This is a genomic window from Burkholderia sp. AU31652 (assembly GCF_002223155.1).
GTDB lineage: Bacteria > Pseudomonadota > Gammaproteobacteria > Burkholderiales > Burkholderiaceae > Burkholderia.
Map to the genome: position 1 here is coordinate 787274 of NZ_NKFG01000004.1, position 115343 is coordinate 902616.

Below are 115343 nucleotides of genomic sequence, written 5' to 3' on the forward strand. Positions count from 1 at the left end.
TTGATCGCGTAGGTATATGAGCCGGGCCGCGGTATCAGGCCTCCCGCCATCACATCCCATGCGAAATCGCCATTGCCGAGGCGCGTGATGCGCGAGTAGCGCGTCACGCCGTCCTGCTGCCACGACACCATGAGGTAATCGGTATCGGCGGGTTGCGAATGGAATACGATCGTCGACTTCAGATCGGCAAGGTAGTTGGTGGAAAGCGACGGCGCGCCACCACCGTCCGGCAAGCCGACCGAGCCTAGCACGGCATCCAGCTTCTGGCCGGCCGCGTCGTACAGATCGATTTCCACGTCCCAGTTGCCAGGGCCGTATCCGGACAGATCGATCGCAAACGCGCCGGTAACAGGATCGCGCACAACCGTGCGCGCTTCGCTCCACGCACCGGCGCCCTGCTGTCGAACCTTCACGACGACATGATCGACCAGATGCAGCGCGGAATCGCGCGCCGAATACAGGTTCAAGGTCTGTGGCGCAGCCCAGATGTAGCTGCCCGATGCATCCGCCAGGAAGCCCGGACGGCTGCTTTCCCGATCGACGGGAATCGGTTCGGACGTCACGGAAGCGCTCCCACCGGGTTCGATGTGAACGCGATAACCATCGCGGCGCAGCAACGTGCCCGCCTCACGTCCGTCACTACCGTCCGAAACAGCCAGGAAGATCATCTCGTAATCGCCGGCGGGCAGGCTGCCCGAATCGACGCTGAACGAGTTGGGTTGACTGCCCGGGGCCTTCGGCAACTGCCGGAATGTCGAGTTCGAACCCACCGGCCGATAGTAGAGCGCGCCTCGAGCCCCCTGCGGCAGCGAGTGCTGCGCAACCGTCAATTGATTGGTCGGGGTGTTCAGTTCGAAAAATGCTTCGCCGTCTTTCCTCTCCGTCAGGACCATGTGATCGTTAGCAACGGCCCACATTTTCACCGTTTGCGTAGTCGACCCGATCAACTCGGGTGCTCCACTTCCGCTCTTCGGTTTTGCGTAGAGCTCCAATGTGTATTTGAAGAACGCGTCATTGTTGAAACGACCGAACGCTCGGTTAACCTCGATCGATGCAAAACCGCCCTCAGACGGCAACGCTGCCGCGAAAATTCCCGTTTCAGGCTTATAGTCCGAATTGCCTACCTGCCATGAGACGCGCGCCTCGAGGTCGTAAGCGCCATACGTCCCCGCGAGATCGGGCAATGCCAAGTCGATCGATTTGACAGTGAATGCGGTCGCCAGCCCGCCCAGCGAAATGGCAGCCCAGTTCAGCCCGACGATCGCCCGCGGTGGGAGCATCAACCGGCTCGTCGGAACACCGAGAAAGACGAGCGACTCTCCCGTCCTGGTCGACGCCAACTCCTGGCCCTCATTCGGCCATGTGAGCTTGACTTGCTGGTCCGTTGACCCGACCAACTCCGCGCTGCCGCCGCTTTTAGGCGTGGCATAGATTTCCAGCTTGTATCTGAACTGACTCGTGGCGCTGAGTCTACGATTGAAGTTGAGCCCCAGAGGAATCTGCGTCAACCCGCCTTTTGACGGAATCGTCGACGTCAGGGTGCCCGTCTGCGGAAATTCGCCGTTGCCGTCCGTGACTTCCCACGACACGCGCGCTTCCAGATTGAATTCGCCGGAAAGATCCTGAAGTCTCAGATCAATCGAGTCGACGGAGTAGCGCATATTCAGCGGCGACCTACCCTGCGGTGTCCAATTCAACGCGAGCGATACAGGGCCCAGGCCAGCCGTGCCGCCCCCGACAATCAACCCGGACTCACTGGGCTGCACCGGCCCCGCCACCGGCCGACTCTGCTTCTCGATCCATCCACTAATGCTCAGCTGCGTATTCGCAAACACCCCGCCGTCGATCGGAATGTCGACCGGACTGAAACTGATGCGCGGCACGCTCCCCGACGTCTTCGGCTGGCGAATCTGGACGACCTGGTTACGCGCGTCGTAGCGCGTAAAGGTCTGCATCATGTCGAGCTTCTGCAGCAGCTTCTCGAGATCTTCCCCCGTTTCGATCGTGAGCTCGCGCAAATCAGTCTGCATCGACTCGATCTTCAGCGTCGCATTGCCGTTACGATCGTGAAGGAACAGCCGCGACACGCCGTCGCCGAAATTCGAGCGCACGATCCATCCGGCGTTGTTGTAATCCGCATACTCCTGCCATTCGCCGTTCGCGCCACCGCCGCCGGTCCGACGCGCGACGACCTCGCCGAATGCGTTGTAGTACTGCTCCCGCAACGCGCCGCTCGTCAGCACCGCACCGCCTTGCGGATGGCGCGAACGCGTGATCCGCGATGTCTCGCGCTGCGCGGCGTCGTAAGCGATCTCGGTTTCATCGAGTTGCTGCCGCCCGTCCGCATCCGAGCGCAGATAGCTGACCAGCACCGTGTTGCCCACCGCGTCATAGCCGAACCGCGTCACCACCCCGAGCGCATTCGTCTTCGACGCGAGCCGGCCGCCGGCGCCGTATGCATAGGTCGTCACCTGATCCGCGTCGCCATGCTTCGTCTCCTTGACGACCTGATTCAAACCATCGTATTCGAACGAAATCCGCGCACGCACCTGACGATTCAAATAATCGACGAACTGCGGCAAGGTCTGGCTGGTCTGCCGACCGAGTGCGTCGTACGTGAAGTCGAACTGGCTCCCGTTCGCATCCGTCTTGCGCAGCAGGTGACCCTCGCCATCGTAGACGTAGCGCGAAGTCGCGTCGGCCAGCCGCTCGTCGAGTCGCCCGTTCCCGTCCACTGCCGCATGGCGGACGCCTCCCCGCGTTTCGCTGGTCAGCCGTCCGTTGCCGTCCCATGTGTAGTGCGTGACGCGGTCGTCGGCGCTCGTCGGCCAGTTCGCCGCGAGCGTTTCGGCCAGCGCCGGGTTCGGTGCAATCGGATCGGGATAACGCGACGCGAACCGCGTTTCCGTCAGTACCCGCCCTTCGGCGTCCCGCTCCCAGCGAATTCCGTAGCCCGCGCCATCGACTTCGAGCAGCTTGTTGCCCATGCGATCGTAGAAGCTGAGCGTACGGTTACCGGCCGGATCGGTTCGCTCGATCAAGCGTCCGGCGCCGTCGTAGCGATAGCGCGTGACGAGGTCACTGCCGGCCGTGATGAAATACTCGCCGCGCTGCGTTTCGCCGGCCGACGGATCGAAATACCCGGTCGCCACGCCGAGCACGCGCGATTCGATCAACCGATTGTTCTCGTCGTAGCGGTAGCGGGTCTCCCGAACGCGGCCCGCATCGACCGGATCCGGCGGTTCCGCGCCGTTCGTCGGCGCGACCGGATCACTGAACACCCGCACCGCAATCGGATTGCCCGCCGTGTCGTAAATCCATTGCGTCAGCGTGCCGGTCGCACTCACTTCGGCTGTCTTGCGATTTGCCGCGTCGTAGTACCAGGTGGTCGTCTTGCCGTTCGCATCGGTTTGCCGGATCAGATTGCCGCGCGCATCGTACGCGCGGGTTTCGAACGGCTCCGTCGCGTGCGTTTCGCCCGACGCCGTGCGAATGGTCAACTTGCCGCCCGTCTGGCGGATCAGGCGGCCGAGTGCGTCGTATTCGAAACGCGTGATGCGCTGCTCGGCCAACTCCGCCGCCTCGATCGTCGCGGTGCGACGACCGGCTGCGTCGTACAGGTGAAAGTTCTGTACCGTCCGGCCTTTCGACGTAACAGGCAGCGTCTCGGATATCAGCAGGCCGCGATTGTCGTACCCATACTGGAAGACGGCACCGATCTTGTTCTGATAGAAGATGCGGTCGCCGAACCCGTTGTATCCGTATGACTCGACGCCGCCTTCAGCGTCGGTCGATTTCACCAGACGGTCGAGCTTGTCGTATTCGAGCATCGTCACCGCGGCCGGCCGACCACCTTGCAACCCCGGCAACACCGCGGATACATCGCCGTTTGCGGCGAGCGCCGACCAGTCGAGCGTCCCGCGCTCGAAGCGCGCGACGCGAACCGGCTGCCCCGACGCGCTATATTCGGTCCGGACAACCGCGCCATCCGGGTTCACCTGCGCGACGACGCGGCCGAGACCGTCGTAAAACAGCTTCGCAGCGACACCTTTCGTCACGCGCTCGACTGCATCGCCGAACGCGTCATAGGTCGTTCGATCCGCATGACCGAGCGGATCCGTTGCCTCGATCAACCGGCCGACGGCGTCGTAGCGGTAACGAGTCGCATATCGGTCTATCAGCGCGTTGCGCTGAGCAGCCGTCAACGCAGCGGCCGCCAGCGCGCGGTTCTGTTCATCCACATAGCCGAGCGACTTGCGCTGCGCAAGCGCCCAGTCGCTGTCGGATTCCGCGAGCTCGACGCCGCGCGGATCGACACGAGCGATCACGTTGCCGAACGCGTCGTATCGGTAGTCGAATGCTGCGGCGACCGCCGAGCCGAAGGCGCGCACTTCCCGGGTCATGCGCCCCGCCGCGTCGAACGTCGTGCGTGTCGACACCTGGCGATCCGTGCCGACTGCGGCGATCGTTTCCACCGCGCGACCGAACGCATCCAACACGTAATGCGTCGCAACGCCCGCTGCATCGATGACGCCCGTTATCCGGCCCGCACCGTCGTGACGATATTCCGTCACCGCTGTCGCAGCGACCACCGGTTTGGCGGGCAGAAGTTTTTCGACTGCGCCGAACGGCATGCCGCGCTGCGCGTCCACCGCCTCACCGTAGCGAATGGTCTTCCGAAGCAAGGCGCCGTCGTATTCGTGGCGCGTCAGGTAGCCTTGCGCGTCGATGCTTTCGGTCACCCGGTCGGCATTGTCGTAGCGCCAACTTGCAACACGCGTCAGGATTAACCCCCTTTCCGTCCGCGCCCAATCGAGCATGTCTCTTTCGGTTGGCTCGGTGAAGCCTGCCATGACCTGCCATGCGCTGCGCAACGCATTGACACGCTCGAGCAGATTGCCGTTAACGTCATAGCAATTCTGCGTCACATAACCCAGCGGATCGATGACGAATGCGACCCGGTTTGCTGCGTCATAGACAGTGCGCGTCACGCGACTCTCGCTCCGCGAATCATTGACACCGAGAACCCGCAACTGGTCGCTGATCGCGGCTTCGGTCGCTGGCTGCGTCGCATCTAGCACCTTTCCATGCCGGGCGATCGACACGGCATTGCCGTTACCGTCATAGCGAAACTCGGTCAACGCGCCGAGCGCGTCGAACGTGTAGCGCACCCGCCCGTTGAGGTCGTAGACATGACGCGTCGTTCGGTCCCGGCCGGGTAAAGCCGCGATGCGCGATTCGAGATTGCTGACCGTCAGCACGCCGCCTGCGTCGTCGAGCAATCCGGCATTCGTCGTCGCGTATTGGGTACGCGCCACCACGCGTCCTTCCGCATCGACACGGCTCAGCACGACCGCCCCCGTCGGACCGACCTCGCAGATCCGCCGATTCTCCGCGTCGTAACCGTATCGCGTGACCCCGCCCGCCGCATCGACCACCCGGATCACGTTGCCATTGCCGTCGTAGCGATACGTGGTCGCCAGCGCGAGCCCGTCCGGATCGACGACCGTGCCGACCAGGCGGCCCGCCACGTCGTATTCGTGACGCGTCAAGCGCGCGCCTGCCGTACCCGCACCCTCCGTCACCGTCAGCACCTTGCCGGCACCATCGTATTCGAACGTGGTGCGCAGGTTGAGTCGGCCCTCGCCGGCATCGGTCACGACGGCGACCCGGCGCCCGTTCAGATCGTATTCGGTCGCCACCACGGTGCCCGACGGCTCCGTCGTCCGAACCAGACTCCCCTTCGCGTCGTACACGTAGCGCGTCACGAGATTCAGGCCGTCCGGATCCAGCGTTCGTGTCATCACACGTCCCGCCGCATCGTACCGATAGGTCGTGCGCACGCCGCGCCCATCCATTGTCCCGATCAACTGGCCGACTCGATCGTAACGCTGCCGGGTGACGCCGGTCGGCGAAGTCGTATCGATCAGACGGCCGTCCCTGTCGTACGCGAATTTCGTCGTGACGCCGCGCCCGTCGGTCACCGCGATGGTCTGGCCGAATTCGTCGTAGGTCGTCACGGTCTCGATCCCGTCCGGCATCGAGACCGTGAGTTGACGCTTGTCGGGTGCATAACCGTAACGGGTCGTCGCGCCGGCACGGTCGGTACGCGTCAGCACGTTGCCGAACGCATCGTAGGTCATCCGACTCTGCCGACCGAGGCCGTCGGTCAGCACGACCGTGTTGCCATTGCGATCGTATTCGCGTCGCCGAACGACGCCGTTCGCGTCGACCGCTTCGAGCTCGCGCCCGAAGGCGTCGTACACGGCGTGCGTGACGAGATTCAGGCCGCCCGGATCGACGGTTGTTCGTACGGCTCGCCCAAGCCGGTCGTAGTCGACCGCGCGTATCGAACGCTGGCCCGCTGACAGCGTCTGACGCGTGGCGATCTCGTTGCCGAACGCGTTATAGGTCCGCCAGGTAACGAACGCCTGTGCGTCGACGCTCCGCACCAAGCGCCCCGCCCGGTCATATGCAAAGGTCATGCGCGCCTCCCGGTCGTCGCCGAGCACGAAAACCGCCTGCCGCACGGCGTCGGTCAAGACACCACCGCTCAACCGATCGAGCGCGTCGCGCTCCATACGCCGCGCATAGGCGATCGCCTGCGTCAGATTGCCGAGCGCATCGTAGCGCTGCTCGGCAATCTCGCCGAGTGCATTGATCCGATGGGTCGTACGTCCAGCCGCATCGTAGAAATAGAGGGTACGGCGGCCTTCCGCGTCCGTCGACGAGGTCCGGCGTCCCGCCGCATCATATGCGAAGCGGTCTCCCCATGCTTGCCACACTGCGTCGACCTGCGCTTCGGTCGGCCTGGCGCCCAGCGCGGCGAGTGCCGCCGCGCCCTCTCCCGACAACTGCGCGACCAGCCGCCCCTGTATGTCGTAGCGGTAGTGCCGTGTCCGGCTGCCGGTCGTCTCGCTCGTCACGCGCCCTTCGCTGTCGTACGTGTAGCGTGTCGCGGATGTTCCCAGCATCGTGCCGGTGGTTCGTTCGAGGAGGCGGCCCATCGCATCGTAGCGGTACGTGGTCCGCTCCTGCTTCGTCGAGGCAGCCTGCCAGTATTTCACCGTCTCGGCGGCGTCGAGCACATAGTTTTGGGTCTTCTCGAGCGGTCCCGACGGCCGCCCGTTCGGCGTCGTGCCGGGCTGCGCGAACGGTCGGTGGCCGAACATCGCGTTCTGGACCACCGCATCGTCCATGAACGAGCCGAAGACGAATTCGACCCGGTGATCGTTGGCCGGGATGACGCCCGCGACGTCGATCGCGTAGCGCCGAGCGGTCGTGGACATCACGTCCACCTTGCCGACGTCCCTGCCGTCGACACGGATCGTGAGCACCGCGCCAGTCAGCTTGGGACGCTCCAGCCTCGCCTCGAACGTCAGTCGTACGGTCTGCGGCGTGCGCAATGCGTCCGGGTCCACTCGTTCGCTGCGAATACGCTGCGCCACGTTGCCGAACTCGTCGTACTCGTACACGGTCGAGTGCCCTTCGCCGTCGATTTCCGTGCGCAGCAGGCCGCGCGCATCGTAGCTCGCCTGCTCGCGAACGTCGTTGGCGCTTTCCGCGGGACGGAAATCGAGCACGGACGCCGACGCGCGCTTCGCATCCGCAACGGCGGTCGCATAGCGAATCGTCGCGATACGCCGGCCCGCCATGTCGTACTGGTATTCGGTCAGATAGCCATCCGCGTCGAGCTGCCCGCGCAACAGGCCGCCAGCGTCATAGAAATAGCGCGTGCTGCGGTCGGCGGCCGACTCGGCTGGCGCAGCGCCGGCCATCGGATCACCATCGCTCGCGTCGACGCGCGTCGCATACTGGAGGGTCTGCAGCAACCGGCCCGCATCGTCGTACCGGTACTCGGTCAGCGCTCCATCGCCGTTCATGCTGCGCACAAGCCGGCCCGCGCCGTCATACGTACGCCATTGGATCTGATCGGCTCCATGCGACGCGGGACGCACACGCTCGAGCACGGCAGAGCCGGCCGATCCGTCGGCATCCGCTAGCGCTGCCAGCTGTGCGGCCGCCAGCGGCGTCGCATAGCGGATCGTGCGCGCGATCTGCCCTGCCGGCGTGTACACGTATTCGGTCAAACCGCCAGCCGCGTCGATCTGCGCGATCTTGCGGCCGGCCGCATCGTGCAGATAATGCGAGCGCTGGCCGACCGCATCGGTTTCCATACGCAGCCTGCCAGCAGCGTCGTAGGTATAGCCGACCTGAGACAACAGCACGTCCGCCGCGGACTCGGCGAGCGCCACCAATTCACCTGCTGCGTTGAACGTCGACGTCCGCGTGAGGCCGTTGGCAAACGTGACGATGGTCTGGTGACGCGCATCGTCATAACGATAGAGCGTCAACGTGCCGTCGAAACGGCGCGCCGACAGCATTCGCCCGAGCCCGTCATAAGCGAACTGCTCGATCTGCTGTTTTCCCGGCGCACCGATATGTCGTTGCAGCAAACGTCCGAACGGATCGTAGACGTAGCGGGTCTGCGTCACTTCACCGGCCCCCGCGCGTGCATCGCCCGAACCATCCTTCAGCAGACGGCCGTAGCGCGTGACGCTCGCGACGTTGCCGCGAAAATCGTACGCCGTGTCGGTGCGGCTACCGGCGCTCTTGTCAGCCAGGCCGGCGACCCAGCGGTTCAGCTCGGTCTCGCCGAACGCGGTTCCCTCATAGCCCGCGCCCGCATACGTCAAAACCGAAATCTGCTGGCCGAGTGCGTTGTAACGGTATTCGGTCACGCGCTGCTGTGCATCGACGACGAACCGGAGATGGCGCCGCGCGTCGTACACGTAGGTCGTACTGGCGCGTTCTCCGCCCGCCTCACCGACGCGGGTGATCTCCTCGAGCAATTCGTTGTGCGCGCCATAGCGCCACTCGACGACGCCGCCTGCCGCATCGCGCTGCCAGACACGGTTGCCGTTCGCATCGTAGCGATATTCGACGCCGCCGCCCGCCTCCTCCACCTTCACGACATTGCCGGCCGCATCGTAATGAAACCGTTGCGCGCCGCCCGCAGGCGGCACGCTCTCGACGAGCCGGCCCCGGTCGTCATACGCCAGCACGGTCGCCGCCCCGAGCGGATCGGTGATCGTCGTCCGGCGCGCGTCGAGATCGTAGGCAAGACGCGTGACGCGCGCGACGCCGCCGTCGGCACGCCGTGCGATGCTCGTCACCCGGTATTCGCCGCCCAGCAGCGCGTAAGTGAATGCCAGCTCGGCGCCATCCGATTGCGCGATCGCCGCCACTCGGTCGCTGTTGCCATCGTAGCTATAGGTCGTCGTGAATACCCGGCCGTCGGCAATGCTATTGTCGTCGGGCGAGAGATCGACGGTCACCGTCGACAGGCGGCCCGCCGTATCGTATCCGTAACGCACCGCGGTCGATGTGCGCTGGCTGCCGTTGCTGTCCGTATAAACGGTGCGCAAGCGCGCGAGCCGGCCGCCCACATAATCGAGATAGGTCGACTCGCCGCTCGCGGTACTCACTCGACTCAGCAAGCCTGCGCTGTCATAGGCGTAATCGACACGGTTGCCATCGCTGTCGGTGCTCGAGAGCAGGCGCCCGCCGCGCACGGCATCGTAGCGCTCGGCCACGCGCTTGCCGCCATCCTGCCAATCCCACTGCCGCAGGCCAGCGTCGTACGCCAGCGTCGCCCGCGCACCCACGCCGCTCGTCGCGACATAGAGCCGCCGCTGCGCGTCGTAACCGTAGATGATCGTCGAGCCATCCCAATCGGTTCGCGTCACCGTACTGCCAACCTCGTTGAGCTTGCCGGTCAACTCACCCACCGTGCGTGCCCCGCCCGGACGCCAGCCATCCGCGGCCACGCGCCCCTGGCTGTTGTATGCGCGGTGTATCGCGCCATTCACACCTCGGCCGATCAGCATCAGGTCGAGATCCTGAACCATCAGGTTGCCGTTCGCCGCGTTCACGTAGACCTGCTCGCGAGCCTGACCGAACGACGCGGTACCCAGTTGGCCGCGCGCCCCCAGCCCCAATGCCGATGACGATTGCAAGCCCAACCCGTTGCCCGTGACGATCGCTACCATGGCGTCCCTCGATCTTGTTCGTGATGTAAATCGCGCACCACTGGAAATACGGCACGCGTTGCAAACAGGTTGTCGAAGGATTTCGTCGATGGTTTAGTCGCCGGTCCCTCGACGCCCTGCCGCCCGCCCCTCTTGCCATCAGACAAGATCGAACGACGACGCGCACGAATCAGACACGGTCCGAATCGCCATCTTTTCGGCCAACCAATCAATTTCGAGATGAAGGTCGAAAGCCGAGACGATTTGGTCAATGAGCGCATGCACTGTTATGCTGGGTTCCGGCGCCGCACGCGTGCGTCGTTCGTCGCGCCTCTCGTCGCATTTCGTGATCGCGCGCCCGCAACCCGTCGATCGATCAGGAATCCAATACGATGCCGACTCAACCTTCCTCTCCCGCTTCCGACATGATGGCGACGGTCCGCGTCGAGCGGCTGATGTCATTCCTGGATGCGGACCCCGACAATCTCAATTTGCTGGCCGATGCGGCCGATGCCGCGTTCGACGCGAACGACGTCGCCTTGTGCGACGCGCTGCTCGATCGCCACGCCGCCCACGCACCGCTGCCACCTGCACTCGCTCACCTGCGAGGCCTGGCCGCGCTGTCGCAGCGTCGATTCGACGCCGCGCTACGCGCATTCGCGCCGCTGCTCGCGACGCACGGCGACGGGGCGATCCGCTACAACGCCGCTTACGCAACCGCGATGCTCGGCCGCTTCGACGAAGCGCTCGACATGCTCGACGACGCCGCGGTCGCTGGCGTCCCCGGCGCGATTCCATTGACGCTGCGCGTGCTTCATCATCTGGGCCGACTCGACGACGCGATCGCACTCGGCCGGCTCCACGTCGACCGCCCCGACGCCAGCCCCGACCTGTACGGCGCACTCGCCACCGCACTCTTCGACGCAGCGAACCTCGACGAAGCACGCCGTTGCGCCGAATCGGCCGCCGACACAGTCGACGGCCTCACCGTGCGCGGCCTCCTTGCGCTCGACGGCCCATCGGTCGACACGGCACGCGAGCTGTTCCGGCGCGCGCTCGCGCTCAACCCCGACAGCGCTCGCGCAACGCTCGGCATGGGTCTCGTCGAACTGTCCGAACGGCATTTCGCCACCGCCTGCAAATTGCTCGACCAGGCTGCAAACAGCTTGAAAGTCCACCCAGGTGCCTGGGCCGCCGCCGCTTGGGGCCAGTTGTTCGATGGCGCTCCGGATGCCGCGCGCCCCCGCTTCGAACACGCGGCGGCGCTGGATCGCGGCTTCGCCGACGCACATGGCGGTCTGGCGGTGGTCTGTGTCCACGAAGGCCGCATAGATGAAGCGAAACACCATGCGGAAATCGCGCGGCGGCTCGACGCCTCGTGCCTGTCCGCCGCGCTGGCCGAAAGCCTGCTGGCGACACGGGCCGGGGATGAACGGAAAGCCGGCGAGATTCGACAGGCGGCGCTCGACCGACCGCTCGGTCCTGACGGCAGGACCCTCGCGCAAGCGCTGTCGATGCGCGCCGGACGCGGCGCATGACGTGGCGCGCAAGCGACGGTGCGTCCGACCATCGCTTGCGGCCCGCGCGCCGCGCTTGCTACACTGCGCGCCTGTTCCTCATACCGGACGCCAGCCAAAGTGAACAACTAAGCCTTCCCAAAATGTTTTCGCCGCCGTGCCACGCACGCCGCGCGCGAAGGTCTTCACGCATTTTTGGAGGTGCTTATGGCTGCAGCCACGCCCACCGGCGCGCTCGTCGCGCTTCATCACGTTTCCTTCCGCTTCGACGACGGCTTCACGCTGTTCGATTCGCTCGACCTTTCCATCGATCGCACGCCGACCGGCATCGTCGGCCGCAACGGCATCGGCAAGAGCCAGCTCGCGCAATTGATCGCGGGGTACTGCACTCCAAGCGCGGGGACGATCGAGCGGCACACGCACGTCGTCTACGTCGCGCAGCAGCACGACTACGGCGACATATCGGCCGGCTCGCGAACCGTCGCGCAGATCGCCGCGCTCGATGCACCGCTCGGCGCGCTCGCGCGTCTCGCCGACGGCCGCGCGGAACCGCACGACTTCGACCTGATCGGCGATCGCTGGGATCTCGCGGAGCGGCTGCGCACCGCGCTCGACGCAGCCGGCCTGGACGACGTGCAACCCGACACGCCCGCGCAGGCACTGAGCGGCGGGCAGCTCGCGCGCGTCGCGCTGATCGGCGCGCTGCTCTCCGGCGCGGGCTTGCTCGTGCTCGACGAACCGACCAACCATCTCGACGCGTCGGGCCGTGCGTGGCTGCGCGCGGCGCTCGACGGCTGGCACGGTGGCCTCGTCATCGTGAGCCACGACCGTGCGCTGCTCGCCGACGTGCAGCGCATCGTCGAGCTGACGACACAAGGCGTGCGCTCGTACGGCGGCAACTACGCGCTCTATCGTGCGCAGCGTGACGCGGAACAGGATGCCGCGCAGTCCGCGCTCGACAACGCGCGTGCCGAACGCGGACGCGTCAGGCGCAGGCTCGAACAGGAACACGACACGATCCAGCGTCACGCGGCCGCGTCGCTGCGCGACGCGAAGACGGCCAACCTGTCGTCGGGGGCAAAACAGAGTCGCAAGGGTGCGGCGCGCAGCATCATGGGCACGGTGCGGCGCCACCAGAACGAATTCAAGGCGACGCTCGACGAACGCGTACAGGAAGCGGCCGCGCGCGTCGAAGCCGATGCGCCCGTGCTCGTGTCGCTGCCGGGCACCGAGGTCAGCGCACGCCGTCAGCTGTTCACGCTCGACCGCGCGCAACTGCCGTGGCGCATCGCCGGCGATGCCGACGCGATCACGTGGTCGGCCAGCGGCCCGGTGCGCATTGCATTGACGGGCCCGAACGGCTGCGGCAAATCGACGTTGCTGCGCATGCTCGCGGGCGAGCTTTCGCCGCGCTCAGGCGCGTGCACGACACACGTGAGCGCCGCGTATCTCGACCAGCGACTCGCGCTGCTCGATCCCGATCGCTCGATCGTCGAGCAACTGGGGCTGCTCGATACGCCGCTCGCCGAAGGCGACCTGCGCAGCCGGCTCGCGCTGTTGCAGCTCGACGCGGTACGCGCAACGCAGCCGGCGCGGCAGCTGAGCGGCGGCGAACGGCTGAAGGCCGCGCTCGCGTGCGCGTTGTGGCGCGGCACGCCCGCGCAACTGCTGCTGCTCGACGAGCCGACCAATCACCTCGACCTAGAATCGGTGCGGGCGATCGAAGCCGCACTGGCGGGCTTCCCCGGCGCGATCGTGGTCGCGTCGCACGACCCCGCGTTTCTCGCGGCGCTCGACCCGACGCACACGATGCAATGGCATCGCGACGGGTGGCGCTACGAACCCGTCGCTTGAGGAGAACGAAACGGTGTCAGCCGGCGGTGCGGAACCGCAGCACACCGTCGTCGCCCTGCTCGCGCACGAGCTCACCCGCGAGCCACAGCAGGTTCAGGTGCGCGAGCGCCTCGCCGAGCGCGAACGTCATCTGGTGGATGTCGAGTTCGCGGCGGCGGAACATGATCGGCACGATGTCGGCCGCGCTCATCGGCTGTTCCGCGCAGGCGACGCGCACTTCGGCCAGGCGCGCGTCGTGGTGTTCGCGCAGTTGCGTGATGCGCGTGCGCACGCCGCGGAACGGCTTGCCGTGCGACGGCAGCACCAGCGTATCGGGCGCCATCGTCTCGTAGCGGCCGAGCGACTGCAGGTACAAGGCGAGCGGGTTCGCTTCCGGTTCGAGGTCGAACACGGACACGTTCGTCGAGATGCGCGGCAGCACCATGTCGCCGGAGATCAGCACGCCGTCCGCTTCGCTGTGCAGCGCGCAATGTTCAGGCGAATGGCCGAAGCCGGTCACGACGCGCCAAGTGCGCGCGCCGATCGTCACCGCGTCGCCTTCGCGCAAGCGCCGGTAGCGCGGCGGCACGGCCGGCACGAGATCCGAGTAGTAGTTGCGGCGGTTGCGCAGCTTGTCGAGCGCGGCCGGATCGGTCAGCCCGTGGCGCGCGAAGTGATCGGCGGCGGCCGCGCCGCCCGCGTTCGAGCCGTTGCCGGCCGCCATCAGGCAGCCGAACATGTACTCGCCGAGCGTCATCCACAGCCGCACGTTCCAGCGGCCCTTGTCGCCGCCTTCGCACAGCCAGTTCGCGAGGCCGAAGTGATCGGGGTGGCAATGCGTGACGAGCACGCGCAGCACGGGCAGGCCGTCGAGATGCGTGTCGAAGATCTGCTCCCAGTGCGTGCGGATCGCATCCGACGCGATCCCGCAATCGACGATCGTCCAGCCGGCCTGCCCGTCGATTTCGTCGCGCAGCAGCCAGAGGTTGATGTGATCGAGCGAGAACGGCAGCGGCATGCGCAGCCAGCGCACGCCGGGCGCGACCTCGAACGTGTCGCCCGCGGCGGGCAGCGTATCGGCGAAGGGATAGTCGAGTTGGTGTTCCAGTGCGTTCATCGGTGGGGCGTCTCGTCGTTATCGGTGCGATTGCGCGCCGGCGGCAGGCCGCGGCGGGCGTTCCGCCGATTCTATCGCCGTCCCGAGGAACGCGTGCCCGGCGGCTTGCTGCCCGTCAAAAAAAGTTCGTGCCAGAATCGGTTCCGTACCCGTATCTTTACGCGAAGATGCACCGAACGGCACCCAACGGCGGGCAACCCGCCGCTTGCCGGCCAGCCGCGCCTTGCCGCAAAGCCCTTGAACCGCCCGCTTGGGCGCTAAAATGGCGAGTGCTTACAGCCCCTCCCGAACGAGCCTGCACGCGATGAATCACTTCCCCAAACTGCTGTCCTCGCAGATCGGTTTCGACGTCGCGCAGACGATGCTCGAAAACTTCGACCGCCATTACCGGATCTTCCGCGAGGCGGCCGTCGAGGCGAAGACGCTGTTCGAGCGCGGCGACTGGCATGGGCTGCAGCGGCTCGCGCGCGAGCGGATCACGTCGTACGACGATCGCGTGAAGGAATGCGTCGAGGTGCTGGAAGACGAATACGACGCGGAGAACATCGACGACGAAGTGTGGCAGCAGATCAAGCTGCACTACATCGGCCTGCTCACGTCGCACCGCCAGCCCGAGTGCGCGGAGACCTTCTTCAATTCGGTGTGCTGCAAGATCCTGCACCGCTCGTACTTCAGCAACGATTTCATCTTCGTGCGCCCGGCGATCTCGACCGAGTATCTGGAGAACGACGAGCCGGCCGCGAAGCCGACCTACCGCGCGTACTATCCGGGCACCGACGGGCTCGCGGCCACGCTCGAGCGGATCGTCACGAACTTCCAGCTCGAGCCGGCGTTCGACGATCTCCCGCGCGACATCGCATGCGTGATGCAGGCGATCCACGACGAATTCGGCCACTTCGACGAAGCGCCGAATTTCCAGATCCACGTGCTGTCGTCGCTGTTCTTCCGCAACAAGAGCGCGTACATCGTCGGCCGCATCATCAACGCCGACCGCGTGCTGCCGTTCGCGGTGCCGATCCGCCACGTGCGCCCGGGCGTGCTCGCGCTCGACACCGTGCTGCTGCGCCGCGACCAGCTGATGATCATCTTCGGCTTCTCGCACTCGTATTTCCTCGTCGACATGGGCGTGCCGTCCGCGTACGTCGACTTCCTGTGCACGATCATGCCCGGCAAGCCGAAGGCGGAGATCTACACGTCGGTCGGCCTGCAGAAGCAGGGCAAGAACCTGTTCTATCGCGACCTGCTGCACCATCTGTCGCATTCGAGCGACCGCTTCATCATCGCGCCCGGGATCAAGGGCCTCGTGATGCTCGTGTTCACACTGCCGTCGTTCCCGTACGTGTTCAAGATCATCAAGGATCAGTTCCCGCCGCCGAAGGAAACGACGCGCGCGCAGATCATGGAGAAGTACCAGCTCGTGAAGCGCCACGACCGCCTCGGGCGAATGGCCGACACGCTCGAGTACTCGAGCGTCGCGCTGCCGCTCGCGCGGCTCGACCACGCGCTCGTGCGCGAGCTGGAGAAGGAAGTGCCGTCGCTGCTCGAATACGAGGACGGCAATCTCGTGATCGAGCACCTGTACATCGAGCGCCGGATGACGCCGCTCAACCTGTACCTGCAGAACGGCTCCGATGCCGACGTCGAGCACGGCGTGAAGGAGTACGGCAACGCGGTGAAGGAGCTGATGAAGGCGAACATCTTCCCCGGCGACATGCTGTACAAGAACTTCGGCGTCACGCGCCACGGCCGCGTGGTGTTCTACGACTACGACGAGATCGAGTACCTGACCGACTGCAACGTGCGCCGCGTGCCGGCGCCGCGCAACGAGGAAGACGAGCTGTCCGGCGAACCGTGGTATACCGTCGGCCCGCACGACATCTTTCCGGAGACCTACGGGCCGTTCCTGCTCGGCGACCCGCGCGTGCGCGACGTCTTCATGAAGCATCACGCGGACTTTTTCGATCCCGCGCTGTGGCAGGCCAGCAAGGACAAGCTGATCCAGGGCGAATTGCCCGACTTTTATCCGTACGACACCGCGCTGCGCTTTTGCGTGCGCTACCCCGCGCGCTTCGGCGCGAGTGACCAGAACGAGGGCGCCGGCGACGCGCAGCGCGCCGCCTGACGCCCGCTAGACCGCACCGATTGCGACCCGATTTCCGTCAACGGAATCCACATCGATGAACCCCCAAGACAATCCGCTTTCACACCTGTTCGACAACAACGACGCCTGGGTCAAGCACAAGCTCGAGGACGACCCGCAGTTCTTCGCGCGTCTCGCCCACCAGCAGGCGCCGGAATATCTGTGGATCGGCTGCTCGGATTCGCGCGTACCCGCGAACGAGATCATCGGCCTGCCGCCGGGCGAAGTGTTCGTCCACCGCAATATCGCGAACGTGGTCGTGCACAGCGACCTGAACTGCCTGTCGGTGATCCAGTTCGCGGTCGACATCCTGCGCGTGAAGCACATCATGGTGGTCGGCCACTACGGCTGCTCGGGCGTGAACGCCGCCCTGCTCAACCGCCGCGTCGGCCTCGCCGACAACTGGCTGCATCACGTGCAGGACGTGCGCGAACGCCACACGGCGCTGCTCGACGCATGGCCGGTGGGCGAAGCGCGCTATCGCCGCCTGATCGAGCTGAACGCGATCGAGCAGGTCGTCAACGTGTGCCGCACGACGATCGTCAACGACGCGTGGGCGCGCGGCCAGTCGCTCACCGTGCACGGGCTCGTGTACGGCGTGCATGACGGCCGGATGCGCAACCTCGGGATGGCCGTGTCGAGCTTCGACGCGCTCGACGAGACCTACAAGCGCTGCGTGGCCGCGCTCGTCGCTGGCGGCGAGCATGCCCCGGACAACGACATGATCGCGGCGGACGCCGCACGGCTCGAAGGCGTCGCGCAGGCGGTCGCCGCCACGCTGAAGCCGTGCGACGACGCAAAGTAACGCGCTAGCCAGCGCAGCGGATCGCTACGCTGGCGTGCCGCTGCGCCACCCATCGAACGGATCTGACCCCGGCACTGCTGCCACGGCGGCGCCAAGCAAAGGAGCGACGGGCATGAAAACCGCATTGATCGTCGGTGCATCGCGCGGCCTCGGCCGCGAATTCGTCCGCCAATACCGGCGCGACGGCTGGAACGTGATCGCCACCGCGCGCGACGACGCGTCGCTCGACGCGCTGCGCGCGCTCGGCGCGCAGGCCCATGCGCTCGACATCACGCAGCCCGAGCAGATCGCGGCGCTCGGCTGGAAGCTCGACGGCGAGCGGCTCGATGCGGCCGTGCTGGTGTCGGGGGTGTACGGGCCGCGCACCGAGGGGGTCGAGACGGTCACCGCCGAGGATTTCGACGCGGTGATGCATACGAACGTGCGCGGGCCGATGCAGTTGCTGCCGATCGTGCTGCCGCTCGTCGAGGACGCGCGCGGCGTGCTGGCCGTCGTGTCGAGCCGGATGGGCAGCATCGCCGAGGCGACCGGCACGACCGGCTGGCTGTACCGCGCGAGCAAGGCCGCGCTGAACGACGCGCTGCGCATCGCGTCGCTGCAGACGCGCCACGCCGCGTGCATTTCGCTCCATCCCGGCTGGGTGCGCACCGACATGGGCGGCGCGCAGGCCGCGATCGACCCGGAAACCAGCGTGGCCGGCATGCGCCGCGTGATCGCCGAATCCGGCGCGGACGTATCGCAGGCAAACGGCCGTTTCTTCCAGTACGACGGTATCGAGCTGAGCTGGTGAACTGGTAGGCAGCCGACAACCTAGCGTCGTTAATTCCTGTTTCGCATGATTTTGAACCGACCTGACGCGTGCCCGTGCGGCGGCGCGTCCCCCGCTCCCGCCGGCAAAGCGCCGGCGCCCCGCTATGCGGCCTGCTGCGGCCGCTTCATCGACGGCGGCGAAGCCGCGCCGACCGCGCTCGAGTTGATGCGCTCGCGGTACAGCGCGTACGTGCTCGGCGCGACCGACTACCTGCGCGCGACCTGGGCCGCACGCACCTGCCCGCCCGATCTCGATACCGACCCCGAAGCGCCCGACGCGCCGCGCTGGCTCGGCCTCGCGGTCAAACGCCACGCGCCGCTCGACGAGCGCCACGCGGAGGTCGAGTTCGTGGCCCGCTACAAGGTTGGCGGACGCGCTTACCGGCTCCACGAGACGAGCCGTTTCGAGCGCGACGAACAGGGTTTCTGGCGCTACGTCGACGGCGAAGTCAGTGAACGTTGACAAATAGTTGCTGTGTCAGACGCCGGGTAATTCCCGCATTGCACAACCCCATTTTGTCCGGCTACGATGACCTCGAATTGGTCATGTTGCATGGCAGGGCTTACGAATGGCGTTCAGCAAGGGATTGGTGGGATGGATGGCGGCGTGTGCGCTGTCGGCCGCTCAGGCCGGTACGCTGCCGAACGCCAATACGGGGACGGGTGCCGGCGCCAGCGGGTCGCTCGCCCACGCCGAACGCTTCGACTACGCCGATTCGAACCTGCCGCAGGTCGCCGCCGACCTGAACGAACAGATCCTCCGCATTCCGGCCGACGCATCGGGCGCCGTCACGCTCGAGGCCACGCTCTTCAAGCCGAACGGGCCCGGCCCGTTCCCGCTCGTCGTCTTCAACCACGGCAAGAACACCGGCGATCTCCATCAGCAGCCGCGCAGCCGGCCGCTCGCGTTCGCGCGCGAATTCGTGCGCCGCGGCTATGCGGTGATCGCGCCGAACCGCCAGGGCTTCGCGGGCTCGGACGGCACGTACCAGCAGGAAGGCTGCAACGTCGGCAAGAACGGCCTCGCGCAGGCGGCCGACGTCGACGCGACGGTGCGCTACATGTCGCACCAGTCGTACGTCGATGCGTCGCGCATCGTCGTCGCCGGCACGTCGCACGGCGGCCTCGTATCGGTCGCGTACGGCACCGAAGCCGCACCGGGCGTGCGCGGCATCATCAACTTCTCCGGCGGGCTGCGCCAGGACCTCTGCGACGGCTGGCAGAAAAACCTCGTCGATGCGTTCGACCAGTACGGCGCCCATACGGCCGTGCGGTCGCTGTGGCTGTATGGCGACAACGACTCGGTGTGGACGCCCGGGCTCGTCGCGCAAATGCACGACGCGTACGTTTCGCATGGCACGCAGGCCCAGTTCATCGATTTCGGCCGCTACAAGGACGACGCGCACCGGCTGATCGTCGATCGCGACGGCGTGCCCGTGTGGTGGCCGGCCGTCAACGCGTTCCTCGCGCAGCTGAACCTGCCGACGTCGGTGCGCTACGCGGTCGCGAACCCGCACGAGCCGAAGGCGAGCGGCTATGCGTCGATCGACGCGGTCAACGCCGTGCCGTATGTCGACGAAGCCGGCCGTGAAGGCTACCGCCGCTTCCTGAACCAGCATCCGAGCCGCGCGTTCGCGGTGTCGTCGGAAGGCGCGTGGTCGTGGGCCGAAGGCGGCGACGATCCGATGGCGCTCGCGCTCGACAACTGCTCGAAGCAGGGCGCAGGTTCGTGCCGGCTGTATGCGGTCAACGACCGGGTCGTGTGGAACGACGCGACGCAGACGGCCGACAACGACGACGGCAACGCACGCGACACCGGCACGCCGGCGCTGGCTTCGCGCTGACGCAAGTCCGTCATTTCCCTCCCCTCGCCCGTCACGCCGAGGCCATCTCAGCGCCTCACTTCACGCCTCGCTCGTGCTCGTAAAATCGAGCGCAATCCGGGGAACGCTCGTTTTTACGAGCATCCAGCTTGAATTCATGTAGCCGTGATCGTTATTTCGATCCCTGTCGACATAACGATCGATTTTACGAACATGAAGGTTAATCAAGCCGCCGCCGGCCCAACCGTTCTCGCGGAAGCCGCCCTCGTTGGCGAAGCGCTCGCCCGTCTGCGCGTTTCGCGCCGCGTTCAGCAAAACGAGGCGTCGAGAAAGGCGATCCTGGCGTCGCCCTGGGGCAGTGGCTTCGGTATCTCGACGCGATTGGTCACCCGCCGGCCTGATCGGGCAACGCGCGACGCTGGATCATTCGATCTCCCCGTGTCGCCACAAACCACCCATTTCATCATTCCCCATATTTCTGCGCCGTCACGCCCCATCCGCCCCACGATTTTTTTCAGTTGGGGGGCCTCACTCGAACGCCGTCATCTGCGGTCATTTCGGGATATCTGAACTGTACCGTCCCGAGCCGCCCCGATCTGCGTCGAACTCCCGCCCGGCAAGGCTTTGCGGTGTTTGTAACCGGTAGTGCAACGGGTCGCGGAACACGCTAATCTCAGCGCGTTTCGTGTCCCGCCGCGCGGCATCCCGTCGATGCCGCGCAGCCGTTTTATCCCCCGGAGTCGCCTTGAGTACGCCAGCCACCGACGACTGGGTCGCGCGCAGCCTGCGCGCGGTCTGGCATCCCTGCACCCAGATGAAGCATCACGAGCGCCTGCCGCTGATCCCCGTCGCGCGCGGCGCGGGCCTGTGGCTGTACGACCGTGACGGCCGCCGCTACTTCGACGCGATCAGCTCGTGGTGGGTCAACCTGTTCGGCCATGCGAACCCGGACATCAACGCGGCGCTGAAGAACCAGCTCGACACGCTCGAGCACGCGATGCTCGCCGGCTGCACGCACGAGCCCGCGATCGAACTCGCGGAGCGGCTGCACGCGCTGACCCAGCGCACGCTCGGCCATGCGTTCTTCGCGTCGGACGGTGCGTCGGCGGTCGAGATCGCGCTGAAGATGAGCTTCCACGCGTGGCGCAACCGCGGCTGCGCGAACAAGCAGGAATTCGTCTGCGTCGCCAACAGCTATCACGGCGAGACGATCGGCGCGCTCGGCGTGACCGACGTCGCGCTGTTCAAGGACGCGTACGACCCGCTGATCCGCCATGCGCACGTCGTCGCGTCACCCGACGCACGCGGCGCGCTGCCGGGCGAAACGGCCGCCGACGTCGCGGGCCGCGCGCTTGCGGACGTGCGGCGCCTGTTCGTCGAGCGCGGCGACCGGATCGCCGCGCTGATCGTCGAGCCGCTCGTGCAGTGCGCGGCCGGCATGGCAATGCACGATCCGTCGTACGTCCGCGGGCTGCGCACGCTGTGCGACGAATTCGGCGTGCACCTGATCGCCGACGAGATCGCGGTCGGCTGCGGCCGCACCGGCACTTTCTTCGCGTGCGAGCAGGCCGGCGTGTGGCCCGATTTCCTGTGCCTGTCGAAAGGCATCAGCGGCGGCTACCTGCCGCTGTCGCTCGTGCTCACGCGCGATGACGTGTTCGCCGCGTTCTACGACGACGACACGACGCGCGGCTTCCTGCACTCGCATTCGTACACGGGCAACCCGCTCGCGTGCCGCGCGGCGGTCGCGACGCTCGACCTGTTCGAGCGCGACGACGTGCTCGCAGCCAATGCCCGCAAGTCGGCGACGCTGCGCGCCGCGCTCGCGCCGCTCGATGCGCACCCGCAGGTACGGCACCTGCGCGAGCGCGGCACGCTGTTCGCGTTCGACGTCGCGCTCGACGGCGACGCGGCGCGCGGCTTCTCGCGTCGCTTCTTCGAGCGCGCGCTGGAACGCGAGCTGCTGCTGCGCCCGATCGGCACGACCGTGTACCTGATGCCGCCGTACGTGATGAGCGACGACGACATCGCTTGGCTCGCGCAAAGCACGCGCGACACGCTCGATGCAACGCTCGCGGAGATCACCGGATGACACAACAGCCCCCACGCTCACTTCGTTCACTGCCCCCCGAGGGGGCGGCTGCCTCCCTTGGGGCGGCCCGGCGGGAGGCAGCGACGAACCCTCTGCTCGATACCCTGCAACGCGGCCTCGCCGCGCTCGACGCGCAAGGGCTGCGCCGCGTGCGCCGCACCGCCGACACCGCGTGCGATGCGCGCATGACCGTCGACGGTCGCGAGATCATCGGCTTCGCGAGCAACGACTATCTCGGCCTCGCCGCGCATCCGGCGCTCGTCGCCGCGTTCGCCGAAGGCGCGCAGCGCTACGGCTCCGGCAGCGGCGGCTCACACCTGCTCGGCGGCCATTCGCGTGCGCACGCGACGCTCGAAGAAGAACTCGCGGCCTTCTCGGGCGGCTTCTCCGACGCGCCGCGCGCGCTGTACTTCAGCACCGGCTACATGGCGAACCTCGCCGCGATGACGGCGCTCACCGGCAAAGGCGCGACGATCTTCTCCGACGCGCTGAACCACGCGTCGCTGATCGACGGCATGCGGCTGTCGCGCGCGAACGTGCAGGTCTATCCGCATGCGGACACGGCCGCGCTCGCCGCGTTGCTCGACGCATCGGATGCCGAAACGAAGCTGATCGTCAGCGACACGGTGTTCAGCATGGATGGCGACATCGCGCCGCTCGACGAACTCGTCGCGCTGGCCGAACGCCACGGCGCGTGGCTCGTCGTCGACGATGCGCACGGCTTCGGCGTGCTCGGCCCGCAAGGCCGCGGCGCGCTCGCGGCCGCCGCGCTGCGCTCGCCGCATCTCGTATACGTCGGCACGCTCGGCAAGGCCGCCGGCGTCGCGGGCGCGTTCGTGATCGCGCACGAGACCGTGATCGAATGGATGATCCAGCGCGCGCGCAGCTACATCTTCACGACGGCCGCGCCGCCGGCCGTCGCGCACGCGGTATCGGCCAGCCTGAAGGTGATCGCGGGCGACGAAGGCGACGCGCGTCGCGCGCATCTCGCCGCGCTGATCGACCGCACGCGCGCGCTGCTGCGCAACACGCGCTGGCAGCCGGTCGATTCGCACACGGCCGTGCAGCCGCTCGTGATCGGCAGCAACGACGCGACGCTCGCGGCGATGCGCGCGCTCGATGCGCACGGCCTGTGGGTGCCCGCGATCCGGCCGCCGACGGTGCCCGTCGGCACGTCGCGGCTGCGCGTGTCGCTGTCGGCCGCGCATTCGTTCGACGATCTCGCGCGGCTCGAAGCCGCGCTGATCGAAGCCAGTGAGGCGCAGGCCGCGCAGGAGGCAGAACAGCCCCCACGCTCACTTCGTTCGCTGTCGACCGGAGTTGGCGCTTCAGCGCTTACTCCGGTCCCATGCACGGCTCCCCCCGAGGGGGCTGCAGCCTCCCTTGGGGCGGCCCGGCGGGAGACTGCGGCATGACCGCCCCGCTCTCGCTGTTCGTTACCGGCACCGACACCGAAATCGGCAAGACCTTCGTCTCAGCCGCGATGCTGCACGGCTTCGCGCGGCATGGCCTGTGCGCGGCCGCGCTGAAACCCGTCGCGGCCGGCGCGTATGAACGCGACGGCGTGTGGCGCAACGAGGACGCCGACCAGCTCGACGCGGCCGCGAACGTCGTGCTGCCCCCCGAGCTGCGCACGCCGTTCCTGCTGAAGGCGCCGGCCGCGCCGCATATCGTCGCCGCGCAGGAAGGCGTGACGCTCGACATCGACACGATCGTCGCGTGCCATCGCGAAGCGCTGACGCGCGCGGAGATCGTCGTCGTCGAAGGCGCCGGCGGCTTCCGCGTGCCGATGAACGACACGCAGGACATGGCCGATCTCGCGGTCGCGCTCGGCGTGCCGGTCGTGCTCGTGGTCGGCGTGCGGCTCGGCTGCATCAACCACGCGCTGCTCACCGCCGACGCGATCGCCGCACGCGGCCTCAAACTCGCCGGCTGGGTTGCGAACCACGTCGACCCGGCGATGTCGTTCCCCGATGAAAACATCGCGACGATGCGCGACTGGCTCGCGCGCGAGCATGGCGCGCCGCTGCTCGGTCGCATTCCGCACCTGAGCCCGGCCGCCCCCGAATCCGCCGCGGCGATGCTCGACATCGCCACGCTCGTCGAGACGCTGCGCACCGCGCAGCATTGACCAACCGAAACAGATCCCCCCGATCCCTCATCCCCGACCAGGACAGGAAAACGATATGACCCAAGCCCAGACCGCCGCCACCATGCAACCCGACGCGATTCCCGTGGCCGCTCCGGTTTCGCAGCGCTGGCGCGTCGCCGACGTCGTCGCGCTGTTCGAGCTGCCGTTCAACGACCTGCTCTTCCGCGCGCAACAGGTGCACCGCGAGCACTTCGACGCGAACGCGGTGCAGCTGTCGACGCTGCTGTCGATCAAGACGGGCGGCTGCGAGGAAGATTGCGGCTACTGCTCGCAGTCGTCGCACCACGACACGGGCCTGAAGGCCGAGAAGCTGATGGACGTCGACGCGGTGCTCGACGCCGCACGCGCGGCGAAGGCGAACGGCGCGAGCCGCTTCTGCATGGGCGCCGCGTGGCGCAACCCGAAGGAGCGCCACATGCCGGCGCTGACCGAGATGGTGCGCGGCGTGAAGGAACTCGGCCTCGAGACCTGCATGACGCTCGGCATGCTGGAAGACGAGCAGGCGCAGGAACTCGCGAGCGCGGGCCTCGACTACTACAACCACAACCTCGACACGTCGCCGGAGTTCTACGGCCAGGTGATCTCGACGCGCACCTACCAGGATCGCCTCGACACGCTCGACCGCGTGCGTGACGCGGGCATCAACGTGTGCTGCGGCGGCATCATCGGCATGGGCGAATCGCGCCGCGAACGCGCGGGCCTGATCTCGCAGCTCGCGAACCTGAATCCGTATCCGGATTCGGTGCCGATCAACAACCTCGTCGCGATCGAAGGCACGCCGCTCGAAGGCACCGCACCGCTCGACCCGTTCGAATTCGTGCGCACGATCGCGGTGGCGCGGATCACGATGCCGAAGGCCGTGGTGCGCCTGTCGGCCGGCCGCGAGCAGCTCGACGACGGGCTGCAGGCGCTGTGCTTCCTCGCCGGCGCGAACTCGATGTTCTACGGCGACCAGCTGCTGACGACGAGCAACCCGCAGTCGCAGAAGGACCGCGCGCTGTTCGAACGCCTCGGGATCCGTTCGAGCGACGCGGACGCGATGACGGCGAACGCGTAAGCGGCAGCATCGCGTACCCACGAAAAAGCCGGGGCATGCCCCGGCTTTTTTTCACCCGATCGTCTGCACCGCGTTGCCCTGCGCGTCGCGAATCACGGTCTTCCCGACCCGCCAGCGCACGCCGTCGAGCCCGTCGACCGCATGCTCGCCGGCAGCGCCGCTGCGCCTGCACCGGATCGACGCGTGCGCTGTCATCTGCGCCGTCCTGCGTGTCGGGTGACGCCCCCGTCATGTGGCCGGCCCTTCCGGATGGCGCACCGGTGTGTCGTATCCGCGCGTACGGCAGCGGCCGCTGCCGTGCGCCATGTGCATCACACGTGTGCCGCCGCGCCGTCGATCGCCGCGCGCACGCGCTCGACGAGCGATTGATCGACCGGCGCCAGCACCTCGCCGCGCGGCCGCACCCCCGAGCCGAAATGCACCGCGCGCACGCCGGTCGCGCGGACGAAATCGCCGACCGCATCGACCGTGAGCCCCGAGCCGGCCAGCACCGTGCAGGTCGAGCCTGCCGCCTGCCGCGCGAGCCGCGTGATCGTCGCAACCGCGTCGAGCACCGACGGATGGCCGCCCGACGTCAGCACCGACGTGACGGCCGGCACGCGCAGCAGCGCGTCGAAGGCGGCGTTGAGGTCGCGCGACACGTCGAACGCGCGGTGGAAGGTCAGTGCGCGGCCGTCCGCCGCGGCCGCGATGCGCGCCAGCGCGCCGAGATCGACGTCGCCGCGTGCGTCGAGCGCGCCGAACACGACGCCGTTCGCCCCGGCCGCGACGGCTGCGCGCACGTCGCGTTCGATCACGCGGAGATCGTCGGCGTCATAGACGAACGACCGGCTGTGCGGTCGCACGATCACGTTGACGGGAATCGGCACGGCGGCCACGACGGCTTCGATCAGGCCGACGCTCGGCGTCAGCCCGCCTTCGGTGATCGCGGTCACGAGTTCGAGGCGGTCGGCGCCCGCGCGGGCGGCGGCCTTCGCATCGCCGACGGTCGTGGCGATCACTTCGAGGAGAACGGAGGAGGCGGCGTTTCGGTTCATGGGCGGCCCGCGAATCGTCAGGACAATTCGCGCATCCTAGCCGAGCCGCGTGACGGACGCCAGCGTGCCGCCCGCGATGCGCGCGGCGCTAGCCGGCGTCCGCCTCGTCGTCGCGCCAGTCGATATCGCCGCACAGCACGCGCTGCGCGTCGCCGATGCGCACGGCCACCGACAGCGTCACGCACGGCTGCGCCTCGTTGATCGACAGGTACGGCCGCGTGACCTGCACGCGCCCCGGCTCGGCGATCGCCGAGCGGAAATACGGCCGGCGCAGCCAGTTCGCGCCCTGCGCGTCCGCCAGCGGCGAGAAGCGCGCCTCGGCGAGCGCGCGGTCGGCGCGCAGCACGACGTTGCGGCCCGACTGGCGGCCGTGCGCGTCGAGCAGGAAGCAGCGCGCGGCCGCGTCGAGCGCGAGGAAGTTCCAGCACACCTCGTCGAGCGGCTCGCCGGCCGCGAGACGCTCGGCTGCACGTTCGAACGCGCGCAGGTACGGCGCGAGCCGCTGCGCATCGCGCCGTTCGCGCGCGTCGGTCTGCTGCCGGAAGCGCTCGGTCAGCTCGCCGATGCAGCCCGTCGCGGCCGCGCTGTCCGGCAGCCCCGGCGCCGGCCGGCCGAAGTAATAGCCCTGCACGAAATCGGCCTCGCAGGACAGCGCGATCTGCGCCTCGTGCTCGGTCTCGATGCCCTCGACGAGCACCAGCTTGCCGGCCTCGTGCAGCAGCGTCACGAGCCCGTGCAGGATCGCGGTGAGCCCCGTGCGATGCGCCGCGTGCGACAGCATGATCCGGTCGAGCTTCACGATGTCCGGGTTCAGTTGCCAGATCCGCTCGAGGTTCGAGTGACCCGCGCCGAAATCGTCGAGCGCGATCAGGAAGCCGTGCGTGCGGAATTCGCGCACGGCCTCGGCAAGCCGCTCGACGTCTTCCGCGCGCTGCTCGAGCACTTCGAGCACGACGCGGCGCGGCGGCATGCCGAGCCGCTTCAGGTTCGCGAGCAGCGCGGCTGCCTGGAACGGGTCGGTGAGCACGCCCGGATGCACGTTGAGGAACAGCCACTCGCGCTCGGCGCCGAGCAGCGCGAAGTTCTCGAGATGCAGCGCCTGCGCGAGCCGGTCGAGCTGCAGCAGCTCGCCCCGGCGCGCGGCTTCGCCGAACACGTCGAGCGGCGACACCGCGCGATCGAGCGCATCGTGCGCGCGCAGCAGCGCCTCGTAGCCCACCGCACGCTGGTGCGACAGGCTGAAAATCGGCTGGAACACGGTCGTGAGCGTCATGTCGCGGTGCTGCGTCGCCAGACGTTCGAAGCCGGAACTCACCTCCCGCTCGAACCGGTACGGCGACGCGGCGGCCGGACGCTCCTGTTGCACGATCGTCATGCCTTCCTCCTGGGATTGCCTTCGAACGCGGCGCCCGACGAAGCGAGCGGCGCGTGCAATGTCATTGGTTGGACCCTCGGTTGCCCGGTCGACGCCGGACGGCTGCCGAACCTCAAGCAAGCTCCGTGCAAGGCGCCGACAGCCCGTGCGCCGCACGGCTCGCGCCGGGTTGCCGCACCATCCCGGCGCAGGTCGCGCGCACCGTTTTCGTGCACGCGCACCGGCCGCTCGAACGCACCCGTCACGCCAGCACGCTACACTCCGTACGATCGTTTCATTCCCCGTATTCGCCGTATCGATGGAAATCGTCTTCACCGTCCTGATCCTGCTGCTGACCGTCGCGCTGTCCGGCGCCGTCACTCGCAACCTGCCGTTCCAACTGCCGTTGCCGCTGATGCAGATCGCGTTCGGCGCGATGCTCGCGTGGCCGAAGCTGAACCTGCACGTCACGTTCGATCCCGAAATCTTCATGCTGCTGTTCATTCCGCCGCTGCTGTTCGCGGACGGCTGGCGGATTCCGAAGCGCGAGCTGTACCTGCAGCGCCGCGCGATCCTGATGCTCGCATTCGGGCTCGTGTTCATGACGGTACTCGCAGTGGGCTACTTCGCGCACTGGCTGATACCCGAGTTGCCGCTGCCGATCGCGTTCGCGCTCGCGGCCGTGCTGTCGCCGACCGACGCGGTCGCGCTGTCCGGCATCGCCGGAAAGGGCCGGATCCCGCCGCAACTGATGCACATCCTCGAAGGCGAGGCGCTGATGAACGACGCGTCCGGCCTCGTCGCGCTGAAATTCGCGATCGCGGCCGCGCTGACGGGCATGTTCTCGCTGCGCGACGCGTCGGTGACGTTCGTGATCGTCGCGGCCGGCGGGCTCGCGACGGGCGCGCTCGTGTCGTGGGCGTTCAGCGCGCTGTCGACGCGCTTCCTGAATGCCGAGCAGGAAGGCGATCCGGCCCCCGGCATCGTGATGACGCTGCTCGTGCCGTTCGCGGCCTACCTGTTCGCCGAGCACCTCGACCTGTCGGGCGTGCTGGCGGCCGTGTCGGCCGGGATGATGATGAACTACACGAGCTTCTCGCGTAAAAGCACCGTCGCGTCGCGCGTGCGCGCCGAAAGCACGTGGGCGATGATCGAGTTCGTGTTCAACGGCATGGTGTTCATCATGCTCGGGCTGCAGCTGCCGCACATCATCGGCCGCACGCTCGTCGACGCGCACCACACGAGCGACGCGCTCGTCGGCCGGATGATCTTCAACGTCTGCGCGATGATGCTCGCGCTGTATGCGATCCGCTTCCTGTGGGTCTGGCTGCTGCGCTGGTTCGCGAGCCGTCGCGCCGCGCGCCACGGCCTCGCGGGCACGATGGCCGGCGTGCGCACGATCGCGGTGATGACGGTCGGCGGCGTGCGCGGCGCGGTCACGCTCGCCGGCGTGCTGTCGATTCCGGTCGCGCTGTCCGACGGCGTGCCGCTGCCGGGCCGCGACACGGCGATCTTCGTCGCGTCGGCCGTGATCCTCGGCTCGCTCGTCGTCGCGGTGGTCGGCCTGCCGCTGCTGCTGCGCGGCGTGCGTTCGTCGCGCAGCCCGCTCGGCGACGAGGAACGCGCCGCGCGCGCGGCCGCCGCGCAGGCCGCGATCCGCGCGATCGACTCGTCGCACGACGCGATCTCGGTCGATCTCGACGAATCGGGCGCCGCCCGCTGCGCGGACATCTCCGCACGCGTGATGGACCAGTACCGCCGCCGCCTCGCGACGCTCGCCGAGGACGGCCCCACACCGCGCGCGGAAGCGAAGCAGGCCGAAACGATGGAACTGCAGATGCGGATCGCGGCCGTGCGCGCGGAACGCTCCGCGCTGTACCGGCTGCGCAGCGAGAGCAAGATTTCCGACGAGACGCTGACGAAGCTGCTCCGCGAGATCGACCTGTCGGAAACCGCGCTGTCGACGCGCAAGAAAGGCATTCTCTAAAGGGCCGGCCGCTGCCTGTACGCAGCAGCGTGGCCCCAATAAAAAACGGCGACGCACACGCGTCGCCGTTTTCATATCCGCCCGCGTTCGCGTTACTTCGCGACGACGACCGGAATCCCCTTCAGCATCCCCGCGCCCTTCATCTCGTCGAGCGCGTGCTGCACCGCCGCGCTCGTCGCCGCTTCGATGCCGAGCTGCAATGCGAGTTCGCGCTCCGCGCGCTTCACGCCCGCGAGATTGCGCACCTTCACGTGCCCGAAGCCGCGCACACGTGCATGCAGATCGGCCAGTTGCGTGACCTGCGCCGCATTGCCGGCCGTCATCGCGGCGAGCGCGCGCGCGAGCGTCGTCTCGTAGTCGTCGGCGAGCGCACGCTCCATCTTGCGCTCGACGGTGCGGCCGAACGGATCGAGCCACGTGCCGCGCAGGCTGCGCACGCGCGCCAGCATGCCGAACACCGGCCACATCCACTGGCCGAACACGCGCTTCTTCGGTGCGCTGCCGTCGCGGCCGGCCTTCGCGACCGTCGGCGGCGCCAGGTTGAACTTCACGCGATAGGCCTGCCCCGGCACGCCTTCGAACTGCGCTTCGAGCGCCGCGCGGAACGCGTCGTCCGTGTACAGCCGCGCGACCTCGTATTCGTCCTTCACCGCGAGCAGCCGGTAGAACGTCGTCGCGACCGCGCGCGTCAGCGCGTCGTCGCCCTTCGCTCGCGCCGCGCTCACGAGCGCACGGTAGCGCTCGACATAGCGTGCGCCGCCGTACGCGTCGAGACGCGCTTCGCGATCGGCGATCAGCTCGGCGAGCGTCTCCGGCGCGGCATGCGCGGCCACCGCGTGACGCGCGTTCCACAACGCATCGAGGCCCGCCGCGTCGCCGGCCGCCATCCGGCCGATCGAGAACGCGAGCTTGTTCATCGGCACCGCGACGTTGTTCAGCTCGATCGCGCGCATCATCGCCGCGAGCGACACCGGCACGAGGCCGAGCTGCCATGCATAGCCGAGCATCAGGATGTTCGCGCCGATCGAGTCGCCGAGGAACTTCGCGGCGAGCGCCTGCGCGTCGCAGCTCGACAGGTAGCCGTCGCCGGCCGCGTGGCGCATCTTCTCGAGCAGCGCGTCCGCATGCAGGTTCGCATCGGGGTTCTGCACGAACGACGCGTTCGGGATCCGGTGCGTGTTGACGACGATCCGCGAACGCTCGTGACGCACCGTCTGCAGCGCCTCGGCGCTCGCGCCGACGACCATGTCGCACGCGAGCAGCACGTCCGCCTGCTGCGTGTCGATGCGCACCTGGTTCAGCCACCGGTCGCTCGACGCGATCCGCACGAACGACAGCACCGAGCCGCCCTTCTGCGCAAAGCCCATGAAGTCGAGCACCGACGCGCTCTTGCCTTCGAGGTGCGCGGCCATGCTGATCAGCGCGCCGACCGTCACGACACCCGTGCCGCCGACGCCCGTCACGAGCATGTCGAACGGCGCCGCATCGAGATGCGTCGCCGGCATCGGCAGCGCATCGACCCTCGCGGCGAGCGCGGCTTCGTCGAACGCGGCACCGGCAGCCTTCTTCAGCGCCGCGCCTTCGACCGTCACGAAGCTCGGGCAGAAGCCGTTCACGCACGAGTAGTCCTTGTTGCACGACGACTGGTCGATGCGGCGCTTGCGGCCGAGCGGTGTTTCGAGCGGCTCGACCGACAGGCAGTTCGACTGCACGCCGCAATCGCCGCAGCCTTCGCACACGGCGTCGTTGATGAACAGGCGCTTGTCCGGGTCGGGGAATTCGCCCTTCTTGCGGCGGCGGCGCTTCTCGGCCGCGCAGGTCTGGTCGTAGATCAGCACGGTGACGCCCGGCGTCTCGCGCAGCTCGCGCTGCACGGTGTCGAGTTCGCTGCGGTGATGGAACGTCGTGCCCGGCGGGAACTGGCCGTGATGGCCGTCGTACTTCTCCGGTTCGTCGGACACGACCACGAAGCGCGACACGCCTTCCGCCTCGACCTGCCGCGCGATCTGCGGCACCGAGATGCTGCCGTCGACCGGCTGGCCGCCCGTCATCGCGACCGCGTCGTTGTAGAGGATCTTGTACGTGATGTTCGCTTTCGCGGCCACGGCCTGGCGGATCGCGAGGATGCCCGAGTGGAAGTAGGTGCCGTCGCCGAGGTTCTGGAACACGTGCTTCGTGTTGGTGAACATCGCATGCGCGGCCCAGTCGACGCCCTCGCCGCCCATCTGGATCAGGCCGGTCGTGTCGCGCTCCATCCATGACGCCATGAAATGGCAGCCGATGCCGGCCTGCGCGATCGAGCCTTCCGGCACCTTCGTCGACGTGTTGTGCGGGCAACCCGAGCAGAAATACGGCGTGCGCTTCACCGCGTCCGCCTCGTTCGACAGGATCTGCGGCGCGACGAGATCGACCACGCGTTCGCGGCGGTCGAGCGCCGGCTTGTGGCGCGCGAGCCAGTCGGCGAACACCGGCAGGATCCGCGACGGGCGCAGCTCGCCGAGTTCGGACAGCAGGCACGCGCCGGCGGCGTCGTGCTTGCCGAGCACACGCGGGCGCGCGCCTTCCGTGCGGTTGTACAGGTAGTCCTTGATCTGCTGTTCGATGACGGGACCCTTCTCCTCGATCACGAGCACTTCGGCGAGCCCGTCGACGAAGGTTTCGACGCGCGTCATCTCGAGCGGATACGACAGGCCGACCTTGTAGATCCGCACGCCGGCCGCGTCGAGATCGGCCACCGTCAGGTCGAGGCGGCGCAGCGCTTCCATCAGGTCGAGGTGCGCCTTGCCGCAGGTCACGATGCCGACGTTCGCCTGCGCGCTCGGCGCGATCCACTTGTCGATGCTGTTGGTGCGCGCGAAATGGCGCACCGCGTCGAGCTTCGCGGCAAGGCGCGCCTCGATCGTGAGGCTCGGCAGGTCGGGCCAGCGGTTGTGCAGGCCGCCCGCCGGCGGCGTGAAGCCTTCCGGCGCGGGCCACTGCGTCTGCAACGCGTCGAGGTCGACGGTCGAACCCGATTCGACCGTCTCCGAGATCGCCTTGAAGCCGACCCATGCGCCCGAATAGCGCGACAGCGCCCAGCCGTACAGGCCGAATTCGAGCATGTCGGCGATGTTCGCCGGGTTCACGACCGGCATGTGCCACGCGATCATCGCGAAGTCGCTCTGGTGCGGCATCGACGACGACACGCAGCCGTGGTCGTCGCCCGCCACCACCAGCACGCCGCCATGCGGCGACGAGCCGTACGCGTTGCCGTGCTTCAGCGCGTCGCCGGCGCGATCGACGCCCGGCCCCTTGCCGTACCACATCGCATACACGCCCTCGACCGTGCGCTCCGGATCGGCCTCGACCCGCTGCGTGCCGAGCACGGCCGTGCCGCCGAGTTCCTCGTTGATCGCGGGCAGGAAGCGCACGCCGCCGGCGTCGAGCAGTTTCTTCGCCTTCCACAGCTGCTGGTCGACCATGCCGAGCGGCGAGCCGCGATAGCCGCTGACGAAGCCGGCCGTGTTGAGCCCCTGTTCGGCGTCGACCGTGCGCTGCATCAGCAGCAGGCGAACCAGCGCCTGCGTGCCGGTCAGGAAGATCCGGCCGCGCGTCGCGGTCAGGTTGTCGGTCAGGCGGTAGTCGGACAGGGCAGGCGTGCCGTCGACGGGCAGGCGGGCAGTCATGGGGGGATGTCTCCGGATTGTGCTGTTCTGGGCTGCTCGGCAGGGCGTCGGGCGACGCGTGACTGGCGGCAGCGAATGGCTCTATTTTTTCGCGCGCAGCCGAGAATGTTTTTTCTCATCTTGCTTGGGCGGGCCCCCTGTGAGAAAAACTGCGCAGCTTTTTGGCGGGATTTGAGAGAGTTTTCGCGCACGGCGGTCGGGCGGGATGGGCCACGCGTCGGGGTGGGCGGGTCGTTTGTCGGGGAAACGTGTGGCGGTCCGATGGTGGCTCCGGGTAGGGGGCGGGTGGCGCTCGTGCCCCGTGTGGCAAGGGTTTCAGCGCATCTTGGCGGTGACCCTCACCATTGAAATGCACAGCGTTGCGATTGGTCGGCGGCGCGGGATGTCCACAACGCCGCGCCCCTCGGCCGATCGGGCTCGCGCGCTCACCGTTCGATTGCACAGCATTTCGAGTGGCGTGGAGGCCGGGATGTCCACATCGTTGTCGGCATGCGTTGGGCTCTTGCTTCGACGCTCACCGTTGAAATTCACAGCGCGGCGAGTGGGTTTCGGCTGCGGATATCCACATCGGCGATGGCGTATTGTGTCGATCGGCGGCTCGCCTTCAACGTTCGAATGCTCAGGGTCGTGAGTGGGTTTGTCGGCTGGAAAGGCGTGCAGAAACATGCATGCCGGGCAATTGCAGACTCGCGCTCATGGTGGAAGTACGTTGGGTCGCGAGTGGGTTTATCAGCCGGACAGGCGCACTGGTACACGAATGCCGGGCAATCGCGGGCTCGCACTCTTCGTGGAAATGCTTTGGGTCGCGAGCGGGTTTATCGGCCGGACGAGCACGCTGGAACCCGAATGGCGCACAATCGCGGGCTCGCGCTCACCAGGGAAATGCATTGAGTCGGGAGCGGGCTTATCGGCCGAACAGGCACGCCGGAACCCCCATGCTGCGCAATCGCAGATTCACACTCTCCGCAGAAGTACACACTGGGCACGAGTAGGTTTATCGGCCGGACATGTACGCCGCAACGCGCATGCGGCACAATCGCGGGCTCGCGCTCACCGTTGAAATACACAGGGCTTCGAGTGTCTGCAACAGTGGTTATCCACGCCCGATCCGGCATTGCCGACCAACCACGCGGGCACCCTCACCGTTGAAAATCACAGCGCTTCGAGTGGTCCGCGACGCAGGATATCCACATGCAGGCGCGTCTACCGATGCGATAACGGATGGGCGCCGCGGAAGGTGCGACCGGCTGGGAATCCTTGCGGGAAAAGGCTCACCGGCCGATCGGTACTAACACTCACCGTCGAAATGCACAGTGTCGCGAGTCGTTTCGGTGATCGGATATCCACACGGGGGCTCGCGTTGGCCCCGCTCGCACGCTCGCGTCCGAACCGGACATGCACGCCACGTCGGACGGAACCGCCGGCCGAACAATCGCGTCTTGCCGCGCCGACCGCCGACCGCCGACTGCCGATCGCCGATCGTGTATTCGCGCTCGCCGCTGCATTGCGCAGCGTTTCGAGTCGCTTGCGAACGCCGCGATGCGCCGCGAAATCTGCACGTTGCAGACCACGCACCCGCACTCGCCGTTAAAATGCACGGCCTTTCGGGTGACAGCCGGAACCGGATCTTCACGTCGCGGCACGCACGCGGTTCCGCCACGCATGCGCGCGTTCGGCTAGAATGCGCGACGCCTCGAACCACGCAAAGATCGGAAAACCGCGCCAGAAAAGGCGCATCGCCCGATCGGACGCCGCCCCTCACCGTTGAATTCCACAGCATTTCGCGTCGTTTCGCGGGCGAGTTGTCCACAACCCGCTTCATGCCTTCCGTATCATCCGGTGACCCTCACCTGTGAAACGCACAGGGCGCCGAGTCGTTTCGGCGTGAGGATATCCACAACCGATCGCGCGGCGCGACTTTCGTCCGACCATCGACCGAAACGGCGCACGCATCCGCCAGCCGCTATCGGGCCTTTACCGGAAAGCCCCCTCCAGACTGCCTCGGCGGCACGCTCACCGTTCAAATGCACAGCGTTTCGAGTCGCCGTTGAGGTGCGTTATCCACATCAGTCCAACAAGGCTGCCTCGACCAGGCACGCGCCCTCAAGCCGGATTACTCGGCAATCGACCGGATGACCGCCGCCGGATTGCCGCCGACCAGCACATTCGGCGGAACATCCCGCGTGACGACGGCCCCGGCCGCGACCACCGAGTTCTCCCCCACCGTCACACCGCCGATGATCGTCGCGCCGGCGCCGATCCAGACGTTCCGTCCGATCACGATCGGCTTCGCGACGACGAAGTCGCGCCGCCCCGAAGGTTCGACGGGATGGCCGGACGTGATGAGGCTGACGTTCGGCCCGATCATCACGTCGTCGCCAATCTCGAGCCCGCCGAGATCGTAGAACGTGCAGTTCTGGTTGATGAACACGTTGCGCCCGAGCTTCATGCCGGTGCCGCCCGTCGCATGGAACGGCGGGATCAACACGAAGCCGTCGTCCACCTGCGTGCCGATCAGTTCTCCAAATACTGTGCGAACCTCGGCGGCATCGTCGAACGTCAGGCGATTGATCCGCGCGGCGATCGACATCGCCCGCCTGACCTCGGCCACCATCGCCGCCGATTCCGGCGTTCTTCTCGGAATGATCGTGGTGCGATCGTCGTTTGCCATGCGTGAGTTGTCTCCCATGAATTCCCTGTTTCGTGATGCATCCGCGCTCGCGGAACGATGCCCGTGTTGGCGTGTGCACGGACGTTGCTGGCTCCGTGATGCCATGTGCGGGATGCCGGCCTAACCGTGATATCCGTCACATCCATAACTAGTTTAAATATAACTAGTTATCAACGTGCATCCTTGTACCATAAGGCTTTGCCCGGTCTTCTGCCTGATTCACGCCCGACACACAGCGCATCGGGTCATCACACGCGGATAGCCGCCCCTCGCCGGGCGCCCCTGTCCGAACCGCCGCTGCTCGGGTACGCTGGAGCATCCACCGGACCGACAGCTGCACCCCAACGCGGAGGCACGATGAAGCTCTACTACTGGCCGAAGACCCGGGCATTCCGGGCCTTGTGGATGCTTGAAGAACTCGGCGTGGTGTATGAACTCGTGCCGATCGACCTGCGTTCGCACGAACAGGGCAGCGACGCGTTCGTGCAGGTCAACCCGATGGCCAAGCTGCCCGCGCTCGACGACGGCAGCGTGCCGTTCGCCGAATCGGGCGCCGTGCTGCTCTATCTTGCCGACCGCTGCCCCGGCGCCGGGCTCGGCGTCGCGCCCGACGATCCGCTGCGCGGCCGTTTCCTCCAATGGATGTTCTTCACGCCGACCTGCCTCGAACCGGCGATGGCCGAAAAATTCACCGGCGCGTCGGGCAATCCGGTCGCGTTCGGCTGGGGCAACATCACGCGCGTGCAGCGCGCCCTCGCGCAAGCGCTCGCCCATCGTCCGTGGCTCGTCGGCGACCGCTTCACCGCGGCCGACCTGCTGCTCGCCAGCACGCTGAAGATCGCCTTCGACGCGCATCTGCTGCCGCACGAAGGCGTGCTCGGCGACTACGTCGCGCGCGCCGAGGATCGCGACGCATTCCGCCGCGCGGTCGCGATCGAACAGCGCGAAGCGGCGCGCCTGCTGCATGCGTGACGTGTACGCGTGTCGTGCGGGGGGGCGGCGCTACCCGCCGCCCGCGAGCACGCCTACGCAGCCGGGCCCGACGTCGCGGCGCCGGCATTGACCACCGCACCCGGCGAGCCGCGCTCGTCGGTATCGGTGTCGACCGGCACCACCTCATGAAAATGCGTGTAGTCGATGTGCGTGATGCCGTCTTCGTCGTGCATCAGGTCGACATAACGGTGACGCCAGCGGATCTCGTCATGCTCCCAGGAATGACGCGCCTGCATCACCTGCGCGGTGGTCTCGTCCGAGCCTTCGATCGTGATCAGCAACGACGCGTCGCGCGCGGCAAGCGATTCGGGCGTCTCGCCGAACAGCGCGCTCGATTCGTCGATCACGTGCATCAGGTTCCAGCCGAGCAGGAAGATCGGATGCTCGCTGCGCACGAGCGCCAGGTCGTGGATCTTGCGCAGCGTATAGCCCTCGTGTGTGCCCTCGACACGCATCAGCCGCAGTTTCGCCTGCGCCTCGGCAATCACGTTCTGGCGCGCATTCGCGGCGCGCACCATCAGCGTCATCCTGCCGTTCAACGGCCGGACGATCGCGTAGCGTGCGAACAGGATCTTCGCCTGCGGCCGCGAAAACCGCGCAAACACGAGCCCCGTGGCCATCGCAATGCCCGACATCCCGACGAAGATCTCGAACGTCGCGACCAGGTGCGCATAGACGGTCTGCGGATGCATGTCGCCGTAGCCGACGGTCGCGAGTGTCTCGACGCTGAAGAAGAACGCGCCGCCGAAGCCGGCCGGCGACTGGTTCGCGATCGGCGCATGGCCAAGCAGGTAGAGCGTCGCAAAGGCGCCGTTGAGCAGCAGGAACAGCACGGCGAGCGACAGGAAGAATACGGGCCAGCTCACCGTCAGCGCGCGGTGATAGAGGTCGCGCCAGCCGAGCGGCGGCATCCCGTACGCGATCACCGGGCGGGTGCCCGACCAGAGCTTGCGGCCACGGCCGCGGGAGGCTGGGGAGGACGAATCGACGTTCATCGCGCGGTGCCGGAAGCAGGGAGGCGATGAGCGTAGCACGCGCGGCGGCGGCCGGATATGCGTACCGGTTCGGAATGGAAATCCGTCGCGCCACCGGCCGCGCGACGCAAAAAAAGCCGGCCGCGGAAACGGCCGGCTGCGTCTTCAGCGTATGGGCAAGCGAGCGGTGCTCACTTGCGCGCGGTGCTCACTTGCGGTCGACGATCACCTGGTCGAACGTGCCGCCGTCCGCGAAGTGTGTCTTCTGCGCGTTCGCCCAGCTGCCGAAGACCTGCTCGACGCTGAACGTCTTCAGCGACTTGAATTCGGCCGCATGCTTCTTCAGCACGTTCGCGTCGCGCGGGCGCAGATGGTGTTGCGCGATGATTTCCTGCGCTTCCGGCGTGTACAGGTAGTCGAGATACGCCTGCGCGACCTTGCGCGTGCCCTTCTTGTCGACGACCTTGTCGACGACGGCGACGGGCGGCTCCGCGAGGATGCTCGCCGACGGATACACCGCGTCGAACTGCGCGCCCGATGCGCCGGTGTCCATCAGCGCGACTTCGTTCTCGAACGTGACCAGCACGTCGCCGATGCCACGCTGCGTGAACGTCGTCGTCGCGCCGCGGCCGCCGGAGTCGAGCACCGGCACGTTGCGGAAGATCGCCTTCTCGAAGTCGATCGCCTGCTGGTCGGTCGCGCCCTTCTGCTTCTGGAAGCCCCACGCGGCCAGATACGCATAGCGGCCGTTGCCCGACGTCTTCGGGTTTGCGATGATCACCTGGACACCCGGCTTCGCGAGATCGCTCCAGTCCTTGATCGCCTTCGGGTTGCCCTTGCGCACCAGGAACACCATCGTGGTCGAGTACGGCGAGCTGTTGTCCGGGAAACGCGCGCGCCAGTCCTTCGGCAGCAGCTGGCCGCGCTCGGCGAGCAGGTCGATGTCGTTCGGCTGGTTCATCGTCACGACGTCGGCCTGCAGCCCTTGCAGCACCGACAGCGCCTGCGCGCTCGACGCGCCGTGCGACTGCTTGATCGCGACCGTCTCGCCGGTCTTCTGCTTGTAGGCAGCGGCAAAACCCGCGTTGATGTCCTTGTACAGTTCGCGCGTCACGTCGTACGACACGTTCAGGATCGACGTATCCGCGTGCGCGGCCGTTGCCGCCACGACCAGCGCCGCCGCTGCGCCCGTGTGCAGCCAGCGGCCGATCCCCTTCATGCTTGCCATCGTGATATGCCCCGTTTCCAGTGGTGGTGAATGTGCGTGACGGCACGCGTACGCGCTGTCATCGAAACGTAAGCGGGCATTCTAGCGGCCGGGCGCGGCGCGCTTTCCAATCAGTCGTGGAAAGCAAATCTCGAATTCTGCTAAACGGCGGCGGGCGCTCGCGTGCGGATCGGATCCGATGTTAAGATCGCCGCTCAGCCCATTTTCCCGGTTCTCCCATGTCCGCTGCCCTGCGCTCGCTTCCGATCCTCGCCGCCGTCGCGGCAGGTGCGCGCGCGGCCGGGCTGAAACTGAAAAAACGACTCCTCGACTGACGGGGACGTCGCGTCCCGTCAGGCGAATGCCGGACGGGATGCCCGCAGGTCGTTTCTTTCTCCTTGCTCGCACGCCTCACTCCGGCTCTCCGCCGGCGGAACGGTTCCTTCCCACTCCGTTTCCACCCTGAGGCTTTGCATGAACACACGTTTCGAAGGTATCTGGCTGCCGATCATCACGCCGTTCCACCACGGCGACGTCGACCATGCCGCGCTCGCGCGACTCGCGCGCCACTATGCGGCCGCGGGCCTCGCGGGCTTCGTCGCCGGCGCGACGACCGGTGAAGGCGTGCTGCTCGACGCGCGCGAACAGGACGCCGTGTTTGCGACGCTGCGCGACGCGGCGCCCGGCCTGCCGATCGTCGTCGGGCTGACCGCGAGTGCGACGCATTTCGCGGCCGCCCGTGCGCGCGAACTCGCGGCGCTGCGGCCCGACGGGCTGCTCGTCACGCCGCCCGTCTATGTGCGGCCGACGCAGGACGGCATCCGCCGCCACGTCGAGGCGATCGTCGACGCGGCCGACCTGCCGGTGCTCGTCTACAACATCCCGTACCGCACCGGCGTGAACGTCGAACTGGACACGCTGCAGGCGCTCGCGCGCGACGCGCGCGTCGCGGGCATCAAGGAATGCGGCGGCACGCTCGACCGGATGAGCCGGCTCGTGCACGACACGCCGCTCGCGATCCTGTCCGGCGACGACAACCAGAACTTCGCGGCGATGTGCGCCGGTGCGCACGGCGCGATCGCGAGCAGCGCGCACGTGCTGCCCGAATGGCATGTGCGCATCCATGCGCTGCTGCGCGACGGCCGGCTCGCCGATGCGCGGCGCCTGTCGGTCGCGCTGCAGCCGCTCGTCGCGGCGCTGTTCGCGGAGCCGAACCCGGCGCCGGTGAAGGCCGTGCTGGCCGCGCAAGGGTGGTGCGAGGACGGGTTGCGGCTGCCGTTCGTGCCGGCGAGTGAAGGGTTGAGAGAGCGGCTGGCGGCCATTTGTGCGGAACTGGACGAAATCGAGCCGGACGTCGCGGCAGCATGAACCGCGACGCCACATGACGTGCAGCCGACCGATGGATTTCGCCCCGACAGATTGCTTCAAACTGTCAGAACGAGAGACCGGTCATACCGCGCAAGATGGGCATCGGCCGTCACGAGCTGAAGCGGCTCGTGACGGGCCTGTGCGACCAGCAAGCGATCGAATGGATCACGATGGTGGTGCGGCAGATCACGGACCGCGGCCCCATGCGCGGCCCGAACCGGTAGCTCGCGAATCCCGCTCGAGCCGATCGCTCGGATCAGCTTGCCGACGTCGATATCGAGCTGCCCCAGGCCGGCCTTGATGGCGTCCTCCCAGATACTCGCGCTGCTGACGAAACGTACGTCGGCGGCCGAGATCAGGCGGCGCGCCCTTGCGCTCAGCCTGGGGTCATTGGTCACGATCCACAGAAAGATGTGCGTATCGAGCAACAGCCGCATCAGCGCCCTTCGAAGGCATCCAGCAGGTAATCGGGCAGCGGAGCATCGAAGTCGTCCGCGATCCACGCCTGCCCTTGCAGGACACCGAACCGAACAGGCGGATCGCCGGGCACGAGTCGATCAGTTGACGTCCCGTCACCGCGGATCGTGGCATCTGCCCTTTGGGCCGGATCGACCGCATTGGTGCCGGGCGTATTCGCGTTTTGCATGATGACCTCCGTTTCAAGTGATCATCACTGTAGAGAGGTTCACCTGATCGATCCATTCGACCGATCGGCAGAGGGGCTGCCCAATTGCAACCCGCAGCGGCAATCGAGCGTTTCGTCACGCCGCCAGCGCCACCCCCGTCCCCTCCGTCGCATCCCGCACGGCCTGCTTCACGATCCGCGCGAGCCGATCGACGGTCGGCGTCGCCGACGACGTCCGCCGCAGCAAAATCAGCGGCAAACTCGGCAGGGCCGGCAGCCCGCTCGAAGCCGCATCGAGCACGCGCACCGACGCGGGCAGCCCGTACTGCGAGCGCACCGTCAGCCCGAGGCCGGCCGCTGCCGCGGCCCATAGCCCGGCGAGACTGGGGGTCGTGAACGCAACGCGCCACGGCACGCCCGCGCGATCGAGCGCGCCGGTCGCCGCGCCGAAGAACCGGCACGGCCGGTCGAACACGACGAGCGGCAGCGGCTCGCCGGGCTCCCGCCCCGCACGATCGCCCGTTTCGACCGCGCCGCCGTCCATCCCCTCCTCGGCACCGCCGCCCGGCATGCCGAAGCCGCCCGCGGCCAAGCCCGCCGCCCCCACCCACTGCATCGGCACCTGCGCGATCGCTTCGCTATCGATCCCCGCGCGCGCCACCAGCGCCGCCGACGCCGGGTCTCCCCACACCAGCGCGAGATCGAGCTGGTTCGCGTCGAGCCGGTCGAGCAAGTCGGCATTGCGCGCCACGCGCGCCTCGATCCGCACCTTCGGATGCGCACGCGCGAACCGCCCGAGCACGTCGGGCAGAATCGCCTCGCCGAAATCCTCCTGCAGCCCGACGCGCACCCAGCCGTCGAGATTCATGCCGCGCACGGCCGCGGCCGCCTCGTCGTTCAGCTCGATCATCCGCCGCGCATAGCGCAGCATCGCGTCGCCGGCGTCGGTCAGCGCCAGCCCGCGCCCGGCCTTCACGAACAGCGGCGTGCCGGCCTGCTCCTCGAGCTTGCGGATCTGCGCGCTCACCGCCGACGACGAGCGCGCAACGCGGTCGGCCGCCTTCGCAAAACTGCCGAGATCCACCCCGGCGACGAGGCTGCGCAGCGCCGCCACGTCGAAGTTGGGTCGGGCCAGCGCAAGCGACTCGCCGTCGTCGCGTGGAATGTCTTGTCCGGACATCTCAACCATCCTGTTTTATCGAGCGATTCATCAAAAACTTTCCGATTTTCAGGATGAATGTAGGTCGCCAGACTGTGGATGTCAATTTCCAACCGGGCCTGCCGTCATGGATACCTCGTGCATCGCTTCCCCCTCCTCGCCCGCCCGCGACGTGCGCGGCGCGGCTCATCGCTGGCGCGTGCTGGCGGCCGGCGTCGCCGCGAACATGAGCTTTTCGGCCGCGGCGGCCGGCATTCCGACCACGGCCGTGTGGATGCGCACGGCCTATCACCTCGACAACGGCGCACTCGGCCTCGTGCTCGGCGCGCTCGGCTTCGGCGTCGCGCTGTCCGAGCTGCCGTGGGGAATGGCCGCCGACCGCTTCGGCGACCGCCGCGTGCTGCTCGCCGGGCTCGTCGCCACGGCCGCGATGTTCGCGCTGATGGTGTGCACGATCGTCCCGAGCGCGCACGGCGTGCCGCCGCTGATGCGCGTCGTCGCGGCGATGTGCTGCGTCGGCCTGCTCGGCGGCAGCGTGAACGGGTCGAGCGGGCGCGCGGTGATGCGCTGGTTCGGCGAGCGTGAACGCGGGCTCGCGATGAGCATCCGCCAGACGGCCGTGCCGCTCGGCGGCGGCATCGGCGCGGCGCTGCTGCCGTCGCTCGCATCGCATATCGGCTTCGCCGCGGTATTCGGCGCGCTGATGCTGCTGTGTGCAGGTTCGGCCGCGCTCACCTGGCGCTGGCTGCACGAGCCGCCGGCCGAGCCGGCCGTGACGCACCCGGCCACGCCTCGCCTCGTCGAGCGGCAGCCGTCCGCGCGGCAGGGGCGCAACCCGCTCGCGAGCGGCCCCGTGTGGCGCATCGTGCTCGGCATCGGCCTGCTGTGCGCGCCGCAGTTCGCGGTGCTCACGTTCGCGACGGTGTTCCTGCACGACTTCGGCCGGCTCGGCCTCGCCGGCATCAGTGCGGCGATGGTCACGCTGCAGCTGGGCGCGATGGTGATGCGCGTGTGGAGCGGCCGTCATACCGACCGGCACGGCAACCGGCGCGCGTATCTGCGCGGATCGGTGTTCGTCGCGGCCGGCTCGTTCGCGCTGCTCGCAGCCGCGACGGCTGGCCATGCGCACGTGCCGCTCGCCGCGATCGTCGCGATTCTCGTCTTCGCCGGCATCTGCGTGTCCGCGTGGCACGGCGTCGCGTACACGGAGCTCGCGACGCTCGCGGGCGCGAATCAGGCGGGCACCGCACTCGGAATGGCCAATACCATCGTCTACCTCGGGCTGTTCGCGACGCCACTCGCGATTCCACCGCTGCTCGCAGTCAGTTCGTGGAGTGTCGTGTGGCTCGCGGCCGCGCTGGTCGCCGGCGCAACCTATCCGCTGTTCGCCGCGAAATAGCAGCCGCACGTCTCCCGCGGGCGTCGCCGCGCACGCCACGACGCCCGCGCGATCCGTCAGGCCGCCTCGCGCGCCAACGCACGCCGCGACGCGGGCCGCTCGGCCTCGCGCTGCGCGTGGGCAGTCCAAGCCGCATGCCGCGTCATGTCGAGCCCGATCGCGACGCCCCAGCGATACAGCACGAACAGGAACGGATCGACGATCGAATGCGCGCCCGGCTCGGCCCACGTGCGGCCATCGGCGAGCGCGGCTTCGATCGCCTCGTTCGCGGCTTCGATCGTGCGTCGGCCGTGCGCGCTGACCTCGCCATGCAGGGCCGGATCACCGATGAAACGGCCCGGCCGCCACAGCGCGCCGTAGCCGACGCCATGCACCCAGCCGACCAGCCAGGCGAGCCATTCGTGGCACCGTGCCTCGCGCAGCGGATCGCCGAACGGCAGCAGCTGCGCCTCGGGATAACGGCGCGCGAGATACGTGAGGATCGCCGGCGTTTCGGTCAGCACGTGCGGCTCGCCCGGGATCGCGAGCACCGGCACGCGCGCCTTCGCGTTGATCGCGAGATAGCGCGCCTCGAGGTTCTGCTGCTTCTGCACGGAGACGATCTCGACGTCGAACGGCGCGCCGGTTTCCTCCAGTGCGATGTGGGCGGCAAGCGAGCAGGCGCCCGGCGATAGATAGAGACGATAGGCGTTCATGGTGGTGGGGCCCGACGAGGCTGTGGAAGACGGAACCGAGTGTAGGAACGCGTGCCCGCCCGCCGCAAACGATGAATTGTCGTGCTCGGACATTAGTGTTACTAATACCCGCATGCGACGCATCCACCTTCCTCCGCTGCAGACGCTGCGCGCGTTCGAGACCGCCGTGCGGCTGCAGAGCTTCACGCGTGCGGCCGATGAACTCGCGCTCACGCAAGGCGCCGTCAGCCAGCACATCCGCGCGCTCGAGGCGCAGCTCGGCTATCCGCTCTTCACGCGCGAGCGCAACGGTGCGACGCCGACGCACGCCGCGCACGCGCTCGCCCTGCAGGTACGCCAGGGCCTCAGCGTGCTCGAGCGCGCGTTCGAGCCGGCACTCGCCGTGCGCAGTCGCCCGCGCACCTGCGACGTCACGCTGAACGTCAGCGTGCTGCCGAGCGTCGCCGAGCGCTGGCTCGCGCCGCGCCTGCCGCGCTTCGCGGCCGCGCATCCGCACATCGCGATCGCGCTGCACCCGGACGTGGCGCTGGCGCCGCTGCACAAGCGCGACCGCATCGACGTCGCGCTGCGCTACGGGCCCGGCACGTGGCCGGGCGTCGTCGCCGAGAAGCTGATGAACGAGACGATCTTTCCGGTCGCGAGCCCCGCGTACCGCAATCGCGACGGCGTCGCGCCGCGCGCGCCGGCCGATCTCGTGCGCGCGACGCTGCTGCGCCATCCCGCGCAGCCGTGGGAACCGTGGCTCCAGGCCGCGCGGCTCGACCTCACCGAATCCGCGCGCGCGCCGCGCTTCACCGATCCGAATGCGCTGATCGACGCGACGCTGAAGGGGCGCGGCGTCGCCCTCGCGCGCCGCTCGCTGATCGAGCCCGAACTCGCGAACGGCACGCTCGTGCGCGTGTCGACGGTGCGCGTGACCGACGTGTATGCGCACTACGTCGTGTGGCGCCCCGGCCATCCTCACGAAGCGGCGATCCGCACGTGGCTCGACTGGCTGCGCAGCGAGGTGCGGCGCAGGACGCCGCGGCGCTGACGCCGGCGCTCACGCCCGCATCGGCATCGCCACCTTGTCGAGCGTGATCGGCAGATCGCGCACCCGCACGCCGGTCGCGTGAAAGACCGCATTGGCGATCGCGGCCGGCACGCCGGTGATGCCGATCTCGCCGATGCCGCGAATGCCGAGCGGATTGAAATGCGTGTCGCTTTCGTCGACGAAACTCACGTCCAGCTCGCCGATGTCCGCGTTCACGGGCACGTGATATTCAGCGAGATTCGCGTTCGTGAAGCGGCCGTGCCGCACGTCGAGATGCGAGTCTTCCTCGAGCGCGGTGCCGAGCCCCCACACCATCCCGCCGATCAACTGGCTGCGTGCCGTTTTCGCGTTGAGCAGGCTGCCGACGCTGTAGACGCCGACGATGCGCGGTACGCGAATCGTGCCGAGTTCCGCATCGACGTGCACTTCGGCAAACACCGCGCCGAAGGAATGAGACGCATAGCGCGACTTCTCGTCGCCCGGCTTCGTCGTCGCCTGCACGTCGATCGGCTGACCGCCCGCGCGCGCGATCACCGCCGCGGCCGGATCGCGCCGCGAAGGGTCGTCGCGATGCACGACCCAGCCGTTGTCGACCGTCACGTCGTCGGCCGCGACGCCGTGCAGCGGCGATCCGGGGGCGGCGACCGCCAGCGCGACCAGCTTCGCGCGCGCCTGCAGCGCGGCCTCGCGCACGGCCGGCGCCACGCTCGCCGCTGACTGCGAGCCGCCCGATACCGGCGCACGCGGCAGGCTGGAATCGCCGAGCACGAAGCGCACGTTCTGCGGCGAGAAACCGAGCGCATCGGCCGCGACCTGCGTCATCACCGTGTAGGTTCCGGTGCCGATGTCCTGCGTGCCCGACGCGACTTCGGCCGTGCCGTCCGGCAAGATGCGCGCCCGCGCCGACGCTTCGCTGCGGTTCGCCGGATACGTGGCGGCCGCCATCCCGAGGCCGATCAGCGTGTCGCCGTCGCGCATCGTGCGCGGCGCGCCGGTGCGGCGCGACCAGCCGAAGCGCCGCGCGCCGAGCTCGTAGCATTCGCGCAGCTTGTTGCTCGACCACGGCTTGCCGTCCTGCGGATCGACCGCCGCGTAATTCGCGAGCCGCAGCGCGACCGGGTCCATGCCGAGTTGCCACGCGAGCTCGTCCATCGCCGATTCCAGCGCGAACGAGCCCGACGCCTCGCCGGGCGCGCGCATGAACGTCGGCGTGCCGACGTTCAGCGACACGATCCGGTGCGTGGTCGCGTGGTTCGGCACCGCGTACATGATCCGCGACGGCATCCCGCACATCTCCATCCAGTCCTCGAACGTCGACGTGGTGGCAATCGTGTCGTGGCGCATCGCCGTCAACGTGCCATCCTGGCGGGCGGCCATCACGATGCGCTGTTCGGTGAACGGCCGCCCGCCGACCGGGCCGAACATCTGCGGCCGCGTCAGCGCGAGACGAACCGGGCGCCCGACCTGCTTCGCGGCCATCGCGCACAACGACACGTGCGACCACGACGAACCCTTGCAGCCGAAGCCGCCGCCGAGGAACGGTGAAATCACGCGCACGTGGTCCGGCGCGATGCCGAAGACCGCGGCCACCGCCGTGCTCGCGCCCGACACGCCCTGTGTCGCATCGTGCAGCGTGAGCGTCGGGCCGTCCCAGCGCGCCATCGTCGCATGCGGCTCGATGGGGTTGTGATGCTGCATCGGCGTCGTATAGGTCGCGTCGATGCGCACCGCGCCTTCGCGCAGGCCCGCATCGACGTCGCCGCGCTGCGTATCCATCGGGCGGCCCTGCTGCTTCGGCGGCACGCGCGCGCAGCGCAACGCCTGCGCGAAATCCGCCACGGCATCGCTCGCGCGATAGCGCACCTGCACGGCATGCGCGGCGTCGGTCGCCTGCTCGAGCGTTTCGGCGACGACGACCACGACGGGTTCGTTGCTGTAGCGCACCGTGTCGTCCTGCAGCAACGTGAGTCGGCGCCCGGCGGGCGGCGACAGCGGCGGCCGGCCGCCGTTGGGCAGCCGCATCGCATTCTCGTGCGTGATCACGATCAGCACGCCCGGCATCGCGCGGGCGCGCGCCGCATCGATCGACTCGATGCGCCCGGCTGCGATCGTGCTCGTCACGAGCACCGCGTGCGCGAGCCGCGCATCGGAGAATTCGGCCGCGTAGTGTGCGCCCCCCGTCACCTTGAGCACGCCGTCGACACGGTCCAGCGGCTGTCCCGTCATCGTGTTCATGCGGCACCTCCCGTCGTGGCGGCTGCCGTTTCGACCGCACGGACGATCGCCCGCTGCGCGAGCGCGACCTTGAAGCCATTACCGTCGAGCGGCCGCGCGTCGCGCAACGCCAGCGCGGCCGCCTCGCGCAGCGTCGCGTCGGTCGGCGTGCGGCCCACGAGATGCGCTTCCGCCTCCATCGCACGCAACGGCTTGTGCGCGACGCCGCCGAGCGCGATCCGCGCATCGGCGACGCGCGGGCCGTCCATCCGCAGCGCAGCCGCGACCGACACCAGCGCGAACGCGTAGCTCGCGCGATCGCGTACTTTCAGATAGTGCGCATGGTCGGCGAAGCGCGGCGGCGGCAAGTCCACCGCGGTGATCAGCTCGCCCGGCTCGAGCGCCGTGTCGAGGTCGGGACGATCGCCCGGCAAGCGGTGAAACGATGCGATCGGAATCTGCCGCGCGCCGCGCGGGCCGCTCACCTGCACGACGGCGTCGAGCGCGGCGAGCGCGACGCTCATGTCCGACGGGTTCACCGCCACGCACTGGGAGCTGGCGCCGAGGATCGCGTGCATCCGGTTGTGGCCGCCGAGCGCCGCGCAGCCGCTGCCCGGCTCGCGCTTGTTGCACTGCGCGAACGCGGGATCGTAGAAATACGGGCAGCGCGTGCGCTGCATCAGGTTGCCGCCGACGGTCGCCATGTTGCGCAATTGCGCGGACGCGCCGGCGAGCAGCGCCTGCGACAGCAGCGGATAGTCGGCGCGCAGGCGCGGATGATCGGCCGCATCGCTGTTGCGCACGAGCGCGCCGATGCGCACGCCGCCGCCGGGCAGCGCCTCGACCGTATCGAGGCCCGCGATGTGCGTGATGTCGATGAGCGTGACGGGCCGCGCGACGCCGCCCTTCATCAGGTCCAGCAGGTTCGTGCCGCCGCCGATGAAGGCGGCGCCGGGCCGCTGCGCCGCGCGCACGGCGCCGGCGACGTCGGTCGCGCGTTCGTAGGAGATCGCTTCCATTGTGGTGCCCTCCGTCGGCTAGCCGCGCGCCGCGTGCGCGGCGCGCACGGCGGCGACGATGTTCGGGTACGCGCCGCAGCGGCACAGGTTGCCGCTCATGCGCTCGCGGATCTCGTCGTCCGACAGCTGCGCGGGACGGCGCCGCACGTCGTCGGTGGCGGCGCTCCCGGCCCCCGCCGCGAACTCGTCGAGCAGCGCGGTCGCCGAGCAGAGCTGGCCGGACGTGCAGTAGCCGCACTGGAACGCATCGCATTCGACGAATGCGCGCTGCACCGGGCTCAGCACGCCGCCGCGCGCCAGCCCTTCGACGGTCGTGATTCGTGCGCCTTCGTGCATCACCGCGAGCGTCAGGCATGCGTTGATGCGCCGCCCGTCGACGAGCACCGTGCACGCGCCGCACTGCCCGCGATCGCAGCCCTTCTTCGTGCCCGTGAGCCCGGCGTATTCGCGCAGTGCGTCGAGCAGCGTGACGCGCGGTTCGAGCTGCAGCGTGTACGCGCGCCCGTTGATGTCGAGACGCACGGGCTGCGCCGGCACCGGATCGCGGCGGGGCGCGGCCGGCGCGGATGCCGCGTACGACGGCGGCGGATGAACGTGCGATGCGGCGCTGACGGTCGCGGCCGCCGCCGCGGATTGCAGGAAGCGGCGCCGCGCGGCACTGGACGGCGTGTCGTGCGGCAACCGCGGCGCCGCTGAATGGCCGGGCCCGAGCGGCGACGGGGCGGCATCGCGCGCCGGTTCGGCAGACGGAGAATCGGATCGATCGCTGGACATGGCTTCTGCTCGCTCAATGGTCGATGGACGCAGATGTGCTGCCCGTGCCCGGATGGCGGCGCGGGCGGCACGCCCATCGGCAACGAGCAATTCCGGTGCCGCGAAACGGCGGGGCAACGCCGATGTGTCGCGTCAGTCACCCGTGCGCGGCGCGGCACGGGCGGCAGACGGAACACGTTGCCGCTGACCCTGCCTTCATGACACCACGCTGGCGCGCGGCTGGCCGTTCGCTGACGAAGCGGCAATAACGCCCGGTTTTCCGGCGCATCCGGCCACACATCGGTCGCAAGTTGCCGGGTGCATGTGCCGCGGCGCACACGGCGCTTGCGTCGCCGTGGCCGGGTCGCGTCGTGGCGCGCCGTGTAAATGCGCGCAGCATCCGTCTCTGCTGGAAAATTCCGCCACGCGTGCCGGCGGATCGCCGCGAAGGCGTTCCGTCGGCCTGACGAAAACATGTCGCGATCACACTCGCATCGCAAACGATTCACCGAAACGTCGCATCGCGGCGGCATACTCGAAAACGTTTCCCGATCAGCCTGCCAGGAGAGAAGTCATGCGTCGCGTTTTCGTCGCCGTCGTTCTATGTGCCGCCGTTTTCGTCGCCGCCTGCAGCGACGACGCGCCGCACGACGCCAACGCGACCGACGCCGCGCAGCAGGCCGGCGGCGCATCGAGCGGCGCCGCCGGCGCGTTCAACAGTGACGCGAGCGCGAATACCGCCGCGTCCGATGCCGCGCCGCTCGCGCCGCCCGTCGTGCACTACCCGCCCGATGACGACGACGATGCGAAGCCCGCCGCGAATGCAGCCGCCTCCAGCGCGGCCGCGTCGTCGCCGGGCTGATCCCGCCACTACGTGAAATGAGTCGGACCCGCTCGGGGAGAGCGGTGGGCATTCGTTGGGAGGCGTCGCTGACATGACGTCACGGTCGGCGGCGGCGCAAACAGCATGGCGTCGCGCCACCTCGCGGGCCACGCCGAGCCCGGCCGGCCGAGCGATCCGGCCCCGGCCGGCGTCAGGCCCGTGCGTGCGCCGCACGCGCAACGGCACGCGATGCCGCGACAGCCGCCGCGCGGCACGCGCCGCGCCGCCCGCCCGTCAGACCGCGTGCGCGAGCGCGCGGTCGACGAGCGCGGTTTCGAAGCCGTCGTCCGCGTCGCGAAAGCGCAGCGGTGCCGCGCAATGGACGAGCGTATCGATGAAGTACTTCGCGCGCGGCCACGGCCCGAAGCCGGCCGCGGTGTTGATGTGCCCGGCGTCGCCGAGGTTCACGAACGCGCTGCCCAGGTGCTGCGCGAGCGTGCGCGCGTCGCCGAGCGGCATCCACGGATCGGTTTCGCTGCCGATCACGATCGACGGCACGGCGAGCCGGCGCGCGTCGAACGGCCCGGCAAACGTGAATTTCTTCGGACTGGCGGGCGCGACGAGCAACACGCCCGCGACATCGCCCGTATGCGGCCACTGCCCGAGCGCATGCGCGGCCGCGAGGCAGCCGAAGCTGTGCGCGGCCAGCACGAACGGGCCGCGTTCGCGGTCGAGCAATGCGCGCACCGATTGCGCCCAGCGCGCGAGATCGGGCGCATCCCAGTCGTCCTGATCGACGCGCAGCGAGCGCGGGAACTGCCGTTCGAGCCAGGTCTGCCAGTGAGCGCCTTCGCTGCCGTGCAGGCCCGGAACGGTGACGAGCCGCGGCGGCCACGCCGATTTGCTGCATGCGCGCATGATTGCCCTCGCTTGCTTGAAGACGGGATTCGATTGTGGCGCGGCGTCCGCGGCGGCCGAACCAATATTTTGTGCTTTGCTTTTGCGGGGGCCGGCCATCCGGGGGCAGGCCATCCGGGCGTCCGCCCGCCTCGCGCACCGGCGCGCGATGCGCCGCGAAACCGTAGAATGTGGGCTTCCCGTCAGCTTCACACGGAACCGGGGCCGGGCGCCGACGCGCCGGGCGCCCGGTCGTCAGGAGACGCCCGATGTCCGCTACGCCCGCCGGCGCGCCGCGCCCGGCCCCGCTCGCCGTTCCCGTGACGCGCCTCGCCGGCGCGCGCGCCGTCATCCAATGAAGATCCTGTTCCATTCCCCGCAGCAGGAAGCCGCCGCGTGGCGCGACCAGATCGCGCATGCGCTGCCGGAAGCCGAACTGCGCGCGTGGCAGCCGGGCGACACGGCCGCCGCCGACTACGCGCTCGTCTGGCGCGCGCCGCGCGAATTCTTCGCCCCGCGCGACGGCCTGCGCGCGATCTTCAACCTCGGCGCCGGCGTCGACGCGCTGCTCGCGCTCGAGCACGCGCATCCGGGCACGCTGCCGCCGCACGTGCCGCTCGTGCGGCTGGAAGATTCGGGCATGGCGCAGCAGATGGTCGAATACGTGACGCACGCGGTGCTGCGCTACCTGCGCCGCTTCGACGAATACGAAGTGCTGCAGCGCGAGCGCCGCTGGCAACCGCTCGAACCGCATGCGCGCGCCAGCTTCATCGTCGCCGTGCTCGGCCTCGGCGTGCTCGGCGCGCAGGTCGCGCGCGCGCTCGCCGCGCTCGGCCTGCCCGTGCGCGGCTACAGCCGCAGCGCGAAGCAGCTCGACGGCGTGACGACCTTCGCGGGCGACGGCGCATTCGATGCGTGCATCGACGGCGCGAAGATGCTCGTCAACCTGCTGCCGAGCACGCCCGACACCGACGGCATCCTGGCGTCGCGCACGTTCGCACGGCTCGCGCCCGGCGCGTATGTCGTCAACGTCGCGCGCGGCGCGCATCTCGTCGAAGCCGACCTGCTCGACGCGCTCGCGAGCGGCCAGATCGCCGCCGCGACGCTCGACGTGTTCCACCGCGAGCCGCTGCCGGAAGACCATCCGTTCTGGCACGCGCCGCGCATCACGATCACGCCGCACAGCTCGGCCGAGACATTGCGCGACGAAGCCATCGCCCAGATCGCCGGCAAGATCCGCGCACTGGAGCGCGGCGAGCGCATCGGCGGCATCGTCGACTACGCACGCGGCTACTGAACCTACAAGCACACCAGGAGACAACCATGACGTTCCCCACCGCCGTCAAGATCGTCGAAGTCGGCCCGCGCGACGGGCTGCAGAACGAGAAGACCTTCGTGCCGACCGACGTGAAGATCGCGCTCGTCGACCGCCTGTCGCACGCCGGCTTCCGCAACGTCGAGGCCGCGTCGTTCGTGTCGCCGAAATGGGTGCCGCAGATGGCCGACGGCGCCGACGTGATGGCCGGCATCGAGCGCCGCGCGGGCACCGTGTACTCGGTGCTCACGCCGAACCTGAAGGGCTTCGAGCATGCGGTCGCGGCGCGCGCGGACGAAGTCGTGATCTTCGGCGCGGCGAGCGAGGCGTTCTCGCAGCGGAACATCAACTGCAGCATCGCCGAGAGCATCGCGCGCTTCGAGCCGGTCGCGAAGGCGGCGAAGGATGCGGGCCTGCGGCTGCGCGGCAGCGTGTCGTGCACGCTCGGCTGCCCGTACCAGGGCGACGTGCCGGTCGCATCGGTCGTCGACGTCGTCGAGCGCTTCGCGGCGCTCGGCTGCGACGAGATCGACATCGCCGACACGATCGGCGTCGGCACGCCGAAGCGCACGCGCGAAGTGCTCGCGGCCGTCACGCGCGTGTTCCCGCGCGAACGCCTGTCGGGCCACTTCCACGACACCTACGGCCAGGCGCTCGCGAACATCTACGCGGCGCTGTTCGAAGGGATCGAGATCTTCCACGCGTCGGTCGCCGGCCTCGGCGGCTGCCCGTACGCGAAGGGCGCGACCGGCAACGTCGCGACCGAGGACGTGCTGTACCTGATGCAGGGCCTCGGCATCGACACCGGCATCGACCTCGCGCAGGTCGTCGCCGCCGGCGACTTCATCTCGAACGCGATCGGCCGCGCGAACGTGTCGCGCGCCGGTCGCGCCCTGCTCGCCAAGGCGCAGAGCGCGGCCGACGCCGCGAACTGCGTATGACCCCGGTATTCGATGGATTCCTCAACATGACGACACCTGCTTCATTCGATTCCCTCCCCGACTCCGCGCGACGCGTCGCGCTGCTGCTGCGCGAGCGTGGCCATGCGAAAGGCATCGTGATGCTCGCCGAAACCGGCAAGACCTCGGCCGAAGCCGCGGCCGGGCTCGGCTGCTCGGTTGCGCAGATCGCGAAGTCGATCCTGTTTCGCCGCCAGTCGGACGGCGCGCCGGTGCTCGTGGTCGCCAGCGGCGTGAATCGTGTCGACGAGAAGAAGGTCGCCGCGCAAGTCGGCGCGGTTGGCCGCGCGGACGCGAAGTTCGTGCGCGACCACACCGGCTATGCGATCGGCGGCGTGTGCCCGATCGGTCATCTCGTCGAACCCGTCACGCTGATCGACGCCGACCTGCTCGAGCTCGACAGCCTGTGGGCGGCCGCCGGCCATCCGCACGCGGTGTTCAACCTGTCGCCGAACGAACTCGTGTCGCTGACGGGCGCGCCGGTCGCGGACGTCGCGTTGCGGGAGCCCGCATGAGCGACGTGCCGGTGACGGTGCCGGTCGGCACGGTCGCGTCGCCGTGCACCGACGTATGCCGAATCGATCCGCGCACCGACTGGTGCGCGGGCTGCCTGCGCACGCGCGGCGAGATCAAGGGATGGCGCGCGTCGGACGACGACGCGCGGCGCGCGTTGCTCGCGCGGCTCGATGCGCGGCGGCGTCTGCTGGCGAGAAGCGGCGCATAAAAAAAAGCCGTTCAACCTGACAGGCGAACGGCATCGAGATCGGAATCCTGTGAACGTGATCAACGTCACAGCCCGCATCATACGAGCGACGCGGCCGCATCGCATCGGGTGTTTCCCTACAACTTCTTACAGCGTCTCGGACGCGTGCGCGCGCACGACTTTTGCTCGTCACGCACACGCCGTCTCCGCAATACACGCGCCCGAAATACGCATTCGACGAGCGGCTGCGCTGCCCCGTAGCGGCTCGCCGAATCGCACGACCGTTTCAGTGGCCGACGGCCGTACGACGGGCCGGCACGATGCGCCAGCCGAGATTCACGCCGGCCGCCGCGAGCAGGATCAGCAGCGCGCCGACCACCTGCGTCCACGCGAGCGTCTGCCCGAACGCGACGTGATCGACGACGATCGCGACGACCGGATAGACGAACGACAGCGCGCCGGTCATCGCGGTCGGCAGCTTCTGGATCGCGCCGTACAGCAGCACATACATCAGACCGGTGTTCACGACGCCGAGCACGACGAGGTCGAGCCACTGCCCGGCGGTCGCCGGCAACGTGCCGAAGTGCGCGAACGGCGCGAGCAGCAGGACCCCGAGGCCGGCCTGCAGCAGCGCGAGCAGATGCGGCGGCGTGCCCTTCAGGTGCTTCGTGACGATCGACGAGATCGCATACAGGAACGCCGCGCCGAGCGACAGCGCGACGCCTTCCAGGTATTCGCCCGGCACCGCGAGCACGGCCGGCTCGACGCGCACCACGGCGACGAGCCCGACGAAGGCGAGCGCGAGCCACGCGACGGTGGACGCGGTGATCCGCTCGCGGAACACGATCGCGCCGAGTGCGACGAGCATGAACGGCTGCGTGTTGTAGACGGCGGTCGCCATCGAGATCGACGCGCGCGAATAGGCGGCGAACAGCAGCAGCCAGTTCGCGACGATCGCGACGCTGCCGAGGGTCGCCAGCGCGAGCATCCGCGGCGAGAACAGTGCACGGCGCAGGAACCCGAACGCCGCGCAGACGATCGCGAGCGTCGCGGCGCCGAACAGGCAGCGGAAGAACACGACGTTCGTCAGCGGCTGCTGCGACGACATCACGAGCCAGCCGATCGTGCCGGACATCATCATCGCGACGACCATCTCGGCGGCGCCGCGGCGAATTTCATTCGAAGCCATCGTGAACTCCGTTCAGAAGAGTGGATGACTTCGATTCTAGAAACTTGCTTTCGCGGCAACCACGGCTAAACTGAAGTGAATCGACCGATTCACCTTCGAAAGCAAAGTGATCATGCCGAAACGCCTTTCCCCGCCCGCCGTCGCGTCGCTCGACGCGACCGACCGCGCGATCCTCGCGGCGCTGGCCGACGACGCGCGCATCGCCACCAGCGAACTCGCCCGGCAGATCGGGCTGTCGGCGCCCGCGACCGCCGACCGCGTGCGGCGGCTCGAGGCGCAAGGCGTGATCGCCGCGTTCACCGTCGAGCTCGACCCGCGCGCGCTCGGCTACACGCTGCAGGCGATCGTTCGCGTGAAGCCGCTGCCCGGCCAGCTGCATCTCGTCGAAGAGATGCTGCGGCGGATTCCCGAATTCGTGGAGTGCGACAAGGTGACCGGCGACGACTGCTTCATCTGCCGGCTCTACCTGCGCACGATCGCGCACCTCGACGACATCCTGTCGAAAGTGACGGAGCGCGCCGAGACGAGCACCGCGATCGTGAAGTCGACGCCGGTGCCGCGCCGGCTGCCGCCGCTCGTCGAGGACGACGGCGCGCACCGCTGAACGAGCCGGTACGCGGCCGCGCCGCCCGCGTGCGCACGCGTGCCCGCCGGTGCGGTCATGCAGCCGCGTCGCGCGCCTCGAAGAACGCCAGCAGTTCGTCGATCAGCGCGACGGGCGCCTCTTCCGGAATGTAGTGCCCGCACTCGAGCGCGCGGCCGCTGACGTCGCGCGCGACACGGCGCCATTCGTCGAGCGGATCGAAGCAGCGGCCGACGATCCCGTTCTCGCCCCACAGCACGCGCAGCGGACACGCGACCTTGTTGCCGCGCTCGAGATCCGCACGGTCGTGCTCGAGATCGATCGTCGCGGACGCGCGGTAGTCCTCGCACATCGCATGCACGGCGCCCGGCTGCGCGAGCGCGGCCCGGTACGCGGCGAGCGCCTCGGGCGCGAACGGCGCCAGCCCGGCGGACCGGTTGCCCATCACGCGCTCGATGTACGCATCGGTATGCGCACCGACCAGCGTCTCGGGCAACGGCTCCGGCTGGATCAGGAAGAACCAGTGGAAATATGCGGTCGCGAACGCGCGATCGGTTTTCTCGTACATCGCGAGCGTCGGTGCGATGTCGAGCAGCATCATCCGCTCGACGGCGTCCGGATGATCGAGCGCGAGCCGGTGCGCGACCCGCGCGCCGCGATCGTGCGCGCACACATGGAAGTGCTCGAAGCCGAAATGCCGCATCACGGCGACCTGGTCGGCCGCCATCGCCCGTTTCGAATACGGCACGTGCTGCGCGTCGCTCGGCGGCTTGCCCGACGCGCCGTACCCGCGCAGGTCGGTGGCGATCACCGTGAAATGATTCGCGAGCGTCGCCGCAACGCGATGCCAGATCATGTGGGTTTGCGGATGTCCGTGCAGCAACAGGAGCGGCGGACCCGCGCCTCCTTTGACACCGAAGATGTCGGTGTCCTGCACCGTCACGCGAAACGGTGCAAACGCCTCAAACGACATGGTTTATTTCTCGTTGGTTTGTTATGGCGGCTATTTTAGGAGCGCTTGCGCGTCAGCACAGCGGCGCAACAGCCAGAATCCGTAGAAAGAGAACACTCACTCGATTGCCGGCACACCGCGCATTTTGTTAAGCTCGCGTAGAATCGCACGATCGTTCGTATTAATAAGGACGACATCGTTTCGCCGCTACACTCGAATCACCGTTCGACCGCAAAGCATGGCGCCGGCGCGACCGCGCGGGCGCCCCTGGAGACTGGAGACATCACATGGCATTGCCCACCGTCCTGCAGAACCTGACGCTGCCCGTCATCGCATCGCCGATGTTCATCGTCAGCTACCCCGAACTCGTGCTCGCGCAATGCAAGGCGGGCATCGTCGGTTCGTTCCCCGCGCTCAACGCCCGCCCGGCCGAACTGCTCGACGAGTGGCTCACGCAGATCCAGTCCGATCTCGCCGATCACCAGGCAAAAAATCCCGGCGCGGTGATCGGCCCGATCGCGGTCAACCAGATCGTCCACCAGTCGAATGCGCGGCTCGAGCACGACGTGCGCGTGTGCGTCGAGCACAAGGTGCCGATCTTCATCACGAGCCTGCGCGCACCGGCGCGCGAGATCGTCGACGCGGTGCACAGCTACGGCGGCATCGTGCTGCACGACGTGATCAACCTGCGTCACGCGCAGAAGGCGCTCGAAGCCGGCGTCGACGGGCTGATCCTCGTCGCGGCCGGTGCAGGCGGCCATGCGGGCACGACGTCGCCGTTCGCGCTCGTCGGCGAAGTCCGCAAGATCTTCGACGGCCCGATCGTGCTGTCCGGCGCGATCGCGAACGGCGGCTCGATCCTCGCGGCGCAGGCGATGGGCGCCGACTTCGCGTACATGGGCACGCGCTTCATCGCGACGCAGGAAGCGCACGCGATCGACGACTACAAGCACGCGATCGTGAACGCGAAATCGTCGGACATCATCTACACGAACCTCTTCACGGGCGTGCACGGCAACTACATTCGCGAGAGCATCGAGAAGGCCGGCCTCGATCCGGAGGCGCTGCCGGAATCCGACAAGACCAAGATGAATTTCGGCAGCGACAAGACGAAGGCGTGGAAAGACATCTGGGGCGCCGGCCAGGGCGTCGGCCTGATGGACGACCTGCCGAGCGTGGGCGCGCTCGTCGAGCGCCTGAAGCGCGAATACGACGACGCGAAGGCGCGACTCGGCATTCCGCGCTGACGGGTGCGGCGGCCCTCGCGGCCGCCGCCGGCGCGCATGCCGGCGGACAAAACAAAAAGCGCGAACCGCAGCGGTTCGCGCTTTTTCATTGCCCCGCTGTAGCGGGACACACGGCGGCTCAGACCGCGCGCTTCATCCGCGTGATCGGCATCACGCGCAGGCGCGATTCGATCGACGGGCACAGCGACTGCCCTTCGAAACGCGCCGCCAGGAAGTCGACGAACGAACGCACCTTCGCGGATACGTGACGACGGCTCGCGTAGACCGCGTAGATCGGCGCCTCGTGCGGCGGCACCGCATCGAGCAGCACCGGCACGAGCCGGCCGGACTCGATGTCGTCGCCGACCACCTCGGTGCCGAGCAGCGCGATGCCCGCGCCCGCGAGCACGGCCGCACGCAGCCCTTCGAGATGATTCACGATCAGGTTGCCGTTGAGGTTCACGCGCGACGCGGCGGCCGCGTCGATCACCAGCGCGTCGAGCATCGTCGAATTCGAGTCGCGCCGCAGGTAGTTGTGGTGCGCGAGATCGCCGATCGTCGCGGGCGTGCCGTGCTTCTCGAGATACTCGGGCGACGCGACCAGCAGGATGTGCGCGGTCGCGATCTGACGTGCGACCAGCGACGACGATTTCAATCCGTTCGGCGCCGCGCGCACCGCGACGTCGTAGCCTTCCTCGATCAGGTCGACCACGCGATCGGACAGCGTCATGTCGACGGTCACGTCCGGGAACCGGCCCGCATAGTCGGTGACGGCCTGCATCACGTGCCGCAGCCCGAACGCCGATAGCGACGTGACGCGCAGCCGGCCTTGCGGCACCACGCTCGCGGCGCCGACGGCCTGCCCGGCTTCGTCGAGTTCGGACAGCGCCTGCACGAGGCGCTCATAGTATTCGCGTCCCGCCTCGGTAGGGGCGACGCGTCGTGTCGTGCGATGCAGCAGCCGCGCACCGAGCTGCTGCTCGAGATGCATCACGTGCTTGCTCGCCATCGCAGCCGACATCTGCATGCGCTCGGCCGCGCCGACGAAGCTGCCCACTTCGACGACGTAGCGAAACACATTCATGCTGACGAGGGTATCCATCGAACTAGCTCGTAATGACGGGGAATGGTCCAATTACGAGATAGGGTAACAAAGGCGGGGAAACAGAAAGGTCAAGAAAGGCAAAACGGCGCCGCGGGGTCGCAGCGCCGTTTTTGGCGGGAAAACATGCAGTCCGGACGCGCTTTTCACCCGCGTCCGGCACGCCGGCCGCGCGTGCGCGTCAGAACTTCGCGCGGATGCCGGCGCCGAACGTGTTGCCGGTCGACAGGCCGCTGATGTGGTCGTTCATGTACGCGGCGTAGACGTCCGTGCGCTTGGACAGCGGATAGTCGTAGCCGACGGCCCAGGTCTGGCGCGTCTGGTCGAGGCCGCCCGAATCGCGCGAGTACGCGTACGACGCCATCGCGTTGCCCACGCCGAGCGGCACCGACACGCCGCCCTGCGCGGTGTTCACATGCCAGCTGCCCGCGACCTGGTCATTCTTCGTATACATGTACTGGCCGAACAGCTTCACGTATTTCAGGTCGTAGGTCGCCCCGACTTGCGCGATGCCCTGGCTCTTCATGCCGGCCACCAGCGCGCTCAGGTCACGCGGGCCGTTGTTGAAGTTCACGTACTGGTAGACCGCGGTCGCCGCGAACGGACCGTTCGCATAGTTGAACTGCGCGCTCCACTTCTTCGAGCCGTTGTCGCCGGCCTGGTTGCCGAGTGCGTACATCGCGCCGAAATTCAGGCCACCGAACGAAGGCGACGTGTACGACAGCGCGTTGTTCCAGCCCGAATCGCCGACGGCACCCTGGTCGCTCGGGTAGGTCGGGAACGTGCCAAGGCCGAGGAACACGTGATACACCATCGGCGAGAAGGTGTACGAGTCGTAGAACGGGTTGAACAGGATCGTCGACAGGAACAGGTGCGTCGTCAGGCGGCCGGCCGTCACCGTGCCGTACGGCGAATCGATGCCGACGTAGGCGTTGCGTGCGAAGAACGTGTCGCCCTGGAAGCGGCCGAACTGGCCGTTCTGGGCGCGGAAGAAGCTTTCCAGCGTGAAGATCGCCTTGTAGCCGTTACCGAGATCCTCGGCGCCGTGCAGGCCCCAGTACGACGTCGACATCCCGCCGCCGCTCACGTTCCATGCGCGGTTGCCGCCCGGGAACTTGGTTGCGCCGACCCATTCGTCGACCTGCCCGTAGAGCGACACGCTCGACTGTGCATGGACGGGGGCGGTAGCCGCCACGCAGGCGGCCGCGGCGATCAGCTTGACGGACGTGCGCGACGCACGGCGAGCGAATGCTTTCATTGGATCTCCAGATTTTGTCGAATTGTCGATAAGTGGCGCGAGCGTTGTTTTATGGAGCCGAGTGCTTGCGTCGTATGGGGCGCAGCCATCTTTACGGATCATTCGTCCGGCCAAAATTGCGCACACTTATTGCTGGTATAGCGCCAGCATTAACTTCGCGGAATGGATACATGGCCGGGCACCTGCCGGCGGCCCCGCACGAACGCGGTCGCGCGGCGGGACGGCAGCGGGGCACACGCGAGCCGGGCGCGAAAGATAGCGCAATGCGACGGGAAAATCAGCGGAAATCTGTGCGCGACTGTGGCGAATTCGCATCAGCCGGCGGAGGGACGAGCGCGCGGGCGCTCAGTTTCGGTAGAACGGGGAGAAAGACGGCGAGTGCGCAGGCTCTTCCTGCGAGCGGGGCGGCGGCATCGGACGTCCGCCGCGCTCCTCGTTGTAGCGCGCGACGTCGGCGCGGATCGAACCGGCACGCAGCGGCACGTTGCCGCCGCCCGGCGGGCGCGGCACCTGGCGCACGTCGGCGCTGATCGGACGATACGGGCTTTGCGCGGCGTAATGGCCATACGACGGCGTCGGCCGCAGCCCCCAGCGGGAGCCGTAGCCGTTCACGCCGCCGGCGCGTGCACCGGCCAGGGGCGCCGCGCGGCGCCAGACGGGCCCACCACCAGCCGGCTGACCGTACGCGCCGTACGCGCGCATGTCGCCGCCACCGAAGCCGTGGCCGCCGAACGCATGACCGCCGCCGTGGGGCGGTTGCGCGAGCGCGAGCGGCAACAGCAGCGCGCCGAGCACGCCTGCCACCCATCGTCCGATCTTCCGTTTCACCCGTTCCGTCATCGTTCAGTGCCTGTCCACGCCCGCCGCCGGCTCCTTTCGGCCGACCCAAGGCTTTCAGCAGTAATTTATGAGCGGGCCGAAAGCGTGTCGAGCCAAAAAGTGTTATGTCGCCGGCATCGGTGTAACACCATGTTACTGCTAGGTTTTTTCACTTCCGGGCGCGACCGCGACAGAACATTCTTCTGCCGTTTCGCGCCCGGCCGGGCCGATGCCGCGGGCGCTGTTGCATGAGATCAGCTCATCAATCGATTCCCACAATGCATTTGTGTAGTGAATCGCCGACCGGGACAATGACGCCATCCGCGCGCGCGACGCGCGCCCTTGCCGTTTCCGAATCGAGTTCCCGATGGCCCGTCCCCGTTTTCTTCCCGACAACTTCACGCTCGCGCTCGTCGGCACCGTCGTGCTCGCAAGCTTCCTGCCGTGCCGTGGCCCGGCCGCCCATGCGTTCAACTGGGCGACCAACATCGCCGTCGGCCTGCTGTTCTTCCTGCACGGCGCGAAGCTGTCGCGCGAAGCCGTCATCGCGGGTGCGACCCACTGGCGGCTGCACGCGGTCGTGCTGCTCAGCACGTTCGCGCTGTTCCCGCTGCTCGGCCTCGCGCTGAAACCCGTGCTGCAGCCGCTCGTCACGCCGACGCTGTATGCGGGCGTGCTGTTCCTGTGCACGCTGCCGTCGACGGTCCAGTCGTCGATCGCGTTCACGTCGATCGCGAAGGGCAACGTGCCGGCCGCCGTGTGCGCGGCATCCGCGTCGAGCCTGCTCGGGATCTTCGTCACGCCGGCGCTCGTCGGGCTGATGATCACGTCGCAGTCGGCGGCCGCCGCGTCGCCGTGGAGCACCGTCGGCAGCATCGTGCTGCAGCTGCTCGTGCCGTTCATCGCCGGCCAGTTGCTGCGGCCCATGATCGGCGGCTGGATCGACCGCAACCGCGGCGTGCTGCGCTTCGTCGATCAGGGCTCGATCCTGCTCGTCGTCTACGTTGCCTTCAGCGAGGCCGTCAACGAAGGCCTGTGGCACCAGATCCCGCCGCGCGCGCTCGGCGGCCTGCTCGTCGTCAACCTCGTGCTGCTCGCGATCGCGCTGCTGCTGACCGCGTTCGTCAGCAAGCGGCTCGGCTTCAACCGCGCCGACCAGATCACGATCATCTTCTGCGGGTCGAAGAAGAGCCTCGCGGCCGGCGTGCCGATGGCGAAGGTGATCTTCTCGGCGAACGCGGTCGGCGCGATCGTGCTGCCGTTGATGCTGTTCCACCAGATCCAGCTGATGGCGTGCGCGGCGCTCGCGCAGCGCTGGGGCGCGCGCGACATGAGCGGCGAGCACGACGAGGGCGACGCGGCATCGGCGTCCGGCGCGCTGAGCCCGGGCAAGCGCTGACGAGCAGGGCGGCGGGACGGTCAGCGGGGGGTGCCGTTCCGGCGGTTTTGTCCTCCTGCCTTCCTGCTTTCCGCCTTCCTGCTTTCCGCCCTCCTGCTTTCCGCCCTCCTGCTTTCCGCCCTCCTGCTTTCCGCCCTCCTGCTTTCCGCCCTCCTGCTTTCCGCCCTCCTGCTTTCCGCCGTCCGCTTCCGGCCTCACCGCCTCACCGCCCTTCCAGCTTCACACCCGACGCGATGCACCACCAACGCCCATCGCGTCACGAAATCTTCATTCAATTCTCCGCGCGCGATGCCGTTATGTCGGGCGTCCCGTCGATTCGGCTGCTCTCGCCCATGCCCGCGCCCCACTCCGATTCCGCTGCAGCCAGCATCACGCGCCTGATCGCGGATCGCGCGCTCGCCGCCGTCTTCCAGCCGATCGTCGATCTCGGGTCGGGGACGGTCGTCGGCTACGAGGGCCTGATACGCGGCCCGCGCGGCACCGACCTCGAACCACCCGCCGCGCTGTTCGCGCAGGCCGCGCGCGAAGGCGAGACGATCGCGCTCGAACAGGCCGCCGCGCGCACCTGCCTCGACGCATTCGCGGCACTCGGCTGCGACGGCAAGCTGTTCCTCAACTTCAGCGCCGGGACGATCCTGAAGCTCGCCAGCGAACGCGAGCGTGCACGTCAGCTCCTCGTGCGCGCGCGGATCGGCGCCGAGCGCATCGTGATCGAGCTGACCGAGCAGAATGCGATTCCCGATGTCGCCCAGATCGGCCCGGCGGTCGCGTCGCTGCGCGACGCCGGCATCCAGTTCGCGCTCGACGACTACGGCACCGCGAACGCGAGCATGAACCTGTGGCTGCGCCTGCATCCGGATGTCGTGAAGATCGACCGCTTCTTCATCCACGACATCGCCCGCGACCCGCTCAAGTTCGAAGCCGTGAAGGCGATGCAGCACTTCGCGCAGGCGAGCGGCGCGAAACTGATCGCGGAAGGCATCGAGAACGAAAGCGACCTGATCGTCGTGCGCGACATGGGCATCTGCTGCGTACAGGGCTTCCTGCTCGGCCGGCCGAACGCGCAGCCGTCGCGGGTCGTCGCGCCGGCCGCGCGCGATGCGATCCGCGCGCCGCACATCGCGGTGTTTCCCGGCGCGACGCGCTCGGTGCGGCCGGCCGGCACGATTGCCGGGAAGATGCTGGTGCCGGCGCCGGCGCTGCCGCGCGACGCGACCAGCAACGACGTGCTCGAGCTGTTCAACCGGATGCCCGACCTGCATGCGGTCGCGCTCGTCGAACGCGGGCGGCCCGTCGCGCTCGTGAATCGCCGCGGCTTCATCGATCGCTTCGCGCTGCCGTATCACCGCGAGGTGTTCGGGAAGAAGCCGTGCCTGCAGTTCGCGAACGACGCGCCGCTGATGATCGACAACGCGACGACCTTCGAGCAGCTCGCGATGCTGCTCGCGAGCCACGACCAGCGCTATCTCGCGGACGGCTTCGTGATCACCGAACACGGCCGCTACGTCGGGCTCGGCACCGGCGAGAGCCTGGTGCGCGCGGTGACCGAGATGCGCATCGAGGCCGCGCGCTACGCGAATCCGCTGACGTTCCTGCCCGGCAACATCCCGATCAGCGCGCACATCGACCGCCTGCTCCAGCGCGACGCCGGCTTTCATGCGTGCTACGTCGACCTGAACCAGTTCAAGCCGTTCAACGACCAGTACGGCTACTGGCAGGGCGACGAGGTGCTGAAGTTCGCGGCGACGGTGCTGGCCGGCGTGTGCGACCCGCAACGCGACTTTCTCGGGCACGTCGGCGGCGACGATTTCCTCGTGCTGTTCCAGCGCGCCGACTGGCGCGAACGCGCCGCCGACGCGATCGCCCGCTTCAACGAAGGCGCGCAGCTCTTCTACACGCAGGCCGACCGGCAGGCGGGCGGGCTGCACGGCGAGGACCGCCATGGCAACCCGGCGTTCTTCGGCTTCGTGACGATGGCGATCGGCGCGGTCGGCGTGGCGGCCGGCGCGCACGGCGCGAAACGCTACGGCAGCGACGAGATCGCATCGGTCGCCGCGCTCGCGAAGCGGCGCGCGAAACAGCAGCCGGATGGGCTCGCGGTCGTCGACCTCGATGCGGGCCGCGCTGCGCTGCGCCATCGCGGCGAACCGCCGGCCGTGGCAATCCGCTGAACGGCGGGTGACCGCCGTTTGCAGACACGACGCGGCCGGTGCGGCGGGGGCGCGCATTCATGCACCATGCAGCCAGACCGTTAGTTGCACTGCACCTTTCCGGCGGCCCGCGGAGGCAACCGCGCACGACTCGCGCGAATACGTGAAGCCAGCCCGCTTGCCGCCCGTTTCCCGCTCGCCATGCACCCGCACGTTCACCTTGCCTTTTTCGCGTTTTGTTTAGTATTTTTAGTAACGGTGTTTTCGCAGATTAGCGCTTAAAACCCGGGAATTTGCGGGTATTCCCCGGCTATCCGGCCCGAATTCCGCAATACGTTTTACTATACAATCGCTTTCACCCTAAACAAACCGGACCCCGAACGATGGGTACGACCATTCGCGATGTGGCGCGGGCGGCAGAGGTCTCGATCGGCACCGTCTCCCGCGCGCTGAAAAACCAGCCGGGCCTGTCCGAAGCGACGCGTGCGCGCATCGTCGAGATCGCGCAGCGGCTCGGCTACGATCCCGCGCAACTGCGGCCGCGCATCCGCCGGCTCACGTTCCTGCTGCATCGCCAGCACAACCGCTTCCCGGCCAGCCCATTCTTCTCGCACGTGCTGCACGGCGTCGAGGATGCGTGCCGCGAGCGCGGCATCGTGCCGACGCTGCTCACGGTCGGGCCGAACGACGACGTGCTGCGCCAGATGCGCCCGCACGCGCCCGACGCGATCGCGGTGGCCGGCTTCATCGAGCCCGAGACGATCGAGGCGCTCGCCGCGACCGGCCGACCGCTCGTGCTGATCGACCTGTGGGCGCCCGGGCTGCGCTCGGTGAACATCGACAACGCGACGGGCGCGGCGCTCGCGATGCGCCACCTGCTCGCCACCGGCCGCACGCGGATCGCGTTCATCGGCGGCTCGCCCGCGCACTACAGCATCGCGCAGCGCGCGATCGGCTACCGGCGCGCATTCTTCGAGGCCGGGCGGCTGTTCGATCCCGCGTACGAAGTGACGATCGATGCGGGGCTCGATCCCGACACCGGCGCAGCACGCGCGATGGAGCAGTTGCTCGACGCGCCGGGCCCGCGCCCGGAAGCCGTGTTCGCGTACAACGACGCGGCCGCGCTCGCCGCGCAGCGCGTCTGCACCGCGCGCGGGCTGCGCATTCCCGACGACATCGCGATCGTCGGCTTCGACAACATCCCGGCCGCCGCGCACGCGAGCCCGCCGCTCACGACGCTCGCGGTCGACAAGGAGGCGCTCGGCCGCCGCGGCGTCGAGCTGCTGCTCGCGGAGGCGCCCGAGCGCACCGAGATCTCCCTGCCCGTCGAGCTGATCGTGCGGGCCAGCAGCCAGCCCGCCGGCTCCCCGGCACTCGATACCGCCACGGTCACCGAATCATGAACATGCCCCCGGTCCAACCCTGCACGGCCGCGCCGGCCGCCCACACGCAAGCCGCGCCGTTCGTCGCGAGTTTCCGCGACCCGTCGTTCCTGCTGTCGCACATCGAGGACACGCTGCGCTTCTACGCGACGAACGCGTTCGACCCGACGGGCGGCTTCTACCACTACTTCCGCGACGACGGCAGCATCTACAACCGCACGTCGCGCCACCTCGTCAGCAGTTGCCGGTTCGTCTTCAACTACGCGATGGCGTACCGGCATTTCGGCGATCCGCGCCACCTGGAATACGCGCGCCACGGGCTGCGCTTCCTGCGCGACGCGCACTGGGACGACGCACTGCAGGGCTACGACTGGGAACTCGACTGGCGCGACGGCGCGAAGCGCGCGACGCTCGACGGCACGCGCCACTGCTACGGGCTCGCGTTCGTGCTGCTCGCGGCCGCGCACGCGACGATGGCCGGCCTCGACGAGGCCCGCCCGCTGATCGCGGCCACCTTCGAGCTCGCCGAGCACCGTTTCTGGGATGCGGCCGCGGGCCTCTATGCGGACGATGCGACGCCGAACTGGATCGTGTCGTCGTACCGCGGCCAGAACGCGAACATGCACATGACGGAGGCGCTGCTCGCGGCGTACGAGGCGACCGGCCACCTCACGTACCTCGATCGCGCGGAAAAGCTCGCGTCCCACATCACGCAGCGCCAGGCCGCGCTGTCGGGCGGGCTCGTGTGGGAGCACTACCATGCGGACTGGTCGGTCGACTGGGATTACAACAAGGAAGACAGCTCGAACATCTTCCGCCCGTGGGGCTTCCAGCCCGGGCATCAGACCGAATGGGCGAAGCTGCTGCTGATCCTCGAGCGGCATCGCCCGCTCGACTGGCTCGTGCCGCGCGCGGCCGAGCTGTTCGACGCGGCGCTCACGCATGCGTGGGACGCCGATCACGGCGGCCTGTATTACGGCTTCGGCCCCGACTTCACGATCTGCGACCACAACAAGTATTTCTGGGTGCAGGCGGAAACCTTCGCGGCCGCCGCGATGCTCGGCGCGCGCACCGGCAGCGAGCGCTTCTGGGACTGGTACGACGAGATCTGGCGCTACAGCTGGGCCCACTTCGTCGATCACCGCTACGGCGCGTGGTACCGCATCCTCACCTGCGACAACCGCAAGTACAGCGACGAGAAGAGCCCGGCCGGCAAGACCGACTATCACACGATGGGCGCGTGCTACGACGTGCTCGCGACCCTCGCGCGCGCGCAACGCAGCGAGCCGACGCAATGAGCGGCGGCACGTTTCCGGCTTTCGTGTCGGCAGGCGACATCCTGACCGACATGGTGCGCGCGGGCGACGCGCAATGGACCTCGGTGCCGGGCGGCGCCGGCTGGAACGTCGCACGCGCGGTTGCGCGGCTCGGCGTGCCGAGCGCGCTCGCGGGCTCGATCGGCGAGGACTGCTTCTCCGACGTGCTGTGGCGCACGAGCGAAGCGGCCGGGCTCGACCTGCGCTTCCTGCAGCGCGTCGCGCGGCCGCCGCTGCTCGCGATCGTCCACGAGACGCGCCCGCCTGCTTACTTCTTCATCGGCGAAGCGAGCGCCGACCTCGCGTTCGATCCGGCGCGGCTGCCGGCCGGCTGGACCGACCACGTGAAATGGGCGCACTTCGGCTGCATCAGCCTCGTGCGCGAACCGCTCGCCGGCACGCTGGCCGCGCTCGCGGCCGACCTGCACGCGCGTGGCGTGAAGATCAGCTTCGACCCGAACGTCCGGAACCTGATGACGGCCGCATTCCGGCCGACGCTCGAGAAGATGGCCGCGCTCGCCGACCTGATCAAGGTGTCCGACGAGGACCTGCGGCACCTGTTCGGCGGCGACGGCCCCGACGCGATCGCCGCGGTGCGCGCGCTGAACCCGCACGCGGCCGTGCTCGTCACGCGCGGCGCGCAGGCGGCGACGCTCTACGCGGACGGCGACGTGCATGAAGCGAGCCCGCCGCGCGTCGAGGTCGCCGACACCGTCGGCGCGGGCGACGCATCGATCGGCGGCATGCTGTTCAGCCTGATGGCCGCGCCGCAGCGAACCTGGCGCGAGCACCTCGTGTTCGCGCTGGCGGCGGGCGCCGCGGCCTGCCGGCATACGGGCGCGCACGCGCCGACGCTCGACGAGGTCGTCGCGCTGATCGAACGATGACGGGCAGGATGGCGGCCGGACTCCGTTCGGTCACCGATAAGCCGCGCTGTACATGCTGCGCCGCAGTGCTACGATGAAGTGTCCTTTTGCGGGAGAGCACCATGGACACCAACACGTTCACGAAGGGCATCTACACGGCCAAGGCGCATACCCAGCATGCGGGCAACGGGCAGTTCCAGGGTTACGTGATCCTCGCGCGGGACGACGGGGACGACACCGAGAACACGCGCTACGACGTCCACTCGACGAGCCCCAGCGAGGAGGAAGCATTCGAGGAGGCAAAGGCGCTCGCGCACCGGATCCTCGGCGAAATCGAGCTGTAGCGCGCCGCCATTCAGGCGCGGCTCAGAGCAGCCGCGCCACCATCGACAGCAGCATCGTCAGCACCAGCGTCGACATGAACGGGAACGGGTAGCGCCGCCCGCCGAGCGTCAGCGTGACGTCGCCCGGCATCCGCCCGATGCCGAGCTTGCCGAGCCACGGCCAGCAGCGCGTCAGGATCATCACCGCGACGAACGACGTCATCAGCCAGCGCAGCATGTCGGCTCCCGTCAGAGTGCGTGCGAGCGGTCGCCGCGCGCGAACGCGTCGAGCGTGCCGTCGATGCCGCGCGAGAACGCGATCACCTTGAACAGCTCGCCCATCTCGGCTTCGGAAATCAGCTTCTGCACCGCGTTCGCGGCCGGCAGGAACGCGTGGATGTCCGACGGATCGATCGCGGACAACGCGTCGGTGATGCCCGCGTTCAGCAGGAAGCGCGCCTGCGACGTGTAACCGAGCAAATCGGCGCCGGTCGCGACGGCCGCGTCGTAGATGCCGGTGAATTCGACGTGCGCGGTGATGTCCTGCAGCCCCGGGTACAGGAACGGATCGTCGTGCGCATGGTGACGGTAGTGGCACATCAGCGTGCCGCGGTCGCGCTGCGGGTGGTAGTACTCGTGCGCGGGAAAGCCGTAGTCGACCAGCAGCACCGCGCCGCGCCCGAGCATCGTGCAGACGGTGCGCGTGAACGCCAGCGCGGCCTCGTGCGTCTCGGTCACGTAACCGTCCGCCGCATCGTCGAGGCCCGCGAGTACCGGCGGCAAGCCGGCCGGTGCGGCCGGGCGGTCCTCGAACACGAACGCCTGCCGCGCGTCGAGCGCGACGCCGCGCTCCTGCCATGCGCCGCCCGCCTTCGCGAACAGGCGCACCGGCATCGCATCGAGCACCTCGTTACCGACCACGACGCCGTCGAACCGCTCGGGCAGCGCGTCGAGCCAGCGCACCTTCGCGGCGAGCGCCGGCGCGGCGGCCGTGATCGTGTCGCGCTGCCGCTCGCGCAGCTCGCCCGAGAGATCGACGATCAGGTAGGCGTCGAGTTCGACGCCCTGCGCGTCGAGCGCCGCGAGCAGCCCGGCCGCGAGCTTGCCCGTGCCGGCGCCGAATTCCATCACGCTGCGCGTGCCGCTCGCCGCAAGCGCTTCCGCGACCGGCTGCGCGAGCGTCTGCGCGAACAGCGGCGACAGCTCGGGCGCGGTGACGAAGTCACTGCCGTCGTCGGCGCGGCGCCCGAACTTGCGCGCGCCGCCGCTGTAATAACCGAGGCCGGGCGCATACAGCGCGCGCTCCATGAAGCGGTCGAACGGCAGCCAGCCGCCGGCCGCCGCGATCTCGTCGCGCAGTTGCGCGGCGAGGGTTTCGGACTGCGCAAGCGCGTCAGGGCCGGGAGCAGGTAAACTAGCGGGTTCGTGAGCTTTCGGGTTCATCCCGGCATTGTAAATGACCGTTTCAGCCGATATGTCGACCCAGCGCGTGGCGCTCGTCACGGGTGCCCTGGGCAGCGCGGCCGACGCCGCGTCGATCGGTCGTGCGCTCGCCACCGGATTCGCCCGGCGCGGCTGGGACGTCGCGCTGCAGCGCAGCCACGGCGCGCCGCATGCGGCAGCCGACGCACTCGTCGCCGAAGTCGCGGCGCTCGGCCGCCGCGCGGTCGTGCTCGACGCCGATCTGGCCCTGGAAGCCGACGCCGCCGGACTCGTCGCCGCGTGCGGCGCGGCGCTCGGCCGGCCCGCGTGCGCGGTGTTCGTGAGCGCCAGCGCCGGCGCCGACGACGCGCACACGGTGGACGGCGCGTCGCTCGCCGGCGCCCTCGCGCGCAACGTGACGGCGCCGCTCGCGCTGGCCCGCGCGCTCGCCGATGCGACGCCCGACGCCGCGCGCGAGCACGAGGCGCTGCGCGCCTGCGCGATCCACGTGCTGGATCAGGCCCTGTTTCACCCTGCGCCGGCGCAGATGTCGCACGCGCTGATGCAGGCCGCGCTGAATCGCGCGACGTCGGCGCTGGCGCTGGCGCTCGCGCCGAAGGTGCGGGTCGCGGCGCTCGTGCGCGGCCACGCGCCGCACGCGGACGACATCGCGGCGGCCGCCTGCTATCTCGCGAGCGCGCCGGGCGTCACCGGCGCGACGCTGACCGTCGACGGCGGCGAGCACCTCGTGCCGCCCGCCGTCGGCCCGAATGAATGAACTGCGCGGAAACGCGCGGCCTGAGCGCCGCCGCCCGCGCCGCTTTGCGTGTGCGCACGCCAATTTGACTGGGACGACCATGTTTTCCGCTCTCCTGCACCCCCGCCTCGCGGACTGCCGCAGGCTCTACCTGCGCGACTACGAAGTGCACATCAACATCGGTGCCTTCGAACACGAGAAGCGCGGCGAGCAGCGCGTCGTCATCAATATCGACCTGTTCGTGCCGCTCGCGCTGTCCACCCCCGTCGACGACCGGCTGCATGAAATCGTCGACTACGATCTGATGAAGCAGAGCGTCACGCAATGCCTGGCGCGCGGCCACATCCACCTGCAGGAAACGCTGTGCGACGCGATCGCCGCGCGCCTGCTGGCGCACGATGCCGTGCGCGCGGTACGCGTCTGTACCGAGAAACCGGACGCTTATCCGGACTGCGACGCCGTCGGCGTCGAAGTCTTTCGCATCAAGGACGAGGAGCGCGCATGAACGCCCCCCACATGAATGACACGGCGGCCGATGCCGCCACCCTCGACACGCCCGCGGCCCCGGCCGGCCGCCCGGCGCTCACGCGCCGCGAACAGAAGGACGCGTACGAGAACAACAAGCTGTTCAAGCGGATCGCGCGCCAGGTCGGCCAGGCGATCGGCGACTTCAACATGATCGAGCAGGGCGACAAGGTGATGGTGTGCCTGTCGGGCGGCAAGGACAGCTATGCGATGCTCGACGTGCTGCTGCGCCTGCGCGAGCGCGCGCCGATCGATTTCGACATCGTCGCGGTGAACCTCGACCAGAAGCAGCCGGGCTTCCCCGAGCACGTGCTGCCGGAATACCTGAAGCAGGTCGGCGTGCCGTTCCACATCGAGAACCAGGACACCTACAGCATCGTCAAGCGCCTCGTGCCCGAGGGCAAGACGACCTGCTCGCTGTGCTCGCGGCTGCGCCGCGGGATCCTGTACCGCGTGGCCGGCGAGCTCGGCGCGACCAAGATCGCGCTCGGCCACCACCGCGACGACATCGTGCAGACGCTGCTGCTCAACATGTTCTACGGCGGCAAGCTGAAGGGGATGCCGCCGAAGCTGCAGTCGGACGACGGCAAGAACATCGTGATCCGCCCGCTCGCGTACGTGAAGGAAACCGATCTGGAGAAATACGCGGAACTGCGCGAATTCCCGATCATCCCGTGCAACCTGTGCGGCAGCCAGCCGAACCTGAAGCGCGCGGAAATGAAGGCGCTGATCCGCGAATGGGACAAGCGCTTCCCGGGCCGCGTCGAGAACATGTTCAACGCGCTCGCGAAGGTCGTGCCGTCGCACCTGATGGACACGACGCTGTACCCGTTCCAGTCGCTGCGCGCGACGGGCGAGGCCGATCCGCAGGGCGACATCGCGTTCGACGAGGAACCGTGCGCGTCGGGCGACGACAGCGCGGCGCCGGGCGGCGCCCAACCGATCTCGATCGTCCAGTTCGACGACCTGTAAGCGGGGCCGGAACCCTTGTCGGAACGGGGCCGCAAGTCCTCTTTCCGGCACTGTCGCCCCGCCGCGACAGGCCCGGGACGCCGGGGGCCGCATGCTAAAATAGGCGGCTTCGAACTCCTCTTACAGCTGGCGCCATGAATATCGTGATTTTGGCGGCAGGCACCGGCAAGCGCATGCGTTCCGCGCTGCCGAAAGTGCTTCATCCCCTGGCCGGCAGGCCGCTCCTCTCCCACGTCATCGACACCGCGCGCACGCTGCAGCCGTCCCGGCTCGTCGTCGTCGTCGGTCACGGCGCCGAGCAGGTTCAGGCCGCCGTCGCCGCGCCCGACGTCCAGTTCGCGGTGCAGGCCGAGCAGCTCGGCACCGGCCACGCGGTGCGCCAGGCGCTGCCGCTCCTCGATCCCGCGCAACCGACGCTCGTGCTGTACGGCGACGTGCCGCTCACGCGCGCGTCGACCTTGCAGCGCCTCGTCGACGCCGCGCGCGAAGGCCGCTACGGGATTCTGACGGTCACGCTCGACGATCCGACCGGCTACGGCCGCATCGTGCGCGACGCGGCCGGCTTCGTCACGCGCATTGTCGAACAGAAGGACGCGTCGCCCGAACAGCTGAAGATCGCCGAGATCAACACCGGCATCATCGTCACGCCCACGGCCCAGCTGTCGATGTGGCTCGGCGCGCTGACGAACGAGAACGCGCAGGGCGAGTACTACCTGACCGACGTCGTCGAACTGGCGATCGAGGCCGGTTTCGAGGTCGTCACCGCGCAGCCCGACGAGGAATGGGAAACGCTCGGCGTGAACAGCAAGGCGCAGCTCGCCGAGCTCGAGCGCATCCACCAGCGCAATATCGCCGACGCACTGCTCGTCGACGGCGTCACGCTCGCCGATCCGGCGCGCGTCGACGTGCGCGGCACGCTGCGCTGCGGCCGCGACGTGTCGATCGACGTGAACTGCGTGTTCGAAGGCAACGTGACGCTCGCCGACAACGTGACGATCGGCGCGAACTGCGTGATCCGCAACGCGTCGGTCGGCGCGGGCACGCGCATCGACGCGTTCACGCACATCGACGGCGCCGAGCTCGGCGCGCACACCGTGATCGGCCCGTACGCGCGGCTGCGCCCCGGCGCGCAGCTCGCGGACGAAGCGCACGTCGGCAACTTCGTCGAGGTGAAGAACGCGGTGATCGGCCACGGCTCGAAGGCGAACCACCTCACGTACATCGGCGACGCCGACATCGGCGCGCGCGTGAACATCGGCGCGGGCACGATCACCTGCAACTACGACGGCGCGAACAAGTTCCGCACCGTGATCGAGGACGACGTGTTCGTCGGCTCCGACACGCAGCTCGTCGCGCCCGTGCGCGTCGGCCGCGGCGTGACGATCGCCGCCGGCACGACGATCTGGAAGGACGTGGCCGACGGCCTGCTCGCGTTGAACGAGAAGACCCAGACCGCGAAGAGCGGCTACGTCCGCCCGGTCAAGAAGAAAAGCTGAACCTTTTGCGGGCGCCCCGACGGCGTCCGCGTCGACTTACAGGACTCACTCATTCATGTGCGGCATTGTCGGCGCAGTTGCGCAGCGTAATATCGTTCCGGTGCTGATCGAAGGATTGCGGCGCCTCGAATACCGTGGCTACGACTCGTGCGGCGTCGCCGTGCTCGAGCCAGGCGCACCGAAGCGCGCGCGCAGCGTCGCACGCGTCGCCGATCTCGACGCGCAGGTGCGCGAATCGCACCTCGAAGGCACCACCGGCGTCGCGCACACGCGCTGGGCGACGCACGGCGCGCCCGTCACGCACAACGCGCATCCGATCTTCTCGTCGAACGCGCTCGCGCTCGTCCACAACGGCATCATCGAGAACTTCGAAGCGCTGCGCGAAGCGCTGCGCGCGAAGGGCTACGAATTCGTGTCGCAGACCGACACCGAAGTGATCGCCCACCTCGTGCACAGCCTGTATCGCGGCAACCTGTTCGACGCGGTGCGCGAGGCGGTGGGCCAGCTGCACGGCGCGTATGCGATCGCCGTGATCCACAAGGACCAGCCGCACACCGTCGTCGGCGCGCGCCAGGGTTCGCCGCTCGTGGTCGGCCACGGCGACGGCGAGAACTTCCTCGCGTCCGACGCACTCGCGCTCGCGGGCAGCACCGACCGCTTCACGTTCCTCGAGGAAGGCGACGTGTGCGAGCTGTCGCTCGACGGCGTGAAGATCGTCGACCGCAACGGCGCCACCGTGCAGCGCGAGATCCGCGTGGTCAGCGCCTACGGCGGCGCGGTCGAACTCGGGCCGTATCGCCACTTCATGCAGAAGGAAATCTTCGAGCAGCCGCGCGCGCTCAGCGATACCGTGCCGCAGACGGATGCATTCGACGCGACGCTGTTCGGCGACGCCGCGCCCGCCGCGTTCGCGGAGATCGACAGCCTGCTGATCCTCGCGTGCGGTACGAGCTACTACTCGGGCCTGACCGCGAAGTACTGGCTCGAATCGATCGCGAAGATCCCGACCCAGGTCGAGATCGCGAGCGAATACCGCTACCGCGAATCGGTGCCGAACCCGCGCCAGCTCGTGCTGGTGATCTCGCAATCGGGCGAGACCGCCGACACGCTCGCCGCGCTCAAGCACGCGCAGTCGCTCGGCCATACGCATACGCTCGCGGTCTGCAACGTCGCGACGAGCGCGATGGTGCGCCTCACCGAAATGCAGTTCCTGACGCACGCGGGCACCGAGATCGGCGTCGCGTCGACGAAGGCGTTCACGACGCAGCTCGTCGCGCTGTTTGTGCTGGCGGCCACGCTCGGCAAGCTGCGCGGGCACGTCGATGCCGCGCAGGAAGCCGAATTCCTGAAGCAGCTGCGCCACCTGCCGGCCGCGCTGAACAGCGTGCTCGCGCTGGAGCCGCAGATCATCGCGTGGTCGGAGGAATTCGCGCGCAAGGAAAACGCGCTGTTCCTCGGCCGCGGGCTGCACTACCCGATCGCGCTCGAAGGCGCGCTGAAGCTGAAGGAAATCTCGTACATCCACGCCGAGGCCTATCCGGCCGGCGAACTGAAGCACGGGCCGCTCGCGCTCGTCACGGAAGCGATGCCGGTCGTCACGGTCGCGCCGAACGACACGCTGCTCGAGAAGCTGAAGTCGAACATGCAGGAAGTGCGTGCGCGCGGCGGCGAGCTGTACGTGTTCGCCGATGCCGACACGCAGATCGTCAACGACGACGGCCTGCACGTGATCCGGATGCCGGAGCACTACGGGCAACTGTCGCCGATCCTGCACGTCGTGCCGCTGCAATTGCTCGCGTATCACACCGCGTGCGCGCGCGGCACCGACGTCGACAAGCCGCGGAACCTCGCGAAGTCGGTGACGGTGGAATAAGGCGGGAAGTCGGGATGGCCTCCGCCGGGCCGTCCCGGGCGCGGTCCGGCGTGAAGCAGGCCATTCGGCCAGGTCGAAATATATACCACTTGGTGGTATATAATCCTGTGCAAACTCGACCGACCCGACATGCCTGCTTCCGTACGACGCGTCTTCAAGACGAAGTGGTTTCACAAGGCAGCGAGAAAATCAGGTATCGCCGATGCCGAACGCTGCCGCGTCGCGCAGGAACTGGCACGCGGCCAGGGCACCGAGCTCGGCGGCAACGTCTGGAAAAAGCGCCTGGACGGCAATCGGCAGCGCGGGATCGTGCTGAGCAAGGTCGGGCGAGCGTGGGTGTTCGTGTTCCTGTTCGCGAAACGCGATCGGGACGACATCGACGAACGCGAACTGCGCGCCTTCAGAAAGCTCGCCGCGGATATCGGGCGCCGCAGCGACACCGAGGTCGCGACGCTGATCGCACTTAAAGAGCTTGTGGAGATTTGCAATGGCTAAGAGTCGATTCAAGAGCGATGCGACGGAGGCGATTCACAGCGCCGCGTCGGGCCTCTATCGCGCCAAGCTGATCGACAAGAAGACGATGCGCGAATACGACGATCTCTGCATCGAAGCCGCGCCGCAGTTCGACCCCGAGGCAATCGCCCGCATCCGCAAATCCGTCAACGTCAGCCAGAGCGTGTTCGCGCTCTACCTGAACACGACGGCTTCGACGATCCGCCAATGGGAACAGGGCGACAAGCGGCCGAGCGGCATCGCCGCCCGGATGCTGCAGATCGTCGAGAAGCACGGGCTCGAGGTGTTCTCCTGAGCCACTGCCCCGAATGCGCATGCACGGCCGGCCGAACGCGGGTCGCAAGGAATATGACGGAGAGACAATGGTAAGACTGATTGGATGCGGTGTGCTGGCGCTGACGTTCGCGTCGACGGGCTGGGCCGCCGAGCATTACGTCGAGGTCTGGAACCCGCCCGAGGCGCGGAAGCCGGCGGCCCATGCGCCGGAAGCCCGTACGCCGGAAGCCCGTATGCCGGATGCCCGTACCCCGGCCACGCACACGGGCGCCGACGCGCGCACCGGCAAGAGCGCGGAGAAGCACGCGAACGCCACCCCGAAAGCCGCGGCGAAGCCGCACAAGCGCCGCGTCGCGCAGGCGGTGAAAGCCGATTCGCATCGCCCGCCCGCGGCCGGGACGCCGGCCGCTCCGCGCCCCGTTGCGCAGCCCGCACCGGGACGCCTGACGGTGATGCAGCCGGCTGCGCCCGATGCGCCGCACGCACTGAGTTACTCCAACATCCCGCGTCAATACACGCCGGACGGCAACGTGCTGCAGGTCGGCACGCACGGCCGCTCCGCGGAGGTGACTCGATAATGGAAGCGCAAACCTACCACGGCTACCAGATCTGGGGCCACGCGATCCTGCAGCAGGACGAGATCCTGCAACCCGAGCGCTTCGCGGCGAGCGGCACGATCACGCAGAACAACAAGCTGGTCGAGGCGTCGGGCGTGCTCGGTGTGTTCGACACCGAGGACGATGCGCGCGAAGCAGGGCTCGAATGGGCTCGCGCCTGGATCGACAGCCACCGCTGAGCCGGCGCCACGCATCGGCCGGCTGCACACCGCAAATGAAAAAAAGGGGCGTCATGGACGCCCCTTTCCTCGTCGACCCCGAACAACTCAGGCTGCAGGCCGTGGCGGCCGCATGGCCGTCTGCGGCCGGCCGACGAGCCGTGCCAGCCCGACGATCGTGGCCAGTGTCGCGAGGTACGCGACGATCTGGATCCCCGCCGGTCGCGCGGTATAGCCGATCAGCGCATGCAGCGCCTTGCCGACAAGGCTCGAATCCTTGAGCAGCCACGACGTATCCCAGATCGTATCGCCCCACGACGGCACGAGGCCCGCCGAGAGCAGGAAGCCGACGCACTGGCTGGCCATCCCCGCCGCGAGCAGCACGATCAGCCAGTTGGTGACGGAGAACAGGCGCTTCAGCGGAATCTGCAGCAGGCCCGCATACATCCCGTAGCCGAGCCCGGCGCCGCCCAGCACACCCAGCAGCCCGCCGACGATCATCTGCGGCGTCTGCCCCGGATCGCCCGCCGCGATGCCGTACAGGAACAGCACGGCCTCGGAGCCTTCGCGCAATACCGCGACGCCGACCACGATCGCCAGCCCCGTCAGCGGCTTGCTGCCGTCCGCGACGGCGCGCCCGACCGCGGTCATCTGCATCGCCATCTCGCGGCCGTGCCGGCTCATCCAGATGCTGTGCCACGCGAGCATCAGCGTCGCGACGAACATCACGCCCGCGTTGAAGACTTCCTGCCCCATGCCGGACGCCCACTGCGAGATCCCGTCGGCGAACGCGGCGATCAGGCCGGCGCCGATCACGCCGCCCGCCAGCCCGCCGCCGACCCACCAGCCGCGCCGCGGCACGCCCTTGGTGGCGGCCATCACGATCGACACCACCAGCGCGGCCTCGAGCACTTCACGAAAGATGATCAGGGCAGTAGACAACATGGCGATAGGGGCTTATTTGACGGTCAGGTGCGTCTTCGACTGCGCTTCGTGATACTCGTCGTGGAATTCGTACGTGCCGGCCTTCAGCGGCCCGACCAGGATCTCCACCGACTTGCCCGCAGGCACGACCTTCTCCGCCTTGAAGTCGTCGCTCTCGAATTCGGCGGGCGTCGCGTCGAGGTTCTTCACGACGAACTTCACCTTCTTGCCGGCCGGGATCGTCACGCCATCGGGCGAAAACTTGTGGTCCTTCAGGGTCAGGTTGACGACATCGTCGGCCGCGAATGCGGACGTGGCCGATGCGCCCAGCAGGGCCAGCGCGAAGCCGAAAGCAAAACGGTTCATGAGGGTAACGAATTGAAATATCGAAGGGAACCGATACTAAGATCGATTCGCATTTTCAACTCGCGTACCCTTACTGGCGACATGGTGATCACGCTTCATGGATCGCCGTCACGCGTTGCCCGGCAAGGCATCCGCCCCGCCGTGCCCGGAATGCTTCGCCGTCAATCGGGATAAATTCCGAATGACGTCAAAGGCGCGACCGCAATTCGTCAGACTTCACGCTTACAACCGTCTGTCGCTGCAGCGACGCCGCGACATGGATTTCCCGCAACACGCGTACGCTTGACCTTCCCACCGTGGCAAGCTTCATGCTGTCGATGCTTGTCAATCGTCAACTCAGGAGAACACGATGGAATTCGAAGTCCAGGACATGACCTGCGGCGGCTGCGCCAACGCCATCACGCGCGCGGTGACGGCCGCCGATCCCGCCGCGAAGCTCGACATCGACGTCGCGGCGAAGATCGTCAAGGTCGAATCGGCGCAAGGCGCCGAGCGCGTGCAGTCGATCATCGAAGCCGCCGGCTTCCACCCCGCGCTGCGCGCCGCATAACGTCCGCACCCTGCGAACCGCGGGCACACCGCCGACCGGCGCTGCGCCCGCGCCCGATTGCGCGTCAGCGCAGCCGGATCAGCGTCGACTTCAGCTCGGTGTATTTCTCGAGCGCATGCAGCGACTTGTCGCGGCCGTTGCCCGACTGCTTGTAGCCGCCAAACGGGAAGTTCATGTCGCCGCCCTCGTCGTAGCAGTTCACCCAGACGGTGCCCGCACGCAGCCGGCGCGACACGTCGTGCGCGGTCGTCAGGTTCGACGTCCACACGGCCGCGGCCAGCCCGTATTCGGTGTCGTTCGCGATCCGCACCGCTTCGTCGACGTCGTCGAACACGATCACCGACAGCACGGGCCCGAAGATCTCCTCGCGCGCGATCTTCGCGTCGGGCTTCACCTCGAACACCGTCGGCTCCACGTAGAAGCCGCCCGTTTCCGCCTTCACGCGCGCACCACCCGTGACGAGCCTGCCTTCGCTGCGACCGGCCTCGATATAGCCGAGCACGCGCTCGAGCTGGATGCCGTCGACGATCGCGCCCATCGACACCGACGGATCGAGCGGATTGCCGGGCACGTACGCACGCGCGGCCGCGACGAGCTTCTCGATGAACGCGTCCTTGATGTCGCGGTGCACGAGCAGGCGCGAGCCTGCCGTGCACATCTCGCCCATGTTGTAGAAGATCGCGCCGGCAGCCGCCTGCGCCGCGCGGTCGAGATCGGGACAATCGGGCAGCACGATGTTCGGCGACTTGCCGCCGAGTTCGAGCCACGCGCGCTTCAGGTTCGACTGCGCGGCGTACTGCATGATCAGCTTGCCGACCGCCGTCGAGCCCGTGAACGCGATGCAGTCGACGTCGCGATGCAGCGCGAGCAGCTTGCCCGGCTCGCCCGCGCCCGGCACGACGTTGAACACGCCCGCGGGAATGCCGGCCTCAACCGCGAGTTGCGCGACACGGATCGCGGTCAGCGGCGATTTCTCCGACGGCTTCAGCACGACGCTGTTGCCGGCCGCGAGCGCGGGACCGAATTTCCACGCGGCCATCAGGATCGGGAAGTTCCACGGCACGACGGCGGCCACCACGCCGACCGGCTCACGCGTGACGAGACCGACGAGATGATGATCGGCCGGCGCAACCTCGCCGCCCACCTTGTCGATCGCTTCCGCAAACCATTCGACGCAGTACGCGGCGCCCGGCACGTCGACCGTCGTCGTGTCGCCGATCGGCTTGCCGGCGTCGAGCGTTTCGAGCAGTGACAGCTCGTCGAGATGCTCGCGCATCAGCGCGGCCCAGCGCAGCAGCACGGCCTTGCGCGCACGCGGGTTCAGCCCGGCCCACACGCCCGCGTCGAACGCGCGGCGCGCGGCGGCAACAGCCGCGTTCACGTCGGCTTCGCCGCAATCGGCGACCTTCACGAGCACGCGGCCGTCGATCGGGCTCACGCAGTCGAACGTCTTGCCGCCGTGCGCGTCGCACGACGCGCCGTCGATGAATGCGCGCCCTTCGATCTCGAGCGACGCCGCCTTGTCCTGCCAGTCAGCCAAAGTCAACTTGTTCATCAGGATGCCTCAGTTTTTTGGCATTCGCGATGCGGCACGCCGCTGCGCATGACGCGCAGCCGGCCGGCAGCGAATGCAGTGACGCGCGGGGGAGCTCAGAAGGTCGCCGGCGAATTGGCCGAGACGACCTCGCAGATCAGGTCCGCGCTGGGATTGCGAAAACGGTGCGGCAAACGGCTTTCGAAGTAGTAGCCGTCTCCGGGGTCGAGCAGCCACGTCGCGCCGTCGACGGTCAGCTCGAGCCGGCCCGACACGACGACCCCGCCCTCGTGCCCCGCGTGCACGAGCATCTCGGGCCCCGTATCGGCCTGCGGCTGGTAGATCTCGCGCAGGATGCACATGTTGCGATCCTTCATGCTCGCGCCGACCAGATGAAACGCGAGCGTGTCGTTGCCGAGGTTCGGCATCTCGTCGCGACGCGACACGACCGAGCGCGATTCGACGAGCTCGAACGTGAAGAACTCCGCGAGACTCATCGGGATGCATTCGAGCAGCTTCTTCAACGAGCCGACCGACGGGCTCACGCGGCCCTGTTCGATCAGCGAGATCGTGCCGTTGGTCACGCCGGCCCGCTTCGCGAGTTCGCGCTGCGACAGGCCATGCTTGTTGCGCACGAAACGCAGGCGCTCGGCGACTTCGGTGGACATCGATTCGGTTTCGGACACGATAAGTGCGATGACAAAGTGAAACGACGCGGTGGACAGCCGTTGAATATTCTAATCACTTTATGCCGCACATCAGCGGGGAAAACCCTGAAAGGCGTTCGAAATAATGAACACCCCGCCGATTATTCCTTTTGCGAATCTTTTGTTCGCACTGCTCGGGAAAGCCCTGATACAGCACCGTTAAAAAACATTTGACGCCGTTTTTGGCTCGTATATGCTGGCTCTCAGGTTAGCGTCATCAAGCATTCATCGGCAGCAAAAAACGTTATTGCAACGCAAAAATTGATGCCCATCAATGTAAATAACGCGTAACCGGCGCCTTGATTATTTTAAACGCCCCGCGCGTCGAAACGGTCAGGTGTTCAATACTTTCAACAACCCAGTCGAGTGTAATCGTGAGAGTCCGTGGCCCTCTGGTGAGGTGGGATCGAGGCGATGTGCGAAGTTTGCGCAGCGCGGCGTCCGCTTCCGACGACGGCAGTTGCGGCTGGCATAGTCCTCGCCTGCTTCACCTGTCGATCTACACCATCCTGTCCCGTCGTTCCGTTCGGCGTCACAACGCCGTTTCCGCACGCGCATTCGTCGCCGTCGATACCGACGAAGTGGCGTCGCTGCTGCCGTAGCGCCTCTCCTTTCTTTACGTCGTTCGTTTCATCTGCTGATTCGCCAACCGCATCGTCCGTGCGGTGACGGAACGCGTTCGCGCATGCGTTGCCGCGTCGCGTGTCGCAATGAAACGAACGACGGCCTGATCGTCGCGCGCAGCGCGGATCGCCACGCCATCCCGTTGCGCCCATTCACCAGCGGCCCTGCGTCTCGCGCAAGGCTGCGGGGCTGTTGCACGCCGGCGTTTCGCCACATCCGGCAAGCAAGACGCAACAACCCTCCGGATAACTGATTGACGTCATGGATAGAAGGAAACCCCTCGTCGGCATCACCGCCGACCACACGCAAATCGGCGCGCATGCGTCGCATACGGTCGGCGACAAATACGTCGCCGCGATCGTCGATGGTGCGCAGGCGTTCGCGATGGTGCTGCCCGCGCTCGGCGAGCGCCAGTCGGTCGACGACGTACTCGACACGGTCGACGGCCTGCTGTTTACCGGCAGTTACTCGAACGTCGAGCCGCACCGGTACGGCGGCGAACCGAGCGCACCGGGCACGAAGCACGACCCGGCCCGCGACGCGACCACGCTGCCGCTGCTGCGCGCGGCGATCGCCGCGGGCGTGCCCGTGCTGGCCGTCTGCCGCGGCTTCCAGGAGCTGAACGTCGTCTGCGGCGGCACGCTGCACCAGCGCGTGCACGAAGTGCCGGGCCTCGCCGATCACCGCGAGGACGACGACGCGCCGATGGAGACGCAGTACGGCCCCGCGCACGTCGTGCGCCTGACGCCCGGCGGCACGCTGCACGCGCTCGCCGGCGGCCGCGACGAAGTGCACGTGAACTCGCTGCACAAGCAGGGCATCGCGCAACTCGGCTCCGGCCTCGCCGTCGAGGCCGTCGCGCCGGACGGGCTGATCGAAGCCGTGAGCGTCGTCGATGCGCCGGCTTTCGCCCTCGCCGTGCAGTGGCATCCGGAGTGGCGCCATGCGCAGGACCCGCTGTCGAGCGCGATCTTCCGCGCCTTCGGCGATGCCTGCCGCGTCCGCCGCGCTGCCCGCACGCGCGCCATGGCCGCCGCCGCGCTCGCCTGAGCGCCGACCCAACCAACGAGAACAGACATGCAAGACATCGAAGACTTTCTGAAGCAGCACCGGATCACCGAGATCGAAGCGATCATTCCCGACATGGCCGGTATCGCGCGCGGCAAGATCACGCCGCGCAACAAGTTCACGTCCGGCGAGTCGATGCGCCTGCCGCAGGCCGTGATGGTGCAGACCGTCACCGGCGAATATCCGGAAGACGGCTCGCTGACCGGCGTGACCGACCCCGACATGGTGTGCGTGCCCGACACGTCGACGATCCGCCTGATCCCGTGGGCCGTCGACCCGACCGCGCAGGTGATCCACGACTGCGTGCACTTCGACGGCTCGCCGGTCGAGATCTCGCCGCGCTACGTGCTGCGCCGCGTGCTCGACCTGTACAAGGCGAAGGGCTGGAAGCCCGTCGTCGCGCCGGAACTCGAGTTCTACCTGGTCGACATGAACAAGGACCCCGACCTGCCGCTGCGCCCGCCGGTCGGCCGCACGGGCCGCCCCGAAACGGGCCGCCAGTCGTATTCGATCGAGGCCGTCAACGAGTTCGACCCGCTGTTCGAGGACATCTACGAGTACTGCGAAGCGCAGAACCTCGACATCGACACGCTGATCCACGAAGTCGGCGCCGCGCAGATGGAGATCAACTTCATGCACGGCGACGCGCTGTCGCTCGCCGACCAGGTGTTCCTGTTCAAGCGCACGGTGCGCGAGGCCGCGCTGCGTCACAACATGTACGCGACGTTCATGGCCAAGCCGATGGAAGACGAACCGGGCTCGGCGATGCACGTGCACCAGAGCATCGTCGACGAGGAAACGGGCCAGAACCTGTTCACGTCGCCGGAAACCGGCGGCGCGACGTCGATGTTCTACAACTTCCTCGCGGGGCTGCAGAAGTACACGCCGGCGCTGATGCCGATCTTCGCGCCGTACATCAACTCGTATCGCCGCCTGTCGCGCTTCATGGCTGCGCCGATCAACGTGCAGTGGGGCTACGACAACCGCACGGTCGGCTTCCGCATCCCGCACTCGGGCCCGTCGGCACGCCGCATCGAGAACCGCATCCCCGGCGTCGACTGCAACCCGTACCTCGCGCTCGCCGCGACGCTCGCGGCCGGCTATCTCGGCATGACGCAGCGCCTGGAGCCGACCGAGCCGCTCGTCAGCGACGGCTACGACCTGCCGTACCAGCTGCCGCGCAACCTCGAGGAAGGGCTGACGCTGATGGCCGCCTGCGAGCCGCTCGGCGAGATCCTCGGCCACAAGTTCCTGAAGGCGTATTTCGCGCTGAAGGAAACCGAATACGAAGCGTTCTTCCGCGTGATCAGCTCGTGGGAACGCCGCCATCTGCTGCTGCACGTCTGAGCGTGCACTCGACCGAATACGGAATCACGGAGGAAACATGACGTACCGCAACGAATCTGCCTGGATCCAGCCGGCCGCGCCGAGCGCCACGGCCGCCGCACCGCGCGCGACGCAGGCGCGCACGACCGCCGAATACCGCGCGCTCGACGCCGCGCACCACATCCACCCGTTCTCGGACATGGGCGCGTTGAACCGCGCCGGCAGCCGCGTGATCGTGAAGGCCGACGGCGTCTACCTGTGGGACTCGGACGGCAACAAGGTGATCGACGGGATGGCCGGCCTCTGGTGCGTGAACGTCGGCTACGGCCGCAAGGAACTCGCCGACGCCGCGTATCGCCAGATCCAGGAACTGCCGTTCTACAACACGTTCTTCAAGACCACGCACCCGCCGGTGATCGAACTCTCCGCGATGCTCGCGGAAGTCACGCCGGCCGGCTTCAACCACTTCTTCTATTGCAACAGCGGCTCGGAAGGCAACGACACCGTGCTGCGCCTCGTGCACCAGTACTGGCGCGTGCAGGGCCAGCCGCAGAAGAAATACGTGATCTCGCGCAAGAACGGCTATCACGGCTCGACGATCGCCGGCGGCACGCTCGGCGGGATGGGCTACATGCACGAGCAGATGCCGTCGAAGGTCGAGAACATCGTGCATATCGACCAGCCGTATTTCTTCGGTGAAGCGGCGGCCGGCGAAACGCCGGAAGCGTTCGGCCTGGCACGCGCGCAGCAGCTCGAAGCGAAGATCCTCGAACTCGGCGCGGAGAACGTCGCCGCGTTCATCGGCGAGCCGTTCCAGGGCGCGGGCGGCGTGATCTTCCCGCCGTCGACGTACTGGCCGGAAATCCAGCGGATCTGCCGCAAGTACGACATCCTGCTGGTGGCCGACGAAGTGATCGGCGGCTTCGGCCGCACCGGCGAATGGTTCGCACACCAACACTTCGGCTTCGAACCCGATCTCATCACGATGGCCAAGGGCCTCACGTCGGGCTACGTGCCGATGGGGGCGGTCGGCATTCACGAACGCGTGGCGCGGCCGATCATCGACAACGGCGAATTCAATCACGGCCTCACGTACTCGGGCCACCCGGTCGCGGCGGCCGTCGCGGTCGCGAACCTGAAGCTGCTGCGCGATGAAGGGATCGTCGAGCGCGTGAAGAACGACACGGGCCCGTACTTCCAGGCGCTGATGCGCGAAACCTTCGCGCGCCACCCGATCGTCGGCGAGGTGCATGGCCACGGCCTCGTCGCGAGCCTGCAGCTCGCCGAAGCGCCGGCCGAACGCCGCCGCTTCGCGAACGGTGGCGACGTCGGCACGATCTGCCGCGACTTCTGCTTCAACGGCAACCTGATCATGCGCGCGACCGGCGACCGGATGCTGCTGTCGCCGCCGCTCGTGATCTCGCGTCCGGAAATCGATGAACTCGTATCGAAGGCGAAAAAAGCAGTCGATGCAACCGCCCAGCAACTGGGTATTTCGTAACGGTTTTTGCCTACAGGCGTGCGGCGGGCGCCGCACGCCGCCATAACCAGGGGAATTCCACCATGCGTGCCTGCTTTCTTCGCCAAGCCTGTTCCGTTGCCGCCCTTGCCGCCGCGGCCGCGTTCACGTCGGTCGCCAGCCCGACGGCACACGCGGCCGACGAGCTGAACGTCTACAACTGGTCCGACTACATCGCACCCGACACGATCCCGAACTTCCAGAAGCAGACGGGCATTCACGTCAAGTACGACAACTACGACAGCGACGACACGCTTCAGGCGAAGCTGCTGGCCGGCAGTTCGGGTTACGACATCGTCGTGCCGACGTCGAACTACATGGCCAAGCAGATCCAGGCCGGCGTGTACCAGAAGCTCGACAAGTCGAAGCTGCCGAACCTCGCGAACCTCGACCCGCTCTTGATGAAGATGATCTCGGATGCCGACCCGGGCAACCAGTACGGCGTGCCCTGGGCCTACGGCACGGACGGCATCGGCTACAACGCGCAGGCGGTGAAGAAGGCCCTCGGCGACAAGGCGCCGGTCGACAGCTGGGCGCTGGTGTTCGATCCGGCCAACATGGAAAAGCTGAAGAGCTGCGGCGTGTCGTTCCTCGACCAGGCCGTCGACGTGTTCGCCGCCACGCTGCAATACATGGGCAAGGATCCGAACAGCAAGAATCCCGGCGACTACCAGGCTGCGTTCGAAGTCCTGAAGAAAGTCCGCCCGTACATCACCCAGTTCAACTCGTCCGGCTACATCAACGACCTCGCGAACAACGACGTGTGCGTCGTGCTCGGCTGGTCGGGCGACGTCGGCATCGCGCATCGCCGCTCGGCCGAAGCGAAGCGTTCGTACGACATCAAGTTCTCGAATCCGAAGGAAGGCGGCCTGCTGTGGTTCGACGTGATGGTGATCCCGAAGGATGCACCGCACGCCGAAGCCGCACTGAAGTGGATCAACTACGTGTCGGATCCGAAGGTCAACGCGGCGATCACCAACACGGTGTTCTACCCGACCGCGAACAAGGCCGCGCACCAGTTCGTCACGCCGGCCGTCGCACAGGACCCGACCGTCTACCCGCCTGAAGACGTGCTGAAGAAGATGGTGCTGATGAAGCCGATGCCGGCCGACATCCTGCGCCTCGAGAACCGTCTGTGGGCCCAATTGAAGACCGGCCACTGATCGACCTGAATTCCGGCGGCGCAGGCGGCGCTTCACGCCTGCCCGCCTGAGATCCGCGGACCTCCGTCCGCCCGCGCGCGCCGCGCGCACTGTTCCATCCGGCACGAGCCGTCGCCCGTGAGTCGCGTTTTGCGCCTCGCGCGGGGGCGCTCACGCCTGCAATCCGTGAAGAACGAATGGTGAATCCCATGCAATCGATACCCTCTTCCGCTGCTGCACGACACACCCAGCCGGCCCCCGCGGCCCGTACGCAAAACGACGCCTTCGTGCGCATCGAAAACGTCGTGAAGAAATTCGGCGACAGCACCGCCGTCGACAACGTGAACCTGACGATCGCGAAGAACGAGCTGTTCGCGCTGCTCGGCAGCTCCGGCTGCGGCAAGTCGACGTTGCTGCGCATGCTCGCCGGGCTCGAGACGGCCACCTCCGGCAAGATCTTCGTCGACGGCGAGGACCTCGCGTCGCTGCCGCCGTATCGCCGCCCGGTGAACATGATGTTCCAGTCGTACGCGCTGTTCCCGCACATGACGGTCGAATCGAACGTCGCGTTCGGCCTGAAGCAGGAAGGCACGCCGAAGCACGAGATCAAGGCGCGCGTGGCCGACGCGCTCGCGCTCGTGCAGATGAGCAAGTACGCGCAGCGCAAGCCGCATCAGCTCTCCGGCGGCCAGCAGCAGCGTGTCGCGCTCGCGCGCTCGCTGGTCAAGCGCCCGAAGCTCTTGCTGCTCGACGAGCCGATGTCCGCGCTCGACAAGAAGATCCGCCAGAAGACCCAGCTCGAACTCGTGAACATCATCGAGAAGGTCGACGTGACCTGCGTGATGGTCACGCACGACCAGGAAGAGGCGATGACGATGGCCAGCCGCCTCGCGGTGATGAGCGAAGGCAAGATCGTGCAGATCGGCGCGCCGGGCGAGGTGTACGAGTTTCCGAACAGCCGCTTCTCGGCCGAATTCATCGGCTCGACCAACCTGTTCGAAGGGCGCGTGGTCGAGGACGAACCCGATCACATCTTCGTTGAAAGCGACGACCTCGAGGCGCGCATGTACGTGAGCCACGGCGTCACCGGCCCGCTCGGCATGCCGGTCGGCATCTCGGTGCGCCCGGAACGCATTCACGTGTCGCGCGAAAAGCCCGGCTCGAAACACAACTGGGCGCGCGGCGTCGTGACCGACATCGCGTACATGGGCAGCTACTCGCTGTACCACGTGCGCTTGCCGAGCGGCAAGACGGTCGTGTCGAACCTGTCGAGCTCGCACCTGATGCACGACAACGCACCGGCGTGGAACGACGACGTGTTCGTGTCGTGGTCGCCGGCCAGCGGCGTCGTGCTGACGCAGTGAGGACGCCACGATGAGAACCTCCGCTTCCACGTCCTCCACTCCGGTGTCGACCGGCACGACCGCCGCGCCCCAGGCTGACAAGCGCCGAGGCCGCTTTGCCGCGCTGTCGCGCTTCCTGCCGTCGGGCCGCAGCGTCGCGATCGGCGTGCCGTTCGTATGGCTGGCCGTGTTCTTCGCGCTGCCGTTCGTGCTGGTGCTGAAGATCAGCTTCGCCGACCAGGTGATGGGCATTCCGCCGTACACGTCGCTCGTCGAGATCAAGGACGGCGTCGTGCACTTCGCGCTGCAGCTGTCGCACTACGCGTTCCTGCTGCAGGACGACCTGTACATCGCGACCTACCTCAGCTCACTGAAGATGGCCGCCGTGTCGACGGTGCTGTGCCTGCTGATCGGCTATCCGATGGCGTACTACATCGCGCGCTCGGAACCGAACCGCCGCAACGTGCTGATGATGGCCGTGATGCTGCCGTTCTGGACGTCGTTCCTGATCCGCGTGTACGCATGGATCGGCATCCTGAAGGACGATGGCCTCTTGAACCACACGCTGATCGCGCTCGGCATCATCCACACGCCGCTGCGCCTCTATCACAGCGATGCGGGCGTCTACATCGGGATGGTCTATTCGTACCTGCCGTTCATGGTGATGCCGCTGTACGCGCACCTCGTGAAGATGGACCTCACGCTGCTCGAAGCCGCGTACGACCTCGGCGCGAAACCGTGGGTCGCGTTCACGCGGATCACGCTGCCGCTGTCGAAGAACGGGATCATCGCCGGCAGCCTGCTGGTGTTCATCCCGGCAGTCGGCGAGTACGTGATTCCGGAGCTGCTCGGCGGCGCCGACACGCTGATGATCGGCCGCGTGATGTGGGATGAATTCTTCAACAACATGGACTGGCCGATGGCGTCCGCGGTGACGGTCGCGATGGTGCTGCTGTTGCTGGTGCCGATGGCGCTGTTCCAGTACTACCAGGTCAAGGAACTGGAGGACGCGAAATGATCAAGCCGAGCAAACCGCTGTCGACGGGCGTCCTCGCCTTCGGCTTCCTGTTCCTGTACATCCCGATCATCAGCCTGGCCGTGTACTCGTTCAACGAGTCGAAGCTGGTGACGGTGTGGTCGGGCTTCTCGCTGAAGTGGTACGCGGCGCTGCTGGACGACGACGAGCTGCTGAGCGCCGCGTGGCTGTCGCTGAAGATCGGCCTGCTGACGGCCACTGCATCGGTCGTGATCGGCACGTGGGCGGGCTTCGTGCTCGCGCGCTTCGGCCGCTTCAAGGGCTTCACGCTGTACACGGGGATGATCAACGCGCCGCTGGTGATTCCGGAAGTGATCCAGGGCATCTCGCTGCTGTTGCTGTTCGTTGCGCTGGAGCAGATGTTCGGCTGGCCGAAGGGGCGCGGGATGGTGACGATCTGGATCGGCCACGTGATGCTGTGCGTGTCGTACGTGGCGATCATCGTGCAGTCGCGCGTGAAGGAGATGAACAAGTCGCTGGAAGAGGCGGCGCTCGATTTGGGTGCGACGCCGCTGAAGGTGTTCTTCGTGGTGACGCTGCCGCTGATCTCGCAGGCGCTGCTGTCGGGGTGGCTGCTGTCGTTCACGCTGTCGATCGACGACCTGGTGCTGTCGGCGTTCCTGTCCGGGCCGGGCTCGACGACGCTGCCGCTGGTGGTGTTCTCGCGCGTGCGGCTGGGGCTGAACCCGGAGATGAACGCGCTGGCGACGCTGTTCATCACGGCGGTGACGATCGGCGTGATCGTCGTGAACCGGATGATGATCGCGCGTGAGCGGCGCCGTATCGCCGACATGAAGGCGGCGTTCGCGGTGGCGTGACGTATCGCCTCCTGTTCCAAAGATAACAAGCACTGCAGACAAGCAAGATGCGCCGCCCCAGGGGGGGGCGCGCGATTCGATTCCGATTTGACAGGCACACGACAAGGAGAATCCGCAATGAAGAAGAAACTGATCTGCCTGCTGGTGGCCGGCGCGTTACCGGGCATCGCGCTGGCCGACTCGACATCCGCCGAGATCAAGGCGCTGCAGGCGCAGGTCGCGGCGCTGCAGAAACAGATGAAGGCGATGCAGGCGCAACTGTCGGCGAAGGGCGGCCCCGCGACCGCCCAGGCCGGCACGAAGGCAGGGGTGGGCGTCGCGCCGGCCGCGGTGGCCGTCGACTCGGGCTCGCCGGACTACGGCAAGGCGCAGGCCACGCTGACCAACGATGAGGTCGGCGAAATGAAGCAGCAGATCGCGAACCAGCAGCTGAAGGTCGACTCGCTGACGGACGCGGCCAACACGGGCCCGCTCGCCGGCCTGTCGGTGACGGGCTACATCGACCCGACCTACATGTACAACCGCGCGGCCGGCACGTCGTCGTTCCTGTTCGCGAACCACGAGAACGCGTACAACTACTTCAACAGCACGTTCGGCGATCTCTACCTCGACATCAAGAAGACGTTCGGCGTCGGCCCGATGGCGCCGTCGGCGGAAATCACGCTGATGCCGAACCGCGGCAACGGCATCACGCTGCTGCAGAACTCGCGCGGCTCGATCACCGACAACCTGCTGAACACCGCGGTCATCAACGTGCCGATCACCGCCGAAACGACGCTGGTCGCCGGCCTGATCCCGAGCTTCGGCGGCTACGAGGTGCAGCAGTCGAACCAGATGCTCACGCTCACGCACAACCTGCTGTACGATTTCTCGGATCCGGGCAGCTACGTCGGGATCGGCGCGAACTACACGAAGGGCAACTGGGCGTGGAAGTTCTTCCTCGGCAACGAGCAGTACCGCACGTACGGTTCGGTCACGCAGAAGGGCGTGAATGCGCTCGGCGACCCGATCACCACCAGCAACAAGGTGCCGACCTTCACCGCACGCGCGGACTACACGTGGTCGAGTGCGCTCGACATCGGCGGTTCGTTCAATATCGGTCGCCAGACGCTGTCGTCGGCAGCTGTGACAGATCCGGTTACCGGCCAACAAATCGGCGTCAACTACGGCCCGGGTGGTGCAGCACCGAGCGCGTACGGCTCGTTCTTCTTCGGTGAACTCGACGCGACCTACACGCTCGCCGACATTCAGTACAACGCGGAAGTCGACTACGGCCGTCAGCAGCATGCGGCGTTCAACGGCGGGCTCGCGCAGTGGTACGGCCTGTCGCTGCTCGCGCACCGCAAGTTCAACGCGCCGGTGGTCGGCCGCATGGGCGTGACGCTGCGCTACGACCTGCTCGCCAACTCGAAGAACGGCGGCGGCGGCGGCGGCATCGCGCTGAACGGCAACGGGATGGACCCGAGCAACGGCTTCGGCGTCGACGCGGACTGCCTCGCGCAGTCGAAGGCCGGCGGCGGCCTGGGCTTCGAGTGCAAGGGGGCCGTGCGCCAGGATGTCGCGCTCGACCTGCTGTTCTATCCGACCCAGCAGATCACCGTGAAGGTCGAATACCGCCACGACTGGGCGAACAACAAGGTGTTCCTGCGCAACGACGGATCGTATGGCAAGTCCAACGACCTGCTCGCGACGCAGTTCATCTATTCGTTCTGACGCAGCCCGCGCGGGACGCCGTGCCGCACGCACGGCGTCCCGCGCCGTTTTTACCGGCCGGACGACGGTGCGCGATGCACCGCCGCCGGCTGCAACGAGGGAGCCGGATTCATGACGCAGTCTTTCACCCGCCGCGCCGATGCGCTCGCGCGCGACTCGTACTACGAAGCGACGGCCGTGCGCCCCGCCGTGGACGACCCGGCGCTCGACGGGACGATCGACGTCGACGTCTGCGTGATCGGCGCCGGCTTCGCGGGCCTGTCGACGGCGCTCGACTGCCGTGCGCGCGGGCTGTCCGTCGCGGTGATCGACGCGCACCGGCCCGGCTGGGGTGCGTCGGGCCGCAACGGCGGCCAGGCGATCACCGGCTTCGCGAAGGACGAGGAAGTCGAGCGGCAGCTCGGCGCCGACGGCGCGCGCGCCGCGTGGTCGCTGTCGCTCGACGGCGTCGCGTTGATCGCCGAGCGGATCGCGCGCTACGGGATCGACTGCGACTTCACGCGCGGCTACCTGACGGTCGCGACGAAACCGCGCCGCATCGACGACCTGCACGCGTGGATGGACGCCGCAACGCAGCGCTGGGGCCATCCGTCGCTGTCATGGCTCGACACCGGCGAGATCCGCGCGCGCATCGCATCGACACGCTATCTCGCGGGCGTCTACGATCCGCTGTCGGGCCACCTGCATCCGCTCAAGTACTGCCTCGGCCTGGCCGATGCCGCGCGCCGCGAAGGCGTCGCGCTGTACGCGCATACGCCCGCGCTCGACGTCGTGCGCGGCGAGCGGCCCGTCGTGCGCACGCCAACCGGCGACGTGCGCTGCCGCTTCGTCGTGTCGTGCTGCAACGCGGGCCCCGGCGGCGTGCTGCCGGCCGCGACGGCCGCCCGCATCGCGCCGATCGCGTCGTACATCATCGCGACCGAGCCGCTCGGCCTGGCGCGCGCCGACGCGCTGATCGCGCAGCGCGAAGCCGTATGCGACAACAACTTCTTCCTCGACTATTTCCGGCTGTCGGCCGACCACCGGATGCTGTTCGGCGGCCGCGCGAATTCGGCCGGCGCGTCGCCCGCCACGCTCGCCGAAACGATCCGGCGCCGCATGGTCGGCGTGTTCCCGCAGCTCGGCGACGTGCGCGTCGACCACGCTTGGGGCGGCTTCGTCGACGTCACGCGCAACCGCGCACCGGATTTCGGCGCGCTCGATCCGAACTTCTTCTACGTCCAGGGCTTCAGCGGCCATGGCGTCGCGCTCACCGGCATCGCCGGACGCGCGGTCGCCGGCGCGATCGCGGGCGACACACGCGCGTTCGACCTGTTCGCGCGCATGCGTCACCGGCGCTTCCCCGGCGGCGACGCATGGCGGCAACCCGCGCTCGAACTCGGGATGCTGTACCACCGCGTGCGCGAGCTATTCTGAGTCAAACTCCTCCGTTATCCTGACCATGCAGACATTCGCCAACCAGCCGCACGTCGCGTCCTACTACGCGGCGACCGCCAACGATACGACCCGCCACGCGCCGCTCGCCGGCACGATCGATGCCGACGTGTGCGTGATCGGCGCGGGCCTCACGGGCCTGTCCGCCGCGCTCAATCTCGCCGAGCGCGGCCATTCGGTGACCGTGCTCGAGGCGTCGCGGGTCGGATGGGCAGCGAGCGGCCGCAACGGCGGCCAGCTGATCGGCGGGTTCGCGTGCGACATCGACACGTTCGGGCAGTTCATGCCGGAAGGCGACGTGAAGCGCATCTGGGACATGGGGCTCGAAACGCTGTCGCTCGTTAAGTCGCGCATCGCGCAGCACGACATCGACTGCGCGCTGGTGCCCGGCTACCTGACCGCCGCGAACACCGAGCGCGACGCCGACGGCCTGAAACGCTGGCGCGACGAAGCCGCGAAGCGCTTCGGCTACGACCGCTTCCACTTCGTCGAAGCCGACGAACTCGGCGACTACGTGCAGTCCGAGCGCTATTGCGGCGGCCTGTACGACCCGGACAGCGGCCACCTCCATCCGCTCAACTACACGCTCGGCCTCGCTCGCGCGGCGACCGACGCGGGCGTGCGCATCCACGAGGACAGCTGCGTGACGCGCGTGCGCGACGTCGCGGGCGGCCATGTCGTCGAGACGAGCGGCGGCAACGTGCGCGCGCGTTTCGTCGTGCTCGCGTGCAATACCTTCGTCGGCACGCTCGCGCCCGCGCTGTCGAGGAAGATCATGCCGGTCGGCACCTACGTGATCGCGACCGAGCCGCTCGGCGACGCGCGCGCCGCCGCGCTGATGCCCGCGCGCGCGGCGATCTGCGACAGCCGCTTCGTGCTCGACTATTTCCGGCCGGCGCCCGACACGCGGCTCGTGTGGGGCGGCAAGGTCAGCTATTCGACGCGGGAGCCGCGCGATCTCGCGGCGGCGATGCGCGCGGACATGCTGAAGACGTTCCCGCAACTCGCGGACGTGAAGGTCGACTACGCGTGGGGCGGCTTCGTCGACATCACGATGAACCGCGCGCCGCACTTCGGCCGCATCGCGCCGACGATGTATTTCGCGCAGGGGTTCTCGGGGCACGGCGTGAACACGACCGCGCTTGCGGGCAAGCTGATCGCCGAGGCGATCAACGGACAGGCGAGCCGCTTCGACCTGTTCGACAAGATCCGCCATCGCGACTTCCCCGGCGGCGAGGCGCTGCGCACGCCGGCGCTGGTGCTCGCGATGAGCTGGTACCGGCTGCTCGACGCATTCGGCGTGCATTGACCGGGTCACATCAACGAGAAACGGCCGCGTCGAAGCGCAGCCGTTCCGTTGTTGCCGTGCGCCGACGCGCCCCCGCTAATCCGCCACCTTCTGCCGCATCGTCACGAACTCCTCGGCCGCGGTCGGGTGAATGCCGATCGTGTCGTCGAACTGCGCCTTCGTCGCACCCGCGCGAATCGCGATCGCGATGCCCTGGATGATCTCGCCCGCATCGCGGCCGACCATGTGCGCGCCGACCACGCGCTGGCTGTCGCGCGCAACGACGAGCTTCATCAGCGTGCGCTCGTCGCGGCCCGACAGCGTGTGACGCAGCGCCTTGAACGACGTGCGGTAGATATCGACGTCGCCGTCGTACAGGTCGCGCGCGGTCGACTCGGTGAGCCCGACCGTCGCGACCTCGGGCTGGCTGAACACCGCCGACGGCACCCATTCGTGGTCGGCCGCGACGCGCGACCCGCCGAACAGCGTGCGGGCGAGCAACCCGCCGTCGCGCGTCGCGACCGGCGTGAGCTGCGGCCGCGACGTGACGTCGCCGATCGCGTGGATCGACGGCACCGACGTCGCCGAATACGCATCGACGGCGATCGCGCCACGCGCGTCGAGCATCACGCCCGCCTGCTCGAGCCCGAGGCCGTCGACGTTCGGCACGCGGCCGGTCGCATACAGCACCTGGTCGTACGGCCCGTGCCGTGCCGCGCCGACGCGCACGCTCAGCGTGCCGTCGTCCGCGCGCTCGATCGACTCGACCACCGAGCGTGCATGGATCGTGACACCCTGTTTCGTCATCTCGTCGGTCAGGAACTGGCGCACGTCGTCGTCGAAGCCGCGCAGGATCTTCTCGCCGCGATAGAACAGGTCGACGTGGCTGCCGAAGCCGTTGAAGATGCCCGCGAACTCGACCGCGATATAGCCGCCGCCGACCACCGCGATGCGCTTGGGGCACGCGGCAAGCGACAGCGCCTCGCGCGACGTGATCGCATGCCCGATGCCGGGCCGCGCCGGCATCGACGGGCGCGAGCCGGTCGCGATCGCGATGTGGCGCGTACGGATCGTGCGTTCGCCGATCGCGACCGTATGCGCATCGACGAGCGTCGCGCGCCCCGCGTGCATCTCGACGCCCGATTGCCGCAGCAGGTTGATGTAGATGTCGCTGAGCCGGTTGATCTCGCGATCCTTCGCGGCGATCAGCGCGGGCCAGTCGAGCGTGCCGGCGCCGAAGCTCCAGCCGAAGCCCTTCGCGTCCTCGACTTCATGCGGGTAGTGCGATGCGTAGACGAGCAGCTTCTTCGGAATGCAGCCGCGCAGCACGCAGGTGCCGCCGATCTGCTCTTCTTCCGCAATGCCGACGTGCGCGCCGTATGACGCGGACATGCGTGCGAGCCGCACGCCGCCCGAGCCGGCGCCGATGACGAACAGGTCGTAGTCGAAATCCATCGCATTCCCTCATCGCAGTTCGGATGACGGCACGATAGCAAGATTCCGGCATTCTTGCGGCGCACGGTGCAGCCCGGCGCCCGCCCAATAAAAAACGGCGAGAGACGTTGCCTCTCGCCGGTCAAACCAGCTGCCGGGTGTGTCATGCGTCACCGATCGACCGCATGCCCGACCTGCCGGCTGCGCGGCACCGGTCCGCCCGGGCGCGCGAAGGGCGCGCCCACGGCCGGACCAGCCGCCATGCTCATGCCTGCGACGTGTCGCTGCCGTCCGTCGCCTGCGTGTCGTCTGCCTGCTGCGGCTGCTCTTCCTTCTTCTCGAGCATGCCTTCGATCGCTTCCGCACCCTTGAAGCCGGCGACGGCGGCGGCCGCCTTGGTCAGCAGGCCCGCATCCGGATCCAGCTTTTCCGCGCCTTCGACAGCAGCGACTGCGCCAGCGATTTCACCCACGGTGTTCAGGATACCCATCGTCATCCCCTTTCAAGAAAATCGTGAGCGCATCGTCCCACGAAAAAAACCGGCGGACCGCGATTGTCATCACCGGATACACAAGTTACGCACCAGGCCGGCCGCACTCGCCGAGCGCAACCGGAACGACGCACGCGCGTGCCAGGCGGCACGCAACGGGCGATGCACGCAGCGTAGCGGAAAGCCGTCGCGCGCACTGTAAAAGTATGTTCTGGATTGCCGACGAAACCCTTACGGCGCGGGGGTCTCGTGATGAAGCATTCGCCGAATAGTCGTGCGCGCGTATGAAGGTCGCGTGACGAAAAAAAAGAGGCGCCTCGCGGCGCCCCTTCGATGCAGGCCGGACGACTGCCGGCCGATGCGTTCCGACGTTCGTCAGAAGATATTGCGCAGGCCGATCGCGATGCCGGTCTGGTTGCTGCGACCCGGCAGCTCGACGTTCGCCGCGCCGTTCGTCTTGTTGAAGTCGACGGTGCCGTAGACTTCCGTGCGCTTGCTGAGCGCGTACTCGGCAATGCCGACGATCGCGTAGCGGTTGCCGCTCGCGAGCGTGCCGTTGGTGGTCATCGCGTTGCGCATGTGGTCGTAGTAGAACGCGCCCGTCAGCGTCAGCGGCGCGCTGACCTGCCAGCTCACGCCCGCGAACGGACCGTCGTCGATCCGGCCGGTGCCCTTCGCGACCGGAATCGTCTGCTGTGCGAGCAGGCTGTCGACGAAGCCCGTGTCGTCCTTCGAGCGCAGGTAGCCCGCGTAGATCTTCGCCTTGCTGAACGCATACACGACGTTCGCGTGGTAGATCGTCTGCTTGCGCGCCGAGTTGTCGCTGTTCTGCTGCGCGCCGGCCGCGATGCTGAGCGGGCCCATCACGTACGACAGCGACACGCCCCACGCATTGCCCTTGCCCAGCGAACCCGGGATCTGGCCCGAGAAGCCGCCCGCGCCGGTCGATTCGTAGTTGGTGCCGGTCGAGTACATCGCCTTCGCGGTCAGGCCTTCGAACTTGCCGGTGTACTTGATCTGGTTGTCCGCATACAGGCCGCCGCCGAGTGCGACCGGCAGCCATGCGTTTTCGAGGTAGTTGCCGACCGTCAGCGGATCGTAGGTATCCGACAGCAGGTCGAACAGCGGCGTCTTCTGGCGGCCGAGGGTCACCGTGCCGTACGGGCTCTGCAGGCCGACGTACGCTGCGCGGTTGAACAGGCGGCCGCTGTCGGCGAAGGCGCCGTTCTGCAGGTTCACGCCGCTCTCGAGGTTGAACACGGCCTTCAGGCCGCCGCCGAGGTCTTCCGTGCCGTAGATGCCGAAGCGGCTGTTCGTGATCGCGCCGTTGGTCATCGACAGCAGGCCGTCGTTCTTGGCGTTGGCGTTGGTCAGGTAACGGATGCTGGCGTCGGCGACGCCCCAGAGCGTGACCGAGCTTTGTGCGGCCGCATACTGGCTGGCAAATGCGAGCGCGGCGCCCCCTGCGATGGCTGCGAGTCGGGTGGTCTGCTTCATGAGCTTTCCTTTTTGTAGGTGTCTCCATTCATGGCCGGCCGCGTGCGCAGCCGGGTGGCGATCGCTCACGTTCTTGGCGCGCGCGATGTGGGCTGAATCATATGACGAGTGCCATCGCTGAAAGAAATTGAAATGCGCGGTAACGGCGGAACTGTCGCCCGCGCACAACGCTGCGCGCGGCAACGCGCATCCGGCGGGCATCGGGCGCCGCACGGCAGCGGCCGCGAGCGCGGCTGACGGTGCGTCGGGTCGGTCAGGATCGCGCGGCAGGTGCCGCGGAACAGGCGCGCGCGGGCACGCCCGGGGGCGCACGCTGGGGGCACACGCAGGGGTGCGCCCGCGGGAGGCGCGGTCACACCGCCGCCGGCCCGCCGTCGGCCGTGTGCCGGCGCCACGCGCGCCGCACGATTTCCGCGAACGCGCCGACGAGCAGCAGCACGGCGCCCCACAGCGCGACCTCCGGCACGAGTCGCGTGACGAGGCCGCCGACCACCGCGCCGGCCAGGAAGCAGAAGCTGATCGTCGCGAGCAGCGCCGAGTCGTGCAGCGCACCCGCGTCGTAGCGCGGGATCAACCCGACGAACAGCTTCTGCGCGGCGCGCCGCAGGTTGCCGGTGGTCATCACCGACGTGTACGACAGTTCCTCGAGATGGGTGAACGACAGCGTCTGCAGCGTCGCGACGAACGAGATGCCCGGAATCAGCCACGCGCTCGACGCGCCGACGAGGCCGCTCGCGGCGACGCCGAGAAAGACGATCTCGACGAGCAGGCTCGCGAACGCCGTGTGCTTCATCCAGCCGCGCTGCGCGGCAAGCCCGAGCAGGTGCGCGACGAACACCGCGATCGTGAAGCCGACGAGCGGCGGCACGTGATGCAGCGCGGCGACCCATTCGCCGGCCGACAGGTTGATGCCGAGCAGCGCGACGTTGCCGGTCATCGTGTTCGCGAACACGTGGCCGTGGCCGACATACGTGTACGCGTCGAGGTAGCCGCCGGACAGCGTCAGCAACGCGGCGACAGTGAGATTGCGGCTGGCGCCGTCGAGATCCATCGAGCCTCCCGTGAAGATTCGCGCCAGTATGGCGCACGGGCGGTCAAAGTGCGCCGGTCATTGCCCGATGCCCGTGAGCCCGATCAGCGCGCCGCCCGCGAGCAGCCACAACGGATGGATGCGCGTGCGCCACGCGAGCACCGCGCACGCGGCCGTGATGCCCCACTGGATCGCGGTGCGGTTCGACGCCTCGGAGATCAGCACCGCGCTGGCCGCGACGAGCCCGGCGGTGACCGGCATCATCCCCTGCTGCACGTAGCGGCGCCACGGCCGGTCGCGAAAGCGCTCCCACGCATGCAGCGCGAGCACGGTAACGATCGACGACGGCCCGAACTTCGCAAGCGACGCGACCAAGAGCCCGCTCCAGCCGGCCACGTGCCAGCCCACCAGCGACACGATCATCATGTTCGGCCCGGGCGCGGCCTGGGCCAGCGCGAACAGCGCGGTGAACTCGTGCGCGCTCATCCAGTGATGGACGTCGACGACCTGCCGCTGCATCTCCGGCAGGATCGTGTTGCCGCCGCCGAACGCGAGCAGCGACAACTGGCTGAAGATCGTCGCGATGGCGATCAGCGTGTCGTTCATGGCCGCTCTCCTCGCTGCGCGTCGCGGCGCGACGCGAACCACACGCTGACGGGCGTCAGCACGAGCATCGTGGTCAGCAGCGGAATGCGCAGCACCGCGATCGCGACGAACGCGAGCACCGCGATGCCGGCCGCCGCCCGCGCATGCCGCAGCGGCTTCAAGACCTTCACGGCCATCGCGACGAGCAGCCCGGCCGCCGCCGCGGCGAGCCCCGCGAACAGGTGCTGTACGCGCGGATCGTTCTGCGTCTTCGCGTACAGCACGCCGAGCGCGACGACGACGAGCGTCGGGCCCGCGATCAGCCCGAGCATGCCGGCGAACGCGCCGGCGACGCCGCGAAAGCGCATGCCGACGGCCACCGACAGGTTGATCACGTTGCCGCCCGGCAGGAACTGGCACAGCCCGAGCAGATCGGTGAACTCGTCGGCGGAGAGCCACTTGCGCTCTTCGACGATGGTGCGCCGCGCGAACGGCAGCGCGCCGCCGAACGACATGAGGCCAAGCGACAGGAAACCGGTGAACAGCTCGGCGAGGCCGACGCCGCGGGGTGAGGCGGCCGGCGGCGGGGCGGCCGGCGGAGAAGCGGATTGCATGGGGTTCCTTATCAAACGGTGACCCGAGGTTACCGCCGTTCGGCATGCCGGCAAAACGATTTTATCGGCGCGCCTTTGTGATCTAGAATCACAAGCATGGCACGCGATCTCCCGCCCTTTTCCGCGCTTCGGGCCTTTGAAGCCGCGGCACGACATGAAAGCTTCAGCGCTGCCGGCGACGAGCTGCATGTGACTCACGGTGCCATCAGCCGGCAGATCGCCGGGTTCGAGGCCTGGCTCGGCAAGCCGGTGTTCCACCGCTACGGCAAGCGCGTGAAGCTCACCGACGAAGGCCGCCGCTACCTCGACACCGTGCGCGCGGCGTTCGACAGCATCGCGCTCGCGACCGAGCAGTTGCGCAACACGGGCGCGGCACGCGTGCTGCGCATCAATGCGCTGCCGACCTTCGCGATGAAATGGCTGCTGCCGCGCCTGTCGCGGTTCCAGCGCGACGTGCCGAACGTCGAGCTGAAGCTGTCGACGTCGAATGCGCCCCTCGATACGCTCGACGGCTTCGATGTCGCGATCCGCCGCGGCCCCGGCCACTGGCCGAACTGCACGAGCGGCCACTTCCTCGACGAAAGCGTGATACCCGTCTGCAGCCCGGCGCTGCTCAAGCGCGCGCCGATCGCGCGCGCGGACGATCTCGCGCGCCACGTGCTGCTGCATTCGGATACGCGGCCGGAAGGCTGGCGCGACTGGTTCGCGGCGGCCGGCGTGGCGATGAAGGGGCGCAAGCGGCAGTCGTTCGACCACTTCTACCTGGCGCTGCAGGCGGCCGTCGACGGCCTGGGCGTCGCGCTCGGCCCGTTGCCACTGATCGACGACGAGCTCGCGAGCGGCCGGCTGGTGATGCCGCTGGAGGGGCCGCGCATCGCGACGCGCAGCTACTGGTGGATCGCGCCGCGCGCGCCGGCGGACGATCCGCTCGTCGCGCAGTTCTGCGCGTGGCTGCAGACGCAGTCGAACGTCGGCGCGTAGCGCGTCGACGGTCGACGCACAAGATGACGCGGGCGGCAGCGCACCGCCCGCCGGACGCTCAGACCACCGGGCCCGGTTCCTTTTCCTTGCGCAGGATCGCGTACAGGATGATCGCGCCGAACGTCGCGGTGCCGATCCCGCCGAGCCCGAAGCCGCCGATCCTCAGCGAGAAGTCGCCGGCGCCGAGCACCAGCGTGACGGCCGCGACGATCAGGTTGCGGTTGTCGGAGAAGTCGACCTTGTTGACGACCCAGATCCGCGCGCCCGTCACCGCGATCAGCCCGAACACGACGATCGACACGCCGCCGAGCACCGGGCCCGGAATCGTCTGGATCACCGCGCCGAACTTCGGCGAGAAGCCGAGCACGATCGCGATCACCGCGGCGACCGCGAACACGAGCGTCGAGTAGATCCGCGTGACGGCCATCACGCCGATGTTCTCCGCGTAGGTCGTCACGCCCGTGCCGCCGACGCTGCCCGACACGATCGTCGCGAGCCCGTCGCCGATGAATGCGCGGCCCACGTAGCGATCGAGGCTCGCGCCCGTCATCGCGCTGACGGCCTTGATGTGGCCGAGGTTTTCCGCGACCAGGATCACCGCGATCGGCGCGAGCATCAGCATCGCGTGCGGATCGAACACCGGCGCGCGGAAGCTCGGCACCCCGAACCAGGCCGCCTGCCCGACGATCGAGAAATCGATCGGCTTGCCGAGCCCCATCCCGTTGGTCGCGACCGCGTAGATCGCGTAGGCGATCACCAGCCCGACCAGGATCAGCAGGCGCTGCACCATGCCGCGCGAGAACACCGCGACGCCGCCGACGCACAGCACCGTGACGAGCGCCATCACCGATTCGAAGGTCGACCCGGACACGCCCTTGACCGCGATCGGCGCGAGGTTCAGCCCGATCACCGCAACCACCGCGCCGGTCACGACGGGCGGCATCAGCGTCTCGATCCAGCGCGTGCCGATCGCCTGCACCAGCAGGCCGAGCGCGACGTACACGACGCCGCACGCGACGATCCCGCCGAGCGCGACCGGGATGTTCGGGTTCGGGCCGCTGCCGCCGTAGCCGGTCACCGCGATCACGAGGCCGATGAACGCGAAGCTCGAGCCGAGGTAGCTCGGCACGCGGCCGCCGACCAGCACGAAGAACAGCAGCGTGCCGATGCCCGACATGAAGATGCACAGGTTCGGGTCGAAGCCCATCAGCAGCGGCGCGAGCACGGTCGAGCCGAACATCGCGACGACGTGCTGCACGCCCATCGCGACCATCTGCGGCCACGCGAGGCGCTCGTCGGGGCCGACCACGCGCGAGGCCGCGCCGGTCGATTGCACCCGCCAGCGCGGGAAGTAGGAATCGGACATGGGGAAAAGGGCTCCTGTCGGTCGCCGGCTGCGGAGGATGCGCCGGTCTGGAATCTGGCGCGAGTTTACGGAGCGGAAATGGGGCTGGCAAGCGGCGGACGCGCATGCGGCTGCCGAACGGCAGCCATGCAGATTCGAACTCGTCCAATTCACGGCCGGGGCCGCCCACCCTAAAGTAGCTGGACTGCCCCGCTGCGAGCGTGGCGGCACGGATCCATCGAGTTCAAACAGTAGTTCAACACGAGAAAGCCTGCATCAGCGCGTGCAGCCTGCTTATTCCGGAACAGCGGAGAGCGGACGCATCCGAATGCCAATAAAAACTGGAGAGACAGGAACGCCTGACCGCCGGTAATCCAGAGCGTGCGTGAACGGCAAAGGGCGCGCGCGCCACGAGAGGAGCAAACCCATGAAGGTTCTCATCATCGAGCCGTGCTTCTTCGGCCTCGGTTACATTCAGGCGGCCCGTGCGCTAGGCCTGGAATGCCGGGCGGTAACCAGCGACGCGACGCGTCCGGATCAGTACAACTATCGCGATCAGGTGCGTGGTGTGCTGGTGTGCCCGGTAAACGACGCGCAAGCCGTCAAGCACGCGCTGGACGAAGCAGACCTGCTGCCGACCATCGCAGCCGTGGTCGCCGGCAATCAGTTCGTCACCGTGACAGCCGCGAAACTGGTCGCCTTGCTGGGACTGCGCGGCGTCCCCGCGCTCGCGGCCGAATGCGGCGTCCACAAGGATCTCGCAAGGCACGCGTATCGGCAGGCGGGGGCGCCGTCGCTCGACTACGCACTGGTCGCGACCCTGGACGACGCGCAAGCCGCGGCAGCCCGAATCGGTTACCCGCTCGTGATCAAGCCGACCAGCAGCGCGTCGAGCAAGGGGGTCACGCTGCTGCAAGACGAGAGCGCGCTCGAACCTGCATATCGGCAGTTGCAGCAAACGGACTTCTGCATGTTCGGCCTGGCACGCCGTACGGAGTACCTGCTCGAGGCGTTCGCGGACGGTCGCGAGTTCAGCGTCGAGCTGGCGCTAGTCGACGGAACCGTTCGGTTTGCCGGCGTAACGGAGAAATGGGTGACGTCACCGCCGTCTTTTGTCGAGATCGGTCACGTATTCCCCGCGCGCCTGCCCGCGCGGCAACGCCAGGCACTGCTCGACGCGGCCCGCTCCGCGACGCAGGCGCTCGGCCTGGATACCGGGGTATTTCACATCGAGTTGCGCTGGACTTCGACTGGCCCGCGCATTATCGAGACCAACCCGCGCCCCGGCGGCGATCACATCACAACGCACCTGGTCCCGCTCGCAACCGGCATCGATCTGTTCAAGCTCCACCTGCGAGCGCTGCTGGGTGATGCCGAAACAACGCCCCCCGCTCGAAACGCGGCGGCGGCCGTGGGGTTCGTCGTTGCCCCGCGCGAAGGCGTGCTGGAAGCGCTCGACGGTTGGGACGACGTCACTCGGCGCGACTACGTCGTCCATTGCGGGCTGGAAAAGAAACCGGGCGACCGCATTCGTCCACCCGAAAGCTCCGCTGACCGGATCGCATTCGTTATCGTGACCGGTGACACGGCCGATATCGCGGCCGACCGGGTACAGGCGGTGCTGGGCGATGTCGTCGTCAGGATCGCGCGATGAATCGACCGCTGCTTACGCTGCTCGCCTTTCACGCGCTCGACAAGCTCCTGTTCTTCTCGACGCGCCGAACCAACCCATTTCCGCCTGGCAGGCAGGCTGGCTGGATGATTCGGGGCTCGCGCTGTTCTTCGTGATCCAGATCTTCTGCTACCGGCTCTTCCCTTTACTGGGTGGATTCCTCGCGGACCGGTATTCGAAACGCTCGACGCTCGCCTTCGGCTCGCTGCTACAGGCGCTCGGGCTGGCGGCACTGTGTCAGGCCACCTCGTCGCAAGCGCTGTTCTTCGCGGGCGGACTGGTCGGAATCGGTGGAGGGCTCCTGAATCCGGTCATTTATTCGATGCTGAGCCAGGTATCAGGCCCGGCCGGCAGCCGCGCTTTTTCCACGCACTATTTGTTGATCAACGTCGGGGCGCTGGCCGGCCCGCTTGTCCTGTGGCCTGCTTTCGGCAATGCATGCCTGTGGCTCCTGCTCCCGGCTGGCGTCGCACTGGTGACCGTACTCGCGTCCTCGGCAGAATCGCGCGCGATACCGGCACCGCATCGATCCGCGTCCTGGTTCGCACCGCTGCACGACCCGATCTTCCTGAGGGTGTTCATCCTGTTCAGCGCGATCTGGGCGTGCTACACGATGATCTTTTCCAGCGCCCCCCTGATTGCAGCCGAACTCGGGTTACGCACGCAAGGCAACGTCTGGCTGGGCGTGAATTCGGCCACGGTCCTACTCGCTTACCTGTGGACGCTGCGCCGCCCGGCAAGGACCGGTATCTCCTGGCCCAGTGTGACGGCCGGACTCGCGCTGACCACCGTCGGCGTCGCGCTGGTGGGAGCGGCACCCGCCGGCTGGATGGTCGGCGCCGGCATAGTCGTGTTGAGCATCGGCGAACTCCTGTCGATCCCGGTGCTCTACCACCTGGTTTCCGAACACGCACCCGCGCATGCGCGCAGCCGCTACTTTGGCTTCATCTGGGTCGCAGGCGCGTTCGGGGAGGCCGGCGCGCAAGCGCTGCTTTGGGCGTGTCCGCAGCCGCGCGCCGTCTGCATCGTGGCGGCCGCGATGCTGGCGATCGCCACCGTGACGACAACGCGCAAGGTCAAGGTCCGTGCGGCCGAAATCAACGCCACTGAAAGTTGCGAGCTGTCGACGTCCCAGCGCGCGACCTGATACAGCAGCCGCCCGAGCAGACACTCGACCGGGCGGCGACCGACGCCGGCTGCGACGCAAGCGGGCGCTCACATCGCGGCCGGCGCGGCTGACATCAGGGGTTGATGTACTGGAACAGCGACAGGTTCTGCAACTGCGCGTACGCCTTCTGCGAGCCCGTCAGCGCGTTCTGCATCTGCAGGAACTGGCTGATCGTGGTCACCATGTTGGTGCTCGTCAGGTCGGACAGGTTGCTGGTGACCTGCAGCGACGCGGTCTGGTTGACGGCCTGCATCGCCTTGACTTCCTGCTCGCGGCCACCGACCGACGCCTGGATCGTCGTGACGTTGCGCATCGTGTTGCCCAGCTTGGTCGAGCCGGTCATCAGCGCGTTCTTCAGCGCCGCACCCGCCACCGCGTTGCCCGTCACGGGCGTCTTCAGCGCCGCGATCATCGCGTCGAGCGTCGAGAACACGTCCGAACCACCGCTCGCCTGCGGCGCCGGCGCAACGGCAAACGTGTCGCCGGCGGCCGGCGTGCCCGACACCGCCACCGTCATTCCGCCGCCGAGCGAGATCGCCGAGCCCGACGAATAAGCCTGCGCCGGCGTGGTGGTGGGCGGGCTGACCGAGTTGTCGGTCACGGTGTAGGTCGGCGCAGCGGCCGTGCCGCCAAATTTGATCGAGAACTGATGGCCGTTCGTCGCGATCGACGGGTTCGTCACCGTGACCGCGCCGATCGTGCCGGTGCCCGTGTTGCCCGCGCCGGCCGACGGCACCGGCGAGCTGCCGATCGCCGGCACCGACATGAAGACGGCCGCGCCCGTGTCGCCCTGCGACACGGTGCTCGAATCGGCGATCTGCACCTGGCGCGTGCCGGTGTCGCCGACATAGGTGACGCTGCCGCTCGCCGTCGTCGAAAACGGCGCCGCCGAATTCTTCGTGCCGGCGAACAGGTAGTTGCCCGCGCCGTCGTTGGTGTTCGCGAGCGTCATCAACTGGTCGCGGTAACCCTGCAGCTGCGTGGCGAGTGCCGAGCGGTCGCTGTCGGACATCGAACCGTCGCCGGCGCGCACGAGCAGCGACTGCGTGTTCGTCAGCACGGTGCTCACGTTCTGCAGCGTCTGGTCCTCGGCCTGCAGTGACGCGAGCGCCGCGTTCTGGTTGGTCGCGTACTGCGACAGCGTCGCCGACGTCATCGACAGCTGCACGGCCTGCGCCGCGCCGGCCGGATTGTCCGCCGCCGTCTGCAGGCTCACACCGCTCGAGATCTGCTGATACAGCTGCGCAAGCTGGGCCTGCTGATCGTTCATTTGTGAAACGTTCAGCTGGAAAAACTGGGCGCTGGAAATCCGCATCGCTTCTATCCTTCGAATCCGGTCAATTGAACAGGCCGAGCACGGTCTGGAACAGCGTCGCCGCCGTCTGGATCACCTTCGCGTTCGCCTGGTAGAACTGCTGGTACTGCATCAGGTTGGCCGCTTCCTCGTTCGTGCTCACGCCCGACACCGACTGCTGCGCCTGGGTGATCTGGCCGATCAGCCCGGTCTGCGCGGCGCTCGACGATTTCAGCTGGGTCGTCGTGTTGCCGATGCCGTTCACGTAGCTCGCATACGCGCCCGTGAGCGTCGTCGTGCCGTTGCCGAACGCCTTCGAGTTGACCAGCTTCGACAGCGCGAGCGCGTTGGAGCCGTCGCTGGTGCCGCCCGCATACGGCCCGATCGTGAACGAGTCGCCGGTCGCCGGTGCGCCGGACAGCGTGACGCTCACGCCGTTGAGTGCGCCCGCGGCCGTCCCCGACATCGTCATCGTCGCGCCGGCCGACGGGTCGTACGGGACGGTGTCCGTCGGGTTGTTGATCGTGACCGACGTCGGCGGCGTGGTGCCGATCGTCACCGTGGTGCCGACCGGGAAACCCGTCAGCGTCTTCGCCGTCGCGTCATAGGTCAGCTTGGTCGTCGGCACTTGATAGCCCGCGGTGACGCCGCCCAGCGTGATCTTGCCCGTGCCGGTGTTGGTGCTCGCCGCCGACGTGACGGCCGGCGAGGCCGCCGCGATCGCCAACGCACTCGTCGTGGCGAGGCCGAAGCCGTTCAGCGCGCCGCGCGTCGGCAGCACGGTGAACTTGTCACCGGCACTCATCGAGCCCGACGGGACCGAGAAATTCAGCCCGCCGAGCGAAACCGGCATCGGCCCCGCCTTCTGGTCGACCACCGCGCCGCTCGCGCGGTCGGTCAGCGTGTAGTTCGCGCCGTCGAAGGACAGCGTGTAGTCGCTCGTCGTCGGCTGCGACGCGTTCGCGAACGACACGGACAGCGACGCGTTGCCGGTATTGCCCTGGTTCGCGTACACGGTCGGCGACGGTGTCGAGAACAGGTTGCCGCCCTTGTTGCCCGACAGGTCGATGCCGAGCGCGTTCTGCGCGTTGACCTGCGCGGCGAAGCTGGTCGCGATCGCGCCGAGCTGGGCCTGGGCGGGGTCGAGCGTCTGGCTGCGGAACGCGAGCAGGCCGCCGAGCGTGCCGCCCGACAGCGACGAATCGGGCAACGGCTGGTTCGGCCCCTGCGGCTTCGCGCCGGCGATCCCCTGCGACACGACGGTCAGTTCGCTCGGATCCGACGGCGACGTGACGGCCGCCAGCTGGTAGCTCTTGTCGGCGACGACGAGCGGTTGGCCACCCGACATGAACACGCTGTAACCGCTGTCGTTGCGCACGACCTGGATACCGGCCAGGCCCGACAGGTTCGACACCGCGAGGTCGCGCTGGTCCAGCAGCTGGTTCGGCGGCTGCCCCTGGCTGCTCGCCGCCGCGATCTGCTGGTTCAGCTGCGCGATCTGCGCGGTGTACGTGTTGATCTGCGACACGGTGCTGGTGAGCTGCGTGTTCACGCTCTGGCGCAGCGCGTCGTACTGCTGGCCGGCCGCGTTGAGCTGGTTGGCCAGCGTCTGCGCGTTGCTGATCGCGGTCTGCCGCACCGACGGGTCGGACGCGTTGTTCGCGACGTTCTGCAGCCCGGTGAAGTAGTTCGTGATCCCGGTCGAGACCCCCGCCGTCGGGCTGCCGATGTAGTTGTTCAGCTGCGCGACGAGCGTGTACCACGTCGACAGCGCGCCGCCCTGCGTCTGCGCGGTGTTCAGCTGGTCGCTCAGGTACTGGCTGTACTGCCGCTGCACGGTGACGGTGTTCACGCCTTGCGGCATGTAACCGCTGCCCGAGTATTGGCTGCTCGCTTCCGCATACACGGGCCGCTGGACCGAATAGCCGGGCGTCGCCGCGTTGCTGATGTTGTTGCTGGTCGTCGTGAGGCCCCAGAGCGCGGCATTCAGGCCGCTGACGCCGAGGTTCATGAGTGTGTTGGACATGCGCGATCCTGATGAGCCGGCCGCGCGTCGCGGCCGCCGGGTTGCGTGACTCCCGGTATAACGGCCGCCGATCGAAAAAATTGAGGAAAAAATGCACGCGCGACGCGCACGTGCGCGTCGCCGGTTCAGGCGTGCGGCCGAGGGTGCCGCAAACGCCGTGCGGGCCGCCCCGGGCGGGGTCGGCCGCCGCTTGCGCGTCAGGCCCGCGCGAGCGAGCGGCGCTTCATCTCGAGCTGCGTGATCAGCCGCTGCAGCGTGTTCTCCGCGCTGCCCGGCAGCGACATGTAGCGGAAGCCGAGCTGGTAGCGCCGCGACCCGTTCGGCATCTGCGTCGAACGCTGCGACACGAGCTGCAGGTCGAGCGACAGCTTGCCGTGGCCGGTCAGCTCGAGCTCGACGTCGGGCAGCAGCGTGCCGACCTCGAGCGCCTCGACGCGTTCGTCGGCCGTGCGCAGCCCCACGCCGCCGAGCGACAGGTTATGCACCTCGAACAGGAAGCTTTCGCCGTCCGGCAGCTTGCCGCGGCACAGGAACGGATCGACGATCGGCGCATCGACGCGGAAATATTCGCGGCGCTGGATGCACATCAGGACGTCGGGGAAATCGGCGACGAACGCGGGCAGCCCCTCGTAGCGCGTCTCGCGCGGCGTGCCCGTGGAGAATTCGACGCGCACGCCCTCCGGCGCGGCCGCGAACGTACAGTGGGACGCGCCGAGGATGCTGGCGTTCTGCTCCGCCAACGCACCCCAGTCGAACGTAAACGTCCGCGCACCGACATCCACCTCGAGCAGGCGCGTGACGAGCTGGCCGCCCGGGTACTGGACGGTCAGGAAATCGCCGCGATTGACGAGGTTGCGCAGCTGCACGCCGATTTCCAGCGGATTGCGGCGGGCATAGTCGGGCCCGGAGTGGCCTGCATCCAGGCTGGGGTCCGTCGACGTTTCGATATTCATGGCTAGCCGGTCATTCTTGTCATGGGCGCCCGGGCAACCGGTGCGCAATAAAACCGGGCCAGAACGGGGGCCCGGTCGCAGGTCTCTCACACTTAGCGGCAGTGCTGACCGAAAGTTTAGATCGAATTGGGGATTTTTTTCGCGCAAACGTTGAAACCGCGCGCGGCGGGCTGCCGGGCGCGGTCCAGAGGGTGCAACAGGCGGGAGCCGACGGGGGCCGTCAGCCGATCTGCTGCATGATCGAGATCAGCTTTTTCGCGTAGTTCGGGTCGGTCGCGTAGCCGGCCTTCTGCATCCCGTGCGCGAAGCCTTCGACGCTGCGGCTCGCGCTCAGCACGCCCGAGTAGCGCGGGTTGTTCTTCAGCAGGTTCGCGTAATCGGTCATCGCGTGCTCGTACGAATCGTACGCGCGGAATTTCGCGACCACGCGGCGCGGCGTGCCGTTCACGTATTCCGTGGTCAGCGCCGACACCGTGCGGCCGGTCCAGCCCTTGGTCGCCTTGATGCCGAACACGTTGTAGCTCGTCGAGCCGTCGGTCGCGCGGATCTCGCGCTTGCCCCAGCCCGATTCGAGCGCGGCCTGGCCGACGATGAAGCGCGCCGGGATGCCGGTCGACGCGCTGGCCGCCTGCGCGGGGGCCGCGAGCCGGTCGACGAACGCGTCGGCGTCCTGCACGCCGCTCGCGCCCTTCAGCGGCGGCGTCAGCGCGCTGCCGGCCGAATAGCCGCGCGTGCCGGCGAGCCCGCCGTTGTTGGCCGAGTTCGCGTAGGCCTTCGCCATCGCGTTCATCGCGGCGAGGCCACCTTCGTTGCCGGACGCGCCGAAGCCGGCCGCGCCCAGCCCGGCCGCGCCGACGTCGGCCGCCGAATCGCTGCCCGCGCCCTGCCCCGCATTGCGCAGCAGCTGCTTCATCAGCGCGTCGGCCACGCCGATCCCGCGCGTCGACATCTGCTGCGCGAGCTGCTGGTCGAGCATCGACGTGTACATCTTCGACGTATGCGAATCGAACAGCCCGCCGTCGGGCGATGCGTCGCGCATGCTCTTGAGCATCATCTGCGTAAACATCGCGTCGAACTGGCCGGCGACCGCCTTCGCGCCGGCCCGCGGCGATTGCTTCGCCTGCTCGCGCAGGGCGTCGAAACCCTGCACGTCGAGCGCAAAGCGCTGCGTGAGGTCGTTCGCGTTCGGGAGACTGGCTGCCATTTAGATGATCTCCAGGTCGGCGCGCAGCGCGCCGGCGGCCTTCATCGCCTGCAGGATCGACATCAGGTCCGCGGGCGTCGCGCCGAGCGTGTTCAGCGCCTTCACGACGTCGGCGAGATTCGCGCCGGCCGTCACCATTTTCAGCGCGCCGTTGTCCTGCTTCAGCTGGATCTGCGACTGCTGCGCCACCACCGTCTGCCCGTTCGAGAACGGCCCCGGCTGCGACACGACCGGCTGCGTGTTGACCACGACCGACAGGTTGCCGTGCGCGACCGCGCAGCTCTGCAGCGTGACCATCTGGTTCATCACGATCGAGCCGGTGCGCGCGTTCAGGATCACCTTCGCCGCGGCCTTGTCCGGGCTGACGTCGAGGTTCTGCAGCCGCGCCATGAACGCGACCTGCTGCGCCGAATCGGCCGGCGCGGCGAGCTGGATCGTGCGGCCGTCGAGCGCCGTCGCGGTGCCCGGGCCGAAGCTCGAGTTGACCGCGGACACGATCCGCTGCGCGGTGCCGTAGTCCATGTCGTTCAGTTGCAGCTGCAGCACGCCGTTCATCTGCGCGATCGCGTTCGGCACCGAACGCTCGACGATCGCGCCGCCGACGATCCGGCCGGCCGCGAGCTGGTTCACCTGCACGCGGCTGCCGTTCGCGCTGGCGCCGGCGCCGCCGACCGCCATGTTGCCCTGCGCGAGCGCGTAGACCTGGCCGTCCGCGCCTTTCAGCGGCGTCAGCAGCAGCGTGCCGCCGCGCAGGCTCTTCGCGTTGCCGAGCGACGACACGGTGACGTCGAGCGCCTCGCCCGGCCGCGCGAACGGCGGCAGCGTGGCGGTCACCATCACGGCCGCGACGTTCTTCAGCTGCATGTTGCTCAGCTGCGACGCGCCGCCGTTGGCCGACCCGTTGTTGATCGAGATGCCGAGGTTCGCGAGCATGTTCGCGAGCGTCTGCGTGGTGAACGGCGTCTGCATCGTCTGGTCGCCCGTGCCGTCGAGGCCGACGACGAGGCCATAGCCGATCAGCGGGTTGTCGCGCACGCCCTGGATCTGCGCGAGATCCTTCAGGCGCTCCGCGTGCGCGGGCGCCGCGCCGAATGCGCAGGCCATCGCCACGAGCGCGACGGCGAGCCGCGCGGCGGCATGCGCGCGGGCCGAGAGGCGGTCGAGAAGCGTCTTCTGCATCGTCATCACCACGGCGCGATGTTGAGGAAGAAACGCTGCAGCCAGCCCATCGTCTCGGCTTCGTTGATGTAGCCCTTCGACGAGTATTCGATCTTCGCGTCGGCGACCTGCGTCGAGTAGACGGAGTTCGCGCCCGAGATCGTGTTCGGGTTCACGACACCCGAGAAGCGCACGAATTCGTTGCCCTGGTTGATCAGCATCTGCTTCTCGCCGCTGACCACGAGGTTGCCGTTCGGCAGCACGTTGGTGACGGTCACCGTGATCGTGCCGTTGAACGTGTTCGCCGCGCTGGCGCCGCCGGTCGCCGCGAACTTGTTGTTGCCGGCCGCCGACAGGTTCGCCTTCGCGAACAGCCCGCCGAGGAAGCCGGCCGTCGGCACGTTGAAGTCGGTGTTGCCCTGCCGGTTCGTGTTCGCGCCCGACGACTTGGTCGCGTTGATGTTCTCCGCGATCATGATCGTCAGGATGTCGCCGACGTTGCGCGGACGCTGATCCTCGAAGAGCGGCCGCCCCGCGTAGCCGGGGTTGTAGATCGAGCCGGGCGCCTGCATCGACATCGGCGTCGGCGGCTGCGCCGTCATCGGCTGCTGGATGATCGGATCGCGCGGAATCTGCGCGCAACCGGCGGCGAACGCCGCCACCGCGACCGCGCATGCGGCGCGGAAGGTGGCTGACGGGAGGAGGCGAACCTGCTTCATGGCGACGGCGGGTGTTCCGGTTAGCTCTTCATCTGCGTGACGGTCTGCAGCATCTGGTCGGACGTCGTCACGGCCTTGCTGTTGATCTCGTAGGCACGCTGCGTCTGGATCATGTTGACGAGCTCCTGCACGACGTTCACGTTCGACGCTTCGACATAGTTCTGGTTGAGCGTGCCCGCGCCGTTCAGCCCCGGTTGCGATACGTTCGGCGCGCCCGACGACGTCGTCTCGGAGAACAGGTTCTCGCCGCGCGCCTCGAGGCCGGCCGGGTTGATGAAGGTCGCGACCTGCAGCGAGCCGATCTGCACCGAATTGGTCGAGCCCGCCTGCGTGACCGTCACGACGCCGTCCTTGCCGATGGTCAGCGACGTCGCGTTCTGCGGGATCGTGATCGCCGGCAGGACCTGGTAGCCGCTCGACGTGACGAGCTGGCCCTGCGCGTTGGTCTGGAACGCGCCGTCGCGTGTGTAGGCGTTCGTGCCGTCCGGCATCACCACCTGGAAGAAGCCGGCGCCGTTGATCGCGACGTCCTTCGCGTTGCCGGTCTGCGTGAGGCCGCCCTGCGTGTACCGGCGCTCGGTCGCGACCTGCTGCACGCCGGTGCCGAGCTGCAGGCCCGACGGCAATTCCGTCTGCTGCGTCGAGTTCGCGCCCGGCTGGCGGATGGTCTGGTACAGCAGATCCTCGAACACCGCGCGCGACGCCTTGAAGCCGTTCGTGCTGGTGTTCGCGAGGTTGTTCGAAATCACGTCCATCTGCGCTTGCTGCGCATTCATGCCGGTGGCGGCGATGTAGAGCGAACGGTTCATTTATCAGGTCTCCTGCGTAGGCTGGCGCGGGCGCTCAGCTGAAATTGAGCAGCTGGTTCGCCGTCTGCTCGTTCTGGTCGGCCGTCTGGATCAGCTTCGACTGAAGCTGGAACGCGCGCGCGTTGTCGATCATCGCGACCATCGCGGTCACCGGGTTGACGTTGCTGCCTTCGAGCGAATTCGGCGTGACGACCACGTTCGGGTCGGCGTCGGCCGGATTGCCGTCGGCGGTGCGGAACAGCCCGTCGTTGCCGCGCGTGAGCGTGGCCGGGTCGGGGTTCACGAGCTTCATCTGGTCGACGATCGCGACCGCCGTCGGCGGGTCGCCCGGCATCAGCGCGGAAATCGTGCCGTCCTTGCCGATCGTCACTTCCGCGTTCGGCGGCACCGAAATCGGGCCGCCATTGCCGACCACCGGCAGGTTGCTCGCGTTGACGAGCTGGCCGTTCTCGTCGACGTGCAGGTTGCCGGCGCGCGTGTACGCCTCGCTGCCGTCGGCCGCCTGCACCGCCAGCCAGCCCGCGCCCTGCACGGCGACGTCGAGCGGGTTGCCGGTGCGCGTGATCGGACCGGGCGTGTAGTCGGCGCCGGGCGTCGACGCGAGCACGTAGGTGCGCGTCGTCGTCGGGTCGCTCGTGCTGCCGTCGCCGAAATTCATCGGCACCGCGCGATACGTCGCGAGCTGCGCGCGAAAGCCCGTCGTCGACGCGTTCGCGAGGTTGTTCGCGACCACCGCCTGCTGGTCGAGCGACTGCGACGCACCCGTCATCGCCGTGTAGATCAGTCGGTCCATGGCTGCCCGTTGTCCGCGCTTACAGGTTGATGATCGTCTGGTCGACGGCCTGCTGCGTCTTGATCGTCTGCGCGTTCGCCTGGTAGTTGCGCTGCGCGGTGATCAGGTTGACGAGCTGCGACGTGAGGTCGACGTTCGAGTTTTCCAGCGCGCTGCCCTGCAGCTTGCCGTGGTTCGTGCTGCCCGGCGCCGAGATCTGCGGCACGCCCGACGCGGAGCTTTCCGCGTACTGGTTGCCGCCGAGGCTCACCAGCCCGTTCGGGTTGTTGAAGTTCGCGAGCGCGATCTGGCCGAGCACGGCGGTCTGGCCGTTCGAGTAGTTGCCGGTCAGCTTGCCGTCGGCGCCGATCGTGTAGGTCGTCAGCGTGCCGCTCGCGTAGCCGTCCTGCGCGAGGTTGTTCACGCCGTTCTTGCCTCCGTACTGCGTCGTGCCGGTCAGGTCGAGCGTGAGGCTCTGCGGCGTCGCCGAGCCGTCGGTGTTCGGCACCGTGAACTGGAACTGGCCGACCGACGTGGTCGGCGCGGGCGGCGTGCCCGTGGTCGTGCTCTTGATCGCGCCCGACGCGTCGAACGTGACCGTGCCGAGATCCGACGTGGCGCCGCCCTGCACGCCCGCGTACGCTTCCCACGTGCCGGCCGCGGACTTCACGAAGTACATGTTGACCGCCTGCGAACCGCCGAGCGAGTCGTACACCTGGATCGACGTCGAGTAGTTGTAGGTCGTGTTGTCGGTCGCGCTGAACGGCGTCTTGGCCGGCACCGTGTCCTGCGAGTTCAG

General features: G+C 67.9%; 98 protein-coding genes (2 of these 98 running past the window's edge). 54 read left to right on the forward strand and 44 right to left on the reverse strand.

The features are described 5' to 3' along the window. On the reverse strand, window positions 1–10052 hold the 5' portion of the coding sequence (locus CFB40_RS16105; RefSeq protein WP_089431771.1) for a LysM peptidoglycan-binding domain-containing protein. 4585 nt of this gene lie to the left of the window's left edge; only the first 10052 of its 14637 coding nucleotides appear in the window; the start codon lies at window positions 10050–10052; its stop codon lies beyond the left edge, outside the window. Between the two features lie 404 nt (window positions 10053–10456). Here CFB40_RS16105 and CFB40_RS16110 point away from each other — a divergent pair, with 404 nt between their 5' ends. Together CFB40_RS16110 and CFB40_RS16115 are read left to right on the forward strand one after the other, a co-directional pair. Further along, window positions 10457–11569, forward strand: coding sequence for a tetratricopeptide repeat protein (locus CFB40_RS16110; RefSeq protein ID WP_179255280.1), 1113 nt, complete (start codon window positions 10457–10459; stop codon window positions 11567–11569). A 186-nt stretch (window positions 11570–11755) separates the two neighbouring features. Continuing rightward, window positions 11756–13402 carry an ABC-F family ATP-binding cassette domain-containing protein gene (locus tag CFB40_RS16115; RefSeq protein ID WP_089431773.1) on the forward strand — a complete coding sequence of 549 codons (1647 nt, stop codon included), beginning with the start codon at window positions 11756–11758 and terminating at the stop codon, window positions 13400–13402. Between the two features lie 16 nt (window positions 13403–13418). Here the strand turns inward: CFB40_RS16115 and CFB40_RS16120 are convergent, their stop codons facing one another. Continuing rightward, window positions 13419–14498, reverse strand: coding sequence for an MBL fold metallo-hydrolase (locus tag CFB40_RS16120; RefSeq protein WP_089431774.1), 1080 nt, complete (start codon window positions 14496–14498; stop codon window positions 13419–13421). Window positions 14499–14802: 304 nt separating this feature from the next. Between CFB40_RS16120 and aceK the strand changes: the two genes are divergently transcribed. The 10 genes from aceK (at window position 14803) to bioB (ending at window position 25377) form a co-directional block, all read left to right on the forward strand. Further along, window positions 14803–16620 (forward strand): bifunctional isocitrate dehydrogenase kinase/phosphatase, encoded by a 1818-nt coding sequence (gene aceK / locus CFB40_RS16130; RefSeq protein ID WP_089426446.1) that lies wholly within the window; start codon window positions 14803–14805, stop codon window positions 16618–16620. 55 nt (window positions 16621–16675) lie between these two features. Then, a complete protein-coding gene (can, locus tag CFB40_RS16135; RefSeq protein WP_039346539.1) occupies window positions 16676–17443 on the forward strand; it encodes a carbonate dehydratase in 768 nt (255 codons plus the stop codon). Between the two features lie 112 nt (window positions 17444–17555). Further along, window positions 17556–18233 carry an SDR family oxidoreductase gene (locus tag CFB40_RS16140; protein WP_089426447.1) on the forward strand — a complete coding sequence of 226 codons (678 nt, stop codon included), beginning with the start codon at window positions 17556–17558 and terminating at the stop codon, window positions 18231–18233. Between the two features lie 45 nt (window positions 18234–18278). Then, window positions 18279–18716 (forward strand): YchJ family protein, encoded by a 438-nt coding sequence (locus tag CFB40_RS16145; RefSeq protein WP_069248996.1) that lies wholly within the window; start codon window positions 18279–18281, stop codon window positions 18714–18716. A 106-nt stretch (window positions 18717–18822) separates the two neighbouring features. Continuing rightward, window positions 18823–20097, forward strand: a complete 1275-nt coding sequence (locus CFB40_RS16150) for a dienelactone hydrolase family protein (RefSeq protein ID WP_089431775.1) — start codon at window positions 18823–18825, stop codon at window positions 20095–20097. 144 nt (window positions 20098–20241) lie between these two features. After that, entirely contained in the window at window positions 20242–20646 is a 405-nt protein-coding gene (locus CFB40_RS38015; RefSeq protein WP_143329852.1) for a hypothetical protein, read from the forward strand. Window positions 20647–20821: 175 nt separating this feature from the next. Then, window positions 20822–22168, forward strand: a complete 1347-nt coding sequence (gene bioA, locus CFB40_RS16155; protein ID WP_089431776.1) for an adenosylmethionine--8-amino-7-oxononanoate transaminase — start codon at window positions 20822–20824, stop codon at window positions 22166–22168. Beyond that, window positions 22165–23583: an 8-amino-7-oxononanoate synthase gene (gene bioF, locus CFB40_RS16160; RefSeq protein ID WP_089431777.1), complete on the forward strand. Its 1419-nt coding sequence runs from the start codon at window positions 22165–22167 to the stop codon at window positions 23581–23583. The genes bioA and bioF overlap by 4 nt, the downstream gene beginning before the upstream one ends. Further along, on the forward strand, window positions 23580–24299 hold the full coding sequence (bioD, locus tag CFB40_RS16165; RefSeq protein WP_089431778.1) for a dethiobiotin synthase: 720 nt from the start codon (window positions 23580–23582) through the stop codon (window positions 24297–24299). Before bioF ends, bioD begins: the two co-directional genes overlap by 4 nt. Before the next feature lie 55 nt (window positions 24300–24354). Continuing rightward, window positions 24355–25377 (forward strand): biotin synthase BioB, encoded by a 1023-nt coding sequence (gene bioB, locus CFB40_RS16170; protein ID WP_089426453.1) that lies wholly within the window; start codon window positions 24355–24357, stop codon window positions 25375–25377. Between the two features lie 51 nt (window positions 25378–25428). On the opposite strand, the gene CFB40_RS38670 is transcribed toward bioB, so the two are convergent. The 3 genes from CFB40_RS38670 to CFB40_RS16180 form a co-directional block, all read right to left on the reverse strand. Next, window positions 25429–25572 (reverse strand): hypothetical protein, encoded by a 144-nt coding sequence (locus CFB40_RS38670; RefSeq protein ID WP_179255274.1) that lies wholly within the window; start codon window positions 25570–25572, stop codon window positions 25429–25431. Between the two features lie 116 nt (window positions 25573–25688). Then, window positions 25689–26414 (reverse strand): copper homeostasis protein CutC, encoded by a 726-nt coding sequence (locus CFB40_RS16175; protein ID WP_089431779.1) that lies wholly within the window; start codon window positions 26412–26414, stop codon window positions 25689–25691. Between the two features lie 88 nt (window positions 26415–26502). Continuing rightward, window positions 26503–27789 carry a sensor domain-containing phosphodiesterase gene (locus CFB40_RS16180; protein ID WP_089426455.1) on the reverse strand — a complete coding sequence of 429 codons (1287 nt, stop codon included), beginning with the start codon at window positions 27787–27789 and terminating at the stop codon, window positions 26503–26505. Window positions 27790–28087: 298 nt separating this feature from the next. On the opposite strand from CFB40_RS16180, the gene CFB40_RS16185 reads away from it, so the two are divergent. After that, complete coding sequence (locus CFB40_RS16185; RefSeq protein ID WP_089426456.1) at window positions 28088–29755, forward strand: Na+/H+ antiporter; 1668 nt, start codon at window positions 28088–28090, stop codon at window positions 29753–29755. 92 nt (window positions 29756–29847) lie between these two features. Here the strand turns inward: CFB40_RS16185 and CFB40_RS16190 are convergent, their stop codons facing one another. Next, entirely contained in the window at window positions 29848–33420 is a 3573-nt protein-coding gene (locus CFB40_RS16190; RefSeq protein ID WP_089431780.1) for an indolepyruvate ferredoxin oxidoreductase family protein, read from the reverse strand. Window positions 33421–35533: 2113 nt separating this feature from the next. Next, a complete protein-coding gene (locus tag CFB40_RS16195) occupies window positions 35534–36091 on the reverse strand; it encodes a sugar O-acetyltransferase (protein ID WP_089431781.1) in 558 nt (185 codons plus the stop codon). A gap of 357 nt (window positions 36092–36448) precedes the next feature. Here CFB40_RS16195 and CFB40_RS16200 point away from each other — a divergent pair, with 357 nt between their 5' ends. Next, window positions 36449–37063, forward strand: coding sequence for a glutathione S-transferase family protein (locus CFB40_RS16200; protein ID WP_089426459.1), 615 nt, complete (start codon window positions 36449–36451; stop codon window positions 37061–37063). Between the two features lie 53 nt (window positions 37064–37116). Here the strand turns inward: CFB40_RS16200 and CFB40_RS16205 are convergent, their stop codons facing one another. Continuing rightward, a complete protein-coding gene (locus tag CFB40_RS16205; RefSeq protein ID WP_089426460.1) occupies window positions 37117–38079 on the reverse strand; it encodes an ion channel in 963 nt (320 codons plus the stop codon). A 187-nt stretch (window positions 38080–38266) separates the two neighbouring features. Further along, on the reverse strand, window positions 38267–39286 hold the full coding sequence (locus CFB40_RS16210; protein WP_069249019.1) for a sulfate ABC transporter substrate-binding protein: 1020 nt from the start codon (window positions 39284–39286) through the stop codon (window positions 38267–38269). A 453-nt stretch (window positions 39287–39739) separates the two neighbouring features. Here CFB40_RS16210 and dapA point away from each other — a divergent pair, with 453 nt between their 5' ends. Next, a complete protein-coding gene (gene dapA / locus CFB40_RS16220) occupies window positions 39740–40633 on the forward strand; it encodes a 4-hydroxy-tetrahydrodipicolinate synthase (protein ID WP_089431782.1) in 894 nt (297 codons plus the stop codon). 56 nt (window positions 40634–40689) lie between these two features. On the opposite strand, the gene CFB40_RS16225 is transcribed toward dapA, so the two are convergent. The 3 genes from CFB40_RS16225 to CFB40_RS16235 form a co-directional block, all read right to left on the reverse strand. Further along, entirely contained in the window at window positions 40690–41070 is a 381-nt protein-coding gene (locus CFB40_RS16225; protein ID WP_089431783.1) for a type II toxin-antitoxin system VapC family toxin, read from the reverse strand. Continuing rightward, on the reverse strand, window positions 41070–41279 hold the full coding sequence (locus CFB40_RS16230) for a hypothetical protein (protein ID WP_089426463.1): 210 nt from the start codon (window positions 41277–41279) through the stop codon (window positions 41070–41072). Before CFB40_RS16230 ends, CFB40_RS16225 begins: the two co-directional genes overlap by 1 nt. 115 nt (window positions 41280–41394) lie before the next feature. Then, on the reverse strand, window positions 41395–42438 hold the full coding sequence (locus CFB40_RS16235; protein ID WP_089426464.1) for a LysR substrate-binding domain-containing protein: 1044 nt from the start codon (window positions 42436–42438) through the stop codon (window positions 41395–41397). A gap of 106 nt (window positions 42439–42544) precedes the next feature. Between CFB40_RS16235 and CFB40_RS16240 the strand changes: the two genes are divergently transcribed. Next, window positions 42545–43816 (forward strand): MFS transporter, encoded by a 1272-nt coding sequence (locus CFB40_RS16240; protein ID WP_089431784.1) that lies wholly within the window; start codon window positions 42545–42547, stop codon window positions 43814–43816. A 56-nt stretch (window positions 43817–43872) separates the two neighbouring features. Here CFB40_RS16240 and CFB40_RS16245 read toward each other — a convergent pair whose 3' ends face one another. Then, complete coding sequence (locus CFB40_RS16245; RefSeq protein WP_089426466.1) at window positions 43873–44511, reverse strand: glutathione S-transferase family protein; 639 nt, start codon at window positions 44509–44511, stop codon at window positions 43873–43875. A gap of 112 nt (window positions 44512–44623) precedes the next feature. On the opposite strand from CFB40_RS16245, the gene CFB40_RS16250 reads away from it, so the two are divergent. Beyond that, complete coding sequence (locus tag CFB40_RS16250; protein WP_089431785.1) at window positions 44624–45544, forward strand: LysR substrate-binding domain-containing protein; 921 nt, start codon at window positions 44624–44626, stop codon at window positions 45542–45544. Window positions 45545–45553: 9 nt separating this feature from the next. Here CFB40_RS16250 and CFB40_RS16255 read toward each other — a convergent pair whose 3' ends face one another. The 3 genes from CFB40_RS16255 to CFB40_RS16265 are packed head-to-tail and all read right to left on the reverse strand — an operon-like array spanning window position 45554 to window position 49551. Further along, window positions 45554–47779: a xanthine dehydrogenase family protein molybdopterin-binding subunit gene (locus CFB40_RS16255; RefSeq protein ID WP_089431786.1), complete on the reverse strand. Its 2226-nt coding sequence runs from the start codon at window positions 47777–47779 to the stop codon at window positions 45554–45556. Continuing rightward, the gene (locus CFB40_RS16260) at window positions 47776–48777 is read right to left on the reverse strand and encodes an FAD binding domain-containing protein (RefSeq protein WP_089431787.1); all 1002 of its coding nucleotides are present in this window, start codon (window positions 48775–48777) and stop codon (window positions 47776–47778) included. Before CFB40_RS16260 ends, CFB40_RS16255 begins: the two co-directional genes overlap by 4 nt. A gap of 18 nt (window positions 48778–48795) precedes the next feature. Then, window positions 48796–49551 (reverse strand): (2Fe-2S)-binding protein, encoded by a 756-nt coding sequence (locus tag CFB40_RS16265; RefSeq protein WP_089431788.1) that lies wholly within the window; start codon window positions 49549–49551, stop codon window positions 48796–48798. Between the two features lie 553 nt (window positions 49552–50104). Here CFB40_RS16265 and CFB40_RS16275 point away from each other — a divergent pair. Beyond that, a complete protein-coding gene (locus CFB40_RS16275; RefSeq protein WP_089426471.1) occupies window positions 50105–50392 on the forward strand; it encodes a hypothetical protein in 288 nt (95 codons plus the stop codon). A 255-nt stretch (window positions 50393–50647) separates the two neighbouring features. Here CFB40_RS16275 and CFB40_RS16280 read toward each other — a convergent pair whose 3' ends face one another. Further along, window positions 50648–51271, reverse strand: a complete 624-nt coding sequence (locus tag CFB40_RS16280; protein ID WP_089431789.1) for an RBBP9/YdeN family alpha/beta hydrolase — start codon at window positions 51269–51271, stop codon at window positions 50648–50650. 334 nt (window positions 51272–51605) lie between these two features. On the opposite strand from CFB40_RS16280, the gene CFB40_RS16285 reads away from it, so the two are divergent. From CFB40_RS16285 to CFB40_RS16300, 4 genes are read left to right on the forward strand one after another with little or no spacing between them, the layout of a single operon-like run. Further along, a complete protein-coding gene (locus tag CFB40_RS16285) occupies window positions 51606–52547 on the forward strand; it encodes a 2-hydroxyacid dehydrogenase (RefSeq protein WP_089431790.1) in 942 nt (313 codons plus the stop codon). 26 nt (window positions 52548–52573) lie between these two features. Then, the gene (locus tag CFB40_RS16290) at window positions 52574–53506 is read left to right on the forward strand and encodes a hydroxymethylglutaryl-CoA lyase (protein ID WP_089431791.1); all 933 of its coding nucleotides are present in this window, start codon (window positions 52574–52576) and stop codon (window positions 53504–53506) included. A gap of 26 nt (window positions 53507–53532) precedes the next feature. Then, window positions 53533–54039, forward strand: coding sequence for a YbaK/EbsC family protein (locus tag CFB40_RS16295; RefSeq protein WP_089426475.1), 507 nt, complete (start codon window positions 53533–53535; stop codon window positions 54037–54039). Then, window positions 54036–54248 (forward strand): DUF1289 domain-containing protein, encoded by a 213-nt coding sequence (locus tag CFB40_RS16300; protein ID WP_089426476.1) that lies wholly within the window; start codon window positions 54036–54038, stop codon window positions 54246–54248. The genes CFB40_RS16295 and CFB40_RS16300 overlap by 4 nt, the downstream gene beginning before the upstream one ends. A 265-nt stretch (window positions 54249–54513) precedes the next feature. Here CFB40_RS16300 and CFB40_RS16305 read toward each other — a convergent pair whose 3' ends face one another. Then, complete coding sequence (locus CFB40_RS16305) at window positions 54514–55416, reverse strand: DMT family transporter (RefSeq protein ID WP_089431792.1); 903 nt, start codon at window positions 55414–55416, stop codon at window positions 54514–54516. Window positions 55417–55528: 112 nt separating this feature from the next. Between CFB40_RS16305 and CFB40_RS16310 the strand changes: the two genes are divergently transcribed. Then, window positions 55529–56020, forward strand: a complete 492-nt coding sequence (locus CFB40_RS16310; protein WP_011353413.1) for an Lrp/AsnC family transcriptional regulator — start codon at window positions 55529–55531, stop codon at window positions 56018–56020. A gap of 55 nt (window positions 56021–56075) precedes the next feature. Here CFB40_RS16310 and CFB40_RS16315 read toward each other — a convergent pair whose 3' ends face one another. Then, on the reverse strand, window positions 56076–56972 hold the full coding sequence (locus CFB40_RS16315; RefSeq protein WP_089426478.1) for an alpha/beta fold hydrolase: 897 nt from the start codon (window positions 56970–56972) through the stop codon (window positions 56076–56078). Between the two features lie 266 nt (window positions 56973–57238). On the opposite strand from CFB40_RS16315, the gene CFB40_RS16320 reads away from it, so the two are divergent. After that, on the forward strand, window positions 57239–58198 hold the full coding sequence (locus CFB40_RS16320; RefSeq protein ID WP_089426479.1) for an NAD(P)H-dependent flavin oxidoreductase: 960 nt from the start codon (window positions 57239–57241) through the stop codon (window positions 58196–58198). A 118-nt stretch (window positions 58199–58316) separates the two neighbouring features. On the opposite strand, the gene CFB40_RS16325 is transcribed toward CFB40_RS16320, so the two are convergent. The 3 genes from CFB40_RS16325 to CFB40_RS16335 all read right to left on the reverse strand — a co-directional run bounded on the left by CFB40_RS16325 (window position 58317) and on the right by CFB40_RS16335 (window position 61377). Then, on the reverse strand, window positions 58317–59279 hold the full coding sequence (locus CFB40_RS16325; protein WP_089426480.1) for a LysR family transcriptional regulator: 963 nt from the start codon (window positions 59277–59279) through the stop codon (window positions 58317–58319). A 181-nt stretch (window positions 59280–59460) separates the two neighbouring features. After that, on the reverse strand, window positions 59461–60537 hold the full coding sequence (locus CFB40_RS16330) for a porin (RefSeq protein WP_089426481.1): 1077 nt from the start codon (window positions 60535–60537) through the stop codon (window positions 59461–59463). Between the two features lie 345 nt (window positions 60538–60882). Continuing rightward, the gene (locus CFB40_RS16335; RefSeq protein WP_089426482.1) at window positions 60883–61377 is read right to left on the reverse strand and encodes a peptide-binding protein; all 495 of its coding nucleotides are present in this window, start codon (window positions 61375–61377) and stop codon (window positions 60883–60885) included. A gap of 346 nt (window positions 61378–61723) precedes the next feature. Here CFB40_RS16335 and CFB40_RS16340 point away from each other — a divergent pair, with 346 nt between their 5' ends. The 6 genes from CFB40_RS16340 to CFB40_RS16365 all read left to right on the forward strand — a co-directional run bounded on the left by CFB40_RS16340 (window position 61724) and on the right by CFB40_RS16365 (window position 68813). Further along, complete coding sequence (locus CFB40_RS16340) at window positions 61724–62755, forward strand: bile acid:sodium symporter family protein (RefSeq protein WP_089426483.1); 1032 nt, start codon at window positions 61724–61726, stop codon at window positions 62753–62755. 332 nt (window positions 62756–63087) lie between these two features. Beyond that, window positions 63088–64926, forward strand: coding sequence for an EAL domain-containing protein (locus tag CFB40_RS16345; RefSeq protein ID WP_089431900.1), 1839 nt, complete (start codon window positions 63088–63090; stop codon window positions 64924–64926). Between the two features lie 362 nt (window positions 64927–65288). Further along, entirely contained in the window at window positions 65289–66308 is a 1020-nt protein-coding gene (locus CFB40_RS16350) for a LacI family DNA-binding transcriptional regulator (protein WP_039355370.1), read from the forward strand. Beyond that, window positions 66305–67585 carry an AGE family epimerase/isomerase gene (locus CFB40_RS16355; RefSeq protein ID WP_089426484.1) on the forward strand — a complete coding sequence of 427 codons (1281 nt, stop codon included), beginning with the start codon at window positions 66305–66307 and terminating at the stop codon, window positions 67583–67585. The genes CFB40_RS16350 and CFB40_RS16355 overlap by 4 nt, the downstream gene beginning before the upstream one ends. Continuing rightward, window positions 67582–68490, forward strand: coding sequence for a carbohydrate kinase family protein (locus tag CFB40_RS16360; protein ID WP_089426485.1), 909 nt, complete (start codon window positions 67582–67584; stop codon window positions 68488–68490). The genes CFB40_RS16355 and CFB40_RS16360 overlap by 4 nt, the downstream gene beginning before the upstream one ends. 101 nt (window positions 68491–68591) lie before the next feature. Then, window positions 68592–68813, forward strand: coding sequence for a hypothetical protein (locus CFB40_RS16365; RefSeq protein ID WP_069249042.1), 222 nt, complete (start codon window positions 68592–68594; stop codon window positions 68811–68813). 22 nt (window positions 68814–68835) lie between these two features. Here CFB40_RS16365 and CFB40_RS16370 read toward each other — a convergent pair whose 3' ends face one another. After that, window positions 68836–69030 carry a DUF2905 domain-containing protein gene (locus tag CFB40_RS16370; protein ID WP_039355363.1) on the reverse strand — a complete coding sequence of 65 codons (195 nt, stop codon included), beginning with the start codon at window positions 69028–69030 and terminating at the stop codon, window positions 68836–68838. A gap of 11 nt (window positions 69031–69041) precedes the next feature. Next, the gene (locus CFB40_RS16375) at window positions 69042–70235 is read right to left on the reverse strand and encodes a class I SAM-dependent methyltransferase (RefSeq protein WP_089426486.1); all 1194 of its coding nucleotides are present in this window, start codon (window positions 70233–70235) and stop codon (window positions 69042–69044) included. Between the two features lie 13 nt (window positions 70236–70248). On the opposite strand from CFB40_RS16375, the gene CFB40_RS16380 reads away from it, so the two are divergent. The 9 genes from CFB40_RS16380 (at window position 70249) to CFB40_RS16420 (ending at window position 77422) form a co-directional block, all read left to right on the forward strand. Beyond that, window positions 70249–70992, forward strand: a complete 744-nt coding sequence (locus tag CFB40_RS16380; RefSeq protein ID WP_089431793.1) for an SDR family oxidoreductase — start codon at window positions 70249–70251, stop codon at window positions 70990–70992. A 79-nt stretch (window positions 70993–71071) separates the two neighbouring features. After that, entirely contained in the window at window positions 71072–71476 is a 405-nt protein-coding gene (locus tag CFB40_RS16385) for a dihydroneopterin aldolase (RefSeq protein WP_089431794.1), read from the forward strand. Beyond that, window positions 71473–72468, forward strand: coding sequence for a tRNA 2-thiocytidine(32) synthetase TtcA (ttcA, locus tag CFB40_RS16390; RefSeq protein WP_089431795.1), 996 nt, complete (start codon window positions 71473–71475; stop codon window positions 72466–72468). The genes CFB40_RS16385 and ttcA overlap by 4 nt, the downstream gene beginning before the upstream one ends. A gap of 134 nt (window positions 72469–72602) precedes the next feature. Continuing rightward, a complete protein-coding gene (gene glmU, locus CFB40_RS16395; protein WP_089431796.1) occupies window positions 72603–73964 on the forward strand; it encodes a bifunctional UDP-N-acetylglucosamine diphosphorylase/glucosamine-1-phosphate N-acetyltransferase GlmU in 1362 nt (453 codons plus the stop codon). Window positions 73965–74019: 55 nt separating this feature from the next. Next, a complete protein-coding gene (gene glmS, locus CFB40_RS16400) occupies window positions 74020–75837 on the forward strand; it encodes a glutamine--fructose-6-phosphate transaminase (isomerizing) (RefSeq protein WP_089431797.1) in 1818 nt (605 codons plus the stop codon). 129 nt (window positions 75838–75966) lie between these two features. Continuing rightward, entirely contained in the window at window positions 75967–76332 is a 366-nt protein-coding gene (locus tag CFB40_RS16405; RefSeq protein WP_089426490.1) for a type II toxin-antitoxin system RelE/ParE family toxin, read from the forward strand. Continuing rightward, window positions 76325–76645, forward strand: a complete 321-nt coding sequence (locus CFB40_RS16410) for a helix-turn-helix domain-containing protein (protein WP_011353433.1) — start codon at window positions 76325–76327, stop codon at window positions 76643–76645. The genes CFB40_RS16405 and CFB40_RS16410 overlap by 8 nt, the downstream gene beginning before the upstream one ends. Window positions 76646–76712: 67 nt before the next feature. Continuing rightward, a complete protein-coding gene (locus CFB40_RS16415; RefSeq protein WP_089426491.1) occupies window positions 76713–77204 on the forward strand; it encodes a hypothetical protein in 492 nt (163 codons plus the stop codon). After that, complete coding sequence (locus CFB40_RS16420) at window positions 77204–77422, forward strand: hypothetical protein (protein WP_021162109.1); 219 nt, start codon at window positions 77204–77206, stop codon at window positions 77420–77422. The genes CFB40_RS16415 and CFB40_RS16420 overlap by 1 nt, the downstream gene beginning before the upstream one ends. A gap of 87 nt (window positions 77423–77509) precedes the next feature. Here the strand turns inward: CFB40_RS16420 and CFB40_RS16425 are convergent, their stop codons facing one another. Further along, window positions 77510–78346 carry an FTR1 family iron permease gene (locus tag CFB40_RS16425; protein WP_089431798.1) on the reverse strand — a complete coding sequence of 279 codons (837 nt, stop codon included), beginning with the start codon at window positions 78344–78346 and terminating at the stop codon, window positions 77510–77512. A gap of 12 nt (window positions 78347–78358) precedes the next feature. Continuing rightward, window positions 78359–78691, reverse strand: coding sequence for a cupredoxin domain-containing protein (locus CFB40_RS16430; protein WP_011353437.1), 333 nt, complete (start codon window positions 78689–78691; stop codon window positions 78359–78361). Window positions 78692–79040: 349 nt separating this feature from the next. Here CFB40_RS16430 and CFB40_RS16435 point away from each other — a divergent pair, with 349 nt between their 5' ends. Further along, window positions 79041–79241, forward strand: coding sequence for a heavy-metal-associated domain-containing protein (locus CFB40_RS16435; RefSeq protein WP_011353438.1), 201 nt, complete (start codon window positions 79041–79043; stop codon window positions 79239–79241). A 64-nt stretch (window positions 79242–79305) separates the two neighbouring features. Here CFB40_RS16435 and CFB40_RS16440 read toward each other — a convergent pair whose 3' ends face one another. After that, complete coding sequence (locus CFB40_RS16440) at window positions 79306–80796, reverse strand: aldehyde dehydrogenase (protein WP_089431799.1); 1491 nt, start codon at window positions 80794–80796, stop codon at window positions 79306–79308. Window positions 80797–80891: 95 nt separating this feature from the next. Then, window positions 80892–81443: a cupin domain-containing protein gene (locus CFB40_RS16445; RefSeq protein WP_089426670.1), complete on the reverse strand. Its 552-nt coding sequence runs from the start codon at window positions 81441–81443 to the stop codon at window positions 80892–80894. Window positions 81444–81898: 455 nt separating this feature from the next. On the opposite strand from CFB40_RS16445, the gene CFB40_RS39085 reads away from it, so the two are divergent. The 11 genes from CFB40_RS39085 (at window position 81899) to CFB40_RS16500 (ending at window position 94814) form a co-directional block, all read left to right on the forward strand. Continuing rightward, a complete protein-coding gene (locus CFB40_RS39085) occupies window positions 81899–82084 on the forward strand; it encodes a hypothetical protein (protein WP_043184603.1) in 186 nt (61 codons plus the stop codon). A 283-nt stretch (window positions 82085–82367) separates the two neighbouring features. Continuing rightward, window positions 82368–83156 (forward strand): gamma-glutamyl-gamma-aminobutyrate hydrolase family protein, encoded by a 789-nt coding sequence (locus CFB40_RS16455; RefSeq protein ID WP_089426494.1) that lies wholly within the window; start codon window positions 82368–82370, stop codon window positions 83154–83156. 27 nt (window positions 83157–83183) lie between these two features. Next, window positions 83184–84521, forward strand: a complete 1338-nt coding sequence (locus CFB40_RS16460; protein WP_089426495.1) for a glutamine synthetase family protein — start codon at window positions 83184–83186, stop codon at window positions 84519–84521. A 37-nt stretch (window positions 84522–84558) separates the two neighbouring features. Then, window positions 84559–86001: an aspartate aminotransferase family protein gene (locus CFB40_RS16465; protein ID WP_089431800.1), complete on the forward strand. Its 1443-nt coding sequence runs from the start codon at window positions 84559–84561 to the stop codon at window positions 85999–86001. A gap of 62 nt (window positions 86002–86063) precedes the next feature. Then, window positions 86064–87182, forward strand: a complete 1119-nt coding sequence (locus tag CFB40_RS16470; RefSeq protein WP_089426497.1) for a polyamine ABC transporter substrate-binding protein — start codon at window positions 86064–86066, stop codon at window positions 87180–87182. Between the two features lie 188 nt (window positions 87183–87370). Next, window positions 87371–88525, forward strand: coding sequence for an ABC transporter ATP-binding protein (locus CFB40_RS16475; protein ID WP_089431901.1), 1155 nt, complete (start codon window positions 87371–87373; stop codon window positions 88523–88525). A 10-nt stretch (window positions 88526–88535) separates the two neighbouring features. Further along, window positions 88536–89522 (forward strand): ABC transporter permease subunit, encoded by a 987-nt coding sequence (locus CFB40_RS16480; protein ID WP_089431801.1) that lies wholly within the window; start codon window positions 88536–88538, stop codon window positions 89520–89522. Then, window positions 89519–90358, forward strand: coding sequence for an ABC transporter permease subunit (locus CFB40_RS16485; RefSeq protein WP_089431802.1), 840 nt, complete (start codon window positions 89519–89521; stop codon window positions 90356–90358). The genes CFB40_RS16480 and CFB40_RS16485 overlap by 4 nt, the downstream gene beginning before the upstream one ends. A gap of 117 nt (window positions 90359–90475) precedes the next feature. After that, window positions 90476–92071: a DUF3138 family protein gene (locus CFB40_RS16490; RefSeq protein WP_089431803.1), complete on the forward strand. Its 1596-nt coding sequence runs from the start codon at window positions 90476–90478 to the stop codon at window positions 92069–92071. A gap of 111 nt (window positions 92072–92182) precedes the next feature. After that, window positions 92183–93487, forward strand: a complete 1305-nt coding sequence (locus CFB40_RS16495; RefSeq protein ID WP_089431804.1) for an NAD(P)/FAD-dependent oxidoreductase — start codon at window positions 92183–92185, stop codon at window positions 93485–93487. A 25-nt stretch (window positions 93488–93512) separates the two neighbouring features. After that, window positions 93513–94814 (forward strand): NAD(P)/FAD-dependent oxidoreductase, encoded by a 1302-nt coding sequence (locus CFB40_RS16500; protein WP_089426502.1) that lies wholly within the window; start codon window positions 93513–93515, stop codon window positions 94812–94814. A 75-nt stretch (window positions 94815–94889) separates the two neighbouring features. Here CFB40_RS16500 and gor read toward each other — a convergent pair whose 3' ends face one another. From gor to CFB40_RS16530, 6 genes are all read right to left on the reverse strand, one after another. Next, entirely contained in the window at window positions 94890–96248 is a 1359-nt protein-coding gene (gor, locus tag CFB40_RS16505; RefSeq protein ID WP_089431805.1) for a glutathione-disulfide reductase, read from the reverse strand. 244 nt (window positions 96249–96492) lie between these two features. Further along, the gene (locus tag CFB40_RS16510; protein ID WP_043185162.1) at window positions 96493–96717 is read right to left on the reverse strand and encodes a hypothetical protein; all 225 of its coding nucleotides are present in this window, start codon (window positions 96715–96717) and stop codon (window positions 96493–96495) included. 375 nt (window positions 96718–97092) lie between these two features. Beyond that, window positions 97093–98214, reverse strand: a complete 1122-nt coding sequence (locus CFB40_RS16515; RefSeq protein ID WP_039369128.1) for a porin — start codon at window positions 98212–98214, stop codon at window positions 97093–97095. A gap of 352 nt (window positions 98215–98566) precedes the next feature. Next, entirely contained in the window at window positions 98567–99265 is a 699-nt protein-coding gene (locus CFB40_RS16520) for a YoaK family protein (RefSeq protein WP_089431806.1), read from the reverse strand. Window positions 99266–99322: 57 nt separating this feature from the next. Beyond that, entirely contained in the window at window positions 99323–99850 is a 528-nt protein-coding gene (locus tag CFB40_RS16525) for a chromate transporter (protein ID WP_043184629.1), read from the reverse strand. Continuing rightward, window positions 99847–100443 (reverse strand): chromate transporter, encoded by a 597-nt coding sequence (locus CFB40_RS16530; RefSeq protein ID WP_089431807.1) that lies wholly within the window; start codon window positions 100441–100443, stop codon window positions 99847–99849. The genes CFB40_RS16525 and CFB40_RS16530 overlap by 4 nt, the downstream gene beginning before the upstream one ends. 96 nt (window positions 100444–100539) lie before the next feature. Here CFB40_RS16530 and CFB40_RS16535 point away from each other — a divergent pair, with 96 nt between their 5' ends. Beyond that, on the forward strand, window positions 100540–101424 hold the full coding sequence (locus tag CFB40_RS16535) for a transcriptional regulator GcvA (RefSeq protein ID WP_069249062.1): 885 nt from the start codon (window positions 100540–100542) through the stop codon (window positions 101422–101424). Between the two features lie 58 nt (window positions 101425–101482). On the opposite strand, the gene CFB40_RS16540 is transcribed toward CFB40_RS16535, so the two are convergent. Continuing rightward, the gene (locus CFB40_RS16540; RefSeq protein ID WP_089431808.1) at window positions 101483–102790 is read right to left on the reverse strand and encodes a solute carrier family 23 protein; all 1308 of its coding nucleotides are present in this window, start codon (window positions 102788–102790) and stop codon (window positions 101483–101485) included. Window positions 102791–103196: 406 nt separating this feature from the next. Here CFB40_RS16540 and CFB40_RS16550 point away from each other — a divergent pair, with 406 nt between their 5' ends. Together CFB40_RS16550 and CFB40_RS16555 are read left to right on the forward strand one after the other, a co-directional pair. Further along, window positions 103197–104423, forward strand: coding sequence for an ATP-grasp domain-containing protein (locus CFB40_RS16550; RefSeq protein WP_089431810.1), 1227 nt, complete (start codon window positions 103197–103199; stop codon window positions 104421–104423). Then, window positions 104398–105588, forward strand: a complete 1191-nt coding sequence (locus tag CFB40_RS16555) for an MFS transporter (RefSeq protein WP_089431811.1) — start codon at window positions 104398–104400, stop codon at window positions 105586–105588. The genes CFB40_RS16550 and CFB40_RS16555 overlap by 26 nt, the downstream gene beginning before the upstream one ends. A 94-nt stretch (window positions 105589–105682) precedes the next feature. Here CFB40_RS16555 and flgL read toward each other — a convergent pair whose 3' ends face one another. The 9 genes from flgL to flgE form a co-directional block, all read right to left on the reverse strand. Beyond that, complete coding sequence (gene flgL, locus CFB40_RS16560; protein WP_089431812.1) at window positions 105683–106924, reverse strand: flagellar hook-associated protein FlgL; 1242 nt, start codon at window positions 106922–106924, stop codon at window positions 105683–105685. A 22-nt stretch (window positions 106925–106946) separates the two neighbouring features. After that, complete coding sequence (gene flgK / locus CFB40_RS16565) at window positions 106947–108929, reverse strand: flagellar hook-associated protein FlgK (RefSeq protein WP_089431813.1); 1983 nt, start codon at window positions 108927–108929, stop codon at window positions 106947–106949. A gap of 197 nt (window positions 108930–109126) precedes the next feature. Next, window positions 109127–109882: a flagellar brake protein gene (locus tag CFB40_RS16570; protein WP_089431814.1), complete on the reverse strand. Its 756-nt coding sequence runs from the start codon at window positions 109880–109882 to the stop codon at window positions 109127–109129. A gap of 220 nt (window positions 109883–110102) precedes the next feature. After that, window positions 110103–111086, reverse strand: a complete 984-nt coding sequence (gene flgJ, locus CFB40_RS16575) for a flagellar assembly peptidoglycan hydrolase FlgJ (protein ID WP_089431815.1) — start codon at window positions 111084–111086, stop codon at window positions 110103–110105. Then, on the reverse strand, window positions 111087–112265 hold the full coding sequence (locus CFB40_RS16580; protein ID WP_089426671.1) for a flagellar basal body P-ring protein FlgI: 1179 nt from the start codon (window positions 112263–112265) through the stop codon (window positions 111087–111089). Between the two features lie 5 nt (window positions 112266–112270). Then, entirely contained in the window at window positions 112271–112963 is a 693-nt protein-coding gene (flgH, locus tag CFB40_RS16585) for a flagellar basal body L-ring protein FlgH (protein ID WP_089431816.1), read from the reverse strand. Window positions 112964–112983: 20 nt separating this feature from the next. Then, entirely contained in the window at window positions 112984–113772 is a 789-nt protein-coding gene (gene flgG, locus CFB40_RS16590) for a flagellar basal-body rod protein FlgG (RefSeq protein WP_089426514.1), read from the reverse strand. A 34-nt stretch (window positions 113773–113806) separates the two neighbouring features. Beyond that, window positions 113807–114565: a flagellar basal-body rod protein FlgF gene (gene flgF, locus CFB40_RS16595; protein WP_089426515.1), complete on the reverse strand. Its 759-nt coding sequence runs from the start codon at window positions 114563–114565 to the stop codon at window positions 113807–113809. Between the two features lie 19 nt (window positions 114566–114584). Beyond that, window positions 114585–115343: the 3' portion of a flagellar hook protein FlgE gene (gene flgE / locus CFB40_RS16600; protein WP_089426516.1), read on the reverse strand. The gene runs 483 nt beyond the window's last position; 759 of the gene's 1242 nt are visible here — the last part of the coding sequence; its start codon lies off the right edge, out of view — the gene reads right to left on this strand; the stop codon is at window positions 114585–114587.

Coding starts and splice junctions, on each gene's coding strand:
- CFB40_RS16110 (WP_179255280.1), top strand. CDS start 10,457: ATGATGGCGACGGTCCGCGTCGAGCGGCTGATGTCATTCCTGGATGCG.
- CFB40_RS16115 (WP_089431773.1), top strand. CDS start 11,756: ATGGCTGCAGCCACGCCCACCGGCGCGCTCGTCGCGCTTCATCACGTT.
- CFB40_RS16120 (WP_089431774.1), bottom strand. CDS start 14,498: ATGAACGCACTGGAACACCAACTCGACTATCCCTTCGCCGATACGCTG.
- aceK (WP_089426446.1), top strand. CDS start 14,803: ATGAATCACTTCCCCAAACTGCTGTCCTCGCAGATCGGTTTCGACGTC.
- can (WP_039346539.1), top strand. CDS start 16,676: ATGAACCCCCAAGACAATCCGCTTTCACACCTGTTCGACAACAACGAC.
- CFB40_RS16140 (WP_089426447.1), top strand. CDS start 17,556: ATGAAAACCGCATTGATCGTCGGTGCATCGCGCGGCCTCGGCCGCGAA.
- CFB40_RS16145 (WP_069248996.1), top strand. CDS start 18,279: ATGATTTTGAACCGACCTGACGCGTGCCCGTGCGGCGGCGCGTCCCCC.
- CFB40_RS16150 (WP_089431775.1), top strand. CDS start 18,823: ATGGCGTTCAGCAAGGGATTGGTGGGATGGATGGCGGCGTGTGCGCTG.
- bioF (WP_089431777.1), top strand. CDS start 22,165: ATGACACAACAGCCCCCACGCTCACTTCGTTCACTGCCCCCCGAGGGG.
- bioD (WP_089431778.1), top strand. CDS start 23,580: ATGACCGCCCCGCTCTCGCTGTTCGTTACCGGCACCGACACCGAAATC.
- bioB (WP_089426453.1), top strand. CDS start 24,355: ATGACCCAAGCCCAGACCGCCGCCACCATGCAACCCGACGCGATTCCC.
- CFB40_RS38670 (WP_179255274.1), bottom strand. CDS start 25,572: ATGACAGCGCACGCGTCGATCCGGTGCAGGCGCAGCGGCGCTGCCGGC.
- CFB40_RS16175 (WP_089431779.1), bottom strand. CDS start 26,414: ATGAACCGAAACGCCGCCTCCTCCGTTCTCCTCGAAGTGATCGCCACG.
- CFB40_RS16180 (WP_089426455.1), bottom strand. CDS start 27,789: ATGACGATCGTGCAACAGGAGCGTCCGGCCGCCGCGTCGCCGTACCGG.
- CFB40_RS16185 (WP_089426456.1), top strand. CDS start 28,088: ATGGAAATCGTCTTCACCGTCCTGATCCTGCTGCTGACCGTCGCGCTG.
- CFB40_RS16190 (WP_089431780.1), bottom strand. CDS start 33,420: ATGACTGCCCGCCTGCCCGTCGACGGCACGCCTGCCCTGTCCGACTAC.
- CFB40_RS16195 (WP_089431781.1), bottom strand. CDS start 36,091: ATGGCAAACGACGATCGCACCACGATCATTCCGAGAAGAACGCCGGAA.
- CFB40_RS16200 (WP_089426459.1), top strand. CDS start 36,449: ATGAAGCTCTACTACTGGCCGAAGACCCGGGCATTCCGGGCCTTGTGG.
- CFB40_RS16205 (WP_089426460.1), bottom strand. CDS start 38,079: ATGAACGTCGATTCGTCCTCCCCAGCCTCCCGCGGCCGTGGCCGCAAG.
- CFB40_RS16210 (WP_069249019.1), bottom strand. CDS start 39,286: ATGGCAAGCATGAAGGGGATCGGCCGCTGGCTGCACACGGGCGCAGCG.
- dapA (WP_089431782.1), top strand. CDS start 39,740: ATGAACACACGTTTCGAAGGTATCTGGCTGCCGATCATCACGCCGTTC.
- CFB40_RS16225 (WP_089431783.1), bottom strand. CDS start 41,070: ATGCGGCTGTTGCTCGATACGCACATCTTTCTGTGGATCGTGACCAAT.
- CFB40_RS16230 (WP_089426463.1), bottom strand. CDS start 41,279: ATGCAAAACGCGAATACGCCCGGCACCAATGCGGTCGATCCGGCCCAA.
- CFB40_RS16235 (WP_089426464.1), bottom strand. CDS start 42,438: ATGTCCGGACAAGACATTCCACGCGACGACGGCGAGTCGCTTGCGCTG.
- CFB40_RS16240 (WP_089431784.1), top strand. CDS start 42,545: ATGGATACCTCGTGCATCGCTTCCCCCTCCTCGCCCGCCCGCGACGTG.
- CFB40_RS16245 (WP_089426466.1), bottom strand. CDS start 44,511: ATGAACGCCTATCGTCTCTATCTATCGCCGGGCGCCTGCTCGCTTGCC.
- CFB40_RS16250 (WP_089431785.1), top strand. CDS start 44,624: ATGCGACGCATCCACCTTCCTCCGCTGCAGACGCTGCGCGCGTTCGAG.
- CFB40_RS16255 (WP_089431786.1), bottom strand. CDS start 47,779: ATGAACACGATGACGGGACAGCCGCTGGACCGTGTCGACGGCGTGCTC.
- CFB40_RS16260 (WP_089431787.1), bottom strand. CDS start 48,777: ATGGAAGCGATCTCCTACGAACGCGCGACCGACGTCGCCGGCGCCGTG.
- CFB40_RS16265 (WP_089431788.1), bottom strand. CDS start 49,551: ATGTCCAGCGATCGATCCGATTCTCCGTCTGCCGAACCGGCGCGCGAT.
- CFB40_RS16275 (WP_089426471.1), top strand. CDS start 50,105: ATGCGTCGCGTTTTCGTCGCCGTCGTTCTATGTGCCGCCGTTTTCGTC.
- CFB40_RS16280 (WP_089431789.1), bottom strand. CDS start 51,271: ATGCGCGCATGCAGCAAATCGGCGTGGCCGCCGCGGCTCGTCACCGTT.
- CFB40_RS16285 (WP_089431790.1), top strand. CDS start 51,606: ATGAAGATCCTGTTCCATTCCCCGCAGCAGGAAGCCGCCGCGTGGCGC.
- CFB40_RS16290 (WP_089431791.1), top strand. CDS start 52,574: ATGACGTTCCCCACCGCCGTCAAGATCGTCGAAGTCGGCCCGCGCGAC.
- CFB40_RS16295 (WP_089426475.1), top strand. CDS start 53,533: ATGACGACACCTGCTTCATTCGATTCCCTCCCCGACTCCGCGCGACGC.
- CFB40_RS16300 (WP_089426476.1), top strand. CDS start 54,036: ATGAGCGACGTGCCGGTGACGGTGCCGGTCGGCACGGTCGCGTCGCCG.
- CFB40_RS16305 (WP_089431792.1), bottom strand. CDS start 55,416: ATGGCTTCGAATGAAATTCGCCGCGGCGCCGCCGAGATGGTCGTCGCG.
- CFB40_RS16310 (WP_011353413.1), top strand. CDS start 55,529: ATGCCGAAACGCCTTTCCCCGCCCGCCGTCGCGTCGCTCGACGCGACC.
- CFB40_RS16315 (WP_089426478.1), bottom strand. CDS start 56,972: ATGTCGTTTGAGGCGTTTGCACCGTTTCGCGTGACGGTGCAGGACACC.
- CFB40_RS16320 (WP_089426479.1), top strand. CDS start 57,239: ATGGCATTGCCCACCGTCCTGCAGAACCTGACGCTGCCCGTCATCGCA.
- CFB40_RS16325 (WP_089426480.1), bottom strand. CDS start 59,279: ATGGATACCCTCGTCAGCATGAATGTGTTTCGCTACGTCGTCGAAGTG.
- CFB40_RS16330 (WP_089426481.1), bottom strand. CDS start 60,537: ATGAAAGCATTCGCTCGCCGTGCGTCGCGCACGTCCGTCAAGCTGATC.
- CFB40_RS16335 (WP_089426482.1), bottom strand. CDS start 61,377: ATGACGGAACGGGTGAAACGGAAGATCGGACGATGGGTGGCAGGCGTG.
- CFB40_RS16340 (WP_089426483.1), top strand. CDS start 61,724: ATGGCCCGTCCCCGTTTTCTTCCCGACAACTTCACGCTCGCGCTCGTC.
- CFB40_RS16345 (WP_089431900.1), top strand. CDS start 63,088: ATGCCCGCGCCCCACTCCGATTCCGCTGCAGCCAGCATCACGCGCCTG.
- CFB40_RS16350 (WP_039355370.1), top strand. CDS start 65,289: ATGGGTACGACCATTCGCGATGTGGCGCGGGCGGCAGAGGTCTCGATC.
- CFB40_RS16355 (WP_089426484.1), top strand. CDS start 66,305: ATGAACATGCCCCCGGTCCAACCCTGCACGGCCGCGCCGGCCGCCCAC.
- CFB40_RS16360 (WP_089426485.1), top strand. CDS start 67,582: ATGAGCGGCGGCACGTTTCCGGCTTTCGTGTCGGCAGGCGACATCCTG.
- CFB40_RS16365 (WP_069249042.1), top strand. CDS start 68,592: ATGGACACCAACACGTTCACGAAGGGCATCTACACGGCCAAGGCGCAT.
- CFB40_RS16370 (WP_039355363.1), bottom strand. CDS start 69,030: ATGCTGCGCTGGCTGATGACGTCGTTCGTCGCGGTGATGATCCTGACG.
- CFB40_RS16375 (WP_089426486.1), bottom strand. CDS start 70,235: ATGAACCCGAAAGCTCACGAACCCGCTAGTTTACCTGCTCCCGGCCCT.
- CFB40_RS16380 (WP_089431793.1), top strand. CDS start 70,249: ATGACCGTTTCAGCCGATATGTCGACCCAGCGCGTGGCGCTCGTCACG.
- CFB40_RS16385 (WP_089431794.1), top strand. CDS start 71,072: ATGTTTTCCGCTCTCCTGCACCCCCGCCTCGCGGACTGCCGCAGGCTC.
- ttcA (WP_089431795.1), top strand. CDS start 71,473: ATGAACGCCCCCCACATGAATGACACGGCGGCCGATGCCGCCACCCTC.
- glmU (WP_089431796.1), top strand. CDS start 72,603: ATGAATATCGTGATTTTGGCGGCAGGCACCGGCAAGCGCATGCGTTCC.
- glmS (WP_089431797.1), top strand. CDS start 74,020: ATGTGCGGCATTGTCGGCGCAGTTGCGCAGCGTAATATCGTTCCGGTG.
- CFB40_RS16405 (WP_089426490.1), top strand. CDS start 75,967: ATGCCTGCTTCCGTACGACGCGTCTTCAAGACGAAGTGGTTTCACAAG.
- CFB40_RS16410 (WP_011353433.1), top strand. CDS start 76,325: ATGGCTAAGAGTCGATTCAAGAGCGATGCGACGGAGGCGATTCACAGC.
- CFB40_RS16415 (WP_089426491.1), top strand. CDS start 76,713: ATGGTAAGACTGATTGGATGCGGTGTGCTGGCGCTGACGTTCGCGTCG.
- CFB40_RS16420 (WP_021162109.1), top strand. CDS start 77,204: ATGGAAGCGCAAACCTACCACGGCTACCAGATCTGGGGCCACGCGATC.
- CFB40_RS16425 (WP_089431798.1), bottom strand. CDS start 78,346: ATGTTGTCTACTGCCCTGATCATCTTTCGTGAAGTGCTCGAGGCCGCG.
- CFB40_RS16430 (WP_011353437.1), bottom strand. CDS start 78,691: ATGAACCGTTTTGCTTTCGGCTTCGCGCTGGCCCTGCTGGGCGCATCG.
- CFB40_RS16435 (WP_011353438.1), top strand. CDS start 79,041: ATGGAATTCGAAGTCCAGGACATGACCTGCGGCGGCTGCGCCAACGCC.
- CFB40_RS16440 (WP_089431799.1), bottom strand. CDS start 80,796: ATGAACAAGTTGACTTTGGCTGACTGGCAGGACAAGGCGGCGTCGCTC.
- CFB40_RS16445 (WP_089426670.1), bottom strand. CDS start 81,443: ATGTCCACCGAAGTCGCCGAGCGCCTGCGTTTCGTGCGCAACAAGCAT.
- CFB40_RS16455 (WP_089426494.1), top strand. CDS start 82,368: ATGGATAGAAGGAAACCCCTCGTCGGCATCACCGCCGACCACACGCAA.
- CFB40_RS16460 (WP_089426495.1), top strand. CDS start 83,184: ATGCAAGACATCGAAGACTTTCTGAAGCAGCACCGGATCACCGAGATC.
- CFB40_RS16465 (WP_089431800.1), top strand. CDS start 84,559: ATGACGTACCGCAACGAATCTGCCTGGATCCAGCCGGCCGCGCCGAGC.
- CFB40_RS16470 (WP_089426497.1), top strand. CDS start 86,064: ATGCGTGCCTGCTTTCTTCGCCAAGCCTGTTCCGTTGCCGCCCTTGCC.
- CFB40_RS16475 (WP_089431901.1), top strand. CDS start 87,371: ATGCAATCGATACCCTCTTCCGCTGCTGCACGACACACCCAGCCGGCC.
- CFB40_RS16480 (WP_089431801.1), top strand. CDS start 88,536: ATGAGAACCTCCGCTTCCACGTCCTCCACTCCGGTGTCGACCGGCACG.
- CFB40_RS16485 (WP_089431802.1), top strand. CDS start 89,519: ATGATCAAGCCGAGCAAACCGCTGTCGACGGGCGTCCTCGCCTTCGGC.
- CFB40_RS16490 (WP_089431803.1), top strand. CDS start 90,476: ATGAAGAAGAAACTGATCTGCCTGCTGGTGGCCGGCGCGTTACCGGGC.
- CFB40_RS16495 (WP_089431804.1), top strand. CDS start 92,183: ATGACGCAGTCTTTCACCCGCCGCGCCGATGCGCTCGCGCGCGACTCG.
- CFB40_RS16500 (WP_089426502.1), top strand. CDS start 93,513: ATGCAGACATTCGCCAACCAGCCGCACGTCGCGTCCTACTACGCGGCG.
- gor (WP_089431805.1), bottom strand. CDS start 96,248: ATGGATTTCGACTACGACCTGTTCGTCATCGGCGCCGGCTCGGGCGGC.
- CFB40_RS16510 (WP_043185162.1), bottom strand. CDS start 96,717: ATGGGTATCCTGAACACCGTGGGTGAAATCGCTGGCGCAGTCGCTGCT.
- CFB40_RS16515 (WP_039369128.1), bottom strand. CDS start 98,214: ATGAAGCAGACCACCCGACTCGCAGCCATCGCAGGGGGCGCCGCGCTC.
- CFB40_RS16520 (WP_089431806.1), bottom strand. CDS start 99,265: ATGGATCTCGACGGCGCCAGCCGCAATCTCACTGTCGCCGCGTTGCTG.
- CFB40_RS16525 (WP_043184629.1), bottom strand. CDS start 99,850: ATGAACGACACGCTGATCGCCATCGCGACGATCTTCAGCCAGTTGTCG.
- CFB40_RS16530 (WP_089431807.1), bottom strand. CDS start 100,443: ATGCAATCCGCTTCTCCGCCGGCCGCCCCGCCGCCGGCCGCCTCACCC.
- CFB40_RS16535 (WP_069249062.1), top strand. CDS start 100,540: ATGGCACGCGATCTCCCGCCCTTTTCCGCGCTTCGGGCCTTTGAAGCC.
- CFB40_RS16540 (WP_089431808.1), bottom strand. CDS start 102,790: ATGTCCGATTCCTACTTCCCGCGCTGGCGGGTGCAATCGACCGGCGCG.
- CFB40_RS16550 (WP_089431810.1), top strand. CDS start 103,197: ATGAAGGTTCTCATCATCGAGCCGTGCTTCTTCGGCCTCGGTTACATT.
- CFB40_RS16555 (WP_089431811.1), top strand. CDS start 104,398: ATGTCGTCGTCAGGATCGCGCGATGAATCGACCGCTGCTTACGCTGCT.
- flgL (WP_089431812.1), bottom strand. CDS start 106,924: ATGCGGATTTCCAGCGCCCAGTTTTTCCAGCTGAACGTTTCACAAATG.
- flgK (WP_089431813.1), bottom strand. CDS start 108,929: ATGTCCAACACACTCATGAACCTCGGCGTCAGCGGCCTGAATGCCGCG.
- CFB40_RS16570 (WP_089431814.1), bottom strand. CDS start 109,882: ATGAATATCGAAACGTCGACGGACCCCAGCCTGGATGCAGGCCACTCC.
- flgJ (WP_089431815.1), bottom strand. CDS start 111,086: ATGGCAGCCAGTCTCCCGAACGCGAACGACCTCACGCAGCGCTTTGCG.
- CFB40_RS16580 (WP_089426671.1), bottom strand. CDS start 112,265: ATGCAGAAGACGCTTCTCGACCGCCTCTCGGCCCGCGCGCATGCCGCC.
- flgH (WP_089431816.1), bottom strand. CDS start 112,963: ATGAAGCAGGTTCGCCTCCTCCCGTCAGCCACCTTCCGCGCCGCATGC.
- flgG (WP_089426514.1), bottom strand. CDS start 113,772: ATGAACCGTTCGCTCTACATCGCCGCCACCGGCATGAATGCGCAGCAA.
- flgF (WP_089426515.1), bottom strand. CDS start 114,565: ATGGACCGACTGATCTACACGGCGATGACGGGTGCGTCGCAGTCGCTC.